We start from the raw sequence: 82,061 nt of genomic DNA on the forward strand, positions 1-82,061 counted from the left end.
CCCCCGTCAGAGCGGACAGAAGCACCCCCAGCGCACGCCACGGCATTTACCACGCCCCCGGCGCGCACCGAAGGTGCGCTGGATCGCTGACCTGGATATTCGCTGTCGCCACGGACCACGGTGGACCAGGTGGACATTACATAAGCTAGGGACTATGGCCTACGAGATTCCGGTGACGCAAGCGCGAGCTGAACTCGCCGAACTGATCAACCGCGTCGTCTACGGCGGCGAGCGGGTCGTGGTGACGCGGCACGGAAAGCCGCTCGTGGCGCTCGTCTCGGCCGCTGACCTGGAGCGACTTGAGAGCGACGCGGTCGTCGCGGAGGAGCAGGTGATCAGTTCGGTCTCCTCGATCGGCTCCGCGGTGTCCGCTCCGGGCGAACGGCGGCGCTTCGGCATTGCGGCGGAACACCGGGGACAGTGCGACGCGGGCAACTGACCGCCCCTGCACCAAAAACCGTGCACCCCCGTCCGCTACGGCGGAGGTGCACGGCGGCCGTGACGGTGGGGCTCAGTCCGCCAGGGCCGGCTCCGGCGTGCTGGGTGCCCAGGCTGCCGCCGGTGCCCGGCGCCGGCCTCCGGCGAGAACGGCCGTCAGTCCCAGGGCCACCCAGACGGCGAGGGTCAGTGCGGCGCCGCCCGCGGCGCTGCCGATGGTCATCACGACCGGGATCAGGAGGACGACCGCCACCATACGGCGGTTTGGCGTGGTGGGCATGGGGACCTCGATTCAAAGAGAAGGATCGTTCGGTTTGCGTTTCGCCCTCACTGTTGCGCCGCTGCGGGAGCTAGTTGAATGCGATGAGTGTCTCGCTGCGCCCAGAAGCCGGACTGGGCGGAAGACTGTGAGGTGGACACGTTGCAACTGACCTCGCATGAGCAGGAACGCCTGCTCATTCATGTGGCTGCCGATGTGGCGCAGAAGCGCCGGCGCGTGGACTGCGGCTCAATCACCCCGAGGCGGTCGCGCTGATCTGCGCATCTGCTGGAGGGCGCCCGTGACGGCCGTACGGTCGCGGAGCTGATGGCGTCCGGGCGGAAGGTGCTCACCCGCGACGACGTCATGGACGGGATCCCCGAGATGATCCACGACGTCCAGGTCGAGGCCACCTTCCCGGACGGCACCAAGCTCGTCACCGTCGATGACCCGATCGTCTGACGAGGCGCCGCTGTGATCCCCGGAGAGATCCTGTTACGCGGACGGGTCCGTGCCGCTCAACGCGGGCCGAGCCGTCACCCGCCTCACCGTCCTCAACGTCGCGGACCGGCCCGTTCAGGTGGGCTCGCACTACCACTTCGCCGAGGCCAACCCCGGTTTGGACTTTGACCGTTCGGCTGCGCACGGCCTGCTGCTGAACATCGCCGCCGGAACCGCCGTCCGCTTCGACCCCGGTATCCCCGTCGACATCGAACTCGTGCCCCTCGCCGGACGGCGCGTTGTCCTGGGCCTGCGCGGCGAAACCGGAGGTGCCCTCGATGACTGAGCTCAACCGTGCCGTGTACGCCGATCTGTTCGGGCCCACCACCGGCGACCGTATCCGGCTCGCCGACACCGATCTGCTCGTCGAGGTCGAGGGGGACCGCTCCGGTGGTCCCGGACTCGCGGGCGACACGAGTCCACCGGCACCCTCGGCGCCCACCTCACCGTCCACCGCGCCGGTCGTCCGCTGCTCGACCAGGAGGTGGCGTACGGTCCCGGGGTGCCTGGTGCCTGGTGCCTGGTGCCTGGTGCCTGGTGCCTGGTGGCTGGGACGGCGGGGCTGTACTCGGCGGCCATCGCGCGGTCGGTCAACTCCTGTTCGTAGACCCGGCATTCGAGGATGAATGCCCCGAGACGCGACTGCTGGGGCCGACCGCCGCACTCACCCGTCTCGCCGGCCCCGGGGTGCTGGTGACCGCCGTGGCCCCCGATGCTCGACTGCTGCGTACCGTCCTGGACGGCGCCCTGGACGAACTGCTGGACGCCGGACGCAAGTGAACACCGCTCAGCGGGACACGGGTCTCCGGTTATCGATTCGGTAAAGAAGTGCGTGTACAGCCTGTTCCCAGGCACCCCATAGACGACAGGATCCGCGGGAAGACCCGATGTGAACTGCGCCGCTACCTGCGGCGCTTCAGACAATGGGGGAGGTTCCACTTGAGACGCACAGCAGTGCTCGGCTCGGCCGGCACTCTGATTGCGGGCGCGCTCGTAGCCGGCGCGATAGTCGCACCGACTGCCACAGCCGACAGCCGCCACCACAACGGTTCGGAGGCGCGCGGCGTCCAGATCGCCGCCGCACGGGCGGCCCACGCGGGCATCGACTGGCAGGACTGCCCGGCCGACTGGGCCCTGTCCACACGTATTAAGTGTGGCTGGGTGACCGTGCCGCTCGACTACGCCAAGCCCGACGGCAAGCAGATCAAGCTCGCGGTCGACCGGCACGTCAGCACCGGCACGGAGGAGGAGCACCAGGGGGCGCTGCTCTACAACCCGGGCGGCCCCGGTGGTTCCGGGCTGCGTTTCCCCACCCGGATCACCAGTAACAACCCGCTGTGGACGAAGACCGCGAAGGCGTACGACTTCGTCGGCTTCGACCCCCGCGGTGTCGGCCACTCGGCGCCGATCTCCTGCGTCGACCCGCAGGAGTTCGTGAAGGCCCCGAAGCCCGACCCGGTACCCGACAGCGAGGCCGACAAGCGCGCCCAGCGCAAGCTCGCCGCCGAGTATGCGGACGGCTGCGCCGAGCGCAGCGGCGACATGCTGCCGCACATGACCACGCCGAACACCGCACGCGACCTGGATGTCCTCCGCGCCGCGCTCGGTGAGAAGAAGCTCAACTTCCTGGGCGTCTCCTACGGCACCTACCTCGGGGCGGTCTACGGCACGCTGTTCCCGGACCACGTCCGACGCATGGTCGTCGACAGCGTGGTCAATCCGGCGAAGGACAACATCTGGTACGAGGCCAACCTCAACCAGGACATCGCCTTCCAGAAGCGCTGGGACGACTGGAAGGCATGGGTCGCCCAGAACGACGCAGCCTTCCACATCGGCACCACACCTGCCCAGGTCGAGCAGGAGTATCTGAAGCTGCGCGCCTCGGCCAAGAAGAACCCGATCGGTGGCGTCGTCGGACCCGCCGAGCTCATCGGTTTCTTCCAGAGCGCGCCGTACTACGACTCCACCTGGGTGCGCATCGCCCGGACCTGGAGCAACTACCGGGCCGGCGACACCCAGGCGCTGGTCGACGCCGCGGGCCCCGACATGTCGGACCTCGCGGGGAACGCCTCCTCCGAGAACGGCAACGCCGTGTACACGGCCGTCGAGTGCGCGGACGCCAAGTGGCCCACCAACTGGCAGCAGTGGGACCGCGACAACACCCGGCTGCACAAGGACTACCCGTTCATGACCTGGGCGAACGCCTGGATGAACCTGCCCTGTGCGACCTGGTCGGCCAAGCAGCAGACCCCGCTGGAAGTCAAGACCGGCAAGGGCCTGCCGCCAGTGCTGATCGTGCAGTCCACGCGTGACGCCGCCACCCCGTACGAGGGTGCCGTCGAGCTGCACAAGCGGTTCAAGGGGTCGCGTCTGATCACCGAGCAGGACGCCGGTTCGCACGGCGTCACGGGCCTGGTCAACCCGTGCATCAACGAGCGGGTGGACACCTACCTGCTCACCGGGCAGACCGACGGGCAGGACGTGACGTGCACCCCGCACGCCACGCCGAAGCCGTAGGCGACTGAGTGACGGGGACGGGCGGCCGGACAGGAACCACCGGCCGCCCGTCCTTTCGTACGAGGACCGTTCACACCCGCCGGTCGTACCGCTCCAGCCAGGCGTCCTCCGCCGGGTAGTCGAAGAGCACCTCGCCGTACGCCCGTAGCATCGCCGGGAAGGCGTCCCGCCAGTCCCGTCCGTCCAGCCGCGCGGCGAGCCACTCCACGGTCTCCGGCAGCGACTCCGCATAGCCGGTCACCGGCCGGTAGCCGACCTCCTTCTCGGCGGCCGTCATGTCGTACACGATGGGATGGGCACTGCTCCACGGCGTCTCGCCCACGTGCCCCGCGGGAGGCGGTCCGTCCACCAGCACCGTCTCCGTCTCCAGGCCGAGCACGCCGTCGATCGCCGCCGCGATCTCCGCGACCGTGGGCGCCTGCGGATCGCCCGCGTTGAGCACCCGCGAACCGGGCCGCAGGGCGGCAAGCCTGATCAGCTCGGCGATGTTGGACACATGGACCGGATGGAACCGGCTCGCGCCATGGTGCGCGAGCACCCGGCGCCTGCGGCCGTCCAGGAGCCGTTTAGCGCCGCGGCGAGTGCCCCCTCCTCGTTGCGGTCGAGGGCGACTGTTCGTACCTCATCGGCCCATCGCTCGTCCCGGCCGCCCGCGCGCGAGGCCGCTGTCACCTTCCAGCCGTCCTCGGCGAGCGCCCGCACGGCCACCCGCCCGATCTGTCCCGTTGCTCCAAGAACCCATGCGTGTCCCTTGCTCATGAGGTGCACGCTAGGCGGTGGCCGGCCCGTCGGACCATGGGAGTTCGCCCCTCGCGGATTCGCCGTCAGCGTCGCCGTTTCGGGAACTTCTTTGCCTGCTCGGCCTTCACCTTGACCGCGTACTCGTCGACGTACTCCTGACCGGAGAGTCCGAGGATCGCGTACATGATCTCGTCGGTGACCGCCCTGATCGCCGCCTTCTGATCCTCCATGCCCGCGTAGCGGGAGAAGTCCAGCGGCTCACCGAAGCGGATGGCGACCCGCTTGATGCGCGGCACGACCCTGCCAGGAGGCTGGATCTCGAATGTACCGACCATCGCGCACGGCACGACGGGCACCCGTGCCTTGAGCGCCATGACCGCGACACCGACCTTGCCCTTGTAGAGCCGGCCGTCGTGCGAGCGGGTGCCCTCCGGGTAGATCCCGAGCAGCTCGCCCTTGCTCAGCACCCCGAGCCCTTCACGGATCGCGGCCTGCCCCGCGTCCTTGCCGGACCGGTCCACCGGAATCTGACCGGCGCTGCGGAAGAACGCGGCAGTCAGCCTCCCCTTGAGACCCGGGCCGGTGAAGTACTCCGCCTTGGCGAGGAAGGTGATGCGCCGTTTGATGATCGCGGGCATCAGGAAATGGTCGGAGAACGACAGATGGTTGCCGGCGACGATGGCCGCACCGTCCTCCGGGATGTGCTCCAGTCCCTCGATCCTGGGCCGGAACAGCAAGCGCAGCAGTGGCCCCAGAATGACGTATTTGAGCACGTAATAGAACACGGGCGGCTCCTAGCCCTGCCGGATCAGCTCCAGGGCTGCATTCTGCCAGGTCAGCGAAGATCTCAGGGAGGAAAGCCTAGGTGCAGCCGGCGTCACGTGTAGCCGTCTTCGGGCAGGTCGATGCTGATCCTCTGCTGACCTCACTGACAAGGTGTCAGCTCGGGCGCCGCGGCCGCCGCGCTCTTCCTCCTCGCCTTCCTCGCCAATTGGTTCCGGGAGCTGTCCGTAGTTCGTCGGTGAGCCGCGTCCAGCCAAGGGCGTCGATGGCACGTCGCGGCTGGGTACTCGACGTGTGCACGGTGTACGGGAAGTAGACGACGTCTGTCCTTGGCCCGTTCGGCCATCTCGTCCGAGACCACGCCTGCCACCAGGTAGTCGCACTGGGCACGTGCGTGGCGCAGGATGTTCAAGTGCCCGATGTGGAAAAGATCGTAGGCGCCCGGCGCGTAGCCCATGTGATACGGCTTGCTCGATGGCACAGATGCCCCCCGTCGATCGATGGTGTCCCCCTGTGCGCACTCCTATGCGGGGATGCGCGGACTTTGACGATGGCGTTCATGATCGGTGCAGGAAGGGTGAATAATTGGGGTGCGTCCTGGTTTACTGCTGAGCAGAGCGTGGGACCGGGGGTCCCGTAAGGCGCGGACATGCAGGGGAGGCCGCTGAGGTGGCCGGGGGGAAGGTTTCGTCGCGTGACACACACCCACGACGAGCGTCGCAATCGGGACGGGAGCGGGGCTACCCGCGCAGGGGTCTCCGTGCCGCGGCAGCGCACCACTCAGCCGGACGTCACCGTGGTTACCGACGAAAAGGGCGAACTCGCCTGGAACAGACGCCGGTTGCTCCTGGTGTCCACCAACTACGCGCCCGAGCATACGGGTATCGGACCGTACGCCACCGGCATCGCCGAGCACTGGGCGAGCCACGGGCACGACACCCACGTCCTCGCCGGGCTCCCGCACTACCCGTCCTGGCGCCTCGACCCCGCCTACCGCAAGGTGTGGCGGGTCACCGAGCAGCGTGCGGGAGTCACCGTCCACCGTCGTCGGCACAGCGTCCCGGCGCGACAAAGCGCCCTGCGCAGAGCCTTGTTCGAGGGATCGATCCTCGCCCACGGTCTCGCCGCTCCGCCCCGCACCGGGCGCGTCGACGCCGTGCTCGCCCAACTGCCCAGCCTCGCCGGGGGAGTGATCGGCGCCCGTATCGCCGCCCGGCACCACGCCCCGTATGTGCCGGTCGTGCAGGACCTCATGGGGGCCGCCGCCGCACAGTCCGGCATCCAGGGCGGCGGCCGCGCCGCTGAGCTGGCCGAGCGTGCGGAGTCGTGGGTGCTGCGACGAGCCACCCTCGTCGGCGTCATCCATGAGACGTTCGTCGAGCGGGTGGGGGCCATGGGCGTGGATCCCGGACGCATCCGCCTGGTTCCCAATTGGTCACACATAAAGGCTCCTTCGGCGCCCCGTGCCCGCACCCGTGAACGCCTCGGCTGGCGGCCGGAGCAGACCGTGGTCCTGCACTCCGGCAACATGGGCCTCAAGCAGGGGCTGGACGTGCTGGTGGAGGCGGCCCGCCGCGACCCGGCCACCCGGATCGTGCTGATGGGAGACGGCAATCAGCGCGAGCACCTCGCCCGCCGTGCTCACGGATTGCCCAATCTGGAGTTCCTGCCTCCCGCTGCCGATGCCGACTTCCCCGACGTGCTGGCCGCAGCCGACGTGCTCGCCGTGACCCAGCGTGCCTCCGTCCTCGACATGAGCGTCCCCTCCAAGCTCACCTCCTACTTCGCGGCCGGCCGCCCGGTGGTCGCCTCGGTGGCCGCCGAAGGCGGCACGGCCCGCGAAGTGCTGCGATCCGGTGCCGGAATGCTTGTGGAACCGGAGAATCCTGATCAGTTCTTGTCGGTGGTGCGTAGACTCGCCGAAGATCCGAAGATGGCACACGAGTTGGGCGCGGCGGGTCAGCGCCATGTAACGGCCCATCTGTCACGTGAGGCGGGTCTCGCGCGCATCGACGCGCTGATCGACGAGGCAATGGGGGGACTTGGAAGGTGAACGAGACACATGTTCCCGTCCGGGGGGAGGACGAGCCGGAGCAGTTGCGTGAGCAGTTCCGCCAACTGCTGCGCTACCGGTGGCTGATAGGCGGCGGCGTCGGCATCGGACTGCTGGCCGGCGCATGGCTCGGGGTCACCGGCGCAGACAGCTACGCCGCCACCACCGACGTCGTGCTCCGCGCCCCCACCAGCGACCCCTTCGCGCCGACGCTCTCCAGCGACAAGGCGCTGAACATGGGGTCCGAGCGGCAGACGGCCCTCAGCCGTTCGGTCGCACAAGGCGCCGCGAAGCAGCTCAAGATGAGCGCGGACGAGGTGGACCAGCTCCAGGGCGGGCTCCAGGTCACCAACCCGCCGCAGACCCTCGTGCTGCACTTCACGTACAACGCGTCCGACCCGAAGGAGGCGGCGCGCCGCGCCAACGCCATCACCGCGTCCTACATCGACATGCGCAAGGACCAGTGGGAGTCCGTCCGCGACTCGATGCTCAAGAGCCTGCAGGACCAGCTCAATCCGGTCGCCAAGCAGAATGACGAGCTCTCCCGGCAGATCAAGCAGCTCCCCGACGGATCCGCCGCGGACTCCGCCTACGCGGTGCAGGCCAACCTGCTCAACCGCATCACCGACCTCCGCAGCAAGATCACCAGCCTGAAGGCGCTCGACATGACGCCCGGCAACGTGATCCGCAACGCCACGGTCCCCTCCTCGTCCGACGGGCCCGGCCTGCCGCTGTCGCTCGGTTTCGGCGGCCTCGCCGGCGTCGGTCTCGGCCTGCTCGGCGCCTGGGTACGGCTCGTCTTCGACCCGGCGCCCCGCTCGGCCGGTGACGTCGCCCGCGCCGTCCGCGGTCCCGTCCTCGGTGCGCTGCCCCGCGGCTCGGCGGGCACCCTGGTGGTCGGCCACACCGACTCCCGGGCGGCGGAGGAGTACCGCTCGATCGCCTTCCGCCTCGCCTACGACGAGCGGTTCGCGGACCGGCGCCGACTGCTCGTCGTCGCCCCGCGCGGCTCCATGGAGTCGAGCGTCGCCGTCGCGGTCAACCTCGCCGCCTCGTTCGCCGAGACCGGCAAGAACGTCCTGCTGGTGGAGGCCGACCTGCGCACCCCGTCGCTCTCCGAGCGGCTCCACGTGTCCGCCGCATCCCGGCCCCGCTGGAGCCGTACCGGCGAGCACGCCGAGGGCGAGTGGCCGAGCCGAGGGCAACTTCTCGTCGACGCGGGTGAGTCGGGAACCTTCGGGCTGGTCCCCGGCGAACGCGTGCGCAACGTACCGCGCGCGCTGACCTCCGCCCGGACCACCCGGCTGATCGCCGAGGCCGACGATCCGGACGCCGCCGTCGTGGTCGTGGCCCCGCCCGTCCTCGCGTACGCCGACGCCCTCGCGCTCGTCGACCGTGTCGACGGCGTGCTCATCGTCTGCGACCCGCGGACCGTGCACCGCGCCGACCTGATGCGTATCCGCGAGCTGATCGTCGGCGCGGGCGGCACCGTCCTCGGCGCGGTGACGCACACCGACTCCAAACGGGTCCGTACGCCCGGCGCGCGCCGCAAAGGCGGGCGTCGGGCGCCCAAGAGACAGCCGGCCAGGACCCCCGAGCCCACCAACAGCCCGGAACCCGAGCGGCACTTCGACGGCGACGGCAGCGACACGGTCGCGCTGCGCACCGTCCGCTCGGGGGACCGTTGACCGCCCCGCAGGAACAGCAGCCGTCCGATCAGCCGTCCGGCCCGCGGTGCACCCCGCGGCGGTCGGCGGCCGCCCTCGCCTCCGTGCTCGACCAGGCGGCGTCCAGCCTCACCAACATCGCCGTGCTGGTCATCGCCGCCCGCGTCTCCACCGCGCACGGCTTCGCCACCTTCTCGATGGTGTACCTCACCTTCACGGTGCTGCTCGGCCTCAACATGGCCTACGTCGGCCAGGCCGTCGTCCTCACCCGGGGCGACACCGTCACGACCGGCGCCGCCTGCCGGTCCGCGATCGCGTTCACCTCCCTCGCCTCCACCGTCGTCGGTGTGCTGCTCGCCGCCGTCGGCGCGGTGACCGGCGCCGTCACCGGCGGCTGGGCCGGGCCCGGCGGAGCCTTCCTCACCCTCGGACTCGTGCTGCCCCTGGTCCTGGTGCAGGACGGACTGCGGTACGCGTTCTCCACCCTGCGGCGGCCCGGCCTGGCCCTGGCTGCCGACAGCCTGCGCCTGGTGTGCGTGGTGCCGGCGCTGCTGCTCCAGCCCCGGCACGCCGCGCCCGGGCTCCTCGTAGCGGTGTGGGGCGCCTCGGCCGTCCCGGCGCTGCTGCTCGGCCTGTGCCTGCTGTGGCCCCATGTCCGCGGCACGCGGGCGGACCTGCGGCCCTACGTACGCCGCGGGCACCTCGGGCAGCGCTTCGCCGTGGAGTTCGCCGTGGGCAACGCCTCCAGCCAGCTCGCCGTGCTGGGTCTCGGCCTGTTCGCCGCCCCGCTGGCGGTCGGCGCCCTGCGTGGTGCCACCACACTCTTCGGGCCGCTCAACGTCCTGTTCAACTCGGTCAACGCCTTCGGGCCGCCGCTGCTGGACCGGCTGGGCGGCCGGCGGGCCACCACTCGCGCCGCCGCGCTGCTCGGCCTCGTGCTCAGTGCCGTCGGCCTCGCCTGGGGTCTCGTGCTGTACGCCCTTCCCGATCACGTGGGGCGCCAACTCCTCGGCGCCACCTGGCAGTCGGCCGCCGCTCTGCTGCCCGCCTCGGGCGCCCAGTACGCGGTGATGGGCCTCGGCACCTGCGCCCTGGTGACCCTGCGCGTACTCAGCCCGCGCGCCACCCTGTCGGTCCAGGTGGTGTTCTCGCTGCTCTCGGTCGTCCTCATGCTCGCCGGATACCTGCTGACAGGCTCGGCGCTCGGAGCCGCCTGGGGTCTGGCCGCGGGCTCCGCGCTGAAGGCGGTGGCGGCCTGGACCCGGGTCGCGCGCCTGCGGGTGGAGGAGACGGCCCCGACGACGGCGGTTCCGGCGGTCCCCGCGAGCTGAGAGTCACTTTGTGGGGGAGGGGCCGGAGGGTGTTCTCGGCGCTCCCCCGGGGCGGCGGCGCATTCCTGGGGGGCCTGTTGCCCCCCCCGTGCGCCGTGGCCGCGTGGTTCCGCAGTCCCGTGGCCGGATGTCCCTTCGGCTTCCCGCTCGTCGGTCCCGCGAGGGGCCTGCCGGACAGAAGCCGTCGGCACGGCGTGAGCCCGCCCGGCCCCGCCCGGCCCCGCCCGGTCACGACGCTCCGGTCAGCGCAGCCCCGTCGCCCGGTCCTGGCGGAACGTGGTGATCAGGGCGATGCAGAACGCCGCGATGGCCACCCGGCCCGAGGCCTGGAGCAGGGGACCCCGCAGCAGGATGAAGGAGTAACCGGCGACCAGCGGGACGGCCAGGGCGATCAGGCTGCCCGGCCGGGAGCTGCGTACCGCGCGGCGGGCATAGCGTCGGTCGACCCGTGCCGCCGCGTATCCCATGGCCACGAACCCCGCCACCATGCCGATCGTGCCGAAGTCGATCCACAGCTCTGCCCACACCGGCGACGAGAGGTTCGTGTTGGTCGCCCCCATCCACTGGCCGACCATGACCCCGGTGTCCATCGGCTTGTCGGGCCACACCGAGCGGGGGACCGCGAACAACACCGAGCCGGCCAACTGACGGCCGAAGGTGTGGCCGCTGCCCGACCGGACGTACGTGATGGTGTTGGCGAACATGCCGACCTGGTCGTAGTCCTTGAGGGCGAGCGGCTCCAGCGGCGAAGTGGTCTGCACCGGACGGTAGTTGGCTTCGTCGTAGCGGAACCGGTCCGCGAACGGGAAGACGACCAGCGCCACGATGACGCCCAGGCTGAGCGCGATCCGGTAGAAGGCGGCGCTCACCGGGAAGACGGTGAACAGCAGCGAGAAGAGGACGGTGAGGAACCAGAAACGCGGGTTGGAGATCGGGTTGTTGACCACCGCGTTCAGGGCGGCCAGCGCCCCCCAGACCGCGATGATCACCACGGAGCGGCGGGCACGCCGCGAGGTCACGAGCCAGCGCGTGTACGCCAGCCAGGCGATGAGGGCGGGCACGGTGCCGAAGCCGCGCACGATGGCCTGCCCGGCTTGCGAGTCGGCCTGGGAGAGCCCGGCCTCCTGGACGCTGCTGATGATCTCCTGACGGCTCGTGAAGAAGACCGCGGGACCGCCCAGCTTGGCGACGAGGAGCGCCGAGCCGAGAAAGGCGACCACGGTCAGCAGGTACAGCCGGCGTCGGTGGACCAGCGCCGGCCGCAGCTTGTCCTCCCGCTTCCGCTCGGGTCGCTGGCGTGCCAGCAGAGTGCCGATGTCGAAGGCGACACAGCCGATCAGGACGAGCGCGACCGCCTCCGTCAGATCGGTGCGCGCGCCCACCACCGGCGTCGGCGTGCGGCCGAGCACGGCCTGCGCGAGCGGTGCCACGCCCATCGCCATGTAGACGAACAGCCAGAACGAACCGGCGAGCAGCTTGCGCCGGCTGGAGAGGATCATCGCCGAGAGCCGGATGCCCGCGTACATGGTGAGCGCCAGCTGGAGCCACAGCGCCGAGTCGTGCAGACCGGTGCCGGGCTGGACCAGGACGAGCAGCGGCAGGAACACCGCGAAGCCGAGCACGAGCGGGACCGACAGGGCGCGGGAGAGCAGCGTGCGCGGCCGGAAGGGCGGTACCGCCACCTGCCGGCCCCGCTCCGATGGCCCGGGTGTGCTGGTCGTGCCCTGGTCCATCTGCTGCGTCATGGCGCCCCCGCCCCGAAAATGATCCCCAGCGGCAGTCTAACGAGCCCTGGCCTGCGGTGAACGGTCAGCTACTAGAGTGTGGCGAAGTAGCGTTCGGGGAAACGCTGTTGGGGGGATGGATCGATGCGTGATCTCCCGGCCTTCACTCTGGCCGGATACGACAAGGGGCGCGGGATACTCGTCCAGGCGCTCTGGTTCGCGGTGATGAACACGGTCTTCATGGCGTGGTTCACCCCGGCCCGGGTCAGGACGGCCCTGCTGCGGGCCTTCGGCGCCGAGATCGGCACGGGGGTGCTCATCCGGCACCGGGTGCGCGTGCTGTGGCCGTGGAAGCTGACGGTCGGCGACCACACCTGGATCGGCGAGGGGGCGTGGATCCTCAACCTGGAGCCGGTCACCCTCGGCGCCCATGTGTGCGTGTCGCAGGAGGCCCTGCTGTGCACAGGCAGCCACGACCACCGCGCCGCCGACTTCCGGTACCGCAACGCGCCGATCACCGTCGACGACGGCGCCTGGATCGCGACCCGCGCCACCGTCCTCGCGGGGGTGAAGGTGGGCCGCTGCGGCATCGTCGGCGCCGGCGCGGTCCTCCACAAGGACCTGCCCGAACTGACCCTGCACACCGCCGACAACCGGCGCCGACCCGTCGAGGAGCCGGCGTGAGAGTGCTGCACGCGGTTACCCTGCACAGCCCCACCCACGCCTTCGGCGGTCCGGTCCGGGTCGCCCTCAACCTCTGCAAGGGACTGCGGGAACGCGGGCACGACGCGCGGCTCACCGCCCTCGCCGACGGCTTCGAGGGGCCGCTGCCCGAGGAGGTGGAGGGCGTGCCCGCCCGGCTCCACCAGGCGCGCAGGATCCTGCCGTTGGGGTTCAGCGGCCTGACCTCGCTGTCCCTTCTCGCCGGCGCCCACCGTCTCGTACGGCAGGCCGACGTCGTCCATGTCCATCTGGCGCGCGACCTGGTGACCCTGCCGGTGGCGCTCGCCGCGCTGCGCGCCGGGAAGCCGCTGTTCCTCCAGACGCACGGCATGGTCGACCCGAGCGAGCGGCGCTCGGCCCGCGTTCTCGACGCGGTCGCGGTCCGGCGGGTGCTACGCGGTGCCACCGCCGTCCTCCACCTCACCACCCGTGAACTGCGGGACCTGGAGGCCGTGGTGGGCGGGACGGGGCTCGCCCGCGCCGTCCGCCTGGTGAACGGCGTGCCCGCGCAGCCCGAGGGCCCCGCGCCTGGCGGACCGCCGCGCATCCTGTACGCGGCCCGGCTCCAGGCCCGTAAGCGCCCGGTCGACCTGGTGGAGGCGGCGCCCGCGATCCTCGCCCGGCACCCCGGGGCGACGTTCGTCGTGGCGGGCCCCGACGAGGGCGAACTCGCCGTCGTGCGGCGGCGGATCGACGAGCTCGGACTCGCGGCGCAGGTGAGCTGCCCGGGACCGCTCGACGGGACACGTATGACCGAAGAGCTGCGCAGGGCGCACGTGTACGTCCTGCCGTCGGTGGACGAGCCGTTCCCGATGTCGGTCCTGGAGTCGATGGCCGTTGGCACGCCGGTCGTGGTGACCGACTCCAACGGACTGGCCCGCGACGTGGACCGGGCCGGGGCCGGCCGCGTGGTGACGGGACCCGACGGCATCGCCCCGGCGGTGTTCGACCTGCTGGACCCGGACGCCCGGCGCACCGCGTCGGCGGCGGCCCGCAAGCTCACCGCCGAGACGTTCGCGATGGACGCGGTCCTCGGCACACTCCTCGACGTGTACGAGCGGGCCTAGGACGGTTCCCTCTCCTTCGGACCGGTGCGGACCCGCGCCGGTCCGAACGGCACCCCCTATACGGGGAGCCAGGCGTAGCAGCCCGAGGAGACGAACCTACGGGTCCCGTACGGGATCTTCGCGGTGACCTTCTTCGGGGCGTCCGGGCCCGGGCCCGAGGCCAGCACCTTGTCGTCCGCGCCCAGTGCCTTCCAGGTGCAGCCCTCGGCCGTGGTCAGCGCGCGGTAGGTGCCAGGTGCCGGCTTCTTGCGGGTGCCGTCGGTGAAGCCGGTCGCGGCCTTGTCCAGCAGCGGCTTCTGCTTCGGGCACAGCTGGCCGATCGCGTCGTCGGCGGACGGCAGGTCCCCGGCGATGAGCGCGCCGATGGCGGCGTCCTTGTCGTGGGCGGCGGTGCGCTCGATGCGCTGGCAGGTCTCCTGGCCGACCTGGAGCACGGCGGCCGGATCCATGTTCTTCGGAACACGGCCGTGCAGGTACTTCTTCTCCTTGGCGGTGAAGGAACCGGTCGCCGGAGTGAGCTTCGCGTCGGGCAGGACCGGGCCCTTGGAGGGGCTCGACGACTCCTGGGGAGCCGGGCTCGCCTGGTCGTCCGGGACACCGGCCGCCTGGTCGTCGGAGATGCTCCGCGTCGGGTTCGCCGCCGCGTCGGTGCCGCCGTCCGAACTGCAGCCGGAGAGCGCGAGGAGCGCGACGAGTGTGCCGGCGGCGGCACCGCGCCGGAGGGACCGGAGAGTACGAGTGTGCATGGTGGCTCCTGCGGCCCGGGCGGGCCGGGTATGAAGGCGGGCCCGCACACGAAGGTGCGGGCCCAGGTGGGGTGGGCGGGGTGCCGGGCGCACTGCCCGGCACCCTGCCCACGGGGACGCCGTGAGGGTTACGGCGCCCCGAAGGTCAGCACCAGCTGCGGGGTGTTCTCCGCGGCCGACGCCTCACTGGACCACAGCCAGAGCGCGTCCGTCCCGGTGCTCGTGAGTGCCAAGTCGTAGCTGCCCCCCAGAGCGGGGGAGAGCGCCGAGGTGTCGAGCGTCGCCGAGTAGACCGTCGACAGGTCGGTGGCCCCACTGAGGGTGCCGACCGAGGTCGAGGACAGGGCGGGCCTGGAGGCGAAAGTGGTCCCCGTCTCCGTCCAGCTTCCGGTCACCGGCCGCACGGCGAAGTCGTCCGTGCTGCCCGCACTGCTCAGCGTGGTCGTCTTCACCGCGAGCCGCGCGCTCTTGAGCACGGTCCCGGCCGGGGCCGCAGGCAGGTCGAAGCGCAGATACGTCTCGTATGCCGCGCTGCCGCGCACCGCCAGCGAGGTGGAGGTGCCGTAGTTGGTGCTCGCGGCACCGGCGTTGACGTACGTGTCGTCCGTGGCGCGGACCGTCTGCACGCTGTCGGCCGGGGCCGTGGCCAGGGTGTGGTGGCTCTGCGCCTGGGCCGCGCTCAGCGCCGACGGGTAGATCGCGGTCTCGTCGATCTGCCCGGCGAAGTAGTTGCTGGACGGCTGGTTCGGCCAGCCGTTGAGGTTGTCGCCGCCGACGTGCCAGTAGCCGCTGTAGGACTGGCTGTCGGACTCGGCGAGCGTGCCGATCTGGGTGCCGTCCAGGTACAGCGCCATCCCTGAGGAGCCCTGGGTGGCGACGACGTGGTGCCAGGCGCCGTTGTTGTAGCTGTTGGGCGTGGTGATGGTGCGGGCCGTGCCCGTCCACACGCCGAAGACCAGCCGGCCGTCGTTGCGCATGTAGACGTGTTTGTCGTAATTACCGCTGGCCCGCGTGGTGTTGTTGCCGAACCCGACGAGCTTGCCGCCACTGTTCGTGGTCGTCTTGAACCAGGTCTCGATCGAGTACTGGCTCGGCACCGTGGTGCGCTTGTCGCTGTAGACGATCTGGTCCGTGCCGTTGAATCCGATGGCGGTGGACGGACCGGTCACAGCGGCCGGAGTCTGGCGCAGCGAGGGGCCGTTGACGTGGATGCCGCTCTGGTCGCCGGACGAGGAGTCGCCGACGAACGGAGTGGCGGACTCGTCGTAGCGCCAGTACAGGTTCGCGCCGTCGTCGAGCACCTTCGCCGGGTACTTCTGGGCGGAGGTCGGTACCGTCACCGAAGCCGTGGCGGACAGCGCGGAGGCGTTGCCCGCTCCGTCGGTCGCGGTCACCCGGTAGCTGTAGGTGGAGCCGGCCGTGACGTTGGAGTCGGTGAACGACAGCTGCGGGCGCGACCACTCCACGGATTCGCCGTCGACCGTGTACACCGGCGTGGAACCGCCGTTGCGGTACACCTTGTACGTCAGCTTGGTGTCGTCCGTGTCGAGGCTCGCGCGCCAGCGGATGTGGGCCTCGGTCGGCTTGACCGATGCCGCGCTGACCGAGGGCACCGTCGGCGCGCCGACGTCCGGGGTCGCCGCGAAGTGCGTCAGGCCTTGGGCCGCCGAGCCGTTGACGGTGGTGAACTCGCCGCCGACCCACATGTACTTGTTGTTGGAGGTCTCGGAGACCGCCATGGCACGCGGGCCGATGCCCTCGCCCAGACCGTCGTTGGTGTCCGGGAACCAGCCCAGCTTGTTGGTGCCGGTGGTCGGCTCCGCGAGCAGGTGGTGACGGCGCCCGTCGGGGAACTCGCCGACGCTGGAGCAGTCGTGCGCGTGCGAGGCGCTGTACACCACGTCCTGGTACGACTTGACGGCCTGGGTGGCGCCCAGGCAGGTGTCGCGCCAGCGCTGGTTCAGCGTGGACAGGTCCAGCGCGATGCGGCCGTCGAAAACGCCGCCGCCGGTGCCCTCGTTGCCGGTGTAGAAGCCGGTGGCGTCCGTGTCGAGCGCCTTGACCACCGAGTTGTTCTCGATGAACCCCGGGTAGGTGCGGACGTTGGCGCCCGTGCCGGAGTCGACGACGGCAAGGGCGTGCGAGTTCGCGCCGTTGACGGTGAAGAAGTCACCGCCGAGGATCACGTTGTTGCCGTCCGGGGTGACCGCGACGGCCCGGCCGGGCTCGTCGACGTCGGCCTGGAAGGGCTTGACCGCGCCGCTGGTGGCGTCGACCGCCGCGTACCGCGCGTGCGCGCTGCCGCCGACCGAGGTGAAGTCGCCGCCCAGGTACACGGTGTCGTTGGTGACCGCGAGCGCCCGCACGGTGGCGGAGACGCTCGGGTGGAAGTTCGCCCTGGGCGTGCAGGTGGCGATGTCGATCGCGGTGAGGCTGCTGACCGGCGTGCCGTTGACCGCGCCGAAGTAACCGCCCGCGTACAGCGTCTTCTTGTCCGGCGAGACGGCGAGCGCACGTACCGTCGCGCTGCCGCTTCCGATCGTGAAGGACAGGTTGCAGGACGTGGGGTTACCGGTCGCCGCGTCCAGCGCGACGAAGTTCACCGCGTTCTGCGCGGTGCCGCTCCCACCCTCGGGCGGACGCACCTGCGAGAAGGTGCCGCCGGCGAAGACCGTGCCGCCCGCCTCCGCCAGCGCCCACACGATGCCGTTGGTCTGCCAGGTCGGCAGGTCGTCGGCGGTGAAGGCGATGGGCGGGGTCAGCGCGGCGGCCGGCTGCGGCAGGGCCACCAGGCCCAGACCCGCCGCGGTGAACAGGACGAGGGCGGCGCTGAGCCCTCTGGATCTTTGCATGTACCCCCCCGGCTTCCGGGCCCGGTGGCGGACCCTCTGCCTCGACGAGCCCGCCGGGGTCCCCGGGATCCGAACGGGCTGCATGAACGTGTTTGCTTGCGAACCATACGAGTACATGACACGCGATGGAGCGCACTTGACTCATCTGGTGGGAAAGTCCGGTGTGTTCATGATGATTCCGTGCGTCCCGGACGTCCGCTTCCGGTACGCACGGTCGCCTTTCTGCACGCACCCGGCGTCAGCGGTCGATGCGCACAGCGGCGCCAGCTAGCTGGTCCTCCATCAACCGCACATCGGCGTCGACCATTCGGATTCAGCGGCCTGAACATCCCACGTGTACCCCCCAGGCACGTTCTGCGGCACGAGCTGCCGGATGTCGCGAACACTCATACGTCGAACATGCGGCACGGTGGTGAACAGTACGGCAGACTTGTGCACACATGGGGGCGTTTACGTGAACGCCCCCGAGAAGTGCCGAGTCGTACGAAGTCCCGTGCGGCGCCTGCTGGTTGATCAAGCGTGGCGATGGTTGCACGGAAAGTAATACGAAAGTCGAACGTGCTGGCTACAGTGTGCGCCTGGCGCGGAAGGGTCCGCGCCGCGTCCATGTCGGGAGTGCGTGGTGGGGGACAGGAACACGGCCGAGGCCGAAGCGACGGGCCTGGACGAAGCGGCGGAACGGGAGGAAGGGGCGGGCGGAGTCGGTCCGGTGGCATCCGCCCCGGCGGTCGACGTTTGCGTTCCGTCAACCGATGTTTCACAAAAGGGGGTTGATGCCGCCGGAATATCGCGGACGCAGCCCCGGCGTGGCAGAAGCCGCACGCGTCGGGTGCTCCTCGGGGCGCTCGTACTGCTCGCTGTGGGACTGCTCATGGTGGGCGTGTGCGCCTGGTGGGCCGTCGACCACTACACCGGGAAGGTCGACCGAATCTCCGGTGTCTTCCCGACGAAGGTCCCCGCGGCGGCGCAGCCCGCGCCCTCCGAGGGCGGGCAGACCTTCCTCCTCGTCGGCGTCGACAGCCGCTCCGTCCTGCCGACCACGGGGCGTGACGCCAAGGCTCCCGAGTGGAAGTACGGTGCCCAGCGCAGTGACACGATGATGCTGGTCCACCTCCCGGCCGACCACTCCGGCGCGTACGTCGTCTCGCTGCCCCGTGACGCGTGGGTGGACATCCCCGGACACGGCAAGGCCAAGCTCAACGCCGCCTTCTCCTGGGGCGGACCGCCGCTGCTCATCGACACCGTGCAGCGGCTGACCAAGGTGCGCGTCGACCATCTCGCCGTCATCGACTGGGACGGTTTCAAGAAACTCACCGACTCCGTGGGCGGAGTGGACCTCGTCGTGGACGGCGCCGACCGCCACATGAACGGAACGCAGGCCCTGGTCTACGTGCGCGAGCGTTATCACCTCGCCCGTGGCGACTTCGACCGCACGCACCGTCAGCAGTACTTCCTGCGGACGCTGTTGGCGAAGGTCATGCGTCCTTCGACCTTCTCCAACCCCGTCAAGGCCACCGAGGTGCTGGACGACCTCACCGCTGCCGTGAGCGTCGACGATCGGCTCGGCGACGGCGACCTGCGTGCCCTGCTGTGGGACAACAAGGAGGTCCGACCCGGGGGCATCGTCTTCATGAACGCTCCCGCCAAGGGAACCGGCATGATCTCCGGTCAGTCCGTGGTCCTCCTGGATTCCGTCGCGGGCCCTCAGCTGTGGCGGGCCATGCGCGAGGACGCCCTCGACGGCTACCTGCAGTCGCACGACACCGACCGGCTCGGCGCCACGACTCCTTGACGGGACAGCGGTGGCCGCCGGAAATGTCCGCCTGGTGACGTTTCGCCGGACAAGGGGCCGCACGTGCACTAGAGTCCCCATCGGCGGCCCACCGGCGTCCGCGGAGGACACCCATGACGGATCATCCCGCTCGTCAAACGTACCAGCACCGAAGGCCGTCAGGCCGCCGGCGGCGCGCCGCACTCGGTGCCCTGTTCGGCCTGCTACTGATCGGACTGATCGCCGGCACCGGGCTGGCCCGTGACCGGGAAGACGCCGCGCCCCGCGCCGAGCGAACGGGCGTCGAGGCGCTTCCTTTCGACCTGCCGGCCGCCGATGTGCTCCGCGACGGCCCGCATCTGGTCTTCGCGCACTACTTTCCGCCGTATCCGCTCTCCCTCGACAACCAGCCCGCCGAGCACGACTACTACGCCCGCAACTACCTCACGCCGCAGGGCGAGCAGGGCAAGCACGCGGCCTACGGCGGACTGCTGCGTGACCGGCCGCTGCCCGTACAGCGGTCCGGCGGCGACTGGCAACTCGCCAATCTGGAGCGGGAGGTGCGGACTGCCCGGGACGCCGGCCTCGACGGATTCACTGTCGACATCCTTTCCCTGACCGGCATCAACCGGCAGCGCGTCGACATGCTGCTGCGCGCGGCGCAGCGCGTCGATCCGGGCTTCCGGATCGTGCTGATGCCGGACATGACCTCCCTGCACACCGACCCGCACACCCTCGCCGACCAGTTGGCCCGGCTTGCCGCGTCCCCGTCCGCATACCGGCTGGCCGACGGACGCCTCGTGGTATCCCCGTTCAAGGCCGAGGCCCAGGACCCCGCCTGGTGGGGTCAAGTCGTCGCGCGCCTGCGCGACCACGGCATCGGCACCGCGCTCGTCCCGGTCTTCCTGGACTTCCGCGCCAACGCCGAGAGGTTCGCGCCGATCAGTCACGCCTTCTCGTCCTGGGGCAACCGCAGCTACAGCCGCCAGGACAACATTCCCGGCGACATCCAGCTCGCCCACTCCCTGGGAAAGAAGTGGATGCAGGCCGTGTCCGTGCAGGACGCCCGACCGAACCAGGGCATCTACGACGAGGCGGGCAACACCGCCACTCTGCGATCGACCTGGAACCACGCCATCTCCGACGATGCTGACTGGGTGCAGCTCACCACCTGGAACGACTACTCGGAAGGCAGCCAGTTCGCCCCCTCACTGCACAACGGCCACACGTACCTGGACATCTCCTCGTACTACCTCACCCGCTTCAAGACCGGGGCCTGGCCGCAGATCGTCCGCGACACCGTGTACGTCACCTCGCGCGTCCAGTTCACGGATGCCGACAGTGCCTCGCTTCAGCCCCGACTGATGCGCCCGCGTCCGGGCACCGCGCCCCCGCGCGACCAGGTGGAGGTGCTCACTTTCCTGACCGCGCCCGCCACGGTCTCCGCGCGTGTGGGCACCGTGCCCCACACCTACCGTGCTCCCGTCGGCGTGTACGCCCGGGACCTGCCGCTGAGCCCCGGTCGCACCGAGGCCGTGGTCCGCCGCGCGGGGGATACCGCCGCCGCCGTCACGACCCGCTGTCCGGCGCGGCGTACGGTCACCGTGCAGGACCTTCAGTACTACGCGGTATCCAGTGGCCGATGAATCCTTGAAAGCTTCCGAAAGGACCCAGCGACGTCTCGGCGTAACAGCTATGAAGGGACCGGGGCGGACTGGCTCGACTGGACTGCCCACGCGACGCGCCGGGACCACCGACGGCCACGCGGAACCGGCGCCGTCGACCGTACGTGCCACGCTGGAACTGCCTCGCGGCGCCCGGGGCGCGTACCGGATCGGGCTCGCTCTGCCCGACACCCGCTTCGAGGAAGCGGCCCGTGTGGTGCGCTGCGCGAACGCGACGACGCCCTCGGTGAACGGGGCGAAGGCGCCGGCCGGGGTCCCGATCGGGCGCTGCCTCCCGGCCGGACGGGTCGCCCGCGCCCGCCCGTCGTACCGGACAAAGGGTCCCGCTCAGGTGTCGCGCGTGGCGACCATTCCCAGAGTGATCAGCCCGAGCACCACCCAGCCGAACCAGAGCCATCCGTTGCTCCCCAGCGCCACCGTGTAGCCGGTGACCGCCACCAGGGCTCCGACGGTGAGCAACCCCATCGTCTTCGTGGATCCGGACATGCGCGCACCCTCCTCGTCGGCCGCGCGGCCGTGGACCCCATGGTCACCCGGAAGGTGTCTCCACCGCTACTGTCCGCGCGCCTGCAACGAGGCGAGATAGGCGTTGTACGCCTTCAGCTCCTGGTCGCCGTCGCGGTCGGCGGCGCGGTCCGCACGCTTCGCGGTCCGCTGCTCGGATCCGTACCACTGGAAGACCAGCGCGATCAGCACCAGCACCGAAGGGATCTCACTGAACGCCCAGGCGATGCCGCCCGCCCAGTTCTGGTCGCTGAGGGCGTCGATGCCGAGCGAGGCCGGTGGATGCTTGTACGTCTCCACCATCGGAGAGGTCGCCATCATCAGCGCGATACCGAAGAACGCGTGGAACGGCATCCCTGCGAACAGCTCCAGCATCCGCATCACATAGCCGGGCCGGTGCGGTCCCGGGTCGACGCCCATGATCGGCCAGAAGAAGACCAGTCCGACGGCGAGGAAGTGCACCATCATCGCGAGGTGCCCGGTCTTCGAGCCCATGAGGAAGTCGAAGAGCGGGGTGAAGTACAACGCGTACAGGCTGGCGATGAACATCGGGATGGTGAAGACCGGATGCGTGATGACCTTCATGTACCGGCTGTGCAGCAGCATGAGCAGCAGCTCGCGCGGGCCGGTGCGGCCGCGGCCCGCGACCGGCAGTGAGCGCAGAGCCAGAGTCACGGGGGCACCCAGCAGCAGCAGGATCGGCGACAGCATGCTGATCACCATGTGCTGCACCATGTGCACGCTGAACATGACCATGCCGTAGTCGTTGAGCTTCGTGCACATCACCAGGGCGATGCTCAGCACGCCGACCGTGAAGAAGACGATCCGGTTGACCGGCCAGCCGTCCCCGCGTCTGCGCAGTCGCAGCACCGCGTAGCCGTACAGGCCGAGCGCGAGGACGCAGCCGATCAGGAATACGGGGTCCGCGGAGAACTGGAGCCCACGTCCCAGCGTGAACGGCGGCAGATCCATGGTCATGCCGTGCCCGCTGTGATCCATCTGTTCACTCCCGCTGGGGACGTCCCCGTTTCGTGCCGGTTGTCCCGACCAGAGTAGAACTGCCCCCGGCCGCAGCTGCGGCCGGGGGCAGTTCTCAGGTGCTGGTGTTGCTCAGAGCACGCACTCGGCCTCGGCGTACCGCTCGGCCGGGACCGTCTTCAGGCTCTCCACGGCCCGGGCCAGCGGCACCATGGTGATGTCCGTGCCGCGCAGCGCCGTCATCATGCCGAACTCGCCGCGGTGCGCCGCCTCGACCGCGTGCCAGCCGAAGCGGGTCGCCAGGACCCGGTCGTACGCGGTCGGGGTGCCGCCACGCTGGACATGGCCGAGTATCACCGGGCGGGCCTCCTTGCCCAGGCGCTGCTCCAGTTCGACGGAGAGCCGCGTGGCGATCCCGGTGAACCGCTCGTGGCCGTAGATGTCCTTGGCGCCCTGCTCGAACTCCATCGAGCCCACGCGCGGCTTGGCGCCCTCGGCGACGACGACGATCGCGAACTTCTTGCCCGCCGAGAAACGCTTGCCGACCAGCTCGGTCAGCTCGTCCATGTCGAAGGGGCGCTCCGGCACGACGATCGCGTGTGCACCGGCCGCCATGCCCGAGTGGAGTGCGATCCAGCCGGTGTGGCGGCCCATGACCTCGACGATCAGCACCCGCTGGTGCGACTCGGCGGTGGTCTTCAGCCGGTCGAGGGCGTCGGTGGCCACGCCGACCGCGGTGTCGAAGCCGAAGGTCACATCGGTCGACGCGATGTCGTTGTCGATGGTCTTCGGCACGCCGACGATCGGCAGCCCCGCCTCGGAGAGCAGATGGGCCGCCTTGAGCGTGCCCTCACCGCCGATCGGGATGATCGCGTCGAGACCGAGATCGGCGACATGCCCCTTAGCCTGCTCGACGCCGCCCCGCAGATGTGCGGGCTGGACCCGGGACGAGCCGAGGATCGTACCGCCACGGGCGAGAATGCCGCCGACCGCGTCGAGGTCGAGCTTGCGGTAGTCGCACTCAAGGAGGCCCTTCCACCCGTCGTGGAAGCCGATGACCTCGTCGCCGTGATCGACCACCGCGCGGTGCACGACGGAACGGATGACGGCATTGAGGCCGGGGCAGTCGCCGCCGGAGGTGAGCACACCAATACGCATTGCCCGGGAAACCTTTGCAACGTGGGCCGACGACCGGACCACGTCGTCCGGTTGGATCCCCGCCACCCTACCGGCGCAGGGCGGCGGGACCGAACCAGGCGTCCGCCTGCTGGACTCCGCTCAGTTGAGCGAATTACACGTCATACGGGTCACGCGGGCTGGGTCGCCGACGCGATGCGCTCGGCGCGCAGCGCCTCGTACCAGCGGTCGTCCGTCGGCGGCAGGGCGTTGACGTCGAGGGCCAGCTTCAGGAGCAGGTCCGCGATCATCGGGTTACGGGCCATCACGGGCCCGTGCATGTACGTACCGAAGACCGTGTCGTTGTACGCCCCCTCGGTGCCGTCACCCGTGCCGTTGCCCCGGCCGAACTGCACCCGGGCGAACGGCCGCGCCGTCGGGCCGAGATGGGTGACGCCCTGGTGGTTCTCGAAACCGGTCAGCTGCGGCAGGCCCAGCTGCGGATCGATGTCGGCCAGTACGTCGCCGACGCACCGGGCACCCTCGCCACGCGTGGAGACCACGTCGAGCAGGCCGAGACCGGGCTCGCGCTCACCGAGGTCGTTGATGAACTCGTGGCCGAGGATCTGGTAGCCGGCGCAGACCGAGAAGATGATCGCGCCGTTGGACGCGGCCCGGCTGAGACCGCCGTCACGGCGCAGCCGCTCCGCGGCGAGGCGCTGGGGCCGGTCCTCACCGCCGCCGATCAGATAGATGTCGCCGGACGTCGGGATCGGCTGGTCGCTGCGCACGTCGACGCGCTGCACGTCGAGACCGCGCTGCCGGGCCCGGCGCTCCACCACCAGCGCGTTGCCCTGGTCGCCGTAAGTGCTCAGCAGGTCGGGGTAGACCCAGACCAGACGCAGACCGTTGTTGCTCATGCTTCGTCCTCTCCGGAGGTGGCCGGGTCCGGGGTCAGTTGCCGACACGACGGCGCAGATCCTGGAAGGCGGTGTAGTTGGCGATGACCTCGATACGGCCGGGCGGGGCCTGCTGCACGGCCTCGTCGAGGTTCTCGCAGACCCGGAAGTCGAGACCGGCCACTTCGAGGCGGACCGCGAGGTCCAGCTTGCGGTCGCCGAGCACGAAGATCGGGTGGCCCGCGAGCTGGGTGTAGTCGACGTCCCACAGCCAGGAGGTGTCCGTGCCGTCCGCGCCCCGGGCGTTGACGGACAGGATCACCGGCGTGGGCGGCGGGTCGATCAGGGAGAACGTTTCGAGCCAGCCCGCCGGGTTCTTCGCCAGCAGGAGCCGGAGCTCTCGGCCGAGGAAGGAGACCACATCGTAGCGGCCGGCGACGGCCTGCACCTGATACATGCGCTCCAGGGCGACCTGCGGCGGCACACCGAAGACGGCCGCGACGGCGGCCGAGCTGGTCGCGTTCGCCTTGTTTGCGCGGCCGGGGAGCTGCAGGTGGATCGGCCACGCCGAGCCGTGCGGGTCCAGGACGTAGTCGCCGTGCAGCACCCAGCTCGGGGCGGGACGGCGGAAACCGCACTCGCCGCAGAACCAGTCGTCGCCGGGGCGCTGCATCACACCGCCGCACGACGGGCAGGACCAGGCGTCGTCCTTCCACGCCTGCCCGGCCGCGACCCACACCACATTGGGGGAGGAGGACGCCGCCCAGACGATCAGCGGGTCGTCGGCGTTGGCGACGATCACGGCCTTCGAGCCGGACAGCCCCTCACGCCACTTCTCGGCCAGCATCCGGGTCTCCGCGGCGCGGTCCAGCTGGTCGCGCGAGAGGTTGAGCAGCGCGATCACCTTGGGTGTGGTGTCCCGCGCGACGCCTGCGAGGTACTTCTCGTCGACCTCGATCACGCCGTACTTCGCGTCCGAGCCACCGGCCAGGGCCGAAGTGATACCCGCGGGCATGTTGGCGCCGAGCGCGTTCGACACGACCGGGCCGGCGGCCCGCAGTGCCTCCGCGATCAGCCGGGTCGTCGTGGTCTTGCCGTTCGTCGCCGACACGAGGATCACGTCCAGGTGCTGCGCCAGCCGCCCCAGCAGGGCGGGGTCGAGCTTGAGCGCCACCCGGCCGCCGATCACCGATCCGCTGCCGCGCCCCGCAGCGCGCGACACCGCCGCTGCGGCCTTGCCCGCCGTCACCGCCAGCTTGGCCCGCGGCGACAACGGCTCCGTGTTGCCTGCCATCGTCCTAGATCCTCCTTGCATCGGTCCGCGCCCAGCCTATCGATGTCCGGCGCGGCGACCGCACCACGGCACCACCAGGACGCTGCAGGTCCCGTGGAACGTACGATGACGGCCATGCGAAACCGCCCGATCCCCGGCAGTTCCGGACTCGTCCGCGCCATGACTCTGCTCGGTGACCCTGTGCTTCACGGCGCCTGCGAGGACGTCACCGACTTCGGTCCGTCGCTCGTCCGGCTCGTCGAGGACATGTTCGCCACGATGTACGCGGCGCAGGGGGTCGGTCTCGCCGCCAATCAGATCGGCATACCGCTGCGGGTGTTCGTCTACGACTGTCCTGACGACGACGACGTCCGTCATCTCGGCCATCTCGTCAATCCGAAGCTGGTCGAGGCGGACGGCATCACGGTCCGCGGACCGGAGGGATGCCTCTCGCTTCCCGGCCTGGAAGCCGGGACCCCACGCTTCGACCATGCGGTGGTGGAGGGCGTGACCGTCGACGGGGAGCCGGTGCGGGTCGACGGCACGGGCTGGTTCGCGCGCTGTCTCCAGCACGAGTGCGACCACCTCGAAGGCACCGTCTACACGGACCGGCTGACCGGGCTGCGCCGGGCGAGGGCACTGCGCGCGGCCCGCCGGGCGCCCTGGGGACGTAGCGACTGACCACGCTCTCCCGCCGTCAGAAGCCGGGCCCGCCCGGCAGGTCGCCCGCGGCGGCCAGCCTGCCCCACAGCAGATCGGCCAGGCTCTGCACCAACTGGGCGCGTGAGCAGGGGCGTTCGCCCAGCCACCAGTCGCCCGCCGCATGCATCATGCCGACGATGCCATGGCCCCAGATGCGGGCCATCTCCTCGCTGTCCGCGCCGAGGTCAACCCGCTCGGCGATGACCAGGGCGAGCTCTTCGCCGAGCCGGCGCAGCAGCGGGGCGGAGTGGCGGCCGACGTCGAAGCCCTGCTCGGGAGAGGGGGCGGGATCGTCGGACGGGTGCATCAGGAAGCGGTAGACCTGCGGACGGGCCTCGATTGCCGCGAGATAGGTGTCGAGCGTCGCCTCCACCCTCTGGCGGCGCTCGGCGGGGGCGTCGAGTGCCGCCCGCAGGGCGCTCAGCAGAGCGTCGGTGTGGCGCTTGGCGAGCGCGCGGTAGAGGCCGCCCTTGTCGCCGAAGTGCCGGTACAGGATGGGCTTGGTGATCCCGGCCTCCGCCGCGATGGCGTTCATCGAGGCCTTGGGCCCGTCCCTGAGCACCACGCGGTCGGCGGCCTCCAGCAGCTCCCGGCGGCGCTGCTCGGCCGCCGTCCGCTGTTTTTCGGCCTGTCCTGTGGTCTCCATGTCGCCTCTCCCCACCCTGGCCGTGCAACTGGCCATGCAAGTCCGTTACGCCTGCGCAACGTAACACCCTGACCATGGGTGGTGCTGATCGGAGTCCGACTGATTGACATCGACTACGTGCTGGAAACAGACTTCTGTTACCGCAAGTAACGGTGATTTTTACGGTAGTGCATGGAGGGGAAGATGGCCGAGTTCACGCTCGATCTCAACGACGACCAGAAGCAGGTCCGTGACTGGCTTCACGGCTTCGCCGCGGATGTGATCCGTCCGGCTGCTTCGGAGTGGGACGAGCGTGAGGAAATGCCCTGGCCCGTCATTCAGGAGGCGGCCAAGATCGGCATCTACTCCCTCGACTTCTACGCCCAGCAGTTCTTCGACCCGACGGGGCTCGGCATCCCGATGGCTATGGAGGAACTGTTCTGGGGCGACGCTGGCATCGCCCTGTCGATCGTGGGTACGGGCCTGGCGGCCGTCGGCGTCCTCGCCAACGGCACCGAGGAGCAGATCGGCACCTGGATCCCGCAGATGTACGGCGATGCGAACGATGTGAAGGTCGCAGCCTTCTGTTCCTCGGAGCCGGACGCCGGCTCCGACGTCGCCTCGATGCGGACCCGCGCGGTGTACGACCAGGCCAAGGACGAGTGGGTGCTGAACGGCACCAAGACCTGGGCGACCAACGGCGGCATCGCCCATGTCCACGTCGTCGTCGCCGTGGTCGACTCGGAGCTCGGCTCCAAGGGCCACGCTTCCTTCATCGTGCCGCCGGACACCCCCGGGCTCTCGCAGGGCCAGAAGTTCAAGAAGCACGGCATCCGGGCCTCGCACACGGCGGAGGTCGTTCTGGAGGACGTCCGTGTCCCGGGCCACTGCCTGCTCGGCGGCAAGGAGAAGCTGGACCAGCGCCTGGCGCGGGCCCGCGAGCGCGCCCAGTCCGGTGGCGAGCGCGTGAAGAACGCGGCGATGGCCACGTTCGAGGCGTCCCGCCCGGCGGTCGGCGCGATGGCGGTCGGCACCGCGCGCGCCGCGTACGAGGTGGCGCTGGACTACGCGAGGACCCGGACCCAGTTCGGCCGTCCGATCATCGACAACCAGGGCGTCGCGTTCCAGCTCGCGGACATGCGGACACAGATCGACGCGGCCAGGCTGCTCGTCTGGCGGGCGTCCTGGATGGCGACCACCGGGAAGCCGTTCGAGTCGGCCGAGGGCTCCATGTCCAAGCTGTACGCGAGCGAAACGGCGAAGAAGGTCACCGCGCAGGCGATCCAGATCCTCGGCGGCAACGGCTTCACCCGTGAATACCCGGTGGAGCGGATGCACCGGGACGCTGCCATCTACACGATCTTCGAGGGTACGAGCGAGATTCAGCGGCTGGTGATTGCGCGCACGCTGTCGGGCATGCCGATCCGCTAGGGCGTGTGCCAGACGCCGCCTGGCAGACGGGGCTTTCGAAACACGCCCTGGCGGTGCCGCGGGCTGGGGGCGCCGCGCTCGATCGCGGTGCCTCCTGCCCAGCCTCTGCCATCAGTCGCCGGACGGGCCGGACATTCGGCGGGCGGGGTGGCTGCTCCGCCGGGCGGGCCGACTGCGGTGTTCGGCCCGCCCGGCGATGCGCATCCGTCAGGCGGGCAGCAGGGCCTCGATGGCCGCCACGAGCTCCGGCGCCTCCGGTTCCGTGCGCGGGCGGATACGGGCCACGGGCTCGCCGGACGGGGAGATCAGGAACTTCTCGAAGTTCCACTGCACGTCACCCGCCTCGCCGTCCGCGTCCGCGAGCCGCGTCAGCTCCGCGTACAGCGGGTGCCGCCCGTCACCGTTGACGTCGACCTTCTGCAGGAGCGGGAAGCTGACTCCGTACGTCGTCGAGCAGAACGTCTGGATCTCCTCCGCGCTGCCCGGCTCCTGGCCCGCGAACTGGTTGCACGGAACACCGAGCACGGTGAAGCCCCGGTCCCCGTACTCCTTCTGCAGCCGCTCCAGGCCCGCGTACTGCGGGGTGAGCCCGCACTTGGACGCGACGTTCACCAGCAGGACCGCCTGGCCGCGGTAGGCGCCGAGGGTGGTCGGCTCGCCGGTGAGCGTGTGGAGCGGAATGTCGTACAGCGTCATGAGGGTCTCCTTTTGAGTCGCTTCCGACGCCATTCTTACGCCCGCAGGTTCGTCGGCACGAAGCCGACCGCCCGGCCGTCCGGATCCAGCAGCAGGCCCCGGCCGCCCGCCGGGTGTTCCACGGTCACCGCCCGGGAGCTGGGTGCTGTCGGCCGGAGTGCCGACGGAGAGCCGCCGTGTCACGCTGGGACGGGGGATCACGCCCGGTGCGGCCTGCCCGGCCGGACCGACGGCACAGCCACCCGAGGAGGCCGACATGGCCAGTGACACCATCGGACCCAAAGCGGGCCGCGCCAAGCCGAGCCCCACGCACGCGCCGACATCCGACACGACCGTCCTGGCAGCAGCCCTGATGATCTTCGGCGGAGCGATGGCGATCCTCGAGGGCATCGCGGCCATCGCCAAGAGCGACGTGTTCCTCGCGACACGTCACTACGTGTTCGAGTTCAGCCTGTCGGGCTGGGGCTGGGTCCACCTCGTTCTCGGCATCGTCATCGTCCTCGCCGGCTGCGCCGTGCTGAGCGGAGCCCTGTGGTCGCGCTACTTCGGTGTCTTCGTCGCCGGCCTGGGCGCGATCGCCAACTTTCTGTGGGTGCCGTACTACCCCCTGTGGGCCCTGACGCTGGTCGCCGTCAACATCTTCATCGTCTGGGCGCTGTGCACGGGCATGCACCGAGAGGCGGACGAGGGTCTGACGGCCTGACCCAGGCGTGCCCGGTCGGCCGGCACCTTCTCCGGGACGGCGACGATTACGGCAGTCGGCCCTGTCGGGCATGAGGAACCCGGACGCGCCGCCTAAGGTGCGAATCATGCTGGAGAGCGAAACGTCCAAGGGAGGTGCGGCGGGGGGCGGGGCGGCCCCGGCGCCCGACCCCCGCCGCTGGCAGGCACTCGGTGTGTGCCTGGTAGCGGGCTTCATGACGTTGTTGGACGTGTCCATCGTCAACGTCGCCCTGCCGTCCATCCGGAACGGCCTGCGGAGCCCGGAATCCGATCTGCAATGGATTCTCTCCGGCTACTCCCTCGCCTTCGGACTCCTTCTCATCCCCGCCGGACGGCTCGGCGACGCCCGGGGGCGCCGTGAGGTGTTCCTGGCGGGACTGGCCGTGTTCACGCTGGCGTCGGCAGCCTGCGGAGTCGCCCAGTCCAGTTTCTGGCTGGTGGGCGCCCGAGTGATTCAGGGCCTCGGTGGAGCCTTGATCTCGCCGCAGATCTCCGCGTTGATCCAGCAGATGTTCTCCGGCCGGGAGCGGGGCCGCGCCTTCGGCATGTTCAGCACGGTGGTCGGTATCTCGACCGCCGTCGGCCCTCTGGTGGGCGGGCTGCTGATCCAGGCGGCCGGACCGGCCGAGGGCTGGCGCTGGGTGTTCTACGTCAACCTGCCGCTCGGCATCGTCTGCTTCCTGCTCGCCCGGCGCCTCCTGCCGGACACCCCGTCGGCCGGCCGCGTACGGCCGCGCGACCTGGACCCCGTCGGCGTCCTCCTTCTCGGCGCGGGCGTGCTGGCCCTGCTGCTGCCCCTCGTCCAGGAACAGCAGTGGCCCGGCAACGAGAAGTGGCTGCTGCTGGCCGCGGCAGCGGTTCTGCTCGCCGCCTTCGTCGGCTGGGAGTCCCGGTGCGGCAGACGCGGCACCGCGCCGGTCCTCGACCTGTCGCTGTTCCGGCTGCACTCCTACTGGTTGGGCTGCCTGTTGAGCCTGCTGTACTTCGCCGGATTCACCTCGATCTTCTTCATCAGCACGCTCTATCTGCAGGCCGGCCTGCACTGCACCGCCCTCCAGGCCGGACTGGCCATCACACCGTTCGCTCTGGGGGCGGCAGCCGCTGCGGGACCAGGTGGCCGGATGGTCCACCGTTACGGCCGACCGCTGGTCGTTGTGGGGCTGTCCATGGTGGTCGTCGGACTCGGGGCCACCGTGCTCGCTGTGCACGTCGTCCCGGGCCGCGGCGTCGCCTGGGCGATGGCTGCCCCGTTGCTCCTGGCAGGTGTGGGCAGCGGCCTTGTCATCGCTCCGAACCTGACCCTGACTCTGTCCCAGGTGCCGGTGGTCGGCGGCGGGAGCGCCGGCGGCACGCTCCAGACCGGCCAGCGCGTCGGCTCCGCGATCGGGATCGCCGCCGTCGGCTCGGTCTTCTTCGCCCAGTTGGCCTCCGAGGGCTGGACCACCGCGTTCGACCTCGGGCTCGTCGTCTCCGTCGCCTTCGTCATGGGGGCACTCGTGGTGGCACTGGCCGATGTGGTGGCCTCCCGGCGGGGCAGAAGACATACGGACGACGTGTCCGACCCCGGCCGGTCCGACCGGAAGGGAGCACATCATGAGCAACCCGACCGGCAGTGAGCCGCACGGCAACGCGGAGTACGGACGCACGACCTTCAAACGGTCCAGGAGCCACTTCGCCGACAGGATCACGGCCGACGGGAGGGACGGCTGGCCGGTCGAGGCGGGCCGCTACCGGCTGGTCGTCAGCCGCGCCTGCCCCTGGGCGAGCCGCGCCCTCGTCTCCCGGCGGCTCCTGGGTCTGGAAGACGTCCTGTCGCTCGCTGTCGCCGACCCGATCCAGGACGACCGCAGTTGGCGCTTCACCCTGGACGAGGGTGGCCGGGACCCGGTGCTCGGCATCGCCTACCTGAGCGAGGCGTACGACGCGCGCGAGCGCGGCTATCCCGGTGGCGTCAGCGTGCCCGCGATCGTGGACGTACCCAGCGGGAAGCTCGTCACCAACGACTTCCAGCAGATCACCCTGGACTTCGCGACCGAGTGGACCGCGCTGCACCGGTCCGGGGCCCCCGATCTCTACCCCGAACGGCTGCGGGACGAGATCGACGAGGTCATGGACGGTATCTACCGCGATGTCAACAACGGCGTCTACCGGGCCGGATTCGCCTGTGGACAGGACGAGTACGAGGCCGCGTACCGCGCGCTGTTCCGCCGGCTCGACCTGGTATCCGAACGCCTCGCGGACCGGCGCTATCTGGTCGGGGACACTCTCACGGAGGCGGACATCCGGCTGTTCACCACGCTCGTCCGCTTCGACGCCGTCTACCACGGGCACTTCAAGTGCAACCGCTCGAAACTGACCGAGTACCCGGTGCTGTGGGCTTACGCGCGGGACCTGTTCCAGACCCCCGGCTTCGGCGACACTGTCGACTTCGACCACATCAAACAGCACTACTACCGGGTCCACACGGGGATCAACCCCACCGGCATCGTGCCTCTGGGACCCGATCTCTCGGGTTGGGGGACACCGCACCACCGCGAGCAGCTCGGCGGCCGCCCGTTCGGCGACGGCACCCCGCCGGAGCCAGACCCGTCCGGCCGCACTGGCCTGTGAAGGACACGTCACGGTCCCTGAAGATGGTCATGGTCTTCCCGTCGTCGGAATTTCTGGTGCGCGCGGGACTGCGACGGGGCCGTTCGGCTCGGACGCGGGTAGCCTCCCCGCGCGGACGGCGTCGACCAGAACCTGATGGTCCCGCTCGTTCAGGTCGGCGTACGTCTCCGCGAACCGTGCGACCGCACGGTCGAACGAGTCGCCGCGTCCCAGATACGCGGCGATGGCGATCCGATCGCCGGACCTCGCGTGGGCGCGGGCCAAGGTGCTGCCGCACACCTCACCGAACGTCCGCATCCCGGCCGGCACCATCGACTCCGGCTCGATGGCGCCCTTCCAGTCGCGCAGTTGCCGCACATAGAAGTCGCGGCGCCGCCCGTCGATCCCTTCCGTGCGTTCCCAGCCGAGGAAGATGTCGCTCGCCGCCTGCATCAGCCGCTGCCCGGCGACCACCCGCTCGCCCTGGTTCCGGTACGTGCTGGGGCCGGTGTGCGGGGTGAGCACCGAGGTCCCGGCCTCCTTGGCCTGGAGGAAGAGCGGATCGCGGTCGTCCCTGCCGAGCAGCAGGATGATCCAGCACCGCGTGCCGACGCTGCCGACCCCGACCACCTTGCGGGCCACGTCCACGAGCCGGAAGTCCCGGAGCAGGAACCGCCGGTCCGACGGGAGACTCAGCGCGTAGCTTCCGATCAGCTCGCGGAACCACTCCATCGTCGCATCGAGCTCCTCGCCGGGCAGCAGACCGGCGAGCGGTACGAGCAGGGGCGGGTCAGCGGCGATCCGGAGCCGCCCGTCGACCTCCTCGGTCAGCTTGCCGAAGGCCTGCAGACTGTCCCGGGTACGGGCCTTGGCCATGGCACGGTCCAGGTTCTTGCGGCCACGTTTCGCCAACTGCTGCGACGCCATGGTCCGGAGGCGCTCCACATCAGTTTTTGTGTACCACACATCCAGGTTGCCCATGCCCGCGAATCGGATCATCGACTCGCGGTACGACCGCACCGCTGTCGATACGACGTCGGCGCTCTCCCGCTCCGTGAATCCGTTCGCCCGCCCCGCGACGACAAGGCTTACCGCCAGCCGTTTGACGTCCCACTCCCAGGGGCCCGGCAGCGTCTCGTCGAAGTCGTTGATGTCGAAGAGCAGATGCCGCTCCGGGGAGGCGAGCAGCCCGAAGTTCAACAGGTGTGCGTCTCCGCACAGTTGGGCCCTGATCCCGGAATCGGGGGTAGTGGCAAGATCGGCTGCCATGATCGCGGCGGCGCCCCGGTAGAAGCGGAACGGCGACTCGGCCATCCGGCTGTGGCGGATCGGCACGAGCTCCGGCACCCTGGTCGCGGACTGGGCCTCGAGGATGCCCATCGGGTCGGGTCGGTCGGCCGGCGGTGCGAACGCGGCGTGGCTCGAACGGGGGGCGCGTAGGCGGGCGGCCTTTCCGGCGGCCGCCCGCTCCTCGGGTGTCAGGTGCGGCGCGGCGCATGGGGCCGACGTGGCGTCCTGGGGCATCGAAGACTCTCCTGACTGCCGCAGGCGCCCCACCGCCCGGACGTGTGTTGCCCCTCTCCGATTATCGTGGGTAGCCCCGCTCTCCGGCATCATCTGGTGAGCCAACGGGCCGGGGACGGCGCCACTGCCTGCGGAGGACCGCGTATGCCGAACAGCAGGGGTACGGATCCGGCCCGGGCCGACGCGCGATGGCTCCGGAACCGCGACCGACCGGCACATCCGGGTACGGGCCGCCCGCACCGTGCGGCGGGTCCGTACCGGTGCCGCGGTCTTCTTGTCCCGCGGGACCGGCTCCATGGCCAGCACGCTGCTCATCCGCGAACTCCTCCCTTGCGCCCTGTTCGGAAGTCGCAGGGCAGACCGCCGACTTGAGAAGATCGATCCGTGGAGAATCCTGAGCCGTTTCCCGGATCCGACATCGAGGCCCCGGCCGAGCCCGACCGGGCGACCGGCCGCCGTCCGGTCCGCTGCCGTCTGTGCGGTCGCCCGCTCACCGGCAGGGAGTCACGGCGCACCGGGCTCGGCCCCGCCTGCGACGCCAAGCTGCACCCTGCCGCGCCGGACATCCGCACCCGCCGCCACGAGGTCGAGCAGGACCCCCTGCCCGGGACGTGAGCCGGGCTACGCGCCCAGCCGGCGGAACAACCCCTCCTGCACCACGGACACCAGCAGATTGCCGCCCCGGTCGTAGATCCGGCCGCGTGCCAGTCCCCGCCCGCCCGTCGCGATCGGCGACTCCTGCTCGTACAGGAACCATTCGTCGACCCGGAACGGACGGTGGAACGACATGGCATGGGCGGTGATAGGGGCCGGGAGTGCTCGGTGACCTGCATGTTTCTGGTGTAGAGAGCGCTTGGACGCATGCTCGGCACGCCATGCGCACACTCGTGCTATGGGTGGTAGCCCGTCCATCCAACAAGTTGTCAAATGCACTGTGTGAAGGAATACGGGCAGACGTTGGCCCGGGTCTGGTCCGGATCTTGGGAGGGCGGACCAGACCGGCGGTCTCAGTTGCTCTGCTGTTCCGGGGGCAGGGCCGTGAGAGGTGTGGGACTGCGACGAACCACTCGTGGGAGCCCTCGCTGAGCACGTGGTCCACGACCGCGTCGTACTGGTGCTCAACGGTGCTGGGGTTGGAGGGCGCGCCGATCGTGGCGACCGCGCGGACGCCGATCTCCTCGGACGCGGCGGCGATGGTGGCGGCGCCCAGGCGAGCCGACGAGCTCGGGGCCGACGACGCTCTTGAATCTGACTTCTTCAGGCATGGGGTGATCACTCCGTCGGCAGGACTGGTCGTAGGTGCGGGCAGGTGGGTGGGTGACGGCGCCGCCCGCGCCGTCGTCGTTTCAACCTTCGCTCAGATAGGGGGTGGGTTGAGCTTGACAGGTTCTAAGATGACCGGCCATATTGAGCAGTGTTCGCGAGAGTCGCACAAAGAGGGGCGGCTCGCAACGACGGCGCTATCGCGCTCGCTGTCCGCCTGATAGCCACTGTCGTCCGGGCCCCGCGCGAGCCTGGCGCGGCCACGCTCTGGAAGGAGTGCCGGAGTCCAGGTTCCCCGGAGGTGCCGGGGTATCAGCTCGCCCAACCGATGTGTCCGCTCACACCCGGGCGCCATGCCTGCTGGTGTTTCGTACGTCGATGAGCAGCAGGAACTTACAGGTGGAGGTTCGCGATGACCGTGTATTCGACCGTTGGGACTCAGGTGGTGCGCGCTGGCAACGGTGTCGACTACGCGTACCGCAGCGTTGGTTCGGACACGGGGACGCCGCCGCTGGTGCTGCTGCAACACTTCCGCGGGAACCTGGACAACTGGGATCCGGCCCTGGTCGACGCCCTGGCAGCCGGGCGCCGAGTGGTTGCCTTCGACAACACCGGCGTGGGCGCCAGTAGCGGGCGTACTTCGAACACGGTTGCGGCGATGGCGGACGGTGCGATCGAGTTCATCGACGCGCTGGGCCTGGACCGGGTCGACCTGCTGGGTTTCTCGCTGGGCAGCTTTGTGGCGCAGGAGATCGCGCTGCATCGTCCGGACCTGGTGAACCGGATCGTACTGGCTGCTTCGGCGCCGCAGGGTGCGTGGGGGATGCACGGCTGGCACCCAGACGTGATTGCCGCGGTAGGGGGGCGTGAGTCGTCACCGCAGGGTTACCTGCGCGTGTTCTTCACCGGTACGCCCGAGGGGTTGGCCGCAGGGCAGCAGGCGGCAGGCCGGATCTTCTCCGAGCGAACCGAGGGCTGGGAGGCGCCGACGGGCTGGCAGACCCGGCAGGCCCAGTACGACGCGGTAACCCAGTGGGGCGTCCCGGACCACGCCAAGCTCGAGCGGCTGCGCGGGATCAGGCAGCCGGTGTTCGTCACGGCCGGGGACAGCGATCCGATGATCCTGCCGCGGTACTCCCACCTGCTGGCAGGACTGCTGCCCGACGCCCGGATCAAGATCTACCCGGACGCCGCGCACGGGTTCCTGTTCCAGCATCACAAGGAATTCGCCGCCGACGTCGGCGACTTCCTAGACACGTAGCGGCCCCGCGCTCGCCTGGCCGCGCGCCTCCCGGGAGCCAGCCCACGGGTGCAGCCGGTGCTCGCGTCGGCGCGTCGCGCCGCGTCGCGTTTGCGTGTCCCTGCGGGCGGACCGGGCCTGCCTTGGCCGGCCTCGCGCGTCGCCGGATGTGTTCACGTCCCCGACGAGGCGAGCTTGTCCGTGACCGTCATGGCGGGCCCTGCCCGCCAACTACTGCATGGCGCCAGCCATGAGCAGCGATCAAAGAGAGAGAGTTTGCGATGGTGACGAAGGAGAATTCCGGTGGGTTCGGAACTGACCGCCGTCGGTTCCTGGGCTTGGCCGCCGGTGCGGCGGGCGTAGTGGCCGCCACCCAGCTCGCGATGCCCGGCAAGGCGCACGCAGTGGCCGGCGAGGTGAGTGCGTCGGCCAGGGTGGACGGCTCCGCCGCGGTGCCAGACATCGCTGGTGTGCGGCCGTTCCGTATCAAGATCGCTGAAAAGGAGCTGCAGCATCTGCGGCAGCGTATCCAGATGACCCGCTGGCCCGACAAGGAGACCGTGTCCGACCGGTCCCAGGGCGCGCAGTTGGCGAAGCTCAGGCCGCTGGTCGAGTACTGGGGTGAGCGGTACGACTGGCGCAAGGTCGAGAAGCGCCTCAATGCGCTGCCTCAGTTCATCACCGAGATCGACGGCCTGGACATCCAGTTCGCCCACATCCGCTCGCCGCACGCGGACGCCCTGCCGATGCTCATGACGCACGGCTGGCCCGGCTCCATCATCGAGCTGCTCAAGGTCATCGACCCGCTGACCAACCCCACGGCGCACGGCGGGCGCGCCGAGGACGCCTTCCATCTCGTCCTGCCGACGCTGCCGGGCTACGGCTTCTCCGGCAAGCCGACGGAGGTCGGCTGGAATCCGGCCCGGACGGCGCGCGCGTTCCACACCCTGATGCTGCGCCTGGGCTACTCGCGCTACGTCTCCCAGGGCGGTGACTGGGGGGCGATCATCTCCGAGAACCTCGCCACCCAGCGACCTGCGGAGCTGCTGGGCATCCACGTCAACATGCCTGGCACCGTCCCGCCGGACGTCCTGCGCCACCTGCTCAACTCCGACCCCGCTCCGGCGAGTCTGTCGGCGCGCGAGGAGAGGGCGTACAACCGACTGCTGCACTTCTACCGCGACGGCTTCGGCTACGCGGCGATGATGAACGAGAGCCCGCAGACGATCGCCTACGCCCTCAATGACTCGCCGGTCGCCATGGCCGCCTACTACTACGACAAGATCGCGGAGTGGACCGACTCCGGCGGCGAGCCGGAGAAGGTCCTCACCTACGACGAGATGCTCGACGCCATCTCGCTGTACTGGCTGACCAATACCGGGCCTTCTTCCTCACGGCTGTACTGGGAGGGCCACCAGGCCGGCGGCGGCCCGGTCAGCGCCGTCCCCATCCCGGACCTCCCGGTCGCGGTCACGGTGTTCCCCGGCGAGATCTACCCCGCGCCGCGCAGCTGGGGCGAGCGGACCTTCGGCAACATCATCCACTGGAACGAGGTCGACCGCGGCGGTCACTTCGCCGCGTGGGAGCAGCCGCAGATCCTGACCCAGGAGCTGCGTACCGCTTTCCGCGCGCTGCGATAGCACGGGAATCACGGGGGCTGCCAGGCCGACCACGCCTGGCAGCCCCGGCGGCACCGACGCTCCCGTCGGCAGCCCGACGACGCTGGTCACCGGTTGACACCATCCCCGCGGCGCTGGGCCGTTCCTGCTTGCCAGCTTTCGATATCAGAAGCCAGATGATCGAAGGAGTACAGGTATGGCCAGGACCCGCACCATCACCTGGAGCGACCCGCAGGTCACCGCAGCCGCCGTCGGACAGTGCAGCGGTCTGGAATTCGTCCAGGACCTCATCGCCGGACGAATGCCTGGACCGCCCCTCGCGGCCATGCTTGGATTCACCCTCGACCACGCCGAGTTCGGCAGTGCGACGTTCATGCTGGAACCGGGCGAGGAGCACTACAAGCCGATCGGCAGTGTGCACGGTGGCGTCTACGCCACACTGCTCGACTCGGCCGCTGGCTGCGCCGTCCAAACCGTGCTGCCTCCGGGTACGGGCTACACCTCGCTCGATCTGAACGTGAAGTTCCTGCGCCCGATCACCGTTGACACTGGCAAGGTCCGTGCTGTTGGCGCCGTCCTCAACCATGGCCGCCGCACGGCCCTCGCGCAGGCTGAGCTGTTTGACTGTCGGGATCGCCTGCTCGCCCATGCGACGAGCAGCTGCATGATCTTTCCGCTCAGCACGCAGTGACCTGTGGCCGGAGGCCGGCCCAGGGGGCTGAGCCTGCGGTCATCCAGTGTCGACGGTCAGCGTTTTCGGCTCTGTCGACGATCTTGTGATGCTGACGCCTCGAGCTGAGCAGCCACTCTGAGTGCGAATCAGGCTCCTTGAGGCGGTTGCTTCCTCGTTCTGCTGGTTCGGAAATCGGGCCGGTGGTGCGGCAGGCCGGCAGGTGCGCGCTGCTCACAACTCGGAATGCCGTCATCGTCGGTGCACGGCCGATACAGGCTCGCAACTCCGCCTGCACGGCCTTTCCGCACTTGTGTTCCACGATGGTCTCTCTTCCGGTTGGGTCTCTTTCACCGACGGGCGGGCCAGCCTGCGACTGCACTGACATCGCGGCCGCTACGCTGCCTTTGGCCGGTCCGGCGCTGTTCGGCGGCTGGTCCGCCTCGCGCAGGTGAAAGGCCGGATCGCTGGCCCGGTGCTCGGCCTCGAGCCGGCGGACTGGCCTCGACCGCGGACTGTGCGCCGGGGCGCGTGCTCAGTTCTCGGGCAGGTGGTTGAAGAGACGAACCTGTCCCCGGGCGATCAGTCTGCTGTCGGCGTCCGTGATTTCGGCCGTCCACAGCTGCAGCGCCCTTCCCTGGTGGACGGGTCGTGCCAACACCTCGAGCCGGCCTTCGCGATGCGGCCGCAGGAAGTCGGTCTGGTTGTTCACGCCGACCGCGTACCCACCGGAATCGGCAACGGCGGCGGACGCTCCGACCGACGCCACGCTCTCGAGGGCTGAACCGACGACGTGAAGGACCGTTGCAGCAGGATCCACTTCCGCGCGAGTGCCGCGCTGCTCGATCTCGGTCACATCGGGAGACATTCGACCGGTGGGATAACCTCCCGAAGATCACTCATGAGCGCCATCAGTGTGTGGTGCCGGGTGGCCGACGTCATCGCCTGGCGCTACCGCAGGCGATGCAGGCCCGACCCCCCGACCGCAAGCGCCCAGCACGGCACTGCCCCCTCCCGAACCGGTCAATCGGAAGGCGAGGATCCGGGCGACAGAAGCTGACCGGGCCGGCGCGGTGCGGTCGCGGTCGGGTCCCCCTGGCGAGAGCGCGGCCAAGAGTGGTGGCGGAGACGAGCTCAGACGGTCAGCGAATCGAACATGGCAAAGAAGTCGTCCAGCGGCACGCGACTGCGGACGACCTTCGCCTGCATCGCCGCTCCTTCCCAGGCGCTCACCAGGAATCGGGCCAGCACCGCGCTGTCCATATCGCTCTTCAGGGTTCCGGCAGCCCGGGCTTCGTCCAGCGCCGGGGTGAGGAATGAGACCCACCGCCCGAGCCTGTTGCCCACTTCGTCGCGAATCACCGAGCTCTGCGTGGACAGTTCTGCCCCGAAGTTCCCGAACATGCAACCACGGGTGTAGCCGAACCGCTCCAAGTCTCCCGTCAGGTACTCGAAGTGCTTGCGGATGCGCTCGACGGGAGGGATCGACTCGTCGGCCAGCATGCCCATCTGGCGGGTATCGGCATAGCGGCTCATCACCTCGATGGCCATGGCCTCTTTGCTGTCGAAGTGGTTGTAGAACGAACCCTTCGGCGTGCCGGCGGCATCGGCGATGTCCTTGATGCCGCTGCCGTTGAAGCCGTGTTCGTGGAAGCGATCATAAGCGGCTTCGATCAGGTGTTCGCGCATACTGGGTCTCGGCATGGTGCACGCTCCTTCTACTCTGTCCCAATATGTCCGGTCGTCTTCCCGTTGTCAAGCAGGTATGCCTTGGCACGCAGGAGGGGCAACGGTCTGGATGTCCGTTCGGTGCGATCACGCGGTGCGATCGAGGTTGTCGATCCAGGTCAGCGGGGGAACTCCGCAACGGCCTTGCCCAGGTTGGTTTCGACGTCGCCCGGCGTCTGGAGGCCTCGGCTCGCGAGGTGGCTCAAGCGCTCACGGGTTTCCGGCAGGGCGATGAGGCCCTGGAAGGTGACCGCGTCGGAGCGGATGTGCGCGGAGTCCGCCAGCGTGAGGTCGTTGATGGCGCGCTTGGCGGCCTTGACCCCCTCGGGCGGGAAGCCTGCGATGCGCTTGGCCAGGCGCTCGACGAAGCCGTCCAGCTCGGCGTCGGGCAGGGCGCGGGTGATCCAGCCGTAGCGCTCGGCGAGGTCGGCGTCGAAGTCGTCCGCGCCGACGATGGCCTCGATGGCGCGCGTCCGGCCGAGCCGCCGGGTCAGGTGCTGGATGCCGCCGGCGCCGGGCAGCGCGCCGGTGCCGGTCTCGAACTGGCTGAAGACGGCGTTCTCCCGCGAGGCGAAGATCATGTCGCAGGCCAGGGCGAGCTCGTCGCCGCCACCGCGGGCGCGCCCACGTACCTTGGCGATGGTGATCACCGGGACCTGCGCCAGCTTGTGCAGGAACATGCCGAGCGAGGCGTCACCGGGACCGCCGGCCTTCGCGGCCTCGGCGGTGTACTGCGGGACGGCCGTGAGGTCCACGTGCGCCGAGAAGTACTCGGTCGAGGCGCTGTCGATGACGACGACCCGCACATCACCGGGATCCGTGTACAGCGTGTTTATGAGTGAGGCCAGGTCGCGGACCAGTTCGACGCCGATGAGATTGAGAGGGCCGGCGTCGAGGGTGGCGAACAGAACGCCGTCCTCCAGTCGGGTTCGGATCGAGGAGTAGTCGAAGCTCATGATGACTCCTGGAAGTGCGTGAATGAGGGGAGGAGGCGATCACAGGTTCTGCTGGAACCACTCCAGGGCGCTTCCGGACGCCACCTTGAACTGGACGCTTCGGCGGCAGCGCCGGCCTGCGGGGCGGACATCAACCCCTGGCGGCAGATCTCCGACTGGCGGCGGGTCATCTCGTACCTGGAGAGCCATCGGCCCCGACGACGGCGAGGTGCGGGACTTCCGGGCCTGACCCGCGGCCGACGGTCGAGGATGCTCAGCGTGAGCCCTGGGCGTTGAGGGCGGCTCGTTCCACGCTGGCCGCATAGCTGGGCGCCTCGAGTGCGTTGTGCTGCTCCACGGCCTGCTTGCGCGCCTCCACGGCCTGCTCGAATGGGATGCCTCGCTCTTCCAGGTGGGTCACGAAGGCGCGCGTCGGCCGGCTGAGGATCTTGTTCGTGAAGGTCGAGCGGTCGGCATCCAGCGCAGTGACGCTGAGATCCCAGATGACCTGCTGGTACTGCCAGCCATCCGCAGTCTGCGCCTCCGAGAGCGACACCATGCGGCAGTGGTGCCGCTCGAGGATTTCTGCGACGTAGTGCTGGATGAGCAGCACTCCGCCCACCACCTCGACGTTGATGCTCACCAACTTGCCGGCGGCGTTCCGGCTCCAGCCGCAGGCCCGGTGGTCGGGAACCGCGCAGGCCTGATACTCCGTATCTGTGAGCTGGGGCAGCCACGTGCCCAGGTCGATGCTCTCGAGCGGGACGTTGATGTCCACGCTCTGCGTGGATTCGGCCAGGACGAGGTCGGCGATCTCGTGAGTGGGGGACATGCGACGGCTCCTTACCGGCGGCTGCGCTTGCTGGTGTGCGCCTGCCCTCGGGTCCTGCCCCTCAGAGGCAGGACCGCAAATCTGGATGATTCCGCACGAAAGCCCGCTCTGCGCGCTTACAACGGACGCTAGCCGAGAAACTTGACACGTACAAGACGACCGGTCATATTTGAAATGGGTGCTCGGAGGGTTCTGCGACACGGGCCGAGCCGGAAGCGCCAACAAGAACCGCCCTTTCGATGGAAGGAGCAGGTCATGACCGTCCTGCGCTTTCAGCTCAACTCCTCGCTCAGCCCGAAGGAGGTGATAGGGGTGCTGACCGACTTCAGTCCGGCGCGGGCCGAGACCTGGCCGTCGATCGACGCCGATCACTTCACGGTCCATGACTTGGGTGACACCTGGGCCGAGGTGACCGAAGGCACGGCTTCCGCATGGGAGCGTGCCCGCTACGAGTGGGACCCGGCCGGCGACACAGTCACCATCACGACGCTCGACTCGAAGGTCTTCGGCCCGGGCGGCGGATGGGTGTTCAAGATGACCCCCGAGGGCGACGGCACCTGCGTCGACGTCGAACTGACCCGGCACGCCAGCACGTTCAAGGCTCGACTGGTGGCCACGGTGCTCCCGTACGCCGGCTCCGTGTTCCGCAAGTCCTTCCAGGGGCCCTTGAAGGGAAAGTAGCCATGTCCCGCCGGCCAAGAATGACTGATCATCTCCAGCCGGTCGGGCATCAGTGACTCACGTCAGGAGGAGAAGAGATGAATGCGCTGCTCGATGAGGTTCTCGAGGCCCATGGCGGTATGGACCGCTGGCGCCGGTTCAGCTCCGTACGCGCGACGATCGTCAGCGGCGGCGACCTGTTCGCCATCAAGGGACTTCCGCAGGATCCGACGCCCCGCGAGATGACGGTACGGCTGCACGAGGAGCACGCCTCGGTGGCCCCCTTCGGCGCCCCCGACCAAAGGACCGACTTCACTGCAGACCGCGTCGCCATCGAGAAGACCGACGGTACCGTGGTCGCCGAGCGCGCACAGCCGCGCAAGGCCTTCGACGGACACGTCCTTCAGGCCCCCTGGGACCCGCTGGACCGGGCGTACTTCAACGGCTACGCCCTGTGGACCTACCTGACCACCCCGTTCCTGCTCGCGATGCCCGGCGTCGACATCGAGGAGATCCAGCCCTGGCACGAGGGCGACGAGGAGTGGCGCGGACTGCGCGCGACCTTTCCCGCCTCGATCGCCAGTCACAGCACCGTCCAGGACTTCTACTTCGGCCCGGACCGGCTGCTGCGTCGCCACGACTACCACGTCGACATCGCCGGCGGCTTCGCCGCCGCCCAGTACGTCTACGACACCGTCGAGGCCGACGGCATCCTTCTGCCCACCCGACGCCGCGCCTGCAACCGCGACGCCAACCTGCGGCCGATCCCGGGACAGGTCATGGTCTCCATCGACCTCAGCGACATCCACTTCACCTGAACCGTTCCTAGCCAGTGTGCAGGGCGGTCGTCCACCTCAGCGCTGCCGCCGGCCCGCCCCGTTCCGGGACGCGGGTCTGGCGTACCTGCTGACCCAGCAGCGCGCCGACGGACGCATCGCCTCCCGGCCCGACCAGGTCGCTCCCCGTCCACTGCCCTACGACGTGCCCGTCCTTGCGGACGCCTTCGCCCTCTGGGCGCTTAGTTGTCGTGGTCAGCCCAGGTTGCGGAACAGCCCCTCCTGCACCACGGACACGATCAGTTGCCCCTCGCGGTTGTAGATACGGCCCCGGGCAAGGCCCCGCCCGCCCACCGCGATCGGCGACTCCTGGTCGTACAGGAACCATTCGTCGGCCCGGAACGGACGGTGGAACCACATCGCGTGGTCCAGCGACGCCATGTCGAAACCGCGCGGCCCCCACAGGGGTTCCACCGGGATACGGACCGCGTCGAGGAGCGTCATGTCGCTCGCATACGTCAGCGCGCAGGTGTGCACGAGCGGATCGTCGCCCAGCGGGCCGACCGCACGCATCCAGACCGCGCTGCGCGGGTCCGCGTCCTTGATTTCCTCCAGCGTCCAGCGCAGCCGGTCCACGTACCGGATGTCGAACGGCTGGCGTCTGGCCATCCGCTCCAGCGCGTCCGGCAGCACCCCGAGATGCTCACGCACCTCTTCGGCGACGGTGGGCAGCTGCTCGGGGTCCGGAACGGTCCGGGCGGGCGGCAACTGGTGCTCGAAGCCCGCCTCCTCCGGCCGGTGGAAGGACGCCGTCAGATTGAAGATCGTCCGGCCCTGCTGCACGGCGGTGACCCGGCGCGTGGTGAATGACCGCCCGTCCCGCACCCGCTCGACCTGGTAGACGATCGGCACGCCGGGGCGGCCCGGCCGAAGGAAGTACGCGTGCAGCGAATGGACCGGCCGGTCCCCGTCGGTGGTCCGGCCGGCCGCCACCAGTGCCTGCCCGGCGACCTGTCCGCCGAAGACCCGCTGCAGCGACTCCTCGGGGCTGCGCCCCCGGAAGATGTTGACCTCGATCCGCTCCAGGTCGAGCAGGTCGACCAGGCGCTCGGCGGGGTTCGTCATGCCGTTCGTCTCCACTCTCGCAAGGGTGCCGTCGTCACGGCGGTCACGCTCACAGCTGGCCGACCGAGGTGACCCGGACGACCGCCCGGCCCTCTTCGTCGGAGGCCGCCAGATCGACCTCCGCGCTGATGCCCCAGTCGTGGTCGCCGTTCGGGTCGGCGAACGTCTGCCGTACCCGCCACAGGCCGTGCCCGGCGTCCTCGTCGATCTTCAGCAGCTTCGGACCGCGGGCGTCCGGGCCGGTGCCCAGATCCTCGTACTCGTCCCAGTACGCGTCCATCGCCTCGCCCCACGCGTCCTCGTCCCAGCCCGCCTCGCCGTCCAGCTCGCCGAGCTCGGCGACCTTGTCCAGCGCGGCCAGCTCCACCCGGCGGAACATCGCGTTGCGTACCAGCACCCGGAAGGCGCGGGCGTTGGCGGTGACCGGCTTGACCTCGTCCGCCCGCTCCTGCGCCTGCTCGGCCGTGTCCACCTCCGGGTTGGCGAGCTGCTCCCACTCGTCGAGGAGACTGGAGTCCACCTGACGGACCATCTCGCCGAGCCAGGCGGTCAGATCCTCCAGGTCCTCGGACTTCAGGTCGTCCGGGATGGTGTGCTCAAGCGCCTTGTACGCGCTCGCCAGATACCGCAGCACGATGCCCTCGGTGCGGGCCAGCTCGTAGTTAGAGGTGAACTCCGTGAAGGTCATGGCCCGTTCGTACATGTCCCGGATCACGGACTTCGGCGAGACGGGGTGGTCGCCCACCCACGGGTGGCTCTTGCGGTACACGTCGTACGCATGCCACAGCAGCTCGCTCAGCGGCTTCGGGTACGTGACGTCCTGGAGCCGTTCCATCCGCTCCTCGTACTCGACTCCGTCCGCCTTCATCTGGCCGACCGCTTCGCCGCGCGCCTTGTTCTGCTGGGCGGCGAGGATCTGCCGCGGGTCGTCGAGTGTCGACTCGACGACGGAGACCATGTCCAGGGCGTACGACGGCGATTCGGCGTCCAGCAGATCGAAGGAGGCCAGCGCGAACGTGGACAGCGGCTGATTGAGCGCGAAGTCCTGCTGGAGATCGACGGTGAGCCGTACGATGCGGCCCTCCGCGTCCGGCTCGGCGAGCTGTTCCACGACGCCGCCGTCCAGCAATGAGCGGTAGATCGCGATGGCCCGGCGGATGTGGCGCAGCTGCGACCTGCGCGGCTCGTGGTTGTCCTCCAGCAGACGCCGCATCGCCTCGAAGGCATTGCCGGGGCGCGCGATCACGGACAGCAGCATCGTGTGCGTGACCCGGAAGCGGGAGGTCAGCGGCTCCGGGTCGGACTGGATCAGCTTGTCGAACGTGGCCTCCGACCACGCGACGAAGCCCTCGGGGGCCTTCTTGCGGACCACCTTGCGCTTCTTCTTCGGGTCGTCGCCCGCCTTCTTGACGGCCTTCTCGTTCTCGATGACATGCTCGGGCGCCTGCGCGACGACGAAGCCCGCCGTGTCGAAGCCGGCCCGGCCCGCGCGGCCGGCGATCTGGTGGAACTCACGGGCGCGCAGCGTACGGACCCGGGTGCCGTCGTACTTGGTGAGCGCCGTGAACAGCACCGTACGGATGGGGACGTTGACGCCGACGCCGAGCGTGTCCGTACCGCAGATCACCTTCAGCAGACCCGCCTGGGCGAGCTTCTCCACCAGGCGGCGGTACTTCGGGAGCATGCCCGCGTGATGCACCCCGATGCCGTGACGCACATAGCGCGAGAGGTTCTGGCCGAACTTCGTGGTGAAGCGGAAGTTGCCGATCAGATCGGCGATCTTCTCCTTCTCCTCCTTGGTGCACATGTTGATGCTCATCAGCGACTGCGCCCGCTCGACGGCCGCGGCCTGCGTGAAGTGCACGATGTAGACGGGCGACTGCCGGGTGTCCAGGAGTTCGGTGAGCGTCTCGGTGATCGGGGTCAGCCGGTACTCGTAACTGAGCGGGACCGGCCTGGTCGCCGAGCGCACCACGGAGGTGGGACGGCCGGTGCGCCGGGTCAGGTCCTCCTCGAACATCCTGACGTCACCGAGCGTCGCCGACATCAGGATGAACTGGGCCTGCGGCAGCTCCAGGAGCGGGATCTGCCAGGCCCAGCCGCGGTCCGGCTCCGCATAGAAGTGGAACTCGTCCATCACGACCTGGCCGATGTCGGCGTACTTCCCGTCGCGCAGCGCGATGGAGGCCAGCACCTCGGCGGTGCAGCAGATCACCGGGGCGTCCGCGTTGACGGAGGCGTCGCCGGTGAGCATGCCGACGTTCTCCGTACCGAACAGTTTGCACAGGTCGAAGAACTTCTCCGAGACCAGCGCCTTGATCGGGGCGGTGTAGAAGGTGACCTTGTCCTGGGCCAGAGCAGTGAAGTGCGCACCCGCCGCGACCAGGCTCTTTCCGGAGCCCGTGGGGGTGGAAAGGATCACGTTCGCCCCGGAGACCACCTCGATCAGCGCCTCCTCCTGAGCAGGGTAGAGGGTGATGCCCTGGGTCTCGGTCCATGACGAGAAGGCCTCGAAGAGGGCGTCCGGGTCGTCGGTCGGGGGCAGCTGATCGATAAGGGTCACGCCCCCATCTTGCCTGCCTTCCGCCCGGATGAGGGAACCGGGCGACCGTACGAAGATCACGGACGGTACGCTGCCCACTCAACTCGGCCGCATCGCAACGGCGATGGCGGCCGGACAAATTTTGGGGGCAGAAGAACCATGATGGGACCGGCACACTCGCTGTCCGGGGCGGCGGCCTGGCTGGGGGTGGGCGCGGCGGCGGCAGCCGCGGGCCATACGATGCCGTGGCCCGTCCTGGTCGTCGGAGCACTGATCACCGCGGGTGCCGCGCTCGCCCCGGACCTCGACCACAAGTCCGCGACCATCTCGCGCGCCTTCGGCCCGGTCTCCCGCGGACTCTGCGAGATCGTCGACAAGCTCTCGCACGCCGTCTACAAGGCGACCAGGGGCTCCGGCGACCCGCGCCGCAACGGCGGTCACCGGACTCTGACGCACACCTGGCTCTGGGCGGTGCTGATCGGCGCCGGGGCCTCCGCCGCAGCGATCACCGGCGGCCGGTGGGCGGTCCTCGCCATCCTCTTCGTCCACCTCGTGCTCGCCGTCGAAGGACTGCTGTGGCGGGCCGCCCGGATGTCCAGCGACGTCCTGGTGTGGCTGCTCGGCGCGACCAGCGCCTGGATACTGGCCGGCGTCCTCGACAAGCCGGGCAACGGCTCGGACTGGCTCTTCAGCGCCCCCGGCCAGGAGTACCTCTGGCTCGGGCTGCCGATCGTCCTCGGCGCACTCGTCCATGACATCGGCGACGCGCTGACCGTCTCCGGCTGCCCGATCCTGTGGCCGATCCCACTGGGCCGCAAGCGCTGGTACCCGATAGGGCCGCCGAAGGGCATGCGGTTCCGCGCGGGCAGCTGGGTGGAGCTGAAGGTGCTGATGCCCGCGTTCATGGTGCTCGGGGGGGTGGGCGGGGCAGCCGCCCTCAACTACATCTGAGCACCCCATCCGGCCGCCGGGGGATCAGACCGATTCACGCGGCACCGGACGGTACGCGAGAACGATCTCCCGAGCCGGCCCTCCTCCATCGCGTCGACCCCGTCCAGGGGCTCACCGGCGTGGGCTTCGCCGCTCCGGACGCGTGGCTGTGCGCGAACCGATGACGGTCCGCGCACCACCTCCGCCTTCTCAGCTCAGCCGTGCCAGGACCGCCACAGCGCCGCATACGCGCCGTCCGCCGCAACCAGCTCGTCATGGCTGCCCAGTTCGCTGATCCTGCCGCTCTCGACCACCGCGATCACATCCGCGTCGTGCGCGGTGTGCAGCCGGTGCGCGATCGCCACGACCGTTCGGCCGTCGAGCACCCGCGCCAGCGAGCGCTCCAGATGCCGGGCCGCCCGCGGGTCCAGCAGCGAGGTCGCCTCGTCCAGCACCAGCGTGTGCGGATCGGCCAGCACCAGCCGGGCCAGGGCGATCTGCTGCGCCTGCGCCGGGGTCAGGGCCAGACCGCCCGAACCGACCTCGGTGTCGAGACCCTCGCCCAGCGCCTTCACCCAGCCGTCCGCGTCGACCGCGGCGAGCGACGCCCACAGCTCCGCGTCCTGCGCGCTGTCACGGGCCAGCAGCAGGTTGTCGCGGAGCGAACCGACGAACACATGGTGCTCCTGGTTGACCAGCGCCACATGCGTACGCACTTGCTCCGCTGTCATCTGCGACAACTGCGCACCCCCCAGGGTGACTTCACCGCTGCGCGGGGCGTAGATCCCGGCCAGCAGCCGGCCGAGCGTGGACTTGCCCGCACCGGACGGGCCGACCAGCGCGAGGCGCGTGCCCGGGGCGACGTCGAGGGACACCTTGTGCAGCACGTCGACCCCGGCGCGGTAGCCGAAGCGCACACCGTCCGCCCGGACGTCCCGGCCGTCCGGGGCGACCTCCGTGTCGCCCGCGTCCGGTTCGATGTCCCGCACGCCGACCAGCCGGGCCAGCGACACCTGCGCGACCTGCAACTCGTCGTACCAGCGAAGGATCAGACCGATCGGGTCGACCATCATCTGCGCCAGCAGCGCACCCGTCGTCAGCTGTCCGACGGTGAGCCATCCCTCGATGACGAACCAGCCGCCGAGCATCAGCACCGCGCCGAGGATCGTCACGTACGTGATGTTGATGACGGGGAAGAGCACCGAACGCAGGAACAGCGTGTACTGCTCCCATGCCGTCCACTCCTTGATCCGCCGGTCCGACAGCGCCACCCGGCGCGCGCCGAGACGGTGCGCCTCCACCGTCCGTCCGGCGTCCACGGTCTCTGCCAGCATCGCGGCGACCGCCGCGTATCCGGCGGCCTCCGAGCGGTACGCCGACGGCGCCCGGCGGAAGTACCAGCGGCAGCCGAGGATCAGCACCGGCAGGGCGATCAGGACGGAGAGTGCCAGCGGGGGAGCGGTCACGGTGAGCGCACCGAGCAGCAGTCCCGCCCACACCACACCGATCGCCAGCTGCGGCACGGCCTCCCGCATCGCGTTGGCCAGCCGGTCGATGTCGGTGGTGATCCTGGAGAGCAGATCACCGGTCCCGGCCCGCTCCAGCACGCCCGGCGGCAGCGCGACCGACCGCACGAGGAAGTCCTCGCGCAGATCGGCCAGCATCTCCTCGCCGAGCATCGCGCTGCGCAGCCGCATCATCCGGGTGAACACGGTCTGTACGAGCAGTGCGAGCCCGAACACCGCGGCGGTGCGCTCCAGATGGAGGTCGGCGACCCCGTTCGACAGGTCCTCGACCAGCCCGCCCAGCAGATACGGCCCGACGATCGAGGCGATCACCGCGACGGCGTTGACCGAGATGAGTACGGCGAACGGCTTGCGGTGGCGCCGCATCAGGTCCCGTACATAGCTGCGCACCGTGGTCGGGGTGCCGACCGGCAGCGTTGTCGCCGACTCCGGGGCGGCCGGGTCGTACGTCGGTGGTGCGACGCCGATCATGCCCTCTCCTCGATTCCTTCGGTCTGTTCGGTCTGTTCGGTCTGTTCGATCGCCTTGATCCCGCTGACTGCGCTGATCCCGTCGATCTCGTCCGGTGCGGTCAGTGCCGCGATCTCGTCGTCTGTCTCCCGGGTGACGACCGCCCGGTACTGCGGATCGGTGTGCAGCAGTTCGCGGTGCGTACCGACCGCTGTCACGGCGCCCCGGTGCACCAGCACCACCCGGTCCGCGAGGTCCAGCAGCAGCGGCGACGAGGCGAACGCGACGGTCGTACGACCCAGGCGCAGCGCCTTGATACCGGCGGCGACCCGGGCCTCGGTGTGCGAGTCGACGGCGGACGTCGGCTCGTCGAGAACCAGTGCTTCCGGATCGGTGACCAGGGAGCGGGCCAGGGCGAGCCGCTGCCGCTGGCCGCCGGAGAGCGACCGGCCGCGCTCGGTGATCCTGGTCGTCATCGGATTGCCGTCCCTGGTCACCGAGGCCTGTGCCAGCGCGTCGAGCACGTCATCGCACTGGGCGGCGGCCAGCGCCTGCTCAGCGGTCACCTGGCCGGACGACGGCACGTCCAGGAGCTCCCGGAGTGTCCCGGAGAGCAGCACCGGGTCCTTGTCCTGGACCAGCACCGCGGTCCTGGCGGCCGCCAGCGACAGCTCGTCCAGCGGTACGCCACCGAGCAGGACGGACGGGTTCTTCTCCGGCGACGGCGTGCCCTCGGGAGCGTCGTCCGTCGTGTCCTGCTCCGCGGCCGGCTCGGCGTGCCCGCCGAGCCGTTCGGCCAGTCGGCCGGCCTCGTCCGGGTCGCCGCAGACCACCGCGGTGAACCTGCCCGCAGGGGCCATCAGCCCGGTGACCGGGTCGTACAGATCACCGGAAGGCACCACGTCGACGGTCGACGGCTCGGCGGTGCGGTGCAGCGACAGCACCCGCACGGCCCGCTTGGCGGACGGCCGTGAGAAGGAGTACGCCATGGCGATCTCCTCGAAGTGCCGCAGCGGGAACAGCATCAGCGTCGCCGCGCTGTACACCGTGACCAGCTGGCCGACCTCGATCCGGCCCTCGCGGGCCAGCGTCGCCCCGTACACGACCAGCGAGATGAGCAGCACGCCCGGCAGCAGCACCTGGATCGCCGAGATCAGCGACCACATCTGCGCGCTGCGGACGGCTGCCCTGCGGACCTCCTGCGAGGCACGCCGGTAGCGGCCGAGGAACAGCTCCTCGCCGCCGATCCCGCGCAGCACCCGCAGCCCGGCCACGGTGTCCGACGCCAGTTCGGTGGCCTTTCCGGCCTTCTCGCGCTGAAGGTCCGCGCGCCGGGTGGCGCGGGGGAGCAGCGGCAGCACGGCCAGTGCCAGGAGCGGCATGGCGAGTGCCACCAGCGCCCCCAGCGACGGCAGATAGAGGACGAGTCCGACACAGATGAGCACGAGAGCGACGGCGGCGGCGGCGAAGCGGGAGAGTGCCTCGACGAACCAGCCGATCTTCTCGACGTCGCCGGTGGACACCGCGACGACCTCGCCCGCGGCGACCCGGCGGGTCAGTGCGGACCCGAGTTCGGCGGTCTTGCGGGCCAGTAGCTGCTGGACGCGGGCGGCGGCGGTGATCCAGTTGGTGACGGCGGTCCGGTGGAGCATGGTGTCGCCGACCGCGATCAGCACACCGAGGACGGCGATCAGCCCGCCGGCCAGCGCGAGCCGGTTGCCGGAACGGTCGACGACGGCCTGCACGGCGAAGCCGACGGCCAGCGGCAGCCCGGCGACGGAGCACTGGTGCAGCAGGCCCCAGGCCATGGACTTGAGCTGTCCGCGGATCTGGTTGCGGCCGAGCCAGAGCAGGAAGCGTGGGCCTGACCGGACATCGGGATCGCCGGGATCCGAATAGGGAAGATCGCGAATGTGCATGACGTCCCGTGGTTCTGAGGTTCGGTTGTTGTTCGGTGACTGACTGAAACCGTGCAAGGTTCACCCGGTGGCTCCGGTCGAAGCAAAGGGTTTTCTCCACGGAATGCGTATTTCGCGCCAAGGTCACCGAGCGGACCGCGGGAGGTCGCACTGCGGGGCCCGGCCTGTGCGGCCGGGGCCCGCAGTGTCGTGCCGGCCGTCAGGCCTTCGTGGGCTTCTCCGAGTCCATGCCGGGGCGGGCTTTCTTCCACTCGCCGCGGGTGAAGTCCGGGATCTGCTGCGGCGCGCCCTTCGCCTTGATGGAGAGGTGGCTGAGCGGTACGGGAGACGTCCAGGTCGCCGCGTCGTACACATCGAAGTCGGGAACGAGCCCCAGACGCATGCACTGCATCAGCCGGAACACCAGCATGTAGTCCATTCCGCCGTGCCCGCCGGGCGGGTTGGCGTATTCCTTCCACAGCCAGTGGTCCCAGTCGGCGTACGCGCCGAAGTTGCCCCAGGTGTCGTTGGTGTGGTCAGGTTCGATATAGATGCGGGCCGGATAGTCCTCGAAGAGCCCCTTCGTGCCGCCGAGGCTGTTGATCCGCGAGTACGGATGCGGTGTGGACACGTCGTGCTCCAGCCGGATGACCCGTCCCTTGGCGGTCTGGACGAGACTGATCGTGCGGTCGCTCTCGATATAGGTCTCCTTCCAGCTCGGGTCACCTGCCGGCATGTGCTTCTTCCGGTACTCGGCGAGCCCCAGGGACGGCGAACCGACGCTGATGATGCTCACCGCACGGTCCCCGCGGTTGAGATCCATGTAGTTGGCGACCGGGCCGAACCCGTGGTTGGGGTAGAGGTCGCCGCGCAGCCGGGTGTGCCACAGCCGGCGCCAGGGACCCTCGTAGTAGTCCGGGTCGAACATCAGGCCGCGCAGATCGTGGTTGTACGCGCCCGCGCCGTGCAGCAGGTCGCCGAAGAGACCGGCGTGCGCCATACGGAGCACCCGCATCTCGTTCCGCCCGTAACAGCAGTTCTCCAACTGCATGCAGTGCCGTCTGGTGCGCTCGGAGAGATCGACCAGCTCCCAGAGCTGATCGAGCTGGAGAGCGATCGGACACTCCACCCCGACATGCTTGCCGTGGAGCATGGCGGTCTTCGCCATCTCGAAGTGGAAGTCCCAGGGAGTCGCCACATGGACGAAGTCGATGTCCCCGCGCTTGCAGAGATTCTCGTAGTCGTCCTCGCCGTTGGTGTAGACGGCGGGCGCCGGCTGACCGGCTGCGGTCACCTTCGCGGCGGCCCGGTGGGCCTTCTCCTTGACCGGGTCGCACACGGCGACGACCTGCACTCCGGGGACGGCGAGATAGAGATCGATCATGCTGCCGCCGCGGTTGCCGAGGCCGACCAGGCCGACCCGGACGGTGGAACGCCCTTCGAACGGCACTCCCACCATGGTGGCGCCCTGGCGCTTCGGCGTGGCCGTCTGCGCCTGTGCACCGGCGGCGGAATCGGCGCCGAGGGGTGTGGCGGCGGCTGCGGTGCCGCTGCCCAGACCGCCCAGTCCGAGCCCGGCACCGGCCACGCCGGCGGCGGTCGTCCACAGGACCGAACGACGGCTCATCGAGCCGTCGTCACCGTCCTCCGTACCGTGGTTCTGCTGTGCTGCGTCGTTCATCGATCCTCCAGGACGGGGGTCTGACGTGCGCGGCTTTTGCTTTGAACCTCGGTCATGACCTTGATAGTTGAGACTGCTGATACGCAAGGGGAGGGCTTGGACTCTCGAAACCGAAACCATGGACTTTTGTACGCGACTCACCGGGTGTCCCTGAGAACGCCGACCACCGGGCCCGGCGGATGTGGCCGGACCCGGTGGCCGGTTGCGTACGCGCTCGGGCGAGAGACGTGTCAGGGGCGCGTCGCCCACTCCAGTTCCATCAGGACCGAGCGGTACGCGCGCCCCGTAGCCCGGTCCATGCCGATCTCGCACATCCGGTTCGCGGAGAGATAGGCGTCGTACTCACGGGAGTTGACCTCGACCGCTTCCTTCGCCGTGGCCGACGCGGTCAGCTCCTTGTGCAGCATCCCGCGGTCGCCCGCGAACGCGCAGCACCCGGCGTCGTCCGGTACGACGACCTCCTCCGCACACGCCTCGGCGACTGTACGCAACTGCTCCACGTCGCCGAGATGCTGCATGGAGCACGTCGGGTGCAGCACCGCCGAGCCGGTCTTCCGCAGGATCGTCAGTTCCGGCAGCAGCTCGTCGGCTGCCCAGACGAGGGAGTCGACGACCGTCAGCTCCCGGTGCAACTCCCGGTTGTCCTCGGTGAGATAGGGCACCACCTCATGGGCGATGCCCAGCGTGCACGACGAGGCGTCGACGACCAGCGGCAGCCTTCCGCCCGCTGTCCAGCCCCAGGCGGCCTCCACGATGCGGTTGGCCATCACGGCGTTGCCCTCGTCGTAGCCCTTGGAATGCCAGATCGTCGAGCAGCAGGTACCCGCGACGTCCTCCGGGATCCATACCGGCTTTCCGGCGCGGGCCGAGACGGCGACGACGGCCTGCGGCAGCGACGGGCCACGGTGGCCTTCCGGACCGCCGAAGATACGGTTCACGCACGCCGGGTAGTAGACGGCGCTCGCCCCGACCCGCGAGGTGCGGGGCAGCTTGCGGGGCGCCGCGCCGGGGATCTCGGGCAGCCACTCGGGCACCAGATCGGGGCTTACGGCCTTGCGGGCGAGCCCGGTGACGGTTTCCAGCAGCCGGTCGCCGATCTTGTCGGCCGCGGCGACCGCGAGCCGCGCCGAGGTCTCCACCGCCTTGAAGTTCCTCGCGGTGAGTGCCGCGATCCGTTCCTCGCGCGGTGAGTGCCGCTGGTGGCGGAAGTCCTTCATCATGGCGCCGGTGTCGATGCCGACCGGGCAGGCGAGTTTACAGGTGGAGTCACCGGCGCAGGTGTCAACGGCGTCGTACCCGTACGCGTCGAGGAGCTCGGTCTCCACCGGCGAACCGCCGGGCTGGCGCATCATTTCCCGTCGCAGCACGATCCGTTGACGCGGGCTGGTGGTGAGGTCGTGACTGGGACAGGTGGGTTCGCAGAACCCGCACTCGATGCACGGGTCGGCGATCAGCTCGACCTCGGGAATGGTCTTCAGCCCGCGCAGATGGGCCTTCGGGTCACGGTCGAGGACGATCCGCGGCGCGAGCACCCCGTCGGGGTCGATGACCTGCTTCGTACGCCACATCAGCTCGGTCGCCTTCGGGCCCCACTCCAGTTCCAGGAAGGGCGTGATATTACGACCGGTGGCATGCTCCGCCTTGAGCGACCCGTCGAAGCGCTCCACGGTCAGCCGGCAGAAGTCGTCCATGAACGCGGCGTACCGGTCGACATCGGACGGCTTCGCCGCATCGAACGCGAGCAGGAAGTGCAGATTGCCGTGCGCGGCATGGCCTGCGACGGCGGCGTCGAAACCGTGCTCCGCCTGGAGCCGGAGGAGGGCTTCGCAGGCGCCGGCGAGCAGCGACGGCGGGACCGCGAAGTCCTCCGTGATCAAAGTCGTACCGGACGGGCGGGAGCCGCCGACCGCGGTGACGAACGCCTTCCGGGCCTTCCAGTAACCCGAGATGACCTTGGCCTCGCGGGTGAACTGATTGGTCACCGACGCGACCGGCGCGACAAGGTCCAGCCCCTCGACGACCGCGGCCGCCGCCTGCTCGTACGCCTCCTGCCCCGCCTCGTCCGGAGCCCGGAACTCCACCAGCAGCGCCGCCGTCTCCTTCGGCAGCTCGGCCCAGTCCGCGGGCACGCCCCGGACGCTCACCGACGCCCGCAGCGTGTTGCCGTCCATCAGCTCTACGGCGATCGCCCCCGCTTCGTTGAAGCGGGGCACGGCAGCGGCCGCGGCGGTCAGCGAGGGGAAGAAGAGCAGGGCGCTGGAGACCTTCCGGTCCAGCGGCAGCGTGTCGAAGACGACCTCGGAGATGAAACCGAAGGTGCCTTCAGATCCGACCATCAGTCCGCGCAGGATCTGTACGGGGGTCGAGCCGTCCAGGAACGCGTCGAGCCGGTAGCCGTTGGTGTTCTTGATCTCGTATTTGGCTCGGATCCGGGCGGTCAGTTCCGTGTCCGCCTCGATCTCCGCCTTCAGGGCCAGCAGCCCCTCGCACAGCTGTGGTTCGGCGTGGGTGAGCAGTTCGTCCGCCGCGGGGTCGGCCGTGTCGACGACCGTGCCGCTCGGCAGCACGAAAGTGAGCGAGGCGACGGTCCGGTACGAATTGCGGGTGGTGCCCGCCGTCATTCCGGAGGCGTTGTTGGCAACGACCCCGCCGATCGTGCACGCGATGGCGCTGGCCGGGTCGGGACCCAGCAGCCTGCCGTACCGGGCGAGGGTGGCATTGGCGCGCATGACTGTGGTCCCGGGGCGGATCCGGGCCCGCGCACCGTCGTCCAGCACCTCGATGCCCGCCCAGTGGTGCCGGACGTCGACGAGAATGTCCTCGCCCTGCGCCTGGCCGTTCAGACTGGTGCCCGCGGCCCGGAAGACGACTTCGCGGCCCTTGCCGTGCGCGTACGACAGGATCGCCGAGATGTCGTCGATGTCCTCCGGGACGACGACGACCTGCGGGACGAACCGGTAGGGGCTGGCGTCGGAGGCGTATTTCACCAGGTCGGAGACGGTCCACAACACCTTCTCCGGTCCGAGCAGCGCGGTCAGTTCGCCGCGCAGCGGCTCGGGCGTGCCCGCGGCCCGCACGTCGGGGACCCGGTCGGGGGACGGGGTGCGTGCCCCACCCGGGCGGAGGACTTCCGGCTTCGGTTCGAGCAGCGGCATGGCGATGGCCCCCTCGGTGGGTCGGTGCGTACTCCCACCTTTCTACAGCGAAGATTCACACCGCTCATGATCGGTGCAAGGCCTCGAGGCCGCCCGGCGAACCGGCCCGGCACGGGGCTGTGCCGACTCGCCCCGGCCCCCGGCACCATCCGAAGGCGGAGCCTCAGCAGCGACGCTCCGGCATTCCCGCGACCAGGGTGGACAGCAGCCCGCCCAGCACCGCGCGCTGATCGGCGGTCAAGGGAGCCAGGATCTCCTCCGCGGCCGCCCTCCGCGCGTCGCGCAGCGAGCGCAGCGTGGCGCGGCCCTCGTCGGTGATCTCGATCCGGACCACCCGGCGGCTGTCCGGGTCCGGGGCGCGGCGCACCCGGCCGCTCGCCTCCAACGCGTCGACCAGGCTGGTCACGGCGCGTGGCACGACATCGAGGCGCTGCGCGAGATCCGCCATCCGGGGCGGTCCGTCGTAGTGGGCGACCGTGCGCAGCAGCCGGAACTGGGCCGGCGTGATGCCGATCGGCTCCAGCTGGCGGCTCTGGATGCGCTGGAGCCGGCGGGTGAGCCGCAGCAGCTGCTCGGCCAGCAGGCCGTCGGGGTCGGGGGAGTCCATGGAGGGAACAGTATCAGGACGACGTTCATTGTGAGTATAGGTAACAATGAGCTATGCTCTCAAAGGTCGGACTGTCGCCTGCGGCCGTCTCCCTCCGTCACGCTTGTCGAAGGAGCCCATGAAACCCGACGAACCCACGTGGACACCCCCGCCCAGGGGCGGCGTGCGGCCGCCCGCCGAGCTGCGTCGCATCCTCCGCCTCTTCCACCCGTACCGCGGTCGGCTCGCGGTGGTCGGACTGCTCGTCGGCGCCTCGTCGCTGGTGTCGGTCGCCTCGCCGTTCCTGCTCCGCGAGATCCTCGACACGGCGATTCCCCAGGGGCGGACGGGGATGCTCTCGCTGCTCGCGCTCGGCATGATTCTCGCCGCCGTGATGAACAGCGTCTTCGGCGTCCTGCAGACCCTGATCTCCACCACCGTCGGCCAGCGCGTCATGCATGACCTGCGCACGTCCGTCTACGCCCAGCTGCAGAGGATGCCGCTCGCCTTCTTCACGAAGACCCGCACCGGCGAGGTGCAGTCCCGTATCGCCAATGACATCGGCGGCATGCAGGCCACCGTCACCTCCACCGCCACCTCGCTGGTCTCCAACCTGACGGCGGTCATCGCCACGGTCGTCGCCATGCTGGCGCTCGACTGGCGGCTCACTCTCGTCTCGCTCCTCCTGCTGCCGGTCTTCGTCTGGATCAGCCGCCGGGTCGGCCGCGAGCGCAAGAAGATCACCACCCAGCGCCAGAAGCAGATGGCCGCCATGGCGGCCACGGTCACCGAGTCCCTCTCCGTGAGCGGCATCCTGCTCGGCCGGACGATGGGCCGGGCGGACTCCCTCACCCAGGGCTTCGCCGACGAGTCCGAGCGCCTGGTCGACCTCGAAGTGCGCTCCAGCATGGCCGGGCGGTGGCGGATGTCGACGATCGGCATCGTCATGGCCGCCATGCCCGCCGTCATCTACTGGGCCGCGGGACTCGCCCTGCAGTTCGGCGGAGCCGCCATCTCCATCGGCACGCTCGTCGCCTTCGTCTCGCTCCAGCAGGGCCTCTTCCGGCCTGCGGTGAGCCTGCTCTCCACCGGGGTGCAGATGCAGACGTCCCTCGCACTCTTCCAGCGGATCTTCGAGTATCTCGACCTCAGGGTGGACATCACCGAGCCCGAGGAACCCGTCCAACTGGAGAAGATCCGCGGCGAGATCCGCTTCGAGGACGTGGACTTCAGTTACGACGAGAAGAGCGGCCCGACCCTCAGCGGTGTCGATGTCACCGTGCCGGCCGGCGGCAGCCTCGCCGTCGTCGGACCCACCGGTTCCGGCAAGTCCACGCTCAGCTACCTGGTGCCACGGCTGTACGACGTCACCGGTGGCCGGGTCACGCTCGACGGCGTCGACGTACGCGAACTGGACTTCGACACGCTCGCCCGGGCCGTCGGTGTGGTCTCCCAGGAGACGTACCTCTTCCACGCCTCCGTCGCCGAGAACCTGCGCTTCGCCAAGCCGGACGCGACGGATGCCGAGATCGAGGCGGCTGCCCGCGCGGCACAGATCCACGACCACATCGCCTCGCTGCCCGACGGCTACGACACCCTGGTCGGTGAGCGCGGTTACCGCTTCTCCGGCGGTGAGAAACAGCGGTTGGCCATCGCCCGCACCATCCTGCGCGATCCGCCCGTCCTGATCCTCGACGAGGCGACCAGCGCCCTCGACACCCGTACCGAATTCGCCGTACAGGAGGCGATCGACGCACTGTCCGCAGGGCGCACCACGATCACCATCGCTCATCGCCTCTCCACCGTTCGCGACGCGGACCAGATCGTCGTCCTCGACGGCGGCCGGACCGCCGAGCGCGGCAGCCACGAGGAGTTGCTCCAACAGGACGGCCGCTATGCCGCGCTTGTCCGCCGGGACACCCAACTTGCCCCCGTGACAAGCTGAGGACGCTTTACCGTGCCGCGCGCCGGGCGCAGCGCGGTGGTGAAGGCCCAGGCGGCCGAACATGGCATGACAGGGCTGCGGGAAGCGGTGGCGCTGGCCAAGGCCGGGCCGGCACAGCACTTCCGGCCCCACCCCCTACGCTCCTGACGTCCTGGGCGGGCTGCCGTCCACGCGGCCGACCATGAGCGGCGGGACGCCGAATCTCCCGACCACCCCCTCACCCGGGTCCGCCGCACCCTCGGCGCGATCGCGGAGACGGTCACCGTGGTACCCGAGTTCGCTGCCCTGCCCGAGTTCACCGGGCCGGGGAGCCGATGCTGAGACCGTACACGCGACGGCGCCGGGGCTGAGCAGAGGTCAGACGAGCCAACCCACGAAGTGGACGAGTCCGGCAAGCAGGTTGGTCAGGACGTTCATCAGGTGTATCTCCTCGTACATGGTGTATCTCCGGGACAGCGCAGTCGCGGTCTGCAGCCCGTTGTTTGCGCCCTGTAATCATCAGGTGCCGCAGGCGAGTTGAGCAACGATCGGCCATGCGATCACGCGTTCCAGCGAACATCCGATCCCCTGTTCGTGTGTTCTGTTCTCGCGGTGCGGAGCCGTGTCGTCCTCGGGCGATGTCACACCAGAGCGGCGGTGTGCTCGCCCCCGCGGCCGACGGCGTCGTCCGTGCCGGCCTTCAGCAGGTGCCTGATGGCACGCACCGCCGCTCGCCCTGCCCGATTGGCGCCGATGGTGCTCGCCGACGGCCCGTACCCGACCAGATGGACCCGCGGGTCCCGTACGGCCTGTGTGCCTTCGACCTGGATACCGCCGCCGGGCTCGCGCAGCCGCAACGGCGCGAGATGGTCGATGGCAGCACGGAACCCGGTCGCCCAGAGGATCACATCGGCGTCCACCGTCCGCCCGTCGTCCCACGCCACCCCGGTCGGAGTGATCCGGTCGAACATCGGCAGGCGGTCGAGCACTCCCTCTTCCCGGGCTCGCCGCACGGCGTCGGTGACCGGCAGCCCGGTCACACTCACCACGCTCTGCGGCGGCAGCCCCCGCCGTACGCGCTCCTCCACCAAGGCGACGGCGGCCCGCCCCTGGTCCTCGCCGAACGGCCCCTCCCGGAAGACCGGAGGCCGACGCGTCACCCAGAAGGTGTCCGCCGCCACCTCGGCGATCTCCATCAGATGCTGAGTGCCGGAGGCGCCGCCACCGACCACGACCACCCGCCGCCCGGCGAACTCCTGGGGCCCCGGATAGTTCGCGGTGTGCAGCTGACGCCCCCGGAAGGTCTCCTGGCCCGGGTAGCGCGGCCAGAACGGCCGGTCCCAGGTGCCGGTGGCATTGATCAGGGCGCGCGTGGCATACGCCCCCTCGGAGGTCTCGACGAGCAATCTCCCGCCGTCGCCCTCCCGTACCGCACTCACTTCCACGGGCCGGTGGACCCGCAGGTCGAAGGTGCGCTCGTACGCGTCGAAGTACTCGCCGATCACTTCGGACGACGGGCGGCTGTCGTCGGCGCCGGAGAGTTCCATGCCGGGCAGCGCATGCATGCCGTGGACCTTGCCGTACGTCAGTGAGGGCCACCGGAACTGCCAGGCGCCGCCCGGACGGGGCGCGTGGTCGAGCACGACGAAGTCGCGGTCGGGCTCCAGACCTGCGCGGTGCAGATGATAGGCGCCGGACAGACCAGCCTGTCCGGCGCCGATCACGACCACGTCCACTTCCCGTGCTGGCCCGACCCCAAAGTTGTTCACGCTTCTACCAACCCATTCGGGCTCGGGGATCTTCCCGGTCGGCGGCCCCGGCTATCAGCGGTGGCGCCCACCGGAGCGGACGCCGGGCACCCGTTCATGAAAGGCCCCCAGCAGCGGCGATGCTGGAACGGTCGACAAGCGCCGAGCGTCTCTGGGAGCTCGTGGAGGTTCGTGCGAGGATCGCGCGATGAACGATCTGACCTTCCGCCTCGCCGAGGATGCCGACCTCGCCACTCTCGTTCGCGTGCGTGACGATGCCGCCCGCTGGATGCTCGCCCAGGGCATCACCGGCCAGTGGCAGCCCGGCGAGCTGGATGAGGACCACTTCCGCCGGATCTTGGCGAGCGGCGGCGAAGTCTGGCTGGCCGAGGTTGACGACCGCGTGGCCGGGGCCTGGGAGTTGTGGTGGGAGGACGAGGAGGCCTGGGGACCGCAGCCGCCGGTGGCCGGCTACGTGCACCGGCTGATGGTGGACCGCAGCAGCGCGCTGCCCGGGACCGGGCGTCTGCTGCTGCAAGCCGCGGAACACCGCGTGGCCACCGCGGGGCGGGCGTTCGTACGTCTGGACTGCCTGGCCGGCAACGCACGCCTGAACGCCTACTACCTGGACGACGGCTACCGGGTCGTTGGCCATAAGGCGGGCAAGCCGCAGCCGGGCGGTACACCCAAGTCGTTCACACTTCTCGAGAAGACCTTGCGGGCAGGCCGCGAGGACGGTTGCTCAAGGTCAGTGCTCCACGCCACCTGACGTATCCATACCGGACGAGGTGTTGTTCACCAGTTGCCGCCACCGGTACCGCCGATCTCGGAACGTGGACGCGCCGTCTCGCGCCACGAGCGAGAAGATGGGGGCATGCCCGATGCCTTCAGCACCAGCGTTCTGCACATCACGACCGGTGGCGCCGAGACGGTCACCGACCTGACGGACGACTGCGTACGGTTTCTCACCCGCGCCGCCGTCGGCCGGGACGGCCTGCTCAACATTTTCGTGCCCCACGCCACCGCCGGAATCGCCATCCTGGAAACCGGGGCGGGCAGCGACGAGGACCTCCTCGCCACCCTCCACACACTGCTGCCCACGGATAACCGCTACCAGCACCGCCACGGCAGCCCCGGCCACGGCCGCGACCACGTCCTGCCGGCCCTGATCGCACCGCACGCCACATTGCCGGTGATCGACGGACGACTGGAACTGGGTACGTGGCAGTCGGTGTGCCTGGTCGACACGAACATGTCTAAAGACAACAGGCAGGTTCGTCTGAGCTTCCTCGGCTGACCAAGATCGTTCCCGAGGGTCGTGCCGCCAATTCTCCGTACCATGCGTGCGCGAACGGAGAGAAACTTGCACGGTACGGCCCTACATGCGATCGAACGTCCCTATGACGGATGCGGTAAGTGCCTGCTCGGAGTGCGGCGATTGTCGCGCGTGAAGTTGGCCACGTCTTCCCCTGAACGCCAGCGGGAGAACGTGCTCACCGCCGCCGCGTCCGTGGGCGCGCACATCATCGGCTGGGCTGACGACTGGGAGGTCTCGGGCGCCACCGACCCCGTGACCCGCCCGAAGCTGGGCCCCTGGCTCCGGGATGAGAGGGGTCCTTACGACGGTCTTGTCGCGGCCGCCGTGGACCGGCTGGGCCGCAACGTCGTCGACTGCCTGAATACCGGTTACAAGATGCGGGACGAGAAGAAGATGCTCGTCACGTACGGGCACGACGGTCCTTGGGAACTGGACGACCCGGCCGACGAGAACCGTTTCACCATGGAAGCCTGGGGCGCGCAGATGGAACTCCGCGCGATCCAACGCCGGAACCGCGACGCCACGATCAAGATCCGGGCGGTCGGCCGGCCGAAGGGCAAGCCGTCCTACGGCTTCCAGTACGTGCGAAAGGTGATGAGGGGCAAGGTCGACCACGTCGAACTGCACCCGCACGCTTCCGAGGTGATACGAGACGTCGCCCGTCGCATCCTGGCCGATCCCGAGAACGTCACGACCAGCAGTGAAGCGGCCCGCCTCAACCGTGCGGGCGAGGTGAGGTTCCCCCGAGATGCGGAGGATGTTGACAGAGGGTCAGATGGGCTCATGAGAGGAACATCGACCATGGCCGCACCCAGGAAATATCCGTTGGAGTTGCGTGAGCGTGCGGTGCGGATGTATCGCACCACCGAGCCGAAGCCGCAGATCAAGCGCCTCGCCATCGACCTCGGCGTGCATCCCGAGGCGCTGCGTGGCTGGATCCGCCAGGCCGAGGCGGACGCCGGCGAGCGCGACGACCGGCTGACCACTGACGAACGTGCCGAGCTCGCCGCGCTGCGCAAGGAGAACACCCAGCTCAAGCGGGCGAACGAGGTCCTGCGGACGGCTTCGGCTTTTTTCGCGGCGCAACTCGACCCGACCCGGCCCAGGTGACCGCGCTCGTTGACGAGCATCCCCACCTGGGAGTCGAGTGCGTACTTCGGGAACTGCACATCGCTTCCTCGACCTTCTACCGGTGGCGCCGACGTGAGAAGGAGCCGTGTGAACGGCAGCGCCGCGACGCGGAGCTGACCGAGCAGATCAGAACTCACGTCGACCACACGCGTGGGCCGCGGTTGAGGCGGCGTGGCGGAGCAGGTCCTCGGCGTCGGCCTCGGAGAGGGCGGACAGGCCGGCGCGGGTCAGCGCTCCGGTGTCGGACAGGCGGGCCAGGATCGCCGCCATGAAGGCGTCCCCGGCTCCGATGGTGTCGGGCCTCGTCAGGGGCTCCGCCGGTACCGACACTTCGCCGCCGGCGGGCAGGAAGGCGGTGCTGCCCTTGGGGCCCAAGGTCAGGAGCACGAGCCGGCCCTCGGCCGCCCGCGCGCGGCACTCGGTCTCGGTCGAGGAGGACGGCCATAGCTGCCGGGCGTCCTCGTCGCTGACCTTCAGGACGTCGGCGAGGGCGGCCAGACGCCGCAGCCGGACCCGGCTCTCGGCCGGCGCGAGGGTGCGGTCGGCGCGGACGTTGGGGTCGACCGCGAGGACCGAGTCCCGCGCGGCCGCCGTGGCGGTGGCGAGCACCGCGGCCGCGGCGGGGGACACGACGGCGGCGAGTCCGCCGACGTAGACCGCCTGGTAGCGGGCGAGGCCCTCCGTCCGGGACGTCACCTCGAACGTGGCGGTGTCCCGGAGGTGGAAGTGGTACCGCGTCCCGTGGGGGCCAGGATCCGCCATCGCGAGGGCGGTGGGCAGCGACGGGTGGGCGCAGAGCGCCAGGTCCACGCCGGCCGAGCGCAGCCGCTCCTCGTTCGCCCGGCCGAAGGCGTCGTCGCCGAGCGCCCCGGCGAAGACGGCCCGCCCGCCGAGCCGGGCGATCCCCGCCGCCACATTGGCCGGTGCGCCGCCGGGGCGCGGGCGCAGCACGCCGTTCTTCGCCGGTACGAGGTCGGTCAGCGCCTCGCCCATGACCAGCACCGGACCCGGGCCGGCGGACCGGGCACCGACTCCGTCGCCCCTCACGGCTGCACCACGATCTTGCGCCCGAGGCCGGCCTTGAAGCGGTCGAGGGCCCTGGGGTACTCCTCCAGCGGCAGCCGGTCGCTGATGAAGACGTCCGGGGCGAGGACGCCGGAGGCGAACAGGGCCGCCGCGCGCTCGAAGCTGTGCAGCACGGCCATCGAGCCGGTGATGGTGATCTCCTGGTTGTAGATCCGGTACGGCTCGATGACCACCCTCGCCGCGTAGTCGGCGACGCCGAACTGAAGGAACGTGCCGCCCTTGGCGACCCGCCCCAGTCCGTCCTGGATCGCGGCCGCGTTGCCCGTGGCGTCCACGACGACGTCCCAGCCGCCGGGCCGGTCGAACTCCTCCGGCGTGGCGGCGCTGCGCGTGACGCCCAACCGCGTGGCGGTCGACAGCCGTTCGGGGTTGATGTCGACGATGTCGACCGCCGTGGCCCCGGTGCGCTTGGCCAGCTCCAGCATCATCAGGCCCATCGTCCCGGAGCCGTAGATCAGGACCTCCGCGCCCAGGGTGCCGCGGAGCACGTCGTAGCCGCGTACCGCGCACGACAGCGGCTCGATGAGCGCGGCGTCGCGTACGTCGACGTGATCGGGCAGCCGGACGCAGTTGGCGACCGGGGCGCGCGCGTACTCGGCCGCGCCGCCCGGCTCGGTCACCCCGATCGCCGCCCACCGCTCGCAGAGGTTGCCGCGCCCGACCCGGCAGTACCGGCACTCGTGACACGGCAGCGACGGGTCCACCGCCACGCGGTCGCCGGCGCGGAGTTCCGTCACCTCCGCTCCGACGGCGACGACGACGCCCGCGAACTCGTGTCCCGGTACGAGGGGCAGGCTCGGTGCGAACTCGCCCTGCAGGATGTGCAGATCTGTGCCGCACAGACCGCACGCGGCGACCTCCACGACGACTTCACGGGGCCCCGGCGCGGGGTCCGGGACCGAGGCGACCGACACCTTGCCGGGCGCCTCGACGACTGCTGCCCTCATTTCACGGCTCCAAGGGAGAGGCCCTGGACGAGCTTGTCCTGGGCGGCGAAACCGGCGGCGAGCACCGGCAGGGACACGACGACGGAGGCGGCGCACAGCTGGGCGAGGAACAGGCCCTGGCTGGTGACGAATCCGGTCAGGAACACGGGGGCCGTCTGCGCGGTGACCCCGGTGAGCACGCGCGCGAACAGCATCTCGTTCCAGCTGAAGATGAAGCAGATCAGCGCGGTGGCCGCGATGCCGGGCGCGGCCACCGGGGCGACGATCCGGGTGAGGATCACGGGCAGCCTCGCCCCGTCGACCTGCGCCGCCTCGATCATGGAGACGGGCACGTCGGCGAGGAAGGACTGCATCATCCATACCGCGATCGGCAGGTTCATCGAGGTGTACAGGATGACCAGGAGCCAGATGTTGTCGAGCATCCCGGTGTTCTTCGCGAACAGGTAGATCGGCAGCAGGCCGGCCACCACTGGGAGCATCTTGGTGGAAAGGAAGAAGAACATCACGTCCGTCCACTTGCGCACGGGCCGGATGGACAGCGCGTAGGCGGCCGGCAGCGCGAGCACCAGGACCAGCAGGGTCGAGAAGACGCTTGCCGTCGTGGAGTTGATCAGCGACGGCCACGGGTTCGCGCCGCCGCCCGCGCCGAAGAACTCCCGGTAGCTGTCGAGGGTCAGCGCCGCGCCCAGCGAGGGCGGGTTGGTCGCCGCGTCCGGCTCGGAGTGCAGCGAGGTGAGCAGCATCCACAGGACCGGCAGGCAGAAGAGGACCCCGACGGTCCAGGCCAGCAGGGCCAGCCCGGCCGAGCGGCGCCGGGCCCTGCGGGCACCGGCGGCAGAAGCGGTGGCTACGGTGCTCATCCGCGGCTCGCCTCCTCGTTGAACAGGGACGACACCACGCGCAGCGCGAACGTCGCGATGATGATCGTGCCGATGACGACGAGCACGCCGGCCGCGGAGGCCAGTCCATACTCGTGTGCCTGGTAGAAGGTCTGGTAGATCGTGTACGGGAGATTGGCGGTGCCGAGCCCGCCGGAGGTCAGGGTGAAGACGGCGTCGAAGTTCTGCACGATGTAGATCGAGCCGAGCAGCACGCCCAGTTCGAGGTAGCGGCGCAGATGCGGCAGCGTCACGTAGCGGAAGAGCTGCCAGTCCGAGGCTCCGTCGAGCCGCGCCGCCTCCATCACGTCCGGCGGCCGGGACTGCAGTCCGGCGAGCAGGATCAGCATCATGAACGGGGTCCACTGCCACACCAGGGCGCCCTCGACGGCGAGCAGCGGGGAGTCGGAGATCCAGTCCGACTGGGCCGGCGTGTCGTCGCCGAACAGTCCCGCCAGCCAGGCCCAGACGCCGTTGAGCAGGCCGTACTCGGGGTTGTAGAGGACGTGCTTCCACAGAAGCGCCGCCGAGACGGGGACGAGCAGGAACGGGGTGATCAGCAGGGTGCGGACGAACCCCCGGCCGCGGAAGGTCCGGTCCATGAGCAGGGCGAGCAGCAGGCCGAGGAGCACGGAGGCGATCACGACCGTCGCGGTGAGCAGCACGGTCGTCAGCACCGACTCGCGCAGCGCGGGATCGGTGGCGACGGTCCGGTAGTTGTCGAACCAGGCGAACGAGCGGGCGTCCGGGTTCAGGGAGTTCCAGTCGAACACGGAGATCACGAGCGTGGCGACGAAGGGCAGCTGGGTCACCGCGACGAGGAACACGAGGGCGGGCAGCAAAGGCGCCCGCGTCGCCCAGGCCCGGGCGCCGCCCGGGCGACGCGTCCTGCTCGTGTGCCCGGCGCCGCCTCTCCGTTCGGTGACGGCGCGCGGGGAGGAGCCGACCGTGGCGGTCACCGGTACTCCTTCCCGACCTTCTCGGCCAGGATCTGGCTCTTGCGCAGGGCCTCGTCGACGGACTGGCGTCCCGCGATGGCGGCGCTGATCTCCTGCGACACCTTGGTGCCCAGGTCGGTGAACTCCGGTATGCCGACGAACTGGATGCCGGGCGCCGGGCGCTCCTGCACCCCGGGGTTCTCCGGCTGGGCGGAGCCGATCGCGGCGAGGGTGACCTCGGAGAATGCCTTGGCCTCCGCCACGTAGGCGGGGTTGCGGTACGTCGAAGTCCGCTTGCCCGCAGGCACGTTGGCCCAGCCGATCTCCTTGCCGACCAGCTCCTCGTACTTCTTGCTCGACGCCCAGGAGATGAACTTCCAGGCGCTGTCGGACTTCTTGGACGCCTTCTGGATGCCCCAGGCCCAGGTGTAGAGCCAGCCCGAGCTCTTCGTCCGCTCGACCGGGGCCTGGACGTACCCGATCTTGCCCTTGACCGGCGAGTTCGCCGCCTCCAGGGAGCCCGCCGCGGCGGTGGCGTCGTACCACATGGCCGACTTGCCCTGGGTGAGGTTGTTGAGACACTCGGCGTAGCCCGCCTGCGCGGCGCCGGCCTCGCCGTGCTTGCGCACCAGGTCGACGTAGAAGGTGGTGGCCTTCTTGAACTCGGGTGCGGTGAGCCGGGCCTTCCAGTCCTTGGTGAACCAGGTGCCGCCCATGGTGTTGACGACGGTGGTGAGCGGCGCCATGACCTCGCCCCAGCCGGGCAGTCCACGCAGACAGATGCCCTTCATGCCCGGTCTGGCGCGGTCCGCTTTGGCGGCGAGGTCGGCGACCTGCTGCCAGGTGGGGCGATCGGGCATCGTCAGGCCCTTCTCGGCGAAGACGTCCTTGCGGTACATCAGGAAGGACGACTCCCCGTAGAACGGCTCGGCGTAGAGCTTGCCGTCGGCGGCGGTGAGGGACTTGGTGAGCGGCGCGAGGACGTCCTGCTGGTCGAACGCGGTGTCCTTGGCGACGTACTCGTCGAGCGGGTGCAGCCAGTCGTTCTTCGCGTAGATCGGCACCTCGTAGTTGCTGATCGTGGCGACGTCGTACTGACCGGCCTGGTTGGCGAAGTCCTGGCTGATCTTGTCGCGTACGTCGTTCTCCGGCAGCACGGTGAAGTTGACCTCGATGCCGGTTTCCTTGGTGAAGTGCTTCGCCGTGAGCTTTTGCAGCTCGGTCATCTGCGGGTTGTTCACCATGAGGACGTTGACGGCGTCGCCGTCGGACGAGGCCGTGCTGCCGCCCGCGCCGGTGCACGCGGCGAGCAGGACGGTGGCCGCGGCGGCCGCCGCGAGACGGACCGGGGTGACATGGCGGTGCTTGACGTCTGACATGACGCCTCCTGCGGTGTCGGGTTTGTGCGGGTGGATGGTTGCCGTGCGTGCGCACACGGACGAGGCCGTTGCGTGTACACACGGACGAGTCGCCGTGCGTTCACACACGGATGACCTGGGGACCGAGCAGCGTGTACCGCTGTGCCTCGGCTGCTTGCAGGCCGGTGTCCGTCACGATCGCCTCGATGTCGCGGACATCGGCGAAGCGGCAGAAGCTCACGGCTCCGAACTTGGTGTGGGCCCCGACGAACACCCGCCGCCGGGAGCCGCGTACGGCCTGGCTCTTGACCTCGCTCACGGCCGGATCGGGCGTGGTGAGCCCGTGCTCGCGGGAGATGCCGTTGGCGCCGACGTACGCCAAGTCGATGACGAGGCCGGCGAGCATCCGCGAGGCCCAGTGGTCGACCGTGGCCAGGGTCGAGGGCCGTACCCGGCCACCGAGCAGCAGGACGGTGATGCGCTCGGCGTCCGTCAGGGAGTGGGCGACCGTCAACGAGGCGGTGACGACGGTCAGCGGCCGGTCGCGCGGGAGCGCCTCGGCGATCAGCTGCGGGGTGAAGCCCTCGTCGACGAAGACCGTCTCCGCCTCCCCGAGCAGTCGCACGGCGGCCGCGGCGATCCGGGTCTTCTGCGGCACGTTGCGCGTGGTGCGCTCGATGAGCGTGGACTCGAAGCCCGCGCTCTCCACGGGCCGGGCGCCGCCATGGTTCCGGCGGACCAGGCCCTCGCGCTCCAGCACGTTGAGGTCGCGCCGGATCGTCTCTCTCGCGACGGCGAACTCCGCCGCCAGATCGGACACTTCGACCGAACCCGAGTTTCTGGTGATGCGCAGGATCCTCCGCCGGCGTTCCTGGGTGTCCACGCCTCGCCTCACCTTCCGACAGGCTTGCAGCGGATGCCCGTTCGGGCCTGTGGGTTGTTTGTACAGGCAGCGCGACGCAGGTGACCAGGTTGTTCACCGTGGGGATACTGCCCGTTCATGCCCGAATCCACGGCACCGCTCGTGCTGATCAGGGGCTCTGCGAGGACGCTCGCGGGCGGCGCCGATGCCCGTCTGCCGGGCCGGGCGCGCCCATTGGCTGCCCGTTCGCAGGGGGTGGGATCCCGCGACGACGGGATCGAGTTCCCGCGATCAAGGCATGTTCATGACGTCACGGGGGGCACATGATGGATCACGCTGGGCCGTCGGGGCGTCCAGCGAGGCCCCGGACGCCCACCCGGGGTCTCCCCAGCGTCGAATGGTGAAAGCGTGACAGCCGAGGACCGTCGTCATGTGATTCTCACGGCGGCACGCCGTGAGGGCGCGGTGGAAGTCGTCTCACTGGCAAGGCAGTTGGCCGTCTCCCAGGAGACCGTGCGCAGGGATCTTCGAGTCCTGGAGGAGCACGGACTGCTCCGCCGCACGCACGGCGGCGCCTATCCGGTGGAGAGCGCCGGCTTCGAGACGACCCTGGAGACGCGGACGTCGCGGTACGTGCCGCAGAAGGTCCGGATCGCCCGCGCCGCCGCGGAGCTGCTGGGCGAGGCCGAGACGGTCTTCGTCGACGAGGGCTTCACCCCGCAGCTGATCGCCGAGGCGCTGCCGGCGGACCGCCCCCTGACCGTGATCACCGCCTCCCTCACGACGGCGTCCGTGATGGCCGTCCGCGACAGCGTGCAGGTCCTGCTCCTCGGCGGCCGGGTACGGGGCTGCACGCTGGCCACCGTGAACCACTGGACGACGTCCATGCTCGCCGGGTTCGTCGTGGATCTGGCGTACGTCGGGGCGAACGGGATCTCGCGCGAGCACGGGCTCACCACGCCCGACCCCGCGGTGTGCGAGGTGAAGGCGCAAGCGGTGCGATCCGCGCGCCGACGGGTCTTCTCCGGGGTCCACACCAAGTTCGGGGCGGTGAGTTTCTGCCGGTTCGCCGAGGTGCGGGAGTTTGAGACGATCGTGACGGACACCTCCCTGCCGGCGGCCGAGGCGCAGCGGTACTCGTTGCTGGGCCCGCAGGTGATCCGGGTGTAGCACGCCCGTCTCACGGCGGGCCGTCCGGCCTCGGCTCGATCTCCCATGGCTCGACCGTGCCCATCAGGTCGACGAGGTCCGCGTGGCCCAGGGTCTCGGCCAGGCAGGCCGGACAGCCCGCCAGATGTCTCTCGACGGCCTCCCGGCCGGCCCGGTCCAGCGCGCCGAGCGCATAGACCGTCAGTTCGACGCGCGCCTGTGCGCACTCCACCCTCGGCACCTCCTCGTGTGCGTCCCACCCTCGGCGCTCGGCTTCCCCCGCGCCGACCGGGTCGACGGACGAACGCCCGGCATGGTTCACGTGACACGCCGCGGACACCGGTGAACCGGTTCCGCGCGCCGTCCGTCGACCCGGGCGCAGTCCCTCCACCCCAACACACTCCTGGAGAGAGCCATGACGCGCAAACAGGCGCTGAGGTGGTCCCTGGTGTCGCTGATCGCGGTACTGGCCGTCGCCCTGACCTTCTTCCTCGTCGACCTGGGCGGCACCACCGGCGCGGCGAGCGAGAAGTCCCCCACTGCCCGCGGCACCCAGCCTCCCAACAAGATGCAGGCCGTGGGCGTCTGGCCGCTCGACGGCGGCGAGGGAGCGGCGGTGAAGGACTCCGCGGGCAAGTACGACGCCAAGCTGCTCGGCGGCGCCACCTGGGGCAAGGGCGAAGGCGGCGGCGTCCTCGAACTCGACGGCCACCGCGGCTTCGTGGACGTCGGCACCCGCGTGCTCGACGTCTCCAAGGACTACACCGTCGCGGCCTGGGTCCGGATGGACGCGCCGGGCTTCCGGACCGCGGTCTCCCTGGACGGTCCCGACGCCAGCGTCTTCTTCCTGCAGTACGTGGCCGACGACAAGCGCTTCTCGTTCAGCTTCATCAACGCCCGCGCCCTCGCCCAGACGGTGGGCGAACCCGAACTGGGGCGTTGGTACCACCTCGCGGGCAGTTACGACCAGGCCGCCGGCACCCTGCGCGTCTACGTCGACGGCAAGCTCGCGGGCATGTCCCAAGCGCGCAACGTTACGCCGCCCGCGGAGAATCTCGTCATCGGCCGCGGCAGGTCCTCCGGCCGGCAGGCCGACTTCTGGGACGGCGGCCTGGCCGACGTCCGCGTGTTCAACCGGCTGCTGACCGACGGCGAGGTCGCCTCGCTGGCCGCCGAGCGGCCGAACGGCGCCTCCTGAGGCGTCCGGCCGCGGCGCGGGCGGCACGTCCGCTTACGGGCCCGCCCTGGGCGGGGGCGGGCCCCAAGCGGAGGTCCGGGTAGGCCGAAACGGGCGGCACCCGCCCGCGCCCGACGAGGAATCCGCAGGTCAGCAAGGGTACGGCCGGGCCGCAAAACGCTCGTACTCGGTCTCGAAGTCCCCGGTCACGGGCCCGATCGGGCCGCCCGGATGCCCGTAGAACAGGGGCAGTGCCGGAAGAGAGAGGGCAGGGCGCCACGGGGCGCGGCGCCGGCGAAGAGAGCGGAGGGACCACCCGTGCAGCAGTCACTCCTGGCCGACCCGGCGGCACGAAGCGAGCGCCCCGAGGCCGCCGACGCGTTCCTGCGGGCTCTGTACGAGCGGCACGGCCACGTGCTCGTACGCTTCGCCGCGCGCCTGCTCGGCGGTGACACGCATCGCGCGGAGGACGTGCTGCAGGAGGCGGCGATCCGCGCCTGGCAGCACGCCCGTTCGCTGGACCCGACGGCCGAGGAGATACGGCCCTGGCTGTTCGCCGTCATACGCAATCTGGTCATCGACGGCTACCGGGCCGGGCAGGCACGGCCGGCGGAGGTCGCCGACCGCGCGCTGGAACAGGCGTCCGTCCCCGACGGCGTCGACCGGGCCCTGACCATGCAGATCGTGCTCGAGTCCATGCGGACGCTCGCCCCGTACCAGCGCGAGGTGCTGCTGCACGTCCACTACCTGGGCCGCAGCGTCAACCAGACGGCCGAGCTGCTCGGGGTGCCGCCGGGCACCGTCAAGTCCCGTACGTACTACGCGATGCGCGCGCTGCGCGAGGCACTGGCCGCGCGCGGGCTGGGCGCCGGCCCCGGGTGAGGCGCCCTCGCCTCGCCCGGGGCGTCCGGCTCCCGCGGACGGTCAGCCCATGCGACCCGTGTGGACGTCGATCTTCAGCCCCAGCGGACCCGTGTCCAGGGCCCCGTCCGAGGTGACCTCGAAACGCCAGCCCGCGTCGGCCACGTCGCCGATGACAAGCAGGGCGTCCGAGGCGCGCAGCCGGCCCAGGGCCGCCTGCTCGTGACGGAAGTTCGCCGCGTCGAGCACGAACAGGCGCGGCGTGCGGCCGGCGACGCTCACCGGCCCGCCGCCCACGATCTGCAGGTAGATCTGCGTCACGGCGGGATCGCCGGGGGCCCCGCCCGCGGCGGCGGCCGACTCGCCGCCGGACAGCGCCTCCTCCAGCGTCGCCACCGTGTGCAGCCGGGCGGAGTGCAGACCCAGTCCGCCCGTCAGCTCGGACGTGGCGGCCGAGCCGACCAGCGTCACCTCGGCCAGCCGCCCCACGGGGCCGGTGATCAGCTCGGCGACCAGGGCGCCCACGAAGCCCCGTACGTCGGCGGCTTCGCCGGTGACCGCCGTCGGAGCGGAGGAGCGCGACAGGTCCACGAGGACGCGCTCGCCGTCCTCGATCCCGATGGTGACGGCGAGCGAGAAGGGCTGACCCACCAAGGGCCCGCCGCCGGCGCGGTCGAGGCCCGCCGGTTCGGCCCGCCACTCGTCGCCGGCCTCGTCGGCCGCCCACGACTCGGGGGCGTCGCGGTCGGCCGTGGCGAGCCGCAGCCCGAGCCGCTGTCCGGAGTACACCACGGCGTACACGTCCGGCAGGGCCCGCCCCGCGCGGGCGCAGTCCTCGGTGAGCCGGCGCAGTCCGAGGTCGATCACGTCGAGGGCGGCCCGCCCGGTGACGTCGGGCGTGGCCCGCCTGCGCGCGGGCGCGGCGCTCCTGCCGCGCAGTTCTGTGATGACCAGGGCGGCGACGGCACCGGCGAGGGCCACGCCGAGCGCTACGGCCAGGACGGAGGACGCGTTCATGTGACCACCTACGTGAGTTGGAAGACATCGGGGGCTTCGAGCACGGCGCCGACAGACAGGCGGCACGTCGGCCTACGGGCCCCGTGGCGAGACGGTTCACGGCGGACGCGCCGACGGGTGTGCGCCGTCCGGTGAACCGGTCCGTGCCCGCGTCCGTAGGGCCCATCGGCGTACGCCAGGGGCGCGAGCCGCATCGTGCGTCACCGCCGCGTCCCGTGTCCCGGTCCGGTTTGCCCGTACCTGCTGGAGGCCTTCGTGTCCTTGATATTCACCGTGGTCGTCGACGGCGCGGACGCCTTCGACGTCCACCTCGACGCCGACCCCGACTCCCCTGTGAGCGCCGTCGTCGAGGCGCTCGCCGAGACCACCGGCGCCCCGCTGCCGCTGGAAGGCTCCGGCCTGTACGTCGACGGGGTCGAGCTCGACGCCGACCAGGCGCTGCGCGACTCGCCGCTGCGCGACGCCGCCGTGGTCGGCCTCGGCAGGCCCGTGCCCGCGCCGGGGGCGGAACCCGGCGGACTGGTCGAGATCCGCACGGTCGGCGGGCCCGGGGCCGGCGCCGTGCACCGCCTCGACATCGGGGACTACCGGCTGGGCCTCAGCGCCGCCGGCGATCCTCAGGTCCTGCGCGGCACACCCGCCGGCGCCCTCGCCGCCCTGCGTGTGGGCCCCGGCGGGCGCTGCGTGCTGGCGCCGCTCAAGGACGGTCACGGACTGCGCGTGGACCGCGAAGAGGTCGACGGCGAGCGGTCCTGGCCGATCGGCGGTCAGCTGGAGATCGGCTCCTGCCTGCTCGAACTGGGCCGCCCCGAGGCGCCCGACGCCGCCGTGCAGCGCTCCGAGGACGGCTCGGGCCTGGACTACAACAGGCCGCCGCGGCTGCTTCCGCCGGAGACGGAGACCCGGTTCCGGCTCCCGGTACCGCCGGCGCCGGAGCCCAGGCGGCCGCTGCCCTACTTCGCGGCGATCATGCCGCTGGTGGCGGCCGCGGCGGGCGTGTTCATCTTCGGCAGGCTGAGCTTCCTGCTGTTCGGGCTGCTCTCGCCCGTGGCGATCATCGGCAACTACCTCGTCAGCCGCCGCTCCGGCAAGGAGACGTACGCGGAGCAGGTCGCGAAGTACGAGGAGAAGAAGGCTCGGATCGAGAAAGAGGCCGACGACGCCCTCGTCGCCGAGCGCACCGCGCGCCGCCGCGGCTTCCCCGACCCGGCGCTGGTCCTGCTCACCGCCGTCGGTCCGCGACACCGGCTGTGGGAGCGGCGCACCGAGGACGGCGACTTCCTCGAACTGCGGGTCGGCACCGCCGACCAGCCATCGGAGGTGAAGCTGGAGGACCCCACCAAGGACGAGCACCGGCGCCATGACCCGCGTACGTCGTACGATGTCCCGGTCACCGTCGCGCTGCGCGAGCACAAGGTCCTCGGCGTCGCCGGCGACGGCCCGGTCGCCCGTGCGGCGGCCCGCTGGCTGCTCGCTCAGGCCGCCGTCCTGCACAGCCCGAACGACCTGCGTATCCATCTGCTCAGCGGCCAGCAGGGCGAGCACGCCTGGGCGTGGCTGCGCTGGCTGCCGCACGTGCGCCGCCCCTCCGGGGACACGGTCGCCGACATCGGCACGGACACCGAGACCGCGGCCCGGCGGGTCGCCGAGCTGACCGGGCTCATCGCGGCGCGCGCCGCCGCCGCTCGGGACCGGCGCGCGGTGGCCCAGCGCGAACCGGACGTCCTGGTGGTCCTCGACGGAGCCCGGCGGCTGCGCTCGCTGCCCGGCGTGGTGCAGATCCTGCGGGACGGACCGGCCGTGGGCGTGTACGCCATCTGTCTCGACGCGGAGGAGCGGCTGCTGCCCGAGGAGTGCCAGGCGGTCGTCGTGGAGCGGTCCGACGGCCGGCTGCGGGTCGGACTGACCCGCTCGGCCACCCTGGAGGAGGTGCGGCCGGACGCGGTGACCGCGGACTGGTGCCGCTCGGTGGCCCGCGCGCTCGGCCCGATGCGGGACACCGGCGGGGCCGGCGAGGACGCGGCCGTGCTGCCCTCCGCCGCCCGGCTGCTCGCCGTACTCGCCCTGGACCCGCCCACGGCGGACGTGGTCACGGCCCGCTGGAAGGCCGGCGGGCGCACCACGTCGACGGTCGTCGGAGTCTCCCTGGACGGCGCGTTCGCCCTCGACCTGCGACGGGACGGGCCGCACGGACTGATCGCCGGCACCACCGGCGCGGGCAAGTCGGAGCTGTTGCAGACGATCGTCGCCTCGCTCGCCGTCGCCAACCGGCCGGACGCCATGACCTTTGTCCTGGTCGACTACAAGGGCGGCTCGGCCTTCAAGGACTGTGTGTCCCTGCCGCACACCGTCGGCATGGTGACCGACCTCGACGCCCACCTCGTCGAGCGGGCGCTGACCTCGCTCACCGCCGAGCTGCGGCGGCGCGAGCACATCCTCGCCGACGCCGGGGCGAAGGACATCGAGGACTACGTCGACCTGCTGCGCCGCGAGCCGCGGGCGGGCCGCGATCCGATGCCCCGCCTGGTCATCGTCATCGACGAGTTCGCGTCGATGGTCCGCGACCTGCCCGACTTCGTCACCGGCCTGGTCAACATCGCGCAGCGCGGCCGTTCCCTCGGCATCCACCTCATCCTCGCCACCCAGCGCCCCAGCGGCGTGGTCTCACCCGAGATCCGCGCCAACACCAACCTGCGGATCGCCCTGCGGGTCACGGACGCCGGGGAGAGCCAGGACGTGCTCACCTCGCCCGAGGCGGCGGGCATCTCCAAGTCCACGCCGGGACGGGCGTACGTGCGTCTGGGCCAGTCCTCGTTGGTGCCGTTCCAGGCGGGCCGGGTCGGCGGGCGCAGGCCGGGGACGGCCGCGACGTCGGCCCCCGCCCCGTGGGTCGTGCCGCTCGGCTGGGACCAGCTGGGCCGACCGCTGCCCGCCCGGCCGCGTGCCGCGCGGCAGGGCTCCGACGACGCGATCACCGACCTCGCCGACCTGGTCGAGGCGGTTCGCGGGGCGAACACAGAGCTCTCCATTCCGGCGCAGCACTGCCCCTGGCTCCCGGCTCTGCCGACCCGGCTGCTCCTTCAGGACCTGCCGCCCGTCGAGCCGGGCGACTACGACCTCGCGCCCGTGCCGTACGCGCTGATCGACCTGCCCGAGGCGCAGGCGCAGCGCCCGCTCACCCTGGATCTGGCGACGCTGGGGCATCTGCACATCGCCGGTTCGCCCCGGGCCGGACGCTCCCAGGCGCTGCGCACCCTCGCGGGCGCCCTGGCCCGCGCCCATTCCAGCACCGACGTGCACCTGTACGGCATCGACTGCGGCAATGGCGCCCTGCTGGCCCTGGAAGCCCTGCCGCACTGCGGGGCCGTCGCCCAGCGCAGCCGGCCCGAGCGCGTCGCCCGGCTCCTCGACCGGCTCGTCCAGGAAGTCGCCCGTCGTCAGGAACTGTTGGCCGCCCGGGGCGCCGGCGGGCTGCCGGAGCTCCGCCGGTCCCTGGAGCCGCAGGACCGCCCGCCGCACCTGATGCTGCTGCTCGACCGCTGGGAGGTGTTCGAGAAGACACTCGGCGAGTACGACGGCGGCAACCTGCTCACCGCGGTGCAGGGACTGCTCCGGGACGGCGCGAGCGTGGGCGTGCACGTGGTGCTGGCGGGCGACCGCTCGCTGTTCTCCAGTCGGCTCAGTTCCACCACCGAGGACAAGCTGGTGCTCCGGCTCAACGACAAGGCCGAGTACAGCTTCGTCGGCATCCCGGCCCGTACCGTCCCCGACGACGTCCCCTCGGGGCGGGCGCTGCGGGCCGTCGACAAGGCCGAGCTTCAGATCGGGCTGCTGTGCGCGGACGACAGCGGTGCGGCGCAGGCCGCCGCGCTGCAGGACATCGGTGCCGCCTGCCGTGAGCGCGACACCGAAGTCCCCGCCTCCGCACGCCCGTTCAGGATCGACGAGCTGCCCGACCGGCTCTCCGCGGAGGAGGCGAGGCCGTACGCCCCGGAGCGGCGGCCCAGCGCGCTGTGGGCGCTGGCGGCGGTCGGCGGCGACGAACTCGTCGGTCTGGGACCGGATCTGACGGTCACTCCGACGTTCCTCGTCGGCGGTCCGCAGCGCTCGGGCCGCAGCACCGCGCTGCTGACGATGGCCCGGTCGCTGCTCGACGGGGGAACGCCGCTGGTGCTCGCCGCGCCGCGCCGCTCACCGCTGCGCGAACTCGCAGGCGTCGACGGGGTGCTGGCGCTCTTCGAGGGGCCGGACATCGAGCACGACGCCCTGGAGGAGGCCCTCGCCCTGGCGAGCGACGGCGTGGTGGTCGTGATCGACGACGCGGATCTGCTGCTGCAGACGCAGGCGGAGCCGGTGCTGAACCGGATCGCGCGCACCGGCGCGGAGGTGGGCCAGGGCCTGATCGCGGCGGGCGAGACCGACCGGCTGGTCGCGGGCTTCTCGGGCTGGCACACGGATCTGCGGCGCAACCGGCAGGGACTGCTCATCTCCCCGCAGAACATGGGCGACGGCGAGCTGATCGGCATCAGGTTCCCGCGCAGCAGGCTCGGCGCGGGCCGGCCCGGCCGGGGCATGCTGCACCTGGGCGACGGGGTGGTGCGGACGGTGCAGGTGCCGGAGACCGTCGTGGCGGACTTCCCGCGCCGTACTCCGTAACCCCGAACAGCACTTCGCCCCGTCGGCCCGAGGAAGCCGGCGGGGCGAGGTGTGTGCGGCCCGTTACGGCCGCAGCGGCGTGGTGGGCGGGGGGTTCTGGTTCGTGTTGCCCACCAGGGGGTTGCCGTGCGCCACCGAACCGGGCGCGTGGCCGGCCGTGGCGATCGGTGCGTAGAAAGAGCCGATGAGCGCGGTACTGGCGCCGATGGCACCGGGGATGTTGCCCCGGGCGGCGTTGCCCATGTTGGCCAGCCACTGGCCGAGCGACGACGTGTTCACCCCGGCGACGTTCTTGAAGACGGTGGCGAGCTCGTCCGCGAGGTTGGGCAGCCCGGGAGGCACCGGCGTGGAGGGCGCCGGCGACGGAGGCCGTGTCCCGCCCACCGAGGGCGGGGGCGAGCCGACCGACGGCCGGGGAGTCCCGCTCGGAGTCCCCGACGGGGTCCCAGGCCGGGTCCCCTCTGGGGTGCGCGGGGGCGACTGGGGCGGCGTGAAGAAGTCGTCGGAGGAGGGACGTGGCGAGTTGGGCGGGGTGGCGGAGCCGTCGGACGAGGGCCGTGGCGAGGTCGGCGGCGTCCTGAAGTCGTCCGCCGACGAACCGCTCGAGGACGGCGGCCTGCTGGGCGGCGGGCTGCCCGGTGGGGTGTGGGAGCTGCCCGGCCGCGGCGGGGTGCCCGGTGGGGTGCCGGGCGGCGTGTGGGAACTGCCCGGCCGCGGCGGGGTGCCCGGTGGGGTGCCGGGCCGTGCGCCGCCGGCTCCCTTCAGCCACGGCCCGAACGTCTTCCCGAGCCCGTTGAGGAGCGAGTACCCGCCGAAGGCCGTGCCCACGACGCCGAGGACGATGCCGAGGACGTCCCAGTTGCCGGCGACCACGCCTCTTGTGATGTTGATGCTGAGCGGCACCAGCCCGGTCAGCAGGCTGAGTCCGCCCAGGAGCAGACCGAGGCCCTGGAGGCCGGGGACGAGGAAGGACAGCACGCCGAGGATCGCGCTGAAGATGCCGAAGGCCGAGCCGATCTTGTCCCAGAGCTTGTTCCAGAAGTTCTTCTGCCGGACCGCGTCGTCCTCGGCGACTCCCATGGCGGTCGCGGCGGTGCCCGCGTCGGCGATCCGGGCGTCCCAGGCCTGCGTGGCGAGCAGTCTGGCCGCGTCGAGTTCGCTCTGGGCGGTGGCCACGGCACCGTCGGCGGAGGAGACGGCCCTCCTGGCGTCGTTCAGGGCGCGGGTGCGCTCGCCCTGAGCCGCCTTGTCGTCGTCGGGCGGCCGGGGGCCGTTGTCGAGAGTGGTCAGCGCCGCCGAGGCGGCGGCGGCCGTCGCGACGGCCCCGTCGAGGCGGGTCTTCGCGTCCCGCCCGTCCCGAAGGGCCCGGTCGGCGTCCCGCTGATGGTCCCTCAGCAGCGGGACGTAGTCCCCGATGGCCTTGGCGGCCTTGTCGTACGAGTCACGCAGGGCGCCCACCTGCGTGGGCAGCTCCTTGCCGATGACCTCCTTCAGTTTGGACATGGCCTTGCCCGAGCCGAGGTTCGAGTCCTTGATGCGCCGGATCACGTCGAAGGCGGACTCGGCCTCGTCGGAGACCCTCTGGTATTCGTCGGCGAGCTTCCTGAGGATCTCCGGGTTGCCGGGGGTCGGATCCTCCGTCAGCCCCAGCACCTCCCAGTCGCTCGCGGGTGGTCTGACCATTGCATGGACCTCGCTTCCCTCTGCGGTTCTTACAGAAGGCCAGGAACGGACGTCAGGACACGAACCGGACGGAGCCGGCGATCGCGTCGAACACGTCGAAGAACGCCGTCGTCAGGCTCAGGTTGGGGGTGGCGCTGGACACCACCAGGGAGCCCCGGCTGCCCGGCACCGGGATGACGGTGTGCATGGTGGCCATGCGGACCACGCTGCCGCCAGCGAAGCCGACGTCCTCGATCCGGGTCACCCGGCCGACCGTTCCGAGCTCCGGCAGCTCGCGCGTCTCGACCCGGTTGGCCTCGGTGCCGCGGCCCAGCGCGATCTTGTCGTTCTCCAGGGCGACGGGCGCCAAGAGTTCGGCGAGATCGGCGGGACCGTCCTCGGGCGGCATGACGCGCAGTACCACCGTGGTGGCCATGATCGAGGAACGGTCGGGCAGGAAGGCAACCATGCCCGCCGCCCTGAGCGCGCCCTGCCCGTGGGCCTCGCGCGCGACCTTCCTGCCGTGGCGGACGAGCCGGTCGAGCAGCTCGCGGTCCACGTCGTGGCCCCGTGCCTGTTCACGCACCCGCCGCCCGATCGACGCGTCCCGCGTCGACGGGTCCAGGTCGAGGGTCCACCAGGGGTCGGGGATGTTGATGGTGAAGTGCCCAGGGACGGCGGTGGGCGCCGCCCCGGCCGTGGCTGTCTCGGTCATCGGGTGTGTGCTCCTGTCTCGGTCACAGCTTGCCCGCCGTCCCGTCGTCCGCCTTCTGGAAGTTCTCGACGGCGCCGTCGGTGGCCTTCTTGAACGAGTCCACGTTCTCCTGGACCCGGTCATGACCCTTGGCCCAGGCGCCGTCGAAGCTGTTGACCGCGGAGATCAGCTTGGCGTCGCCGACGTCGCTCTCGCCGCCCACCCGCTGCAGGCCCGTCTTGTCCTCGATCCGGGCCCGGATGTCGGCCAGCCCCGCCAGGGTCTCCTTGAGTTGGTCGATCGGGACATTGATGACTCCGTCGGCCATCGTCGCTCCTTTCACGAGCGCCGGCCGGGCCCCGAACTGCGGTGCGGTCCGGGGCCCGGCCGTGAGGGCGGGGTCAGTGCATGCCGGCGGTCGTCTGGTCGTCGGTGTCGACGAACGCGTCGGCGGTCTTCCTCAGGTACTCGGCGATCTTCTGCATCTCACCGATGCCCGACTCGAGTTCGCGCTGGTAGTTGTCCCACATGGGCTCGAACTTGGCCTTCGACTGCGGGGTGTCGTAGGAGTTGTCGACCACGTGGTCGATCTTGTTCTTGGCCTCCCTCAGGGCGTCCTGCATGCGTTCCCGCTGGTTGTCCATCCACCCGGCGGCCTCACGCATCTCCTCCGGACTGACCTTGATGTTGCCCATGCCGCTTCCCTCCGCTCGTCGGAAGCACGACGCGCCCGGCGCCGCGCGACGGTCCCTACGGAGGCCACGGCGAAACGGTTCACGGGGGAGGGCGGGGACGGCTCAGCCCGGCACGTCCTCACGCCGCGTGCCGATCTCCCGCAACGGAGTGCCGTCCAGGGGGGCGGAACAGCGCATCCTGGACTGGAGCGCCCCGGACCGCTTACTGCCCGAACCCGAGCCCTGCCGGCATTGTGGGAGACCTGCCGGCCTCCTCGATGATGAAGCGCACCCGCCCCACAAGGTCTGCGCCGAGAGAGCCCTACGGTGATGCCCTGCAAGCAGGTCCGGCACCGGGACCGCGTCCGGTGCGGGGACGGTCGTGCGGACCTTCTTCCGCAGGTGCACCCCGACGATCCCGCAGCGTCGCATCAGCCGGGCGACGCG

67 protein-coding genes and 7 pseudogenes are annotated in these 82,061 nt (G+C 70.3%); 34 read left to right on the forward strand and 40 right to left on the reverse strand.

Going from position 1 to position 82,061, the window contains the following annotated elements; all coding sequences use genetic code 11:
- The first annotated feature begins 154 nt into the window (after positions 1-154).
- On the forward strand, positions 155-439 hold the full coding sequence (locus AB0N06_RS20180) for a type II toxin-antitoxin system Phd/YefM family antitoxin (protein ID WP_366136046.1): 285 nt from the start codon (positions 155-157) through the stop codon (positions 437-439).
- A gap of 72 nt (positions 440-511) precedes the next feature.
- Here AB0N06_RS20180 and AB0N06_RS20185 read toward each other — a convergent pair whose 3' ends face one another.
- Entirely contained in the window at positions 512-718 is a 207-nt protein-coding gene (locus tag AB0N06_RS20185) for a hypothetical protein (RefSeq protein ID WP_366136047.1), read from the reverse strand.
- Positions 719-859: 141 nt separating this feature from the next.
- Here AB0N06_RS20185 and AB0N06_RS20190 point away from each other — a divergent pair.
- The 5 genes and pseudogenes from AB0N06_RS20190 (at position 860) to AB0N06_RS20210 (ending at position 3,715) form a co-directional block, all read left to right on the forward strand.
- Positions 860-1,159: pseudogene (locus tag AB0N06_RS20190) on the forward strand (urease subunit gamma).
- 12 nt (positions 1,160-1,171) lie between these two features.
- Positions 1,172-1,484 (forward strand): annotated as a pseudogene (locus AB0N06_RS20195) (urease subunit beta).
- Positions 1,477-1,617 (forward strand): annotated as a pseudogene (locus AB0N06_RS20200) (hypothetical protein); the annotation flags it as partial. The pseudogenes AB0N06_RS20195 and AB0N06_RS20200, both read left to right, overlap by 8 nt.
- Positions 1,605-1,978, forward strand: a pseudogene (locus AB0N06_RS20205) (urease accessory protein UreD); the annotation flags it as partial. The pseudogenes AB0N06_RS20200 and AB0N06_RS20205, both read left to right, overlap by 13 nt.
- A 159-nt stretch (positions 1,979-2,137) precedes the next feature.
- Positions 2,138-3,715, forward strand: a complete 1,578-nt coding sequence (locus AB0N06_RS20210; RefSeq protein WP_366136048.1) for an alpha/beta hydrolase — start codon at positions 2,138-2,140, stop codon at positions 3,713-3,715.
- 70 nt (positions 3,716-3,785) lie between these two features.
- Here the strand turns inward: AB0N06_RS20210 and AB0N06_RS20215 are convergent.
- The 3 genes and pseudogenes from AB0N06_RS20215 to AB0N06_RS20225 all read right to left on the reverse strand — a co-directional run bounded on the left by AB0N06_RS20215 (position 3,786) and on the right by AB0N06_RS20225 (position 5,696).
- Positions 3,786-4,474, reverse strand: a pseudogene (locus AB0N06_RS20215) (NAD-dependent epimerase/dehydratase family protein).
- Positions 4,475-4,539: 65 nt separating this feature from the next.
- Positions 4,540-5,241, reverse strand: coding sequence for a lysophospholipid acyltransferase family protein (locus AB0N06_RS20220; RefSeq protein WP_366136049.1), 702 nt, complete (start codon positions 5,239-5,241; stop codon positions 4,540-4,542).
- A gap of 154 nt (positions 5,242-5,395) precedes the next feature.
- A pseudogene (locus tag AB0N06_RS20225) lies at positions 5,396-5,696 on the reverse strand (adenylyltransferase/cytidyltransferase family protein).
- 390 nt (positions 5,697-6,086) lie between these two features.
- On the opposite strand from AB0N06_RS20225, the gene AB0N06_RS20230 reads away from it, so the two are divergent.
- Genes AB0N06_RS20230 through AB0N06_RS20240 form a run of 3 tightly spaced genes read left to right on the forward strand, consistent with a single transcriptional unit; the run spans position 6,087 to position 10,290 of the window.
- Positions 6,087-7,292: a glycosyltransferase gene (locus tag AB0N06_RS20230; RefSeq protein WP_366136110.1), complete on the forward strand. Its 1,206-nt coding sequence runs from the start codon at positions 6,087-6,089 to the stop codon at positions 7,290-7,292.
- Positions 7,289-8,980, forward strand: coding sequence for a lipopolysaccharide biosynthesis protein (locus AB0N06_RS20235; RefSeq protein ID WP_366136050.1), 1,692 nt, complete (start codon positions 7,289-7,291; stop codon positions 8,978-8,980). Before AB0N06_RS20230 ends, AB0N06_RS20235 begins: the two co-directional genes overlap by 4 nt.
- Positions 8,977-10,290, forward strand: a complete 1,314-nt coding sequence (locus AB0N06_RS20240) for a hypothetical protein (protein WP_366136051.1) — start codon at positions 8,977-8,979, stop codon at positions 10,288-10,290. Before AB0N06_RS20235 ends, AB0N06_RS20240 begins: the two co-directional genes overlap by 4 nt.
- Positions 10,291-10,532: 242 nt before the next feature.
- On the opposite strand, the gene AB0N06_RS20245 is transcribed toward AB0N06_RS20240, so the two are convergent.
- Entirely contained in the window at positions 10,533-12,035 is a 1,503-nt protein-coding gene (locus AB0N06_RS20245) for an O-antigen polymerase (RefSeq protein WP_366136052.1), read from the reverse strand.
- Between the two features lie 123 nt (positions 12,036-12,158).
- Here AB0N06_RS20245 and AB0N06_RS20250 point away from each other — a divergent pair, with 123 nt between their 5' ends.
- Together AB0N06_RS20250 and AB0N06_RS20255 are read left to right on the forward strand one after the other, a co-directional pair.
- On the forward strand, positions 12,159-12,698 hold the full coding sequence (locus tag AB0N06_RS20250; protein WP_366136053.1) for a WcaF family extracellular polysaccharide biosynthesis acetyltransferase: 540 nt from the start codon (positions 12,159-12,161) through the stop codon (positions 12,696-12,698).
- Positions 12,695-13,804, forward strand: coding sequence for a glycosyltransferase (locus AB0N06_RS20255; protein WP_366136054.1), 1,110 nt, complete (start codon positions 12,695-12,697; stop codon positions 13,802-13,804). The genes AB0N06_RS20250 and AB0N06_RS20255 overlap by 4 nt, the downstream gene beginning before the upstream one ends.
- 56 nt (positions 13,805-13,860) lie before the next feature.
- Here AB0N06_RS20255 and AB0N06_RS20260 read toward each other — a convergent pair whose 3' ends face one another.
- Positions 13,861-14,550, reverse strand: coding sequence for a hypothetical protein (locus tag AB0N06_RS20260; protein ID WP_366136055.1), 690 nt, complete (start codon positions 14,548-14,550; stop codon positions 13,861-13,863).
- A gap of 128 nt (positions 14,551-14,678) precedes the next feature.
- The gene (locus AB0N06_RS20265; protein WP_366136056.1) at positions 14,679-17,402 is read right to left on the reverse strand and encodes a LamG-like jellyroll fold domain-containing protein; all 2,724 of its coding nucleotides are present in this window, start codon (positions 17,400-17,402) and stop codon (positions 14,679-14,681) included.
- A gap of 829 nt (positions 17,403-18,231) precedes the next feature.
- Between AB0N06_RS20265 and AB0N06_RS20270 the strand changes: the two genes are divergently transcribed.
- Both AB0N06_RS20270 and AB0N06_RS20275 read left to right on the forward strand, forming a co-directional pair.
- Positions 18,232-19,194, forward strand: a complete 963-nt coding sequence (locus AB0N06_RS20270) for an LCP family protein (protein WP_366136057.1) — start codon at positions 18,232-18,234, stop codon at positions 19,192-19,194.
- Between the two features lie 113 nt (positions 19,195-19,307).
- On the forward strand, positions 19,308-20,819 hold the full coding sequence (locus AB0N06_RS20275) for a glycoside hydrolase family 71 protein (RefSeq protein WP_366136058.1): 1,512 nt from the start codon (positions 19,308-19,310) through the stop codon (positions 20,817-20,819).
- Positions 20,820-21,185: 366 nt separating this feature from the next.
- Here AB0N06_RS20275 and AB0N06_RS20280 read toward each other — a convergent pair whose 3' ends face one another.
- The 5 genes from AB0N06_RS20280 to AB0N06_RS20300 all read right to left on the reverse strand — a co-directional run bounded on the left by AB0N06_RS20280 (position 21,186) and on the right by AB0N06_RS20300 (position 25,649).
- Positions 21,186-21,344, reverse strand: a complete 159-nt coding sequence (locus tag AB0N06_RS20280) for a hypothetical protein (RefSeq protein WP_366136059.1) — start codon at positions 21,342-21,344, stop codon at positions 21,186-21,188.
- Between the two features lie 66 nt (positions 21,345-21,410).
- Positions 21,411-22,361 (reverse strand): cytochrome c oxidase assembly protein, encoded by a 951-nt coding sequence (locus tag AB0N06_RS20285; RefSeq protein ID WP_358856115.1) that lies wholly within the window; start codon positions 22,359-22,361, stop codon positions 21,411-21,413.
- Positions 22,362-22,472: 111 nt separating this feature from the next.
- Positions 22,473-23,498 (reverse strand): 6-phosphofructokinase, encoded by a 1,026-nt coding sequence (locus AB0N06_RS20290; RefSeq protein WP_366136060.1) that lies wholly within the window; start codon positions 23,496-23,498, stop codon positions 22,473-22,475.
- A gap of 149 nt (positions 23,499-23,647) precedes the next feature.
- Positions 23,648-24,376, reverse strand: coding sequence for a glutamine amidotransferase (locus tag AB0N06_RS20295; RefSeq protein ID WP_359111411.1), 729 nt, complete (start codon positions 24,374-24,376; stop codon positions 23,648-23,650).
- Positions 24,377-24,410: 34 nt separating this feature from the next.
- Complete coding sequence (locus AB0N06_RS20300; protein WP_366136062.1) at positions 24,411-25,649, reverse strand: MurT ligase domain-containing protein; 1,239 nt, start codon at positions 25,647-25,649, stop codon at positions 24,411-24,413.
- Between the two features lie 114 nt (positions 25,650-25,763).
- Here AB0N06_RS20300 and def point away from each other — a divergent pair, with 114 nt between their 5' ends.
- Positions 25,764-26,309: a peptide deformylase gene (def, locus tag AB0N06_RS20305; RefSeq protein ID WP_366136064.1), complete on the forward strand. Its 546-nt coding sequence runs from the start codon at positions 25,764-25,766 to the stop codon at positions 26,307-26,309.
- A 16-nt stretch (positions 26,310-26,325) separates the two neighbouring features.
- Here the strand turns inward: def and AB0N06_RS20310 are convergent, their stop codons facing one another.
- The gene (locus tag AB0N06_RS20310) at positions 26,326-26,976 is read right to left on the reverse strand and encodes a TetR family transcriptional regulator (protein WP_366136065.1); all 651 of its coding nucleotides are present in this window, start codon (positions 26,974-26,976) and stop codon (positions 26,326-26,328) included.
- Positions 26,977-27,159: 183 nt separating this feature from the next.
- Between AB0N06_RS20310 and AB0N06_RS20315 the strand changes: the two genes are divergently transcribed.
- The gene (locus tag AB0N06_RS20315; RefSeq protein ID WP_366136067.1) at positions 27,160-28,386 is read left to right on the forward strand and encodes an acyl-CoA dehydrogenase family protein; all 1,227 of its coding nucleotides are present in this window, start codon (positions 27,160-27,162) and stop codon (positions 28,384-28,386) included.
- 207 nt (positions 28,387-28,593) lie between these two features.
- On the opposite strand, the gene AB0N06_RS20320 is transcribed toward AB0N06_RS20315, so the two are convergent.
- The gene (locus tag AB0N06_RS20320; protein WP_358856108.1) at positions 28,594-29,082 is read right to left on the reverse strand and encodes a glutathione peroxidase; all 489 of its coding nucleotides are present in this window, start codon (positions 29,080-29,082) and stop codon (positions 28,594-28,596) included.
- 352 nt (positions 29,083-29,434) lie between these two features.
- Between AB0N06_RS20320 and AB0N06_RS20325 the strand changes: the two genes are divergently transcribed.
- From AB0N06_RS20325 to AB0N06_RS20335, 3 genes are all read left to right on the forward strand, one after another.
- Positions 29,435-29,785: a hypothetical protein gene (locus tag AB0N06_RS20325; RefSeq protein ID WP_366136111.1), complete on the forward strand. Its 351-nt coding sequence runs from the start codon at positions 29,435-29,437 to the stop codon at positions 29,783-29,785.
- 106 nt (positions 29,786-29,891) lie between these two features.
- Entirely contained in the window at positions 29,892-31,421 is a 1,530-nt protein-coding gene (locus AB0N06_RS20330; protein WP_366136068.1) for an MFS transporter, read from the forward strand.
- Positions 31,399-32,415: a glutathione S-transferase C-terminal domain-containing protein gene (locus AB0N06_RS20335; RefSeq protein WP_366136069.1), complete on the forward strand. Its 1,017-nt coding sequence runs from the start codon at positions 31,399-31,401 to the stop codon at positions 32,413-32,415. The genes AB0N06_RS20330 and AB0N06_RS20335 overlap by 23 nt, the downstream gene beginning before the upstream one ends.
- Before the next feature lie 27 nt (positions 32,416-32,442).
- Here AB0N06_RS20335 and AB0N06_RS20340 read toward each other — a convergent pair whose 3' ends face one another.
- Positions 32,443-33,918, reverse strand: a complete 1,476-nt coding sequence (locus tag AB0N06_RS20340) for a DUF2252 domain-containing protein (RefSeq protein WP_366136070.1) — start codon at positions 33,916-33,918, stop codon at positions 32,443-32,445.
- A gap of 417 nt (positions 33,919-34,335) precedes the next feature.
- Between AB0N06_RS20340 and AB0N06_RS20345 the strand changes: the two genes are divergently transcribed.
- Positions 34,336-34,533 (forward strand): DUF6011 domain-containing protein, encoded by a 198-nt coding sequence (locus AB0N06_RS20345; RefSeq protein ID WP_266990908.1) that lies wholly within the window; start codon positions 34,336-34,338, stop codon positions 34,531-34,533.
- Positions 34,534-34,539: 6 nt separating this feature from the next.
- Here the strand turns inward: AB0N06_RS20345 and AB0N06_RS20350 are convergent, their stop codons facing one another.
- Positions 34,540-35,040 carry a hypothetical protein gene (locus AB0N06_RS20350; protein WP_366136072.1) on the reverse strand — a complete coding sequence of 167 codons (501 nt, stop codon included), beginning with the start codon at positions 35,038-35,040 and terminating at the stop codon, positions 34,540-34,542.
- A gap of 553 nt (positions 35,041-35,593) precedes the next feature.
- On the opposite strand from AB0N06_RS20350, the gene AB0N06_RS20355 reads away from it, so the two are divergent.
- The 3 genes from AB0N06_RS20355 (at position 35,594) to AB0N06_RS20365 (ending at position 38,731) form a co-directional block, all read left to right on the forward strand.
- Positions 35,594-36,442: an alpha/beta hydrolase gene (locus AB0N06_RS20355; RefSeq protein WP_366136073.1), complete on the forward strand. Its 849-nt coding sequence runs from the start codon at positions 35,594-35,596 to the stop codon at positions 36,440-36,442.
- A 260-nt stretch (positions 36,443-36,702) separates the two neighbouring features.
- Positions 36,703-38,061 (forward strand): epoxide hydrolase, encoded by a 1,359-nt coding sequence (locus AB0N06_RS20360; protein ID WP_366136074.1) that lies wholly within the window; start codon positions 36,703-36,705, stop codon positions 38,059-38,061.
- 175 nt (positions 38,062-38,236) lie between these two features.
- A complete protein-coding gene (locus AB0N06_RS20365; RefSeq protein ID WP_366136075.1) occupies positions 38,237-38,731 on the forward strand; it encodes a PaaI family thioesterase in 495 nt (164 codons plus the stop codon).
- A gap of 514 nt (positions 38,732-39,245) precedes the next feature.
- Here AB0N06_RS20365 and AB0N06_RS20370 read toward each other — a convergent pair.
- The 4 genes from AB0N06_RS20370 to AB0N06_RS20385 all read right to left on the reverse strand — a co-directional run bounded on the left by AB0N06_RS20370 (position 39,246) and on the right by AB0N06_RS20385 (position 42,205).
- Positions 39,246-39,566 (reverse strand): PaaI family thioesterase, encoded by a 321-nt coding sequence (locus AB0N06_RS20370; protein WP_366136076.1) that lies wholly within the window; start codon positions 39,564-39,566, stop codon positions 39,246-39,248.
- Between the two features lie 278 nt (positions 39,567-39,844).
- On the reverse strand, positions 39,845-40,414 hold the full coding sequence (locus AB0N06_RS20375) for a TetR family transcriptional regulator C-terminal domain-containing protein (RefSeq protein ID WP_366136077.1): 570 nt from the start codon (positions 40,412-40,414) through the stop codon (positions 39,845-39,847).
- A gap of 143 nt (positions 40,415-40,557) precedes the next feature.
- Entirely contained in the window at positions 40,558-41,394 is an 837-nt protein-coding gene (locus tag AB0N06_RS20380) for an enoyl-CoA hydratase/isomerase family protein (protein WP_366136078.1), read from the reverse strand.
- Positions 41,395-41,647: 253 nt separating this feature from the next.
- Entirely contained in the window at positions 41,648-42,205 is a 558-nt protein-coding gene (locus tag AB0N06_RS20385; protein ID WP_366136079.1) for a hypothetical protein, read from the reverse strand.
- A gap of 255 nt (positions 42,206-42,460) precedes the next feature.
- Between AB0N06_RS20385 and AB0N06_RS20390 the strand changes: the two genes are divergently transcribed.
- Both AB0N06_RS20390 and AB0N06_RS20395 read left to right on the forward strand, forming a co-directional pair.
- Positions 42,461-42,886, forward strand: a complete 426-nt coding sequence (locus AB0N06_RS20390; protein ID WP_366136080.1) for a hypothetical protein — start codon at positions 42,461-42,463, stop codon at positions 42,884-42,886.
- A 77-nt stretch (positions 42,887-42,963) separates the two neighbouring features.
- Positions 42,964-43,683: a hypothetical protein gene (locus AB0N06_RS20395; protein WP_366136081.1), complete on the forward strand. Its 720-nt coding sequence runs from the start codon at positions 42,964-42,966 to the stop codon at positions 43,681-43,683.
- Positions 43,684-43,896: 213 nt separating this feature from the next.
- Here AB0N06_RS20395 and AB0N06_RS20400 read toward each other — a convergent pair whose 3' ends face one another.
- Together AB0N06_RS20400 and AB0N06_RS20405 are read right to left on the reverse strand one after the other, a co-directional pair.
- Positions 43,897-44,766 (reverse strand): acyl-CoA thioesterase II, encoded by an 870-nt coding sequence (locus AB0N06_RS20400; RefSeq protein ID WP_366136082.1) that lies wholly within the window; start codon positions 44,764-44,766, stop codon positions 43,897-43,899.
- Positions 44,767-44,815: 49 nt separating this feature from the next.
- On the reverse strand, positions 44,816-47,329 hold the full coding sequence (locus AB0N06_RS20405) for a DUF3516 domain-containing protein (RefSeq protein ID WP_366136083.1): 2,514 nt from the start codon (positions 47,327-47,329) through the stop codon (positions 44,816-44,818).
- Between the two features lie 138 nt (positions 47,330-47,467).
- On the opposite strand from AB0N06_RS20405, the gene AB0N06_RS20410 reads away from it, so the two are divergent.
- Positions 47,468-48,259, forward strand: coding sequence for a metal-dependent hydrolase (locus tag AB0N06_RS20410; RefSeq protein ID WP_358856103.1), 792 nt, complete (start codon positions 47,468-47,470; stop codon positions 48,257-48,259).
- Between the two features lie 194 nt (positions 48,260-48,453).
- Here the strand turns inward: AB0N06_RS20410 and AB0N06_RS20415 are convergent, their stop codons facing one another.
- The 5 genes from AB0N06_RS20415 to AB0N06_RS20435 all read right to left on the reverse strand — a co-directional run bounded on the left by AB0N06_RS20415 (position 48,454) and on the right by AB0N06_RS20435 (position 57,555).
- Positions 48,454-50,235, reverse strand: a complete 1,782-nt coding sequence (locus AB0N06_RS20415; RefSeq protein WP_366136084.1) for an ABC transporter ATP-binding protein — start codon at positions 50,233-50,235, stop codon at positions 48,454-48,456.
- On the reverse strand, positions 50,232-52,133 hold the full coding sequence (locus AB0N06_RS20420; protein ID WP_366136085.1) for an ABC transporter ATP-binding protein: 1,902 nt from the start codon (positions 52,131-52,133) through the stop codon (positions 50,232-50,234). The genes AB0N06_RS20415 and AB0N06_RS20420 overlap by 4 nt, the downstream gene beginning before the upstream one ends.
- A 199-nt stretch (positions 52,134-52,332) precedes the next feature.
- Positions 52,333-53,793 carry a Gfo/Idh/MocA family oxidoreductase gene (locus AB0N06_RS20425; protein ID WP_366136086.1) on the reverse strand — a complete coding sequence of 487 codons (1,461 nt, stop codon included), beginning with the start codon at positions 53,791-53,793 and terminating at the stop codon, positions 52,333-52,335.
- Positions 53,794-54,023: 230 nt separating this feature from the next.
- On the reverse strand, positions 54,024-56,948 hold the full coding sequence (locus tag AB0N06_RS20430; protein ID WP_366136087.1) for an FAD-binding and (Fe-S)-binding domain-containing protein: 2,925 nt from the start codon (positions 56,946-56,948) through the stop codon (positions 54,024-54,026).
- Positions 56,949-57,111: 163 nt separating this feature from the next.
- Positions 57,112-57,555 carry a MarR family transcriptional regulator gene (locus AB0N06_RS20435; RefSeq protein ID WP_366136088.1) on the reverse strand — a complete coding sequence of 148 codons (444 nt, stop codon included), beginning with the start codon at positions 57,553-57,555 and terminating at the stop codon, positions 57,112-57,114.
- A 118-nt stretch (positions 57,556-57,673) separates the two neighbouring features.
- Between AB0N06_RS20435 and AB0N06_RS20440 the strand changes: the two genes are divergently transcribed.
- Positions 57,674-59,479: an ABC transporter ATP-binding protein gene (locus AB0N06_RS20440; RefSeq protein ID WP_366136089.1), complete on the forward strand. Its 1,806-nt coding sequence runs from the start codon at positions 57,674-57,676 to the stop codon at positions 59,477-59,479.
- Positions 59,480-59,800 (forward strand): annotated as a pseudogene (locus tag AB0N06_RS20445) (hypothetical protein); the annotation flags it as partial.
- 299 nt (positions 59,801-60,099) lie between these two features.
- On the opposite strand, the gene AB0N06_RS20450 reads toward AB0N06_RS20445, so the two are convergent.
- On the reverse strand, positions 60,100-61,227 hold the full coding sequence (locus AB0N06_RS20450) for an NAD(P)-binding domain-containing protein (protein ID WP_366136090.1): 1,128 nt from the start codon (positions 61,225-61,227) through the stop codon (positions 60,100-60,102).
- Between the two features lie 187 nt (positions 61,228-61,414).
- Here AB0N06_RS20450 and AB0N06_RS20455 point away from each other — a divergent pair, with 187 nt between their 5' ends.
- The 3 genes from AB0N06_RS20455 to AB0N06_RS20465 all read left to right on the forward strand — a co-directional run bounded on the left by AB0N06_RS20455 (position 61,415) and on the right by AB0N06_RS20465 (position 63,634).
- Positions 61,415-61,975 (forward strand): GNAT family N-acetyltransferase, encoded by a 561-nt coding sequence (locus tag AB0N06_RS20455; protein WP_366136091.1) that lies wholly within the window; start codon positions 61,415-61,417, stop codon positions 61,973-61,975.
- A 105-nt stretch (positions 61,976-62,080) separates the two neighbouring features.
- On the forward strand, positions 62,081-62,503 hold the full coding sequence (locus AB0N06_RS20460; protein ID WP_366136092.1) for a secondary thiamine-phosphate synthase enzyme YjbQ: 423 nt from the start codon (positions 62,081-62,083) through the stop codon (positions 62,501-62,503).
- A gap of 150 nt (positions 62,504-62,653) precedes the next feature.
- On the forward strand, positions 62,654-63,634 hold the full coding sequence (locus tag AB0N06_RS20465; protein WP_366136093.1) for a transposase: 981 nt from the start codon (positions 62,654-62,656) through the stop codon (positions 63,632-63,634).
- Between the two features lie 147 nt (positions 63,635-63,781).
- Here the strand turns inward: AB0N06_RS20465 and AB0N06_RS20470 are convergent, their stop codons facing one another.
- The 6 genes from AB0N06_RS20470 to AB0N06_RS20495 all read right to left on the reverse strand — a co-directional run bounded on the left by AB0N06_RS20470 (position 63,782) and on the right by AB0N06_RS20495 (position 69,745).
- Positions 63,782-64,702, reverse strand: coding sequence for a PfkB family carbohydrate kinase (locus AB0N06_RS20470; protein ID WP_366136094.1), 921 nt, complete (start codon positions 64,700-64,702; stop codon positions 63,782-63,784).
- Positions 64,699-65,688 (reverse strand): zinc-dependent alcohol dehydrogenase family protein, encoded by a 990-nt coding sequence (locus AB0N06_RS20475; RefSeq protein ID WP_366136095.1) that lies wholly within the window; start codon positions 65,686-65,688, stop codon positions 64,699-64,701. Before AB0N06_RS20475 ends, AB0N06_RS20470 begins: the two co-directional genes overlap by 4 nt.
- A complete protein-coding gene (locus AB0N06_RS20480; protein ID WP_366136096.1) occupies positions 65,685-66,548 on the reverse strand; it encodes a carbohydrate ABC transporter permease in 864 nt (287 codons plus the stop codon). Before AB0N06_RS20480 ends, AB0N06_RS20475 begins: the two co-directional genes overlap by 4 nt.
- Positions 66,545-67,525: a sugar ABC transporter permease gene (locus AB0N06_RS20485; RefSeq protein ID WP_366136097.1), complete on the reverse strand. Its 981-nt coding sequence runs from the start codon at positions 67,523-67,525 to the stop codon at positions 66,545-66,547. The genes AB0N06_RS20480 and AB0N06_RS20485 overlap by 4 nt, the downstream gene beginning before the upstream one ends.
- Positions 67,522-68,883 (reverse strand): sugar ABC transporter substrate-binding protein, encoded by a 1,362-nt coding sequence (locus AB0N06_RS20490; RefSeq protein ID WP_366136098.1) that lies wholly within the window; start codon positions 68,881-68,883, stop codon positions 67,522-67,524. Before AB0N06_RS20490 ends, AB0N06_RS20485 begins: the two co-directional genes overlap by 4 nt.
- A gap of 100 nt (positions 68,884-68,983) precedes the next feature.
- Positions 68,984-69,745, reverse strand: a complete 762-nt coding sequence (locus AB0N06_RS20495) for a DeoR/GlpR family DNA-binding transcription regulator (RefSeq protein ID WP_366136099.1) — start codon at positions 69,743-69,745, stop codon at positions 68,984-68,986.
- 387 nt (positions 69,746-70,132) lie between these two features.
- Between AB0N06_RS20495 and AB0N06_RS20500 the strand changes: the two genes are divergently transcribed.
- Entirely contained in the window at positions 70,133-70,894 is a 762-nt protein-coding gene (locus AB0N06_RS20500) for a DeoR/GlpR family DNA-binding transcription regulator (protein ID WP_366136100.1), read from the forward strand.
- 10 nt (positions 70,895-70,904) lie between these two features.
- Here AB0N06_RS20500 and AB0N06_RS20505 read toward each other — a convergent pair whose 3' ends face one another.
- Positions 70,905-71,195, reverse strand: a complete 291-nt coding sequence (locus AB0N06_RS20505) for a zf-HC2 domain-containing protein (RefSeq protein WP_366136101.1) — start codon at positions 71,193-71,195, stop codon at positions 70,905-70,907.
- Positions 71,196-71,288: 93 nt separating this feature from the next.
- On the opposite strand from AB0N06_RS20505, the gene AB0N06_RS20510 reads away from it, so the two are divergent.
- Positions 71,289-72,071, forward strand: coding sequence for a LamG domain-containing protein (locus AB0N06_RS20510; RefSeq protein ID WP_366136102.1), 783 nt, complete (start codon positions 71,289-71,291; stop codon positions 72,069-72,071).
- 297 nt (positions 72,072-72,368) lie between these two features.
- A complete protein-coding gene (locus AB0N06_RS20515; RefSeq protein WP_366136103.1) occupies positions 72,369-72,932 on the forward strand; it encodes a sigma-70 family RNA polymerase sigma factor in 564 nt (187 codons plus the stop codon).
- Between the two features lie 42 nt (positions 72,933-72,974).
- Here AB0N06_RS20515 and AB0N06_RS20520 read toward each other — a convergent pair whose 3' ends face one another.
- Positions 72,975-73,928 (reverse strand): hypothetical protein, encoded by a 954-nt coding sequence (locus AB0N06_RS20520; protein WP_366136104.1) that lies wholly within the window; start codon positions 73,926-73,928, stop codon positions 72,975-72,977.
- Between the two features lie 255 nt (positions 73,929-74,183).
- Here AB0N06_RS20520 and AB0N06_RS20525 point away from each other — a divergent pair, with 255 nt between their 5' ends.
- On the forward strand, positions 74,184-78,584 hold the full coding sequence (locus AB0N06_RS20525; protein WP_366136105.1) for an FtsK/SpoIIIE domain-containing protein: 4,401 nt from the start codon (positions 74,184-74,186) through the stop codon (positions 78,582-78,584).
- Between the two features lie 63 nt (positions 78,585-78,647).
- Here the strand turns inward: AB0N06_RS20525 and AB0N06_RS20530 are convergent, their stop codons facing one another.
- From AB0N06_RS20530 to AB0N06_RS20545, 4 genes are all read right to left on the reverse strand, one after another.
- Positions 78,648-80,267, reverse strand: a complete 1,620-nt coding sequence (locus AB0N06_RS20530; protein WP_366136106.1) for a hypothetical protein — start codon at positions 80,265-80,267, stop codon at positions 78,648-78,650.
- Between the two features lie 52 nt (positions 80,268-80,319).
- Positions 80,320-80,961, reverse strand: coding sequence for a hypothetical protein (locus tag AB0N06_RS20535; protein ID WP_366136107.1), 642 nt, complete (start codon positions 80,959-80,961; stop codon positions 80,320-80,322).
- Positions 80,962-80,983: 22 nt separating this feature from the next.
- Positions 80,984-81,268, reverse strand: coding sequence for a hypothetical protein (locus tag AB0N06_RS20540; protein ID WP_366136108.1), 285 nt, complete (start codon positions 81,266-81,268; stop codon positions 80,984-80,986).
- A 73-nt stretch (positions 81,269-81,341) separates the two neighbouring features.
- Positions 81,342-81,635, reverse strand: a complete 294-nt coding sequence (locus AB0N06_RS20545; RefSeq protein ID WP_366136109.1) for a WXG100 family type VII secretion target — start codon at positions 81,633-81,635, stop codon at positions 81,342-81,344.
- Positions 81,636-82,061 lie beyond the last annotated feature (426 nt).

The sequence above is a fragment of the Streptomyces sp. NPDC051020 genome, assembly GCF_040683105.1.
Lineage (GTDB): Bacteria > Actinomycetota > Actinomycetes > Streptomycetales > Streptomycetaceae > Streptomyces.

Excerpts from the sequence above, each read along its gene's own strand:
- AB0N06_RS20180 (WP_366136046.1), top strand. The coding sequence starts at position 155 with ATGGCCTACGAGATTCCGGTGACGCAAGCGCGAGCTGAACTCGCCGAA.
- AB0N06_RS20185 (WP_366136047.1), bottom strand. The coding sequence starts at position 718 with ATGCCCACCACGCCAAACCGCCGTATGGTGGCGGTCGTCCTCCTGATC.
- AB0N06_RS20245 (WP_366136052.1), bottom strand. The coding sequence starts at position 12,035 with ATGACGCAGCAGATGGACCAGGGCACGACCAGCACACCCGGGCCATCG.
- AB0N06_RS20250 (WP_366136053.1), top strand. The coding sequence starts at position 12,159 with ATGCGTGATCTCCCGGCCTTCACTCTGGCCGGATACGACAAGGGGCGC.
- AB0N06_RS20260 (WP_366136055.1), bottom strand. The coding sequence starts at position 14,550 with ATGCACACTCGTACTCTCCGGTCCCTCCGGCGCGGTGCCGCCGCCGGC.
- AB0N06_RS20265 (WP_366136056.1), bottom strand. The coding sequence starts at position 17,402 with ATGCAAAGATCCAGAGGGCTCAGCGCCGCCCTCGTCCTGTTCACCGCG.
- AB0N06_RS20275 (WP_366136058.1), top strand. The coding sequence starts at position 19,308 with ATGACGGATCATCCCGCTCGTCAAACGTACCAGCACCGAAGGCCGTCA.
- AB0N06_RS20280 (WP_366136059.1), bottom strand. The coding sequence starts at position 21,344 with ATGTCCGGATCCACGAAGACGATGGGGTTGCTCACCGTCGGAGCCCTG.
- AB0N06_RS20285 (WP_358856115.1), bottom strand. The coding sequence starts at position 22,361 with ATGGATCACAGCGGGCACGGCATGACCATGGATCTGCCGCCGTTCACG.
- AB0N06_RS20290 (WP_366136060.1), bottom strand. The coding sequence starts at position 23,498 with ATGCGTATTGGTGTGCTCACCTCCGGCGGCGACTGCCCCGGCCTCAAT.
- AB0N06_RS20295 (WP_359111411.1), bottom strand. The coding sequence starts at position 24,376 with ATGAGCAACAACGGTCTGCGTCTGGTCTGGGTCTACCCCGACCTGCTG.
- AB0N06_RS20300 (WP_366136062.1), bottom strand. The coding sequence starts at position 25,649 with ATGGCAGGCAACACGGAGCCGTTGTCGCCGCGGGCCAAGCTGGCGGTG.
- def (WP_366136064.1), top strand. The coding sequence starts at position 25,764 with ATGCGAAACCGCCCGATCCCCGGCAGTTCCGGACTCGTCCGCGCCATG.
- AB0N06_RS20310 (WP_366136065.1), bottom strand. The coding sequence starts at position 26,976 with ATGGAGACCACAGGACAGGCCGAAAAACAGCGGACGGCGGCCGAGCAG.
- AB0N06_RS20315 (WP_366136067.1), top strand. The coding sequence starts at position 27,160 with ATGGCCGAGTTCACGCTCGATCTCAACGACGACCAGAAGCAGGTCCGT.
- AB0N06_RS20320 (WP_358856108.1), bottom strand. The coding sequence starts at position 29,082 with ATGACGCTGTACGACATTCCGCTCCACACGCTCACCGGCGAGCCGACC.
- AB0N06_RS20325 (WP_366136111.1), top strand. The coding sequence starts at position 29,435 with ATGATCTTCGGCGGAGCGATGGCGATCCTCGAGGGCATCGCGGCCATC.
- AB0N06_RS20330 (WP_366136068.1), top strand. The coding sequence starts at position 29,892 with ATGCTGGAGAGCGAAACGTCCAAGGGAGGTGCGGCGGGGGGCGGGGCG.
- AB0N06_RS20335 (WP_366136069.1), top strand. The coding sequence starts at position 31,399 with ATGAGCAACCCGACCGGCAGTGAGCCGCACGGCAACGCGGAGTACGGA.
- AB0N06_RS20340 (WP_366136070.1), bottom strand. The coding sequence starts at position 33,918 with ATGCCCCAGGACGCCACGTCGGCCCCATGCGCCGCGCCGCACCTGACA.
- AB0N06_RS20355 (WP_366136073.1), top strand. The coding sequence starts at position 35,594 with ATGACCGTGTATTCGACCGTTGGGACTCAGGTGGTGCGCGCTGGCAAC.
- AB0N06_RS20360 (WP_366136074.1), top strand. The coding sequence starts at position 36,703 with ATGGTGACGAAGGAGAATTCCGGTGGGTTCGGAACTGACCGCCGTCGG.
- AB0N06_RS20365 (WP_366136075.1), top strand. The coding sequence starts at position 38,237 with ATGGCCAGGACCCGCACCATCACCTGGAGCGACCCGCAGGTCACCGCA.
- AB0N06_RS20375 (WP_366136077.1), bottom strand. The coding sequence starts at position 40,414 with ATGCCGAGACCCAGTATGCGCGAACACCTGATCGAAGCCGCTTATGAT.
- AB0N06_RS20380 (WP_366136078.1), bottom strand. The coding sequence starts at position 41,394 with ATGAGCTTCGACTACTCCTCGATCCGAACCCGACTGGAGGACGGCGTT.
- AB0N06_RS20385 (WP_366136079.1), bottom strand. The coding sequence starts at position 42,205 with ATGTCCCCCACTCACGAGATCGCCGACCTCGTCCTGGCCGAATCCACG.
- AB0N06_RS20390 (WP_366136080.1), top strand. The coding sequence starts at position 42,461 with ATGACCGTCCTGCGCTTTCAGCTCAACTCCTCGCTCAGCCCGAAGGAG.
- AB0N06_RS20395 (WP_366136081.1), top strand. The coding sequence starts at position 42,964 with ATGAATGCGCTGCTCGATGAGGTTCTCGAGGCCCATGGCGGTATGGAC.
- AB0N06_RS20400 (WP_366136082.1), bottom strand. The coding sequence starts at position 44,766 with ATGACGAACCCCGCCGAGCGCCTGGTCGACCTGCTCGACCTGGAGCGG.
- AB0N06_RS20410 (WP_358856103.1), top strand. The coding sequence starts at position 47,468 with ATGATGGGACCGGCACACTCGCTGTCCGGGGCGGCGGCCTGGCTGGGG.
- AB0N06_RS20415 (WP_366136084.1), bottom strand. The coding sequence starts at position 50,235 with ATGATCGGCGTCGCACCACCGACGTACGACCCGGCCGCCCCGGAGTCG.
- AB0N06_RS20420 (WP_366136085.1), bottom strand. The coding sequence starts at position 52,133 with ATGCACATTCGCGATCTTCCCTATTCGGATCCCGGCGATCCCGATGTC.
- AB0N06_RS20425 (WP_366136086.1), bottom strand. The coding sequence starts at position 53,793 with ATGAACGACGCAGCACAGCAGAACCACGGTACGGAGGACGGTGACGAC.
- AB0N06_RS20430 (WP_366136087.1), bottom strand. The coding sequence starts at position 56,948 with ATGCCGCTGCTCGAACCGAAGCCGGAAGTCCTCCGCCCGGGTGGGGCA.
- AB0N06_RS20435 (WP_366136088.1), bottom strand. The coding sequence starts at position 57,555 with ATGGACTCCCCCGACCCCGACGGCCTGCTGGCCGAGCAGCTGCTGCGG.
- AB0N06_RS20440 (WP_366136089.1), top strand. The coding sequence starts at position 57,674 with ATGAAACCCGACGAACCCACGTGGACACCCCCGCCCAGGGGCGGCGTG.
- AB0N06_RS20455 (WP_366136091.1), top strand. The coding sequence starts at position 61,415 with ATGAACGATCTGACCTTCCGCCTCGCCGAGGATGCCGACCTCGCCACT.
- AB0N06_RS20460 (WP_366136092.1), top strand. The coding sequence starts at position 62,081 with ATGCCCGATGCCTTCAGCACCAGCGTTCTGCACATCACGACCGGTGGC.
- AB0N06_RS20475 (WP_366136095.1), bottom strand. The coding sequence starts at position 65,688 with ATGAGGGCAGCAGTCGTCGAGGCGCCCGGCAAGGTGTCGGTCGCCTCG.
- AB0N06_RS20480 (WP_366136096.1), bottom strand. The coding sequence starts at position 66,548 with ATGAGCACCGTAGCCACCGCTTCTGCCGCCGGTGCCCGCAGGGCCCGG.
- AB0N06_RS20490 (WP_366136098.1), bottom strand. The coding sequence starts at position 68,883 with ATGTCAGACGTCAAGCACCGCCATGTCACCCCGGTCCGTCTCGCGGCG.
- AB0N06_RS20510 (WP_366136102.1), top strand. The coding sequence starts at position 71,289 with ATGACGCGCAAACAGGCGCTGAGGTGGTCCCTGGTGTCGCTGATCGCG.
- AB0N06_RS20520 (WP_366136104.1), bottom strand. The coding sequence starts at position 73,928 with ATGAACGCGTCCTCCGTCCTGGCCGTAGCGCTCGGCGTGGCCCTCGCC.
- AB0N06_RS20530 (WP_366136106.1), bottom strand. The coding sequence starts at position 80,267 with ATGGTCAGACCACCCGCGAGCGACTGGGAGGTGCTGGGGCTGACGGAG.
- AB0N06_RS20535 (WP_366136107.1), bottom strand. The coding sequence starts at position 80,961 with ATGACCGAGACAGCCACGGCCGGGGCGGCGCCCACCGCCGTCCCTGGG.
- AB0N06_RS20540 (WP_366136108.1), bottom strand. The coding sequence starts at position 81,268 with ATGGCCGACGGAGTCATCAATGTCCCGATCGACCAACTCAAGGAGACC.
- AB0N06_RS20545 (WP_366136109.1), bottom strand. The coding sequence starts at position 81,635 with ATGGGCAACATCAAGGTCAGTCCGGAGGAGATGCGTGAGGCCGCCGGG.